This is a genomic window from Bacteroides cellulosilyticus DSM 14838 (assembly GCF_000158035.1).
Lineage (GTDB): Bacteria > Bacteroidota > Bacteroidia > Bacteroidales > Bacteroidaceae > Bacteroides > Bacteroides cellulosilyticus.
Genome location: NZ_EQ973490.1, coordinates 1,657,626 through 1,742,536, shown reverse-complemented (window position 1 = coordinate 1,742,536; position 84,911 = coordinate 1,657,626). Strand labels below are relative to the sequence as shown.

41 protein-coding genes and 1 pseudogene are annotated in these 84,911 nt (G+C 41.1%); 10 read left to right on the top strand and 32 right to left on the bottom strand.

Translation table 11 applies throughout. The features are described from left to right. On the bottom strand, positions 1-735 hold a 735-nt coding region (locus BACCELL_RS10810), incomplete at its 3' end, for a histidine kinase dimerization/phospho-acceptor domain-containing protein (RefSeq protein ID WP_248604789.1). A 172-nt stretch (positions 736-907) separates the two neighbouring features. Between BACCELL_RS10810 and ahcY the strand changes: the two genes are divergently transcribed. Together ahcY and BACCELL_RS10800 are read left to right on the top strand one after the other, a co-directional pair. Further along, on the top strand, positions 908-2,326 hold the full coding sequence (gene ahcY / locus BACCELL_RS10805; protein ID WP_007219288.1) for an adenosylhomocysteinase: 1,419 nt from the start codon (positions 908-910) through the stop codon (positions 2,324-2,326). A gap of 82 nt (positions 2,327-2,408) precedes the next feature. After that, positions 2,409-4,916 carry a YfhO family protein gene (locus BACCELL_RS10800; protein WP_007211806.1) on the top strand — a complete coding sequence of 836 codons (2,508 nt, stop codon included), beginning with the start codon at positions 2,409-2,411 and terminating at the stop codon, positions 4,914-4,916. A 158-nt stretch (positions 4,917-5,074) separates the two neighbouring features. Here BACCELL_RS10800 and BACCELL_RS10795 read toward each other — a convergent pair whose 3' ends face one another. The 25 genes and pseudogenes from BACCELL_RS10795 to BACCELL_RS10675 form a co-directional block, all read right to left on the bottom strand. Further along, entirely contained in the window at positions 5,075-7,471 is a 2,397-nt protein-coding gene (locus BACCELL_RS10795; protein ID WP_007211805.1) for a glycoside hydrolase family 31 protein, read from the bottom strand. A gap of 48 nt (positions 7,472-7,519) precedes the next feature. Beyond that, entirely contained in the window at positions 7,520-8,203 is a 684-nt protein-coding gene (locus BACCELL_RS10790; RefSeq protein ID WP_007211804.1) for a DUF3823 domain-containing protein, read from the bottom strand. Between the two features lie 29 nt (positions 8,204-8,232). Then, positions 8,233-10,089 (bottom strand): RagB/SusD family nutrient uptake outer membrane protein, encoded by a 1,857-nt coding sequence (locus tag BACCELL_RS10785; RefSeq protein WP_007211803.1) that lies wholly within the window; start codon positions 10,087-10,089, stop codon positions 8,233-8,235. Positions 10,090-10,109: 20 nt separating this feature from the next. Then, positions 10,110-13,268, bottom strand: a complete 3,159-nt coding sequence (locus BACCELL_RS10780) for a SusC/RagA family TonB-linked outer membrane protein (protein ID WP_007211802.1) — start codon at positions 13,266-13,268, stop codon at positions 10,110-10,112. Positions 13,269-13,600: 332 nt separating this feature from the next. Further along, on the bottom strand, positions 13,601-17,638 hold the full coding sequence (locus tag BACCELL_RS10775; protein ID WP_007211801.1) for a hybrid sensor histidine kinase/response regulator transcription factor: 4,038 nt from the start codon (positions 17,636-17,638) through the stop codon (positions 13,601-13,603). A 162-nt stretch (positions 17,639-17,800) separates the two neighbouring features. After that, the gene (locus tag BACCELL_RS10770) at positions 17,801-20,176 is read right to left on the bottom strand and encodes a glycoside hydrolase family 3 N-terminal domain-containing protein (protein WP_007211800.1); all 2,376 of its coding nucleotides are present in this window, start codon (positions 20,174-20,176) and stop codon (positions 17,801-17,803) included. A 2-nt stretch (positions 20,177-20,178) separates the two neighbouring features. Beyond that, positions 20,179-21,591: a glycosyl hydrolase family 28 protein gene (locus tag BACCELL_RS10765; protein ID WP_007211799.1), complete on the bottom strand. Its 1,413-nt coding sequence runs from the start codon at positions 21,589-21,591 to the stop codon at positions 20,179-20,181. A gap of 60 nt (positions 21,592-21,651) precedes the next feature. After that, positions 21,652-23,565 carry a RagB/SusD family nutrient uptake outer membrane protein gene (locus BACCELL_RS10760; RefSeq protein WP_007211798.1) on the bottom strand — a complete coding sequence of 638 codons (1,914 nt, stop codon included), beginning with the start codon at positions 23,563-23,565 and terminating at the stop codon, positions 21,652-21,654. Positions 23,566-23,613: 48 nt separating this feature from the next. Continuing rightward, entirely contained in the window at positions 23,614-26,808 is a 3,195-nt protein-coding gene (locus BACCELL_RS10755; protein ID WP_007211797.1) for a SusC/RagA family TonB-linked outer membrane protein, read from the bottom strand. A gap of 74 nt (positions 26,809-26,882) precedes the next feature. After that, positions 26,883-28,880 (bottom strand): retaining alpha-galactosidase, encoded by a 1,998-nt coding sequence (locus BACCELL_RS10750; protein WP_044153796.1) that lies wholly within the window; start codon positions 28,878-28,880, stop codon positions 26,883-26,885. A gap of 320 nt (positions 28,881-29,200) precedes the next feature. Beyond that, a complete protein-coding gene (locus BACCELL_RS10745) occupies positions 29,201-33,130 on the bottom strand; it encodes a helix-turn-helix domain-containing protein (protein ID WP_007211795.1) in 3,930 nt (1,309 codons plus the stop codon). A gap of 181 nt (positions 33,131-33,311) precedes the next feature. Next, the gene (locus BACCELL_RS10740; protein ID WP_007211794.1) at positions 33,312-33,848 is read right to left on the bottom strand and encodes a DUF4890 domain-containing protein; all 537 of its coding nucleotides are present in this window, start codon (positions 33,846-33,848) and stop codon (positions 33,312-33,314) included. A 482-nt stretch (positions 33,849-34,330) separates the two neighbouring features. After that, positions 34,331-35,233, bottom strand: a complete 903-nt coding sequence (locus BACCELL_RS10735) for a DUF6268 family outer membrane beta-barrel protein (protein WP_007211793.1) — start codon at positions 35,231-35,233, stop codon at positions 34,331-34,333. 133 nt (positions 35,234-35,366) lie between these two features. Next, the gene (locus BACCELL_RS10730) at positions 35,367-36,371 is read right to left on the bottom strand and encodes a sensor histidine kinase (RefSeq protein ID WP_007219269.1); all 1,005 of its coding nucleotides are present in this window, start codon (positions 36,369-36,371) and stop codon (positions 35,367-35,369) included. 13 nt (positions 36,372-36,384) lie between these two features. Further along, positions 36,385-37,143, bottom strand: coding sequence for a LytR/AlgR family response regulator transcription factor (locus BACCELL_RS10725; RefSeq protein ID WP_007211791.1), 759 nt, complete (start codon positions 37,141-37,143; stop codon positions 36,385-36,387). Between the two features lie 116 nt (positions 37,144-37,259). Further along, the gene (locus tag BACCELL_RS26020; protein WP_081450813.1) at positions 37,260-42,020 is read right to left on the bottom strand and encodes a family 78 glycoside hydrolase catalytic domain; all 4,761 of its coding nucleotides are present in this window, start codon (positions 42,018-42,020) and stop codon (positions 37,260-37,262) included. 10 nt (positions 42,021-42,030) lie between these two features. Continuing rightward, on the bottom strand, positions 42,031-43,494 hold the full coding sequence (locus tag BACCELL_RS10715) for a glycoside hydrolase family 28 protein (protein ID WP_044153793.1): 1,464 nt from the start codon (positions 43,492-43,494) through the stop codon (positions 42,031-42,033). 13 nt (positions 43,495-43,507) lie between these two features. Beyond that, positions 43,508-44,698, bottom strand: a complete 1,191-nt coding sequence (locus tag BACCELL_RS10710) for a glycoside hydrolase family 88 protein (RefSeq protein ID WP_007211788.1) — start codon at positions 44,696-44,698, stop codon at positions 43,508-43,510. Positions 44,699-44,720: 22 nt separating this feature from the next. Beyond that, the gene (locus BACCELL_RS10705) at positions 44,721-47,318 is read right to left on the bottom strand and encodes a beta-mannosidase (RefSeq protein ID WP_007211787.1); all 2,598 of its coding nucleotides are present in this window, start codon (positions 47,316-47,318) and stop codon (positions 44,721-44,723) included. Then, the gene (locus BACCELL_RS10700; RefSeq protein ID WP_007211786.1) at positions 47,315-50,014 is read right to left on the bottom strand and encodes a glycoside hydrolase family 2 protein; all 2,700 of its coding nucleotides are present in this window, start codon (positions 50,012-50,014) and stop codon (positions 47,315-47,317) included. The genes BACCELL_RS10705 and BACCELL_RS10700 overlap by 4 nt, the downstream gene beginning before the upstream one ends. An 11-nt stretch (positions 50,015-50,025) precedes the next feature. Continuing rightward, positions 50,026-52,101, bottom strand: coding sequence for a polysaccharide lyase family 8 super-sandwich domain-containing protein (locus BACCELL_RS10695; RefSeq protein ID WP_022209440.1), 2,076 nt, complete (start codon positions 52,099-52,101; stop codon positions 50,026-50,028). A 2-nt stretch (positions 52,102-52,103) separates the two neighbouring features. Then, on the bottom strand, positions 52,104-53,510 hold the full coding sequence (locus BACCELL_RS10690) for a glycosyl hydrolase family 79 C-terminal domain-containing protein (RefSeq protein WP_007211784.1): 1,407 nt from the start codon (positions 53,508-53,510) through the stop codon (positions 52,104-52,106). A 15-nt stretch (positions 53,511-53,525) separates the two neighbouring features. Continuing rightward, positions 53,526-56,189, bottom strand: a complete 2,664-nt coding sequence (locus tag BACCELL_RS10685) for a polysaccharide lyase family 8 super-sandwich domain-containing protein (protein WP_007211783.1) — start codon at positions 56,187-56,189, stop codon at positions 53,526-53,528. A 76-nt stretch (positions 56,190-56,265) separates the two neighbouring features. After that, positions 56,266-57,991, bottom strand: a pseudogene (locus tag BACCELL_RS10680) (RagB/SusD family nutrient uptake outer membrane protein). 20 nt (positions 57,992-58,011) lie between these two features. Next, a complete protein-coding gene (locus BACCELL_RS10675) occupies positions 58,012-61,086 on the bottom strand; it encodes a SusC/RagA family TonB-linked outer membrane protein (protein WP_007219261.1) in 3,075 nt (1,024 codons plus the stop codon). A 534-nt stretch (positions 61,087-61,620) separates the two neighbouring features. Here BACCELL_RS10675 and BACCELL_RS10670 point away from each other — a divergent pair. After that, positions 61,621-65,670, top strand: a complete 4,050-nt coding sequence (locus tag BACCELL_RS10670; RefSeq protein ID WP_044153595.1) for a hybrid sensor histidine kinase/response regulator transcription factor — start codon at positions 61,621-61,623, stop codon at positions 65,668-65,670. An 85-nt stretch (positions 65,671-65,755) separates the two neighbouring features. Here the strand turns inward: BACCELL_RS10670 and BACCELL_RS10665 are convergent, their stop codons facing one another. The 3 genes from BACCELL_RS10665 to rbfA form a co-directional block, all read right to left on the bottom strand. Then, positions 65,756-69,259 carry a glycosyl hydrolase gene (locus tag BACCELL_RS10665; protein WP_044153593.1) on the bottom strand — a complete coding sequence of 1,168 codons (3,504 nt, stop codon included), beginning with the start codon at positions 69,257-69,259 and terminating at the stop codon, positions 65,756-65,758. 262 nt (positions 69,260-69,521) lie between these two features. Then, complete coding sequence (locus tag BACCELL_RS10660; protein ID WP_007211777.1) at positions 69,522-70,754, bottom strand: FtsX-like permease family protein; 1,233 nt, start codon at positions 70,752-70,754, stop codon at positions 69,522-69,524. Then, a complete protein-coding gene (gene rbfA, locus BACCELL_RS10655) occupies positions 70,751-71,083 on the bottom strand; it encodes a 30S ribosome-binding factor RbfA (protein ID WP_007211776.1) in 333 nt (110 codons plus the stop codon). The genes BACCELL_RS10660 and rbfA overlap by 4 nt, the downstream gene beginning before the upstream one ends. Positions 71,084-71,223: 140 nt before the next feature. Between rbfA and BACCELL_RS10650 the strand changes: the two genes are divergently transcribed. Together BACCELL_RS10650 and BACCELL_RS10645 are read left to right on the top strand one after the other, a co-directional pair. Further along, complete coding sequence (locus tag BACCELL_RS10650) at positions 71,224-72,297, top strand: sensor histidine kinase (protein WP_007211775.1); 1,074 nt, start codon at positions 71,224-71,226, stop codon at positions 72,295-72,297. Beyond that, positions 72,294-74,237, top strand: coding sequence for an ATP-binding protein (locus BACCELL_RS10645; RefSeq protein WP_007211774.1), 1,944 nt, complete (start codon positions 72,294-72,296; stop codon positions 74,235-74,237). The genes BACCELL_RS10650 and BACCELL_RS10645 overlap by 4 nt, the downstream gene beginning before the upstream one ends. Before the next feature lies 1 nt (position 74,238). Here the strand turns inward: BACCELL_RS10645 and BACCELL_RS10640 are convergent, their stop codons facing one another. From BACCELL_RS10640 to aroQ, 3 genes are all read right to left on the bottom strand, one after another. Continuing rightward, positions 74,239-74,868, bottom strand: a complete 630-nt coding sequence (locus tag BACCELL_RS10640; RefSeq protein WP_007211773.1) for an O-methyltransferase — start codon at positions 74,866-74,868, stop codon at positions 74,239-74,241. Between the two features lie 79 nt (positions 74,869-74,947). Further along, positions 74,948-76,405 carry a pyruvate kinase gene (gene pyk, locus BACCELL_RS10635; protein ID WP_007211772.1) on the bottom strand — a complete coding sequence of 486 codons (1,458 nt, stop codon included), beginning with the start codon at positions 76,403-76,405 and terminating at the stop codon, positions 74,948-74,950. A 45-nt stretch (positions 76,406-76,450) separates the two neighbouring features. Beyond that, complete coding sequence (gene aroQ / locus BACCELL_RS10630) at positions 76,451-76,873, bottom strand: type II 3-dehydroquinate dehydratase (protein WP_007211771.1); 423 nt, start codon at positions 76,871-76,873, stop codon at positions 76,451-76,453. 210 nt (positions 76,874-77,083) lie between these two features. On the opposite strand from aroQ, the gene xerD reads away from it, so the two are divergent. The 5 genes from xerD to BACCELL_RS10605 form a co-directional block, all read left to right on the top strand. Beyond that, the gene (gene xerD / locus BACCELL_RS10625) at positions 77,084-78,034 is read left to right on the top strand and encodes a site-specific tyrosine recombinase XerD (RefSeq protein WP_007211769.1); all 951 of its coding nucleotides are present in this window, start codon (positions 77,084-77,086) and stop codon (positions 78,032-78,034) included. Positions 78,035-78,172: 138 nt separating this feature from the next. Continuing rightward, entirely contained in the window at positions 78,173-79,864 is a 1,692-nt protein-coding gene (locus tag BACCELL_RS10620; protein ID WP_007219254.1) for a tetratricopeptide repeat protein, read from the top strand. A 139-nt stretch (positions 79,865-80,003) separates the two neighbouring features. Then, the gene (locus tag BACCELL_RS10615; RefSeq protein ID WP_007211767.1) at positions 80,004-81,056 is read left to right on the top strand and encodes a TlpA disulfide reductase family protein; all 1,053 of its coding nucleotides are present in this window, start codon (positions 80,004-80,006) and stop codon (positions 81,054-81,056) included. A gap of 7 nt (positions 81,057-81,063) precedes the next feature. Beyond that, entirely contained in the window at positions 81,064-82,602 is a 1,539-nt protein-coding gene (locus tag BACCELL_RS10610; protein ID WP_007211766.1) for a YifB family Mg chelatase-like AAA ATPase, read from the top strand. A 397-nt stretch (positions 82,603-82,999) separates the two neighbouring features. Beyond that, positions 83,000-84,911, top strand: a 1,912-nt coding sequence (locus BACCELL_RS10605) for a SusC/RagA family TonB-linked outer membrane protein (RefSeq protein WP_007211764.1), incomplete at its 3' end; no start/stop codon positions are given.

Here is an 84,911-nt window from a genome sequence, read left to right as displayed (position 1 = left end):
CTTAACAAACCCCAAAGAACCCGCCTCCATAGCAGACAAGTCCAGAATATCATTAAACAGACACAACAGCAATTCCGAATTCTGCTCGATAATGTTGCAGTAATCATCCTTGTCTCCATCATGCCCCGGATCAATAACCAATCTTGAAAATCCTACAATCGCATTCAGAGGCGTGCGGATCTCATGACTCATATTTGCAAGGAATGCCGATTTCAAGCGGTCGGATTCTTCAGCTTTTACACGGGCAGCAGCTAACTCACGCTGTGCATTTTCCCGGCTCGTCACGTCCCGGCACATACACAACAAGTATTTATCTCCCAGTGGACATACCAGATTCTCGTAATGATGCGTCTCACCTTCAAACTGTAACGAATGCTCTCCTATACTGGGGAAACCGGTACGCACCACCTTTTCCATATTAGCACGAATCTTACGATATTCTGATTCCGGCACTATATCCTTCAAGTTAGGATGCGACTTATCTTTACCGGACAGACCTTCCACGTGATTCGTATCAGGAGAAGAAAGTAGCTCTATGTAGTCCAGGTTACGATCAAAAACCGTCAACATATCAGGGATAGCCTCCAGTATTTCCTTGCCATATTTCTCACGGAAGCGTTCTGGCTCTTCATCCGGACAAGGATCGGTCGGCAGGGAGCGGCTTGCCAGCTGTTCTTCCAGTTCCCGGATTATCTCCAGCAGTTCTTCTTTCGTTTTATCTTTATAATCCCTCATTTCAAGGCAGATATGTTGTAGAGTGTCATTTTCGGGGAGCAAATATAGCATATCTTTTCAATTATATCAACACATATTGCAGGCTTTTATTTAAAAAAAACCAATAGCTTTTGTCCTACTAATCAGAATGTTCTATCTTTGCATCACTTTTTATTTTAAATCATTGATAGATATGTCTAAAGAATTATTCTCTACTCTGCCCTACAAGGTGGCAGACATTACGCTTGCCGACTTCGGTCGCAAGGAAATCGATCTGGCAGAACAAGAAATGCCCGGCCTTATGGCTCTTCGCGAAAAGTATGGAGAAACAAAACCGTTGAAAGGCGCTCGTATCATGGGTTCTCTGCACATGACCATCCAGACAGCGGTACTGATTGAAACCCTCGTGGCACTGGGTGCCGAAGTACGCTGGTGCTCATGCAACATATATTCGACTCAAGACCATGCCGCAGCTGCTATTGCCGCAAGTGGAGTACCTGTATTTGCCTGGAAAGGCGAAACGTTGGCCGACTACTGGTGGTGTACGCTTCAGGCACTGAACTTCCCCGGCGGTAAAGGTCCTACGGTAATCGTTGACGATGGCGGTGACGCTACCATGATGATACATGTGGGATATGAAGCCGAAAGCAATGCTTCTATCCTGGACAAAGAAGTCCATGCAGAAGATGAAATAGAACTGAATGCAATTCTGAAGTGCGTACTGGCTGCAGATCCTACTCGCTGGCAACGTGTAGCAGCCGAAGTACGTGGTGTTTCTGAAGAAACGACTACAGGCGTACATCGTCTGTATCAGATGCAGGAAGAAGGTAAATTGCTGTTCCCGGCATTCAATGTAAACGACTCTGTAACGAAATCCAAATTCGATAACCTTTACGGCTGCCGCGAATCTTTAGCCGATGGTATCAAGCGTGCTACGGATGTAATGATTGCCGGTAAGGTAGTGGTAGTCTGCGGATATGGTGATGTAGGTAAGGGGTGTTCACATTCCATGCGTTCATACGGTGCCCGAGTACTGGTTACGGAAGTAGACCCGATTTGTGCTCTGCAAGCCGCTATGGAAGGCTTTGAGGTAGTAACCATGGAAGAAGCCTGCACACAAGGCAATATCTTTGTTACCACAACAGGCAACATCGACATTATCCGTATCGACCACATGACGCAGATGAAGGACCAAGCTATTGTCTGCAACATCGGTCACTTCGACAATGAAATCCAGGTGGATGCTCTTAAACATTATCCTGGTATCAAATGCGTTAACATCAAGCCACAAGTAGACCGCTATTATTTCCCTGACGGACACAGCATTATTCTGTTAGCTGATGGTCGTCTGGTAAACTTGGGTTGTGCCACCGGACATCCGTCATTCGTTATGAGTAACTCATTCACTAACCAGACATTGGCTCAGATTGAGTTGTTCAACAAGAAATACGAAACCGGTGTTTACCGCCTGCCTAAGCACCTCGATGAAGAAGTAGCACGCCTGCACCTTGAGAAAATCGGTGTAAAACTAACAAAGCTTACTCCCGAACAAGCTGCCTATATAGGCGTGAATGTAGACGGACCGTATAAGGCCGAACACTATCGTTATTAACGAAGTTGAGAGTTGAGAGTTACTATGCAGCATTATAGTGCAGTAAACTCTCAACTCTCAACTTCATAAAAACTCCGTTTTTATGAAAAAGCTCCTCCCTGACCTCCTGGTCATCTTTATGTTTGCAGTACTTTCATTCGCCTATTTCTTCCCGGCGGATATAGAAAACCGCATTCTTTTTCAACATGACACGGCTGCCGGTGCAGGTGCCGGACAAGAAGCGACTCAATATCGCGAAGAAACTGGTGAGTATACACGCTGGACTAACTCTCTGTTCGGTGGTATGCCGACTTATCAGATAGCCCCCAGCTACGAGTCAACCCAACCGTTGACCTGGGTACAGAAGGTCTACCAACTATTTTTGCCTACGTATGTCAACCTGACATTTATCCTGATGCTGGGCTTTTTCATCTTGTTGCGTGCATTCGGTATACCTACATGGTTGGCAGGATTAGGTGGATTAATGTGGGCATTCTCATCCTACTTCTTCATTCTGATATCTGCCGGACACATCTGGAAGTTTATCACGCTGGCTTATATACCACCTACAATAGCAGGTATCGTACTGGCTTACCGGGGTAAATATCTGGCAGGAGGCATTATTACAGCACTGTTCATTGCCCTGCAAATTCTGTCGAACCATGTACAGATGAGTTATTACTTCCTATTTGTCATCCTCTTCATTGTAGGAGCCTACTTTGAAGATGCATGGCGCAACAAGACCTTACCGCAATTCTTCAAGGCAAGCGGTGTGCTTGTTGTAGCTGCGCTGATTGGTATATCCGTCAATCTGTCGAACCTGTATCACACTTATGAATACAGCAAAGAAACCATGCGCGGCAAAAGCGAGCTCGTCGAAACCGGTGACGCCGCCAAACAGACCAGTAGCGGACTGGACCGTGACTATATCACCCAATGGAGTTATGGTATCGGCGAAACCTGGACCTTATTAGTACCCAACTTTAAAGGTGGTGCTTCCGTTCCCCTCGCCCTGAATGAAACAGCCATGGAAAAAGCCAATCCGACCTATGCCGGACTCTACCAGCAACTGTCCCAATACTTTGGTAACCAGCCTATGACGTCAGGTCCTGTATATGTAGGTGCTTTTGTACTATTCCTTTTCATTCTAGGCTGCTTCATCGTCAAAGGTCCATTGAAATGGGCATTAATCGGAGCCACATTCTTCTCCATTGTTCTTTCATGGGGTAAGAACTTCATGCCACTGACAGATTTCTTCATTGATTATATACCCATGTATAGTAAATTCCGTGCAGTATCATCTATCCTCGTTATTGCTGAATTTACAATTCCACTACTGGCTATCTTTGCTCTGAAAAAGATTCTGGACGAACCGGAGGTATTGAAAAAGAAGATAAAGTTTGTTGGTATCAGTCTGGCACTGACTGCCGGTGTAGCTTTGATATTAGCCGTGATTCCAGGAGCTTTCAGTTCAACTTTCGTCCCCGCACAGGAAGCGCAGATGTTGCAGAATGCAGTCAATCAGCAAATGATTCCTGCAAACGAGCTATCCGGTATCCTTTCCAATCTGGCAGAAATGCGTGCTGCAATGGTAAGCGCCGACGCACTGCGTAGCTTCATTATCATTGTAATTGGCTGCATGTTGCTGTGGCTTTACTATAGCGGAAAACTAAGAAAGTCATTCGTAATTGCCGGCATCGCTATTCTCTGTGTAGTAGATATGTGGAGTGTCAACAAGCGTTATCTGCACGATGACCAATTCGTCCCCCGTTCTGCCCAGGTTGACACCTTTAAGAAAACGCAAGCTGATGAAATCATCCTCCAAGACACTGACCCGAATTACCGCGTATTAAGCTTTTCCGGAGATGCATTCAGCGAGAATAAAACTTCTTACTGGCACAAGAGCGTAGGTGGATATCATGCAGCCAAACTGAGACGTTATCAGGAAATGATAGATCGTCATATTTCCCCCGAAATGCAGGCCGCCTATCGGGCTATCGCTACCGCAGGTGGTGAGATGGACAGTGTGGATGCTTCCAAGTTCCGCGTTCTGAATATGCTGAACACGAAGTATTTCATCCTCCCTGCCGGACAAGGACAGACAGTTCCTATCGAGAATCCATACGCTTACGGCAATGCATGGTTCGTCAACAATGTGAAGTACGTGGACAATGCCAACCAGGAAATCGATGCCCTGAACACCATATTGCCAATAGAGACAGCCGTAGTAGATGCTCGTTTCAAAGATATTCTGAAAGGCATTACCACTGCCCATAAAGACAGTCTTTCCAGCGTGCGTCTGACAAGCTACGAACCGAACCGTCTGGTTTATGAAACGAATAACTCTAAAGACGGCGTCATCGTATTCTCCGAAATCTATTACCCGGACGGCTGGATAGCCACCATTGACGGAGAGCCTGCCGACATTGCCCGTGCAGACTATATCTTACGTTCTATGTACGTCCCTGCCGGAAAGCATACCATCGAAATGCGCTTTGATCCGAAGAGCTTGCATGTAACGGAAGGCATCGCTTATGCAGCACTGGCTCTGATGGTGATAGGTATTATGATAATGGTGATTGTATATAGAAAGAAGCTGAGTTCACGCTAACTGTCCATAAAAAGGGCACAAGGTTATATCAGAAATCACCACAGATTACACAGATTCACACAGATTAAGGGAAAATGTTTTTCATATAGATAATCTATGCGAATCCGTGTAATCCGTAGTGAAAAATCAGTATTGAGAACTCAATAAATCAAATCCAATCATAGCTTAACCGATTTCTTCTTCCCACCATATGAAACCGATTTCGTAAATTTCGTCGACTGAACACTCCCTGTTCCATTCTCCTTATCCACTACAACTATATTGAACTTACGTGATTTCAACATACCGGGAAAAGTACCTTCCCGATCTGCGATATTCAACGTCCGGTTTGCATCATCCCAAGTAAACTTAATGGTTGAATAAGCACCTTTTTCATAGTTATAATTATCGTTTTCATCTTCATACAGCACAAATTCGCCATCAGCTCCGGGATAAATGCGTATCTCCAGATTATTCCATTTCTTCTCCGTAGAATACTGTACTTTCGGCCCAAAAGGAACAATGGAACCCGCACGTACATACAATGGAATAATATCGATAGGAACCTCTTTGGTAACCACCTGTCCACCATTCAATGCTTCTCCCGTCCAGAAGTCAAACCATTTGGTTCCCTTCGGAAGATAAACATCCTGTGTTCCTATCTTGCTAAAATCTTCATACGGATCTTTCCACTGTTCCTTATCAGAGAATACATACATATTCCTAGTTACAGGAGTCACAAGAAATGCCTTTCCGAACATATACTGATTACTGATAGTGTGTACTTTCTGATCTTCGTTGAAGTCCATGAACAAGGCGCGAAGGAAAGAACCTGCATTATCAGTCACCTGCCATCCTGTTGAATACAGATACGGCAGCAATGCATAGCGCAGATTTATGTATTTCTCTTCCGAATCATACACCCAGTCCCCCTTTTTGCCCAGATTGTAGATTTCCTTTTTCACACCACTTCCATGCGAACGCTGCATGGGCAGGAATGTACCATACTGAAACCAACGGGTATACAGTTCATGATAGGCTTTATTTTCAGCTCCACCATGATAAGGCCAGGCAAAGAATCCACCTATATCCGTATTCCAGTAAGGTATTCCCGATAGAGAGAAGTTCAAACCTGTAGGAATCTGCTTACGGAATGTTTCCCAATTACACATTACATCACCCGACCAGGTATTCGCCGCATAACGCTGTTGTCCGGCAAATGCACAACGAGTCAGCAGATACACGCGTTTATTAGAGGTTACGGCACGCTGATGCTCATAAACTCCCTTATTACTCATCAACGGGAAAGCATTTACTACGCTACGATAAGTTCCCATCGCTGTCGGAATATCGAAATCTCTCTCCTGAACATCCAGATGGTCAGGTTCCGTTGAATCTGTCCACCAGGCATCAATTCCTTTACTGAACAGTCCTTTATTCAAGTGCTCCCAATAAATATCACGTGCTTTTTCATTATAAGCATCATAAGCTTTCACTCCCCCGTCCGCAGGCCATGTCTTGAAATTGAATAGAGCATTGATTTTCTCCAAGTCCTTGTACGGATTCGTATCCGGCCCGAATGAAGCCCATATGGAGATCATAATCTTCGCATTTTTCTTCTTCACATGATCAATCATCTTCTGAGGATCAGGGAACTCCGGATTATCGAAATTCATAGAGTTCCAGTTAGAGTTCGGTCCCCAATATTGCCAGTCCTGAACAATTCCATCCAAAGGAATTCCCAGTTCACGGTATTTATCTACAACTTCCATTGTTTCCTGTTGTGATTTGTAACGCTCACGCGATTGCCAGAAACCGAATGTCCACAACGGATACATAGGCGCTTGTCCTGTTAAGTCACGTATCTGCGCTATCACACCATCGGCGTTACCGCCATACATGAAGTAATAGTCCATACATTCTCCCACTTCCGAATCAAAGGACATCTCCTGCGGATTATCTGTATAAGTGGTCGGAGAATAATTATCCCAGAACATTCCATACCCCTTCGTCGACTGAATGATTGGAACACTGGCATGCAATGCACGCTGACGCATGAAATGTTTATGATTGCGCTGATTCAGATCATCAACCTGTTGCTGTCCCAGACCATAGATAGCCTCATCCTTATCCAGCAAAAAGGCCTGACGCACACTAAAAGTCTGATTCCCCGCATCATTGAACGGAGTAAACTGAGCACCATAATCTTTCTCGGTAAACAATGCCTTTCCTTGCTTGTCAAAAAAAGAAATCCGTCCGGTCTCCACATTGAAATCAACGCGTACAGCATTGCTTTTCAGGGAAACGGTTTCTCCTTTCTTCTCGGTCGTTACAGACATGCTTTCAGGACTCTTAACCACAGAAAGGCTTTTCTTTGTAAAGCTACGTCCTTCGGGTGCCTTCACCACACGTACAATTTCAGGGCTGATGAATTGGATCTCAATATCCATTCCCTGCGTAGTACCCGTTATTCCCTGCTTGGTTTGCCGGAAAATCTGTGCCTCGACAGGTAAGGTCGACAAAAAAGCCGCAGCCACCAGCATACTACTGATTTTTGAATAAAACTTCATGTTCATGGTTTCTTTTTTACTTGTTTATATTATGAATTACCTAATGAAAATAATCTATCTCAGTTGAGTGACCTCGGAAAATATATAATCATTTCCTTGCCGTGCCTTAACCCCGACTCTTGCATATAAAAACTTAGCAGCATCAGTCACTCCATTATCACTCAGGTCGAAAGTGAATTCATGCTCACCCGGAGTCAGATTGGTGAATGACTTCTCCGCTATCTTCGCGACATTATCCACCAGCTTCGTTTTGGATATATAGATCACCGCCCTGTCAATGGAAGCTGTCTCAACCACCTGGTTTATCTTGCATTTCACTTTTACCACCTTATTCTGAAAATCAATCTCAGTATCCTTGATAAGGAAATAAGGAGTAACCTCAACATCCAATATCTGATTACCTTTGATGTTTACTTCAATCGTATCCTTCCGGGGAATCCAAGGGCCTCTATCCTGCCTCAACACAATCTTATAGAAGCCATTATACATCAAAGAATTAAATTCTCCATCAGAGTTAACAAACAAATTGATGGCTCCCCGATCTTCATACTCAGGTCCTTCCTGATAGGCATACATCATGCAATCATTGTCATAGGCAGTCCCTCTTAATTGTAGTGCTTCACCTTCATAGACAAACCTACCCTTAAACTCACTTTTAGGCTCATCGAAGTTATCCAGCTCGCAACCGGTTACCAGAAACAAGCCAAGGATTAATATAAGGCTATTGATATTCTTCATTTTATTTAATCTAATCGTTAGTTACTATATTACTGTAATGGGTTCTTAACCAGCTTCGGATTCTTGTTAATCCAGCCATCATCAATCGAACCGTAATAACACCGCATGGTGAAGTTCCTTGCATTCGGCGCCATATAAGATCTGCTTTTCTCGAAAGCCCACTTACCATCATATGGTGAACCGGGTGCATACACCTTATAGGGGAAAAGGGAATACATCTGCGCAGTCGGACTGTCAATGACTCCATTCCATACAGTATGGGCAAGCCTCCAACGTCTCAAGTCCCACCAACGATGATCTTCAAAAGCAAACTCAACCCTATACTCATTCACTATGTGCTCAAAAGTGATCGTGGATTCCGTTAATTCTTTAATTCCACCACGGGCACGAACTCTGTTTATATATTCGACGGCCTTCACCTTGTTTGTTCCCCCTAATTCATAAGCTGCTTCCGCTGCAATCAGTAAAGCCTCTGCGAAGCGGAAACGGGGATACCACATCTCACTATTCTGCGTATCCGATCCTGCATTGGCAGCTTCATCCAGGAATTTACGTACCAAGAAACCGGTCTTATTAAACCTGTCGCCTGCCGTTGCCAATGGTCCGTCCAGTGCAGTGATTAGCTGCCCGTCTTCAGTGGTTGCACCTAAAGAGCTGATCTTTGTTTTCCATTGGCTCGGATTCTCTGTATCTTTAATCAACAAACCAGCTTGTAGAGCCACCGGCTCACTTCTATAAAGTGCATTAGGCCATATCACAGTTCCCCACAATCGGGCATCTTTCATTTCGAAAGGCTCTTCCGGATTATCATAGAACACAAAGTTACCATTAGCATCATGCGTCTTTATCTCGGCGTTGCTTCCATCCCTGTTTTCAAAAGATTCCACTAAATTGAGAAGTGCTCCCAGGGCATTTCCCTGTATTCCATCTTTCAAAGAGAAAGGCATACACCAGGCTGTGAAGTTAGTCGTCACCTTATCCGCCACAGATCTGTCCAAAGCCCAAATAACTTCTTTATTATTCGATTTCTGGCATACAGCCTTATAAAAGCTCAATCCTAAATCCTGAGGATCGGAAATCTGCAATTCATAAGGACTGTTTTCTATAACTTCCTCAGCAGCAGCCAATGCAGTCTCATAGTATTTAGTAGCCAAATCAGCCGGAATACCGACTTCTCCATTGTCTGTCTTCAGAGTCGGAGTAATCTTATTACCATAATTTGCAATGGATCCTGCATACACGGCAGCACGTGCCTTCAACATTAAAGCCGCCCATTTATTGGCCCGGGCAGAATTTATAGTCGTTTGTTCGGTCAGCTGGCGGGCAATTTCATCACATTCGCTGATTACATAATCATAGATTCCCGCCTCTGTGGAACGTGGCACCTGATAGGTTTCCACATCTATTCCCGATTCATAATTAAACACCTGGTCTCCAACAAGCGGCATACCGCCCAAAGTACGGGCCATATGGAAATAATGCCAGGCACGCAGGAAACGAGCCTCTCCTTCAAAAGCCTTTTTTTCACTTTCCTGAAGTGCACTACTGCCCCTGACACCCTGTAAAAACAAGTTTACTCGGCGGACAAAGTCATAATCACGGACTCTCCATGAGTTCCGGTCATACTCCGTAAATATCACCCACGGACTTCCATAGCATTTATTAGCTTCGTCCAACTGGTCGTAACTCCCAAAATCCCCATTATTCTGTCCCCAGTTTACTTTGCCATACAAATTTGAAAGTACAGATAATACAAGCTCCTTATCTTCATAAATCATACTCTCAGGTATCACATTTTCAGGTTCCTGATCCAAAAAGGATTCCGAACAACCGGCAGCCCCCATTAAGAAAAGGGCGGATATGATTATCAATTTTATTTTTGTCATCTTGATGCGTATAAAGGTTATTAAAAATCAACGGAAAAACCAAAGTTCACTACTTTCATATTCGGATAGGCCATACCGTTCTCCGCCGTAATTTCAGGATCGATATCAATATCAATATTCTTCAGAGCGAACAGGTTTTGCCCTGAAACATAGAAACGGCAACGGGAAATCCCGATTTTTGAAGTCCACTTTTGAGGTAGAGTATAACCTATCTCCACATTTCTCATCTTCAGATAAGTCATATTGGTATACCAGAAATCACTGGGCCAATGTGTGCAGTCACTATTATTCCGGGTACGTAGAGCCAACGGGTATTTGCCGATATTAAAACCACTGTCAGCATCCCAGATATCCACAAGTCTGGTTGAGTTATCCCAAAGGTATTGAGAGAGATTCTTATTAGGATCGAAATATCTCAGGAATCCCTGTTGAACATATGTATAGGCTGTTGCTCCTACAAAATCTGCACGGAAATCAATTCCCTTCCAATCCAGAGCCAGATTAAATGCAAAGTTCACCCACGGTGTTCCTCCTTTACGATAGCCTATCGGACGCCAGTCGGCATCATTAATCAAACCGTCACCATTCATATCCTTATATTTGGCATCACCCGGTTTCAACGTAATATTTCCCTGATGGTCCTGGTCAACAGGATGGTTTGCAATCTCCTCCCAACTCTGGAATTGTCCATCCGAAACGAGTGAGAACTCCACATCCGTATAACGTCCCTTTATATTTCCTGCCTGATAACGGAACTTTTGCCATTCACTGGAGAATCTAGGCTTGTATCGGTCTCCCACATACCAGCGTGAATAAGTAACGTTACCTCCTACCGTATAATTCACATCTCCGATTCGGTCCCTCCAATTCACAGAGGCGTCGAATCCCCTGGCATAATTAGAGTTCAGGTTTTCCTGAGGCAGTGAGAATCCCACTTCTTCCGGAATCTGCACATCATAACGGCTTGCCAGCAATCCGGTCTGATCTCTGTTGAAATAGTCAAAAGAAGCATTCAGGCGATTATCCAGGAACCCCAGGTCAATACCGATATTCAGTATCTTAGATTTACCCCATGTAATATTATCAGTAGCCAATCCTGTAACAGTACTGCCTGTAACCAGTCCTCCATCGATCACAGCACCACCGCTATTATAATTATAGCCTACAATATGACTTAAGGCCGTACCCAATTCTTCACCTAACACACCATACGAAGCACGGATTTTCAGATTGGTGATATTGTCTTTCAGGAAATCGACATCCTGCCAGAACTTCTCTTCCGTAACCCGGTAACCGATAGAAGCCGACGGGAAGAATCCCCAACGTTTACCCCGTTTATAACGATAAGAGCCATCATATCTGCCGGATAATTCTATGATGTACTTATTTGCGTAGTCGTAGTTCAGGCGACCTATATATCCCATACGTGTCTGCGGGTTACCAATGCCATCGGTAAAATTAGACAGACTAGTTTTATCGATATAAGGGATTCCATTTGCCGGAGGATTTCCCAATGCATACATTCTTGGATAAGTGCCTTTCTTTGCCTCAAAGCCCACAACGGCATTTACATGATGGAGTGCAAACGTATTTTCATACGACAGCTGAATATTGGAAGTCAGTTCTTCTTTCATCTCCATACTTCTTTCTGTATAACGTGCCGTACCTGTTTCCACTACATTGTAGACATCACTCTCTTTGTCATACTCATAGAATTTATAGGAGTATTCCCGGTTCGACTGTCTTCTGTTTGCCAGCCAATAGCTGAACAGTCCTCTTGCCTTCAGGCCTTTCAGTATTTCATATTCGGCAGTACCGTTAATCTGAATAACCTTCCACTGATCCTTATAACTTCCTGCATGTTCGTAATTCATCCATCCGAAACTGTCTTGTGCCCAAGGTGCCGATATAGCCGGATACTTAGGATTATTATTGGCATAAGGCTTTTTAGTCGGCAAGTTATTATAAGCTCCATAAATAGGCAGATTGTAGTCGTCACCCGGCAACCCCGGATTATCGGTAGTCTCTATGCGTCCGTTGATTGCTACACCGACTTTGAACCTGTTCGTAATATCAATGTCGATATTAGACTGCATATTGGTTCTGTTGAAGCCTTTAAAACCTCTGATATTCCCTTCCTGATCGATATGTCCCAAGCTCAGGTAATATCTGACTTTCTCCGTGCCACCAGATACATTTGCATTTACATAAGACTGCGGCGCACTCACCCAAATGTACTTATACCAGTCGAAAGAAGTATGGTCTTCGTCAACCTTATCCACCCATTTCTGGTACTCTTCTTTCGTAACGGTTCTCGGAGTTCCATTTATTGTTTCAGTCTGTATGATAGCCGCCAGATAATCTTCTGCCGAAGCGGGTTTTGGATAGTTGGAAGGTAACTGCCATCCATAATACCCATTCACATTGACCTTCAACTTTTGATTCTTCTGTCCTCTTTTGGTAGTAATTACCACTACACCATTAGCGGCCTGCATACCATAAATAGCCGCCGAAGCATCTTTCAGTACGGAAACAGATTCGATATCATTGAAATCCAGGTTATTCAGGTTACCGGAATCTTTCTGCACACCGTCAATAATGATTAAGGGTGTTCCCATGTTTCTGATCTGGATATTGGGAGCGGCACCCGGACGTCCGTTATCCTGACGGAAGTTTACACCGGGGAGCTTACCTACCAGTGCACCTGTAGCCGTTACCGACTTTGCATGTGCCAATTCCTGTGCACCCACAGAAGAAATTGCACCCGTAACGGAAGCCCTCTTCTGGGCAAGTCCAAAACCGGTGACTACCACTTCATCCAGCAACATACTATTTTCTTTCAGCGTCACAACAATATTGTTTTTACCGGACACCGGAACTGTTTGGGTGATATATCCTATAAAAGAGATAGTCAGGACATCATTAGAACGAACCGACAGTTTAAAATTACCTTCCACATCGGTTATTGTACCATTCTTACTTTTCTGAGCAACTACACTGGCTCCTATCACAGCTTCCCCCTGATCATCCACAACAGTTCCGCTGATATTTATATTATTCTGTGCAGCCACATGAACAAAACTCAGAAGGACAATCAGTGAAAGTATCAGCTTCTTAAGATTCGATTCCGGTAAACGATACCGGTAGTTTGGTGTTAAAAACAGATTATGATTTTTCATGCATTAAATGATTCATAAAACGGTTAATTAATTGAAGTTAGAAATAAAGGTAAAAAACATGATACGACTTTTAAGGTGCATTTTCCATGGCAATTGATTTATGGGTTAATACTCGGTTATTTCAATTGCAAAAGTACCGGGAAGACGACTCTGAGTAGGGGTCAGCTCGTTGCTTTTTAAGGTACATTTCGTTGTTTTCAAAGGAAAAATGCACAGTAGGCAAGGTTTTTACCTGAATCTTGCCACCATGATGGCAAGGGTTTGCCAACTAACTGGCAAAAACCGGCATGCAATAAGATACAACTAATTACACTAATTGGGATGGAAATGAATCAACTCTCCCCAGTCATATTAGTCTTATATTGGGAAGGCGTTACACCAAACGCCTGTTTGAAGTACTTTGTGAAATATTTAGGAGTATTGAAACCAACCATATCAGCCACTTCACCTACCTGATATCCTTTATTCAGTAATTGAGCAGCATGCTTCAAACGAATGGAACGGATAAAATCAGAAGGAGTCTGGCCGGCAATTGCATTCAATTTACGATATAGTACCGTACGCTCCATCCCAACATCAGCACTCAGCTTCTCTACCGAATATTCGGGATTATCTATATTCTTTTGAATCAATGCGCAGACCTTCTCTATAAACTGCTCATCAATAGAAGTGATGGTAACCTCTCCCGGATTAATATTTATTCCCTGTGAAAAAGATTTCTGACGGGCTTTCTCTTCGTTTATCAGTTTCTGTATTCTCAATAGCAGAATATCCAGATTAAACGGTTTGGATATATACTCATCCGCACCTGATTCGTACCCGAACAATTTACTTTCGTCCGTAGAACGGGCAGTCAGTAATATGACAGGGATATGCGACACCTGTATATTGGACTTGATGCGTTTACATAACTCAAGTCCATCCACTTTCGGCATCATAATATCACTGATTATCAAATCGGGAAACTTTGTTGTGGCAATCCGTTCTCCTTCTTCCCCATCACCTGCTTCCAATACATTGTATTTCTTGGAAAGCAGTTCAAACATGTAATGCCGGAATTCTTTGTCATCTTCCACCAGAAGTATAGTGTACTCTTTATCTGTTTGCAAGTCCTGATCACTTTCCGCATCAGGGTTCAATTCATCCCCGATGAAAGTATCTTCCACTTCCGGTAACTCCGTATCCACTTCTACATCAGTACGCACAGGTAGATATACAGTGAACAAACTGCCCTTATTTACTTCACTCTCCACTTCTATCTTTCCGGAATGCAACTCTACATACTCTTTCACCAGATGAAGACCAATTCCACTGCCTATTTTATCTTCTTCCTCTTTCACCTGATAGAAACGCTCAAAAATATGGGAAAGATTCTTTCGTGGAATCCCTGTTCCGGTATCTTTCACGCAAAGACGGAAATACTGTACCCCGTCCGATTCCTTACAAGTATCGAAAGTTATCGTCACCCTGCCTCCTGCAGGTGTGAACTTGAATGCATTAGACAATAGATTATTCAGTACCTTTTGTATCTTCTCACGGTCGAAACTTATATATAAATCTTCTGTAATCTTATCATCTATCTCAAAAGAAATCTCCTTTTCCTGAGCCAGATAATCAAAAGAGGACTTTATCGAAGACACAAACTCCGCTATATTCCCCTTAACAAGAAACAGCTTCTCGCCATGAACTTCCAAACGTCTGAAGTCCAGCAATTGATTGACGAGGTTCAGCAGTTCTTTGGAATTACGGTAAATGGATTGTAATCTCTTCTTCAAGGCCATGTCGCCGACTTCCTTAATAAGAGATTCCAATGGGGTTATGATCAGAGTCAGCGGTGTGCGGAATTCATGGCTTATATTGGTAAAGAAGCGGAATTTCATTTGATTCAGTTCTTCTTCCTGAGCTTTTTGCAACTTCCTCTTATTCATTCGCAAATAACTGGAAAGGGCCCAATATATGGAAAGGGCAATCAACAGGCAATAAATGAAATAAGCCAAAGGAGTTTTCCAATACGGGTCCTTTACAATGATTTGTATAGTTGCACAACTGCTTCCCCACTGCTTACTGTTGTTTGCCGCATATACTTCCAGATCATACGTACCCGGAGGAAGATTGGCATAAGAGGCAGTTCCTGTCCCTGTGGGAGAAACTATTTCATGCCACTCCTTATCCAACCCCTTCAGCCGGTAACGATAGTGAGTCTGTGATCTATTGATATAATTCAGTGCAGAGAAATCAAACGATACAAAGTTCTGGTCATAATTCAAGATAATCTTTTGAGTTGCGCTTACAGGCTCTCTCAATAGTATATTGCCATCATACGCCTTATCCATCTCCACCTTTTTCCCAAAAAGATGAAAGCTCACGAAGAGAGGCTTCATATCCTGTTTTACCGGAGGCAGTTTATTAATTCGGAATTCGTTGAAACCATCAATTCCTCCCATCAGAATCACATCATCCTTCGTTACATATACGGATCTTTCCAGGAATTCCCGTTCTATCACTCCATCACTATGGTTAAAGTTGGAAAAAGAGTATTCTGTTCTTCCTCCTTCCTGAACTACATTCACACAAGATATTCCATAAGAAGTGGTAATCCACATCACGTGGTGACGATCTTCGGATATTGCCTGTATACTATTGTTTACCAGACCATTCTCCATATAAAACATCCTGATCTCTTCATTCTTTGGATTCCAGACTATCAGGCCATCCTGTGTGGCAAGCCAAATCAGGTTACGGCTATCTACGTACAAATCAGAATAACGATGGATATCATAGAAATCTTGCCAAGCCTTTTTATCTTTAAACACCGGTGCAGTCAGAACCTGATTTTTATAATCATAGGTAAACAGTCCTAAATTGCAGATTCCTATCAGCATACCCTCTTTATAATTCCTGATCTGCGAAACAGAGTTGATTTGTCGTCCTTCACTTTCTGCTATCTTCTTAAGTTCTCCGGTATCAGGATTCAAAAGACACAGGCCATCTATATATGAACAGATATACAGGTTCTTATCCGGTGCTTCAAATACCTTCGCCACATCACGTACAGGATAACTTCTGCTCTTTCCATTCTGAATACAGAATAATGCCTCAACCGATGAAAGCCATATCCGCTGCCGGCTATCTTTAGTTAACCCATTGCATCGTAAATTGCGGGGTAATCCTGCCTCAACAGACAATTTGCTCTCAGATAAAGAGTACCGTAAAAGTCCCTGGCGGGTACCTACCAAGATTTCGCCATGAGTATCTTCTACAAAACACGACACACTAACTTCCCCATTCTGATCAATATTAGGGAAGAACACTTTACCTATATTTTTGAATTTAAAGCGGTTAGGATGGTAATAACATATTCCCCTGTCCAAAGTCCCGATCCAAGTTCCTCCCTGATTATCATTAAAGACTGTGCTGACTTCCGTTTTTATCTCTTTACCATCTACAAATTCCAGCGTAGGGATAAATTGTTTGTTTTGCAGTTTTTCATCACATACCCACAGGCCGGCCTGACTGGTGATCCATATATCGTGTTCTTTACCTACAGAAAGCACATTCAGCCTATATTCAGTCTCTAATATCACTTCCCACTTACGCAGTTCAATATCAAACCGTAAAGCTTCAGTCTTTCGCCCATTCATCAAATAGTACAAGTACTTTCCCCGAGGGACAACCAACAGGGTAGCAGACCTATCCTGCTTTTCAACCAGTGCATATTCCCGGTATAATTCTCTGGATGTTTCCAGATCATAACAGACCATGAGGCTTGAATTGTAGAACAAGAAAACTTGCCGGTTTACTACCGCAATATCCAGAAGCCTGTCACGTACATCTCCGTTCGTTGAAACATCCTTCAGAAACTCAACTGTCTTTCCCCCGGCATAATCCCTGTACAAGAGTACATCATCATCCGTCAGCATCCAATAATTACCTGACTCATCTACAAAGAAGTTCACTAGCGTCCCCTTTACACCATAAGACTTAAACAGATCGTCCAAATGCTGTTCAAAGCATTCTTCATTGATGTTGATGGCCATTAGTTTATACCAGTCTTTGATATAAATATAGTCCTCATTCACATAAATGCGATGATGCCCAACATAGTCATTAAGAGGAATTATGTTACTTTTATTATAATGAAAATATTGAAAAGAAGTTCCATCGTAGATGCTAACAATCTCATTGGCATTGATTGCAATGCGCCCATCCCGCAATTGAATGATATTGCGGACTCTGTTACCCGAAAGTCCGTCACTGCAATCAATGGGAGTAAACGCATAGTGATCTTGTGCATGAAGCGAGGAGCTGAGCAGTAATATGATAAACAGCACATACCTCCCTATTCTTATTTCACAGTTTTTGTTTTTCATATTATTAATGTCGGTAGATTCAATACAAAAGTAGAGAAAAATCTTATAGCACTACTAAAATGATGCAAAAGAAAACCGCCTTATCCCTCAGTGGAATAAAACGGTTTCCTCTACCAACAGCTACATGAAAGTAGCTTTAAACAAACTAATACCTAAATCTATTTACCGATTAGGAGTATTCCAAGCCTTTGTTTCATCACAATACACCGTCAAAACCTGATCACCGACCTGTACTTTAAAACTTCCCTCTTCCAGTCTCCATTTCCCATCCAGATCTACAAATGCCAGATCTTCTGCTTTTACTTCCATTGTCACGGTTTTCTTTTCTCCCGGAGCCAGTTCCACTTTATGGAATGCCCGCAAACGACGTACATCGGGAGTCAGGGAAGCTATTTCGTCACTGGTAAAAAGCAATATGGACTCTTTACCCCTACGCTCTCCATCATTAGTTATATCAACAGAGAAAGACAATACATCAGCAGGTTTAAAATGACTCTTGTCTACTTTCAGATTGGAGTAAGTAAAAGTTGTGTAGCTCAGCCCGTAACCAAATGCCCATTGCACAGACATTACTGCATTATAATTATAAGCTCCTTCCATAGTATCCATACTTTCACAAGGTTTGTGGTCATAATTAGCCAGTGAGTGTACATAACGAGGATATGTATAAGGCAGCTTACCACTCGGATTTACATCTCCATACAGCACCTTGGCTAAAGCATCCCCTCCATAGTTGCCCGGCAGATAAAGATGTACAACTGCTTTCGCCAAAGGTTCTATCTCTGAAATGATACGGGGACGGCCTTCATTCAAAACCAGTATAACAGGTTTTCCGGTAGCAGTCAAAGCCTTTGCCAACTGCAACTGATTGCGGGAAAGAGTCAGATCCGAAAGATTTCCGGGAGTTTCAGCATACGAGTTTTCACCAATACACAGCAAGATATAATCAACTTTCCGGGCAGCTGCGACCGCCTTCTCTATTTCCGGCTTATTCTCTTCCCAATAAAGGATATCAATAGTGGGCGGATCAGCAGTCTTATAAGTTACTCCCGGTTCATAAGATATCCGGGCATGACCAGCTCGTTGAATCACCGCTTCCAAGATCGTATTGTATTCTCCGGCATATACGTCAGCCTTCTCCCCTTGCCAGGAGAGGGTCCACCCTCCATTAAGTGTACGCATCGAATTAGCATTAGGACCGACTACCAGTACCTTAGCTCCCGTTTGGAGAGGCAAGATACCACCTTCGTTCTTCAGCAAAGTAATGGACTCTTCCGCAGCCTTTCTGGCAACAAGAGCATGTTTGTCACTTCCGAAATCAGGATATTCCGAAGGACTCCAATAAGGACGCTCAAACAAATTCAGCCGAAACTTCATCCGCAGGATACGGCGAACTGCATCGTCAATACGTTCCATAGATACTTCTCCTTCCTCTACCAAATTTTTCAGATCAATGCAAAAGCTCCATTCGTAAGGAGTCATTGCCATATCGATTCCTGCATTGATTGCCAACTTAATAGCCTCTTTAGCCGAACCACAGATTTTATCGCGCTGATAAAGATTATTAATATCCGCCCAGTCAGTAACAATTACTCCGTCCCAATTTAAGTCTTCTTTGAGCCATTCGGTCAGTAAAGTGTAGTTAGCATGAAAAGGAAGCCCGTTGTTTAAAGCCGAGTTCACCATAACAGATAACGCACCCGATTGAATCGCATTCAGGAATGGTTGGAAATGCCGTTCGCGTAAATCCTGTTCGGATATACTGGAAGGAGTCCGGTCTTTACCGGAAACCGGAACCCCATATCCCATAAAATGTTTAAGGCACGAGGCTACCTGACTATCCCCTATCTGATTCGGATTATCTCCCTGATATCCCTTTATACATGCCATTCCCATCTGAGATGCCAGATACACATCTTCTCCATACGTCTCATAGATTCTCGACCAGCGGGCATCACGTCCCAAGTCCAATACCGGAGAGAAATTCCAGGGGGCATTCCCCGCCTTGGTTTCGTAGGCTGCTATCTGAGCCCCTTCATACACTAGTTGGGGATTAAAAGTTGCCGCCATACCAATCTCATGCGGAAACATTGTGCCGCCTATTGTGAAAGTGGTACCATGCATCTGATCGATACCGTAAACCAAAGGGATACCGGTTTCCTCAATGGCAACTTTCTGTAACCCCGAGATAATAGACGCCCACTTGTCTACAGTTTGAGGAACGTTGGAAGCAGTATTCAGGATGGAACCCACTTTATATTTCCTCAACACCGTATCTACTACAACCGGATCCAGTTCCAACGGGAAAGTAGTATGATAGACATTATCCCCTTTGGTCACCACGTCAAGTGTCAACTGTGTCATCTGGCCGATTTTCTCTTCCAGCGACAAACTCTTCAGAAGACTGTCCACCTTAGCCTCCAGCTGCTTATCTACCGGAATAACCGGAGTTGCGTTGTTTTCCGGATGCTTGCAGGAAGTAAATAATAAAGTGGTCAGGGTACAGACTATCAAAGTTGGTCTCAGATATCCTCTCATAACTATTTCACAGTTAAGTTTTCAACAAATTCATTGATTTCCAAATCTTCCCTAACCATCTTCTCACCATTGATTATAACATTTTCAATAGTAACATCCCTGGTCAAACGCTCGCTGTCAAACCCTTTTACAAGCGATTTTCCCACTTTATTGCGCCCGGGATATTCGGGGTTATAGAATATATTACGGATAGTCACATCTTCAATGGTCCTTCCCGGTACCAGATTGTCTTCACCCGTATTCTGCTGTACGGCGAAGTAGAAGAGCTTGCCTTCCTCTATATTTTCCACTCGGAAGTCTTCAAACAACAATTTCCTGACAGTATTATTGTCGCCACACGTCACAGCAAAGCATCCCTGATAAATAGGAGATAATTCATGATGATCCAGGACATCAATATTTGTAAAAGTCAGATTCTCTATTGTATCACCACCGGGGCGTGTAGCATCTCCATGAGTACCGATATTAATAGGATGCGCATTATCGGCCCAAAGAACAGAATTCCGCACACTGATATTACGGCTGTCTCCCAAAGAGCCCTGACGACTGGCATAAATGGCAATGCAATCATCACTATTCCGCATATAGAGATTATCAATAGTGATATCACTGCTGCTGCGCATATTGATACCGTCCCCCCAGATGATACTTGAAAAGCTTTTCAGATTCCTGATAGTAACATCGGTAGTCTGCCCAACCAGAATACTGGCACCATTAGGGTCTACGATGGTGATTCCGTCAATCTCAACATGTTTTGAGTTCTCAACGATGATGGCATGATTCTTCGGCTGCCTGATTTGCCCACGGCCTATGACACGTACATTTTCCACATTGGCAATTTTAAGACTATAAGTCAGGATAGCATCCTTGTCTAAATAGACAGTAGTGTTACCGGGTATCCAGACAATATCATCGTTGGAATTACCATATTCACCGGGACCCAAATACATGACTCCTTCAGTATCCGGAAAGACTTGTTCCTCCGCTGCCTTGTCCGCAAAAAGTTGCAGGTTACCAAATCGGTCGTCATTGAATTCAATGCTCAGGTAAGCAGGATTATCCAGATTGAAATAAATACTGTTTCCTTCCTGAGTATATGCTATATTCTTATCGGTCGGCCGGATGTTTACTTTCCGTATAGACTTTTCTCCATAAGTCACCATCACTTCCATTGCGGAGGTCATATCGAACTGTACAAAGTAACTGGTACGTACATTATGCTTATCCACGGTGGCGGTTTTGACTTGGAGCGCCTGCCATTCCTGACTGTTCCCTACTTTTCTGACTTTCACTGTATACTTCTCCTGAGAGGGCTGTGGGGGCAGCGTCCCAGGGATATCCGGATCGGTGCAAGCGGCACAAGCGGTCAGGATAAATACAAAGGAAAGTACTATAATGGTACTGAATAATTTCATTGGATTATTTAAGTTATAAATTAAAAACTACATGATGTATAAGGATTCATCACAGATTTATTATTTCCAGAACGGATTCTGCACCAAATTAGGATTGATATCCATTTCCGACTGCGGCACCGGGAACCAATAGTTCTTTTTCTGGAACGAACGGGTCTGGTATCTGGTACGCACAAAATAAGCATCCGGATCATTCTTGTCATCGCTCAACTTGGAACCGAAATAATTCATTCCGTAGAAGTCTCTGTTAAGTATTTCTTCACCTATTTTCAAGCGACGGATATCCATATAACGGATACTGGATTCACAACACAATTCCACACGACGTTCCTTATAAATGGACTGACGCACTTCTTCCTGTCCCTGGGGTTCGGTTATCATACCGGCTCCAGTACCATATTCCGGAATACCGGCACGCACACGGATAAGATTGACGTATTTCATTATATCCGGATTGCCGGGATCACATTCGTTCAAAGCCTCAGCATAATTCAGATAGGCTTCCGCCAAACGATAATTTACAGCTGGACGATAAGGAAACGTGACGTTCACATTATCCCTGTCCGGATGCGCCAATTTATTCTGCAAATAGCCATTTCTTGGTGCATCCATAGAGATACCTCCATCCTGTTCTCCCTTCAGGAACATGGTCTGACGACCTCCTTCGGCCGTCTTACTGAACCAGGCACGATTATAAAGTACGGCAATATAGAAACGTGCTTCCCTGTGACAATACATATTGTAAGCACCCGCCATGGTGACCTGCCCTGGATTTACATTTCCCTGACACTCCTGCCACCCGGTATTCCTTACTTCAGGCTCTGTTGAGAATCCGGTTTCAGTATAGCCGGATGCCGGGTTAATGATCGGTTTTGAATAGTCATTATTTTCATAACCCAGGATAGGCGACAATCCGTTTTCCATGAAAAAGGCATCCACCAAGGATTGTGTTACTCCGTAAGAACCTGCACCGGGTACACTGCGAGGAATACTCCAACGGTCGATGGCTCCGTAATCGCCCGGATTGGGGTTTGCAAAAAGTATTTCCGTATTTCCTGCCGATTCCTTTGTCATCAGAATACCCCGGCATGAGAGGAAAGGATCTACCGTTCCGTCCGGATTGTAGACCGTATACAACTTCTTACCGGCGGCATGGGCAGCATCAATCAATTCCTTAGCCGCATTGGCTGCACGTTGCCAACGATTGACATCATATTCAGAATAAAAGAGTTCTTCACCATTGGGATTTTTATGATTCATGTAGTCCTTGTTTCCATTCAGTAAGGGAGACGCAGACAACAAGAGAAGGCGTGAACGCACTGCCAGACACATCAGTGAGGTAGCTCTGCCATACAAAGTAGGATTTGTATAACTTGCCGGCAAACCTTTCGACACTTCCAGTAACTCGTTATCTATCCAGTCTATAACCTGGTGTACAGGTACCTGCTGCATCATAAGTACATCATACGGAGCATCCAGATCAATCGGTTCAGCTGTAAACGGTACGGCTCCATAGAACTCTACCAACAATGCATAATAATAGGCAATCAGGAATCTTGCTTCCAATTTCATACGCTCCGCTTCCTCGACTGTCAGATTCTGGTTCTCAATAGGTTTCACGTTCTGTATAAAGATCTGTGCCTGACGTATTTTCTTAGGTAGTACTCTCCAATAATCATTATTATCTTCCGAACTTGGATTCCAGTTACCCATTTGCTTACCCACGATGTCATAAGCGAACCAGCCTGTCCACTCGGCATGCGGTGCCATATCATCGCTCAGAGGTCCTTCCTGATGGTAATTGATAAACGTATTCGGGACACTTGAATAGATTGCAGAAAGCCATTCCAACGTATTCTGTCTATTATTGAACACCTTTTCCAACGTCAGCATATCATCCGGTTCCTTATCAAGGAAATCCGTACAGGAACTGAACGTCAACATAGCGATAAATAAAAATGTGATGTATTTCATATTCTTTTTCTGTTTTAATTGTTTTATAATCCAAACTCCAGGTCTTCTTTAGAAAGACAGATTAAATCCGAAAGATACGACTCTCGGGATTGGATATTTAGCTCCCGTACTGGTATCAAGCTCTGGGTCCCACATTTTGAACTTAGAGAATTCAAACGGATTGGAACAGGCTACAAAAAGACGGGCATTACTGATGAAGTGTGGCAAAAGGGACTTCTTGGAAAAACTATAGCCTAATTCAATGCTCTTCACCCTCAGCATACTCATGTTGCGTACCCACCAGGTTGACGGTTGGGTATTATTTTCATTGATAGTACTGGACAAACGTGGCCAAAATACATTTTGACTCGGGTTTTCAGGTGTCCAACGGTCTTGATAGTTGCTATAGATATTTCCCTCCTTAGTATTGGCACCCGTACCGGGGATAAAGGTTTTCACACCCGAACCGATGATGCGGTAAGTCTTGCCATTACCTTGCAGGAAGAAACCAAAATCAATATTCTTATATCTCATATTCAATCCGAAACCGTAAACCAGCATTGGATCCCAGGTACCACCGATGGGCGACTGATCCAGAGCATTGATGATACCATCATTGTTGACATCCTTATATTTAATATCACCCGGACGGATATTATTTGAGAACTGCGGAACCGGAATACCTTCTTTCAGGATGCCATTTGCCACATCTGCAAAATCATCCTCCGTGAACAGACCTTCGTCTATGTAACCGTATATCTGTCCGATGGGGCGTCCCGTTCTTGCACGATTTGTACCAATGACGGTAACAGGTTCGTCTATCTCATCAATCCGGCTTTTAGCATAAGTCATAGTAGCCTGCGCCATTACTTCAAAATCCTTGCTAAAACGCTTGTTCATTTCAAGAGACAGCTCCACACCCTTATTCGTAGTCTTACCATAATTGGCATACGGATTATTGGTGAAACCGGTTGATGAAGGCACATTGACGCGTTGCATAAAGATGTCATAACGTTTATCCTGGAAGAAATCCACCGTCAAATTTATCGTATTCAAAATGCCTACCTCGACTCCGATATTCAGTTTCTTCACCTTTTCCCAAGTCAGATCAGGAGAACCGGCCAAGCCTTCCTGCATACCGCCAATGTATACATTGCCATCCATACCAAAAGTATATCCCGACACTTCATCGATAGTAGTGATATAAGGAAAACGGACAGCTCCACGGGTTGCACCGATACAATCGTTACCAACCAGACCATAAGACCCACGCAATTTTAATTTACTCAATACATTACGTACCGGTTCCATGAATTTTTCTTCGGATACAATCCATCCCAGAGCCACCGACGGAAAGAAACCGTAGCGCTTGCCCTTAGCGAAATTCTCCGAGCCATTGTAACCGAAATTAAATTCAGTCACATAACGGTTATCAAATGTATACGAGAAACGTCCTGCAATACCCATGAAGCGGAAAGGTTGCTTGTCACCAGTGTCGAGGTTACGCATATCGTACATAAACATACCCTGCACACCATGCTTGCCAAACGTATTGGCATAGTTTGCCGAAAACTCTGTATAGGTGCTGTTTGTACCGTATTCTCCATACGAAGAATAATCCAGGTACTCATCTCCATTACCCAGCATATGCAAGTTCAATGTTCCATCCGGGTTCCTGCCGTTGGCTGGCTGGTAATATGTCGGATTTTTCGATCTGCGCACACCACTTGCCGAATAACGGTCGAAAGAGAAGAGTCCTTTTATTTTCAGTCCTTTAACCAGCATACTCAGATCTTGCTCTATGGAGAACAGCGTCTCAAGGCTACTCTCCTTTCTTGTCTGATATCCGGTCTGTGTCAGCCATGCCCAAGGATTAGCCCGGTTGGCAACCACAGGAATTTCGCCAGTGGAATAGCGTGTAGGGTGAGCAATAGGCGATGTGGTAAAAGCTGTCTGGAAGATTTCATCGAGCGAAGCATAATTACCATCCGTTGACTTCTTACCTGCGGACAAGGTATGATCCTGCAAGAATCCACCGATATTGACGCGCAGTAAAGTAGTAGGCGTAATATTGACATCCACGTTGGAACGCAGGCTGAAGCGGTTCAACCGATCCGAGTTGTCCCATTCATAACTCTTGTCACGATCCATAATACCTCTTGTGTTGTAGTATGATCCAACAAGACTATATCTCAGAATATCACTACCTCCCGTTACATCCAGATTCACTCTTGAATTTGTTCCGAATTTCTTTGTAATAGCGTCAATCCAGTTCACATCCGGATACAGGTCAGGATCTGAACCCGTACGATATTTTTCCAGATCCTCCTGCGAGTAAGGAATCTGGTTTCCCTCTTCCTTCGCAATGGCGTTCACAAGACTTGCATAATCATAAGCACCGATATAGTCGGGTGTCTTACCAAGAAATGTGATACCCTGTTCAAAACGGATATCGACAGATGGTTTTCCAATCTTTCCTCTTTTGGTATTGATAAGAATCACACCGTTAGCCCCCCTCACACCATATACCGCACTCGCCGCAGCATCTTTCAGGATAGAGAATGATTCTATTTCTGCCGGATCGATATTATCCAGACTTCTTTCCACACCATCTACCAATATCAGAGGATTGTTGTTGCCATTGAATGTAGAGATACCTCGAATAAAAAATGAAGCTCCATCATATCCCGGCTCACCTGAACGTTGGCTTCCGATAACACCCGAGAGTTGCCCTATCAGATTGTTACTGAGCGAACGCGAAGTACCTTTCTGCAAACTCGCCGGTCTGATGGTCGAGATAGATCCCACTACCGACTCTTTCTTCTGTGTACCGAATCCTACCACTACCACTTCTTCCAACAGGTTTTCATCTTCCTGCATGATAACATTGATAATCTGGCGCGAGCCTACCCTTTGTTCCTGAGTAGCCATTCCCATGTATATAAATTCCAGTGACACATTCTTCGACGGTACCTGTATGGTATAGTCTCCATTGAGATCTGATACGGTAGCCACACTGTTGTCTCCTTTCAGTATAACATGTACACCCGCCAGCGGTTCCGACTTAGTATCCATGATATTTCCACGGATAGTGATCCTTTGTTGCTGTTGTTGCAGATTTACTCCCATCGTTCCGGTGGTTCCGCCACTTGTCATAGCATGTTCCGGATCAGATGCATAGCCTGCATTCGTGCTTCCTAAGAGGCAAACCAGCAAAACGGAAAAAACTCCTTTTCTTTTCCAGAAATTGTGATCTTTCATCATAAGTGCATTAATTAAAAGGTTATTATTAAATTATTTATTTTAAAAGGGTTGTTCATTAACTCCTAATATAAACATTATTGATAAATTCTGGCGGCAAATCCTCCACCGGGTGCCATCCGAACCTTCAGTTTCCTGTCAGCCGGAATCTCGATAAGCTCTTTCTTATAGTCACGGGCATACCGGTAGGCATTCACTCCGTCACGGAATATTTCAGCTTTAAAGTCTCCCGCACCCAGAAAAGAAAGATCGATTTCGATGGTACATTCCTCCCAGTTAGTCATAGCACCGACATACCATATATTCCCCTTCTGACGGGCTGTCGCTATATATTCCGAGACTTTCCCGCAAAGGACGGTTGTATGATCCCACACAGTGGGTATACCGGCAATAAAACTTGTACATTCATGTTCACGTTCATAACTCGAAGGACTGTCACAAAGCATATTCAGCGGTGAATCGAAAACAATATACTCCGCCAGTTGACGACAGCGTGTACCTTGACTCATCGGTTCGTCATGAATGGCCCTGAAGTTCTCCCGCGAAGCATTATGCATAGCTCCTTGCGTATAATCGACCGGACCGGCCATCATGCGGATAAAGGGCATCGTCACATCATACGTCACCTGATCAATAAATGCAGTCGGAAACTTCATCTGTTCCAATCCGTGTACCCCCTCTATATTTACCACATTAGGGTAAGTACACTGTAATCCGGTAGGCTTATATGTTCCATGAAGATCAAGCAGCAGTTTATATTTTGCGGCAACTTCAGCAGCTCTATGATGAAAGTCCACCATCAGTTGGTCATCCCTTTCCATATAATCCACCTTAAAACCTTTGATTCCCATTTCAGAATAATACTTGCATACACTTTCCATATCCCGATCGAAAGGATAGTAGCCTGCCCAAAGAATAAGTCCCACATTCCGTTCTTTTCCATATCTGACAAGTTCCGGCAGATCAAGTTCTGGAACAACCTTAAACAAATCCGCCTCATTTTTAGGAGACCAGCCATCGTCCAGAAGGATATACTCTACACCATACCGGGATGCGAAATCAATGTAGCATTTGTAAGTCTCATTATTAATACCTGTTTTAAAATCAACTCCCAGCAGGTTCCATGCATGCCACCACTCCCATGCCGCTTTTCCTGGTTTCACCCATGAAAAGTCACCCTGTGGTCGGGTAGCCAGTTTAAACACCATATCATTATCCGCCAGTTCCTTATCATTTTCAGAAACGACCATGATACGCCAGGGAAATGAGGTTACACCGCTGACTTTCGCTATATATGGCTCACGAGACTTCACTAATCCCTGCAAATTCAAATAGCCGCCTTGCTCTACCTCCTTAGGATAAGGTGCAAAAACACTCTTCAACGTGTTACTCCCGTCACCATTATACAGATACATACCCGGATAATTTAATAAATCAGCCTCCAGGATGCAGAGTTTCTTTCCATTTCTCCCCTCAACCAGCAACGGAAGAAATGCTATACGTGATGTATCCCATTGAGATATATTCTCATATTTATAAATGTTCTCAAAAGGATTACCGAACTGGCTTTCCAGTGTAGCAACATTATCCCTTACATAAGGTATATATGCTTTAGCATCATGAAGGAAGTTAAACTCCGACAATTCATTTTCAACAATGATATCCCCCTTAATATCCGATTCAAAACGATATGCTATACCTTCATTGTATGCTCTGAAAACAATCCGGTAATTCCCTTTAAATTTCAGTGTCAACTCATTGAAGTTATCCCTTACTTCTTTCTTCTTATATATATCCGCATTCAATATCCGGTCTACAGTCTTAGTCTTTGTTCCGGACAGTTTCGGATTTATGCCGAAAGCCCGTCCCTTATCCAGACTCATATGAATGCGCGAGAAATCGAGTATCAGATCACCATCGTGCTTGATATTATATTTAATATCCGTCGTGCTTATTTTTATTTCCGATTGAAATTTCTCATCGGGCGAACATAGCACAAATGTTTTTTGTGAAAAAACCGGCGCCGTACAAGTTGCCATTAACAAGGCGAAAGCTATCCGAGTTACATGTTTCATTCTATCCATTGTTTTACTATATATATTACACATTACTTTTTAGTCTGTATCAAAGAGAAAACCTGCTTATTCAGTCTATGATTTCTCGTTTTCCCCGAGACAAATATATAGGGATAATGCATCACGCATTTTATCTATTCGTTTAGAAATGGTGCATTGTAGATTAGGTAAAAATGTAAATGGAAGAAATGAATATATGTATATAGGTTCTGAACAAATATGCACAATTATTCCCCTGCAAAAAGTGCATATTTGTCTTACCAACATATATAATACGTTGAAGAGGAATGAAATCGAGTTCGTTTTTACAACGTTCTTAATTACTGTTTACGGAATTTACCCGGCGTAGTATTATAGTATTCTTTAAACTGACGGCTGAAATGATTGGAGTTGCAATAGCCTAACTGATCCGCAATTTCGGAAGAGGTCATACTGGTAGTCAATAACATCTTTTTAGCCTGAGACATTTTTATATTAAGGATGAAGTTTGAAGGAGTTTGGTCCGTGATTCGCTTAACATTCATGTATAGCAGGGTACGGCTGATATTAAAATGTTTAGTGATGAGGTTGACCGACATTTCAGGATCACTCAAGTGCTGGAGAACAAAATCTGTCAGATTCTTCAGAAAGACTTCATCCGCATTGTTCATATTCTGCTCCGTAACGTTTGCCTGATCGAAATTAGAATAGTAAGACCGAAGTGCATTTTTATTCTTCAACATATTATTCATACGAAGAAGCAATTCCTGTATATGGATCGGTTTCTGCATAAACGCATCGGTTCCCGCCTGGAATGCCGCAATTTTACTTTCGGGCGATAAATCCGAAGAAATCAGTAATACAAGTATGCGATTGGTCTTTTCATTATCTTTAATGGTCTTGCACAACCCCAGTCCATCGACCTGAGGAGCCATATTACTGATCACCATATCCACATTCTGAGATTTCAGTACCAATAAAGCCTCATCAGAATCTGAAGCTAACAACACATGGAAGTTCTTCTGTAACTTCTTCTTCAATATTTTCTTCGTATCCGCATCATCCTCCACAATCAACACCTGGAAGAGATTCCTTTCATCCATATCTTCATTTGAAGACTGAGCCTGCTCTTCCACATAGATGGTATTATCAATAATCTGATTGACAACCTTAATCCGGGGACTGATGAGTTCGAGATTGTCATCTTTATGCAACGGCATCTCTATTCTGAAAATATTCCCTTCGTTTTCGACAGATATAACAGACAGGTGTATATTCAACAATTTAACAATACTGTTGGCAATGGACAGTCCGATTCCCCCGTTAGAACGCATATCAGCTATTTGTATACTGTTATAAGGCTGAAAAATGGCAGTCTTCTGTTCCTCAGTCAGGCACGGGCCACTATTGAAAACATCCACCGTCACCACTTCTTCCTTATGAGCTATCTTCAAATAACACTTTCCTCCCTGTCGTGTATGCTTAAACGCATTGCTTAGTAAATTACCAATCAATATTTCCAGTTTATCGGAATCAAACAGAATAGGCAGAGAGGTCGTATCAGATATAAACTCGTGGGATATCTCCTTGTGCCTGAACAATGGAGTAAAGGCTTCATAGATATCATTCAAGAAACAGACAATGTCATATTTATCCATTTTGACCTTCGCATGCTGCGACTCGATATTTCTGAAATCCATCAACTGGTCGATAAGATATTGCAAACGTTTCACGTTACGCTTAAAAATATTAGTCTCGCTATCCTGCTCACTGTCATCAGGTAGCAGATCATTCTGCAAAGTAGATATAATGGCAAGAGGCCGCTGGAACTCATGGGACAGACTCGTGAAGAAATCCAGTTTCAGAGTATTCAATTTTTCCATTTCAGCCTGTTCCCTCTTAGATTGCGCCACCAGTTCTTTAGCTCTCCGCTGTTTCACGATAAAGGAACGTATGGCATAAATTACAATTCCAAGCAACAGAATATACAGCACTATCATATAAGGACTCAGCCAAAGCGGCGGGAGTACTTTTATTTCTATCTTTTTATCGGCAAGCACATCTCCATTATCAGCTTTCAGTTGGATATGCAATACGTAGTTGCCGGTAGAAAGTCCCGTAAATGATATCTCATTCGAAGCTGCATTCACATCATACCAATGATTATCATAATTTTCCAGTTGATAGACAATCTTATAGGGAGAGAGCGGTTGATCTGAATTATAATCTATACTTACCACTGCAAAAGAAACAAAGTTCTGGTCATTGTCAAGTACTATACGGTCGGTGTTGTCTATATGATTTTTCAGAATGGACGATCCGGATTCAACAGGTACATTAAACAATTTGAGTGCCGATATATACAGCACAGGCTGTATATGCTTTCGCTCTACCATTCGTTGCGGATCAAACTTCAGAAGTTTTTCGGTAGCACCAAAATAGATACACCCTTCTTTATCGGTATAGCTGGAACGCACATTAAATTCTTTCCCATCCAGCCCCCAGTCCAGATTAAACTGTCTGACTTCTTTTTGAGGCGTCACACGAAACAAGTTATTTCCGGATGAAAGCCATAAGTTTCCTTCTGCATCCCCTTCTATTCCGGCAATCGTATTGATTGCCTTATGTTTGATATAGAGTTGGAACTCTCCGTTCTCAAACGAAAATAATTCGCCCCTTCTGGTACCCAACCATAGGTGACCGTTCTTATCGGCATATCCACATTGAAAAGCAGTAGTAGGATCATCCGCCAACACATATTCTTTTATTTCCTTGGTCAGACGGTCGTAACCAAAAAGGGACATTGAGTTTATCAGATATACCTTATCATGACAAACCATACAATCAAAAAAGTTATAGTCGCTTCTGCCCTGGCTTGTCAGGATTCTTGAGAAAGTCCCCACTTTATGCAAATAAATATCAATTCCTTTATTGGTAGCCACCAACAAACTGTCTTCATTGAGAGCACACAAAGTCTGTACAAAACTTCCGGAAAGAGAAGTCGTATCAACGGATGAAGGCATATAATGGGTGATACGTTCGTCCGGCGCTATCTTATATAATCCCGAAGACAGACCTCCCGCCCAGACATTTCCGTCCAGCCCCATTTCCAGGCAAATAATATTATTGCTGATGACTGAATTCGTATGATCCAGCCGCTTGATGAATTTTCCATTCTCATCCAATATGCTCACTCCCCGACAATTAGTAGCAACCCAAAGCCTCGACAGCCGATCTCTCACGATACCATTGGAAGTGACGCCTCCTATATTATCTTTAGCATCGGTAAGAGTATAAAATTTCTTTGTAGAGTTCAGTTCTTTTATATAGAACAGTCCGGAGAAATAAGAACCGATAACCATGTTATGGGATTTAGTCCGATATATACTGGTTATAGCTACATTTTGCAGACTGTTATGGTTCGTCTCAAAGGCATAATTCCTAAACAAATGATCATTATAATCATATATCGCCAAACCATAATTATATCCAATCCATAGCCGGTTATACTCATCTTCTGCGATACTTGCAATATCTTCCAGATCGTTGACCTTGTATTCCGAAACAATGGTTTCTTTATGAAAATCATCATAAGTCCGGTTATACTTGAACAGTCCGTCTTTGATGGTTCCTATCCATATAATACTCCGTGAATCAGCATAAATACACAATCCTTTTGCAGGAGAGCGGTCCGCACCTTTCAGATTATATGTTTTCAGGATTTCAAAAGTCTTATCCACCTTATATACCTTGTCACCATTCAGTCCCCACAATACGCCATATTTATCACAAACAAGCCTCAGGAATGGTACACTGCTCTTAATGAGAGTCACTTCTTTATCTTTATACTTATATATATTACCATTACTCAATATGATAACATCGTTCTCGTAACGAAAGATAGAGACTGCATACATAAGTTCATTGCCATTGTACGTTATGCGGGAAAACCGACCGGCTTCATAGTCGTATACCTCCAAAAACATTTCCGCAGCTACAAACATCTCCTTTCCCGTATCGAACAAAGAGTTTATCGGCATACCGGAAAACCTGTCGATATGCGTCAGTTTCTTACTGTCATAAACATCCAGCCCATTGAAAGTACCGATCCAGATTGCTCCATAGCAATCATCATGAATAGTCGATATATTATTATGGGATATGCCTTCTTTTTTACTGATATGTATATAATTCTCTATTATGTTACTCTGACTCCACATCGGAAGCATAAAAAGCAGAAATAATATATGGCAGAATAGTGCTTTCATCATATTACGCAGTGTTTTTCGAAAAGACAAATATATTTATATTATTTCAATATCGAAGTGCTTTCATACTTAATTTCATGATAAGGATGGATGATCCTATTAAAAAGAAAACCGTTCCCTCCCCTCACGGGGGTGGAACGGTACAGTCAATAATACATGAAAAAACGCTATTTAGAGAGAGTCTCTACAGATTTGGTTTGTGAGGATGATCCTGTGGGTGAGGTGGTTCTTGTGGTTGACGCATTTCCTGCCATTTGGCGTATTGCTCTGTCGTCAGGATTTTCCTGATCTTCTTTTCCTTCTTGGCAGCAGCTTTTTGCATCTTCTCCACATTGTCCTTTTCCATTGCAGGACGTTCACCCGGAGCTCCCATAGGCGGACGACCGCCTCCCATACCGGGTCCCATTCCACCTTCCATCGGCGGACGACCACCGTCCCTTCCGGGACGACTTCCCATCAAAGGACGCTGACCATTTTCTCTTTCAGTCATAGTCGCAAAATGTTCTTGTTGTTCTTTCAGGTTCAGTTTATATAGTTTATCGTACTGCTTGTCTGTCAGTTGCAGTTCTTCTTTCATCCGGTCCGTCATTTTCCGGGCAGCTTTCTCCGGTGAAGGAACTTCACGGGGCAATTGTTTCTTCTCCTGCTCCTGTGCTTGTGTACAAACCAGCCCACACAACAGACATACAGCTAATAACCATAATCTTCCGGTACTTTTCATTTTGCGTCAGTTTTTTATTACGATGCAAATGTAAGGGAGAGAAAGAAGAGCTGAAAATAAAATCTACGAAAGGGAAGGTTTTGTCGACGGAATAGCCAAATGAGGGATACTCATCCTCCGTTTTGCACCTCCACAGTAAGCATTATTAGGCGTTGACCTTGGTTAACAAGCCTGTCGACCAAGGTTAATCGGCTCGTTAACCAAGGTTGATAGGCCTGTTAACCAAGGTCAACACCCGACAATTCCTAAGGGTGAATAGATATATCCCTTGTTTTCAACAGAATAACACCTGATACGAGATAAATAAATGCCTCATCCGGATATGGGTTGAGTGAGAAAGTGAGAGTAACCCACTTACCCTCACACCGGATTTTTTACTACCACCACATTTAATACCCTAACTATCAACGAATCACACTAAAAGTGAGGGTAGTGAGAGTAACTTGATCCAACTTTTTATTGAACAGGCAGGTGAGTTCCGTTTAAAACCCACATTTCACTCCGGCAGAAAAGTAAACCGTCGGATTGAAATACGGATCATCTTTATCACTGAACATATTGTCTACAAACCCTTTAAGCGTACGTTTAGTCAGATCGCCAGACCGGAGCCAATTGCCTCCTATCCCCAAATACAGGCACGACTTCTTACCTATCCTGTATTCCGGACAGAGATAGGATCGCATCATAACTGAAGCATATATCATCGACTTTCCCTCTACATCCATCACGGAAGATATTCCATCCATTTCCATTGCCACGAGCCTCAGCTTAAACCGATCTCCCAAACGTACTGCCCCGGACACTTCAACACCGGAAGAGAGATTCACATTAACCTCATAATTACCGGAAAGTTGCCAGTTAAGAAAGAACATCGGCATGGCAATAGGTACTCCAAATGAATTCGTCAATCCAGCCCCAACACCTATATCCAGATTTTTCCTACATTTATACACAAAAATCACTCCCCCATTCACCAATACACTCTGCCAGGTAATTGCATCCGGTGCCGAATAAATACCTGCTCCCAAACTGGCTATCATGTACCACTTTTTCGACAAGGGCCGTACATGCGTCAGATTGAGACTGCCACTTAACACCTCATCCGGATGTATATCCAAGACCATATGTCGATTATTAAGTATCGCGTAAGTTCCTCTTGCCGATGCCGACCACATGATAGGCTGTCCCGATGCATTCTGCTTCAGCGAAAAGGGTAGCGTGTATGCTCCGGTGAATTTCAATAAATCACCCGAACCCAATTTATTCCCCGCTTCATCTCTGAAAGAAGAGGCAGGCATATACTCCGTTTTAATAACTCCTTGTGCAAAACCATCGATTGCTGCCACCAAGAGCAACAGAAATAAAAGATAAGAGAATCGTCTCATTGCTAATAAATTAGATTATTTTATTGCAAAGAAAAGAGATTAGCTTGTCCGGTATAAGTCTTTTCCGACGAACTGCACGAAAGACCTGTTGAATTTCATTATCCCAAAGATGGAACAAAAGGAAAAAAGAAGATTATTCGAGGAAAGGTACTCTCACTACAAATTCTGTAGTACTTTCCACGATATCAATTGCTTTATCATACAAGGCGTATTGTTTTTCCAGGTTCCCTAATCCTACACCACCTCTATCTACTGAACTCCGCAATTGCAGATTATTGGAAACCATGATCCCCTCATCGGTAAAGCCTATCCGAATAATAAGCGGATTCTTTAAAGTAGCTATATTATGCTTAATCGCATTTTCTACCAGCAGTTGCAAGCTGACGGGAATGATCAATCTGGTTCCATACAAATCATATTCGTCTATCTCGATGAACAATGTATCTTCAAAGCGAATCTTCTCCAGAAATACATAACTTTCCAGAAAAGCCAGTTCTTCCTTCAAAGTAACCATCGGACGATTGTTTGTCAACAACAGATAACGGTAGACACCTGACAGCTTTTTAGCAAACAGATTGGTCTTTTCCGCATCACTATAGGCCAGTGAAGATAGCACATTCAGACTATTGAACAGGAAATGCGGGTTTATCTGGGCTTTCAAGGTTTCATACTGATACTGAATCTTCTCTTTCTCTATAATAGCCAGTTTCTTCTCTGCTTCCATTTGGCTTTGCTGATAAAAGAATATCTCAATCAGAAGAACAATCATGCTATTCCAAAGTACTACCGGCAGAGACATTTTCAGCAGAGCATAATCTTCCGGCCAAGGTTCCTCCAGAATAATGGACAGGATATAATTTGCCGCTATGCCGAAGCAACTCACCCATACGGATGCCAACAATAAATCGATAAAGATTCTCATTGTATTGTTAATGTTGTCCAGCCTCTTATGGACAATAACAATGATGAGAAAGTCAACAATCCCCACAAAGATGCAGGCAGGTAAATTGAGCAGATACTGTGTTTCCAAACTTAAGCTCCGGGGAGCGTCAGAAAGAAGCTCCGCCACATACTGGAATGCAAATAAAGAAATTGCAATGAGCACTATAAAAAGCAGGATATACCATTTATTCTTCATCCCCAAATGTATTTTAAAGCACACCATCCACCCACTTCAGAAAATCAGGAACCCGCACACGACTGATTAAAACCTCGTGCGGGCATTCAGGCTGGAAGCTCAACTTCAACCGACTGTTGAAGTACTTGGATATCTTACGGATAGAGTTGATATTAGCAATGCAATTGCGGGAAACACGGAAGAAAGTCCTTTCATCCAGCAGTTGCTCTATCTGTTCCAAAGTATAGTCCACAATATAGCGTTTATCTGAAAAGGTGTGCAGAAAGACTACTTTTTCTTCACTGTAGAAGAAAGCGATATCTGAAGTCTCCACATAATGATACGCATCCCCTTTCTGGATAAGGAAACGGTTCTTTTTACAATTACTCATCAATGCTTCTTCCAGTTTCCTGTAATCGGTAACGGGAGATTGCACAACCCTGAACTGTTCAAATTTTCTCAATGCCGCCAGCAAATCATCTTCCTCTACAGGCTTCAGCAGATAGTCCACACTATTCACCTTGAATGCCTGTATGGCATGCTCATCATAGGCAGTAGTAAAAATAACAGGCGTCGTGACCTGTATCTGCTCAAAAATGTCGAAACTGTTTCCATCCGTCAACCGGATATCCAGCAACATCAGATCTACCGGATGATGTTTCAGAAATTGTACGGTCTGCTCCACAGTGGCTGTCCATGCCTCCAACTGATAATCGGGGCGTAACTTCTCCATCATCCGCTTCATCTCTTCGTAAGCGAAACGTTCGTCTTCTACTAACAGGTATTTCATCATCCGGCACTCAATTTATAGGAATCTGCCGTAAAATTACAGATTATCATCCATATCCGGTTATGAAATGATGTATTTCCGATGAAGTGCAGAAATTGAAGGATGAAGTGCAAGTGTAATTACCTGCCTTCATCCATCACCACCGAGAATCTATAAGTACCTGACTGCAATGCAAGTGATAGAGCATTCCTTTTTTGTGAATACAGGCTGACTCCTTCCGCCTCTTTCCATGAAGTTTCTCCTTCCTTTAAAGTAGCAGGATGAATGCCGGATAATTTCAGGACAGCAGTAGTATTAGCCGGTATGGTGATTTCCATTTTCAGCACACCGGCTTCCAACGTCCAGTCAGAGACTATTTTCCCATACAGCGAGTTGTAGTATGAACGTACTTGCTTTGGACCGCCTTTTGTAATCCAAGGCTCAATGGAAAACTCCTTATAACCAGCCTCCGGACGGCGGATACCTCCTAAAGCCTCAATAAACCAACTACCGATATACAAATAGGAACTATGCAAACCCGAACCACGACATTGCCAATCTTCAAAGAACGTACCGTTGCCATGCTTCAACATATCTCCCCAGCCGGGAAAATCTTCTTTAGTAGCCATCTCAAAAATCAAATCATTACGATGATTATCTAATAAAGTATGCAACAGGAACGAACCGGCAGTAATACCTCCCCAGAAATGCCCTTTACGCTTTACCAGCACTTCCTGCTCAAGACGTTTCCAGACTTTTGCCTGCAAATGCTTCGGGGGTAAATCAACCATCAGTGCAATAGCAAGATAAGAAGGATAGCCATTCACGTAGCTATTATCGTTCGAATTGAAGAAAGTAGCATGCACCGCCTTACGCACTTTGGATGCCCGGTTCCGATAAGCGGAAGCTGCTGCTCTATTTCCCAACACATCGGCAATCTGTGCAGCAGTTTCAAGACTGTAAATCCAGTGACAATTATTAAAGAATAAAGTTTCCCGAGTATCTCCAAGTGCTTTTCCCTGTTTCTCCATAGCCGACCTTTCCGACCATGCATCCGGCCAAAGCCAGTCACCCAGGAAACTCCATTTACCTCCCCAACGTACCAGCATGTCATCCTGCGACTTCGTTTCTACAAAAGAAAGCCAGCGCTGAATAGTGGGAAAACTTTCCGAAAGAATACGTACATCTCCATACTGACGATAAAGCTCCCAAGGCAAGGTAATGCAGAAACCACTCCAGGATGGTCCCCCCCCGCCAATGCGGGTAGGAGCGGTATAGGGAACATTCCCTTCGGGATCTTGCACATCACGCCAATCTTCCATCCATTTGCTATAGAAAGCCCCCAATTGATAGTTTCCCAAAGCTGTGCGCGTAGTGGCCAATGCATCTCCCCCGTATCCACAACGTTCACGATGAGGACAATCGACCACATAGTTACCCAGACTGAGATTTTCAAACGTCCACAAGGTAGTACGATAAATGTCATTCAACAAAGGAAGATCACATTCAAATCCACCGCTCCGGCGATAATCCGGACGAATCATCCAACCACGTATCTGGTCTAATTCCGGTTTATACCGAAGGCCGGTAATTTGTACCCAGCGTCCGGTCATATAATTAAAACGGTTACAAAAGACTCCTTTCCGTTTGGAGCCAACTTTATAAATGCTATGTATACCATAGCTGCAAGCATCCTTTTCCCTTTCAGAAAATTGGAATACAATTGAATCACCGGGTTGGCCTTGGAGCTGCATCTCAAACCAACCGGCATAATTGATTCCCATATCAACTCTATAGACTCCGGGACTAACTTCCTGAACAGAAAGTGGTTTAATTTCACCAAGTAACCGATTAGGTTCTGTACGGTCAGATGATACTATAACGTCAGTAGAATAAACCTTTGCCATAGCCCAACCGGAATCATCAAAATCCGGAGTATTCCACCCATCTTTTTCCAAAGCTGCATCATAACATTCTCCTTCAAAGTGATGTGCCTCCCAGTAACCTAACAAGGTATTGGGACTTGCATGGGTCTTCCAGGTATTATCCGAAACAATTCGTAATTTCTTTCCGGAAGATAATGCAATCTCAGCCTGAACCAATGCCATCGGAATAGCCGGTCTATTCTTCTGCTGATAGGCCGGAAAAACAGCCCAGGAAGTACCCAGCCACAAAGCTATAACATTAGTACCTGTTTTCAGATAGCCTTTGATATCATATGTCATGTAACGGGCACGTGATTTATGATCCGTAACCGAAGGTGAAAGGACAGCATCCCCCACTTTCCGCCCATTGACATACAGTTCATGATAACCTATGGAAGCTACATAAATAACAGCATCCTGTGGAATATCCGACATATTAAATGTTTTACGGAACCAGGGATCTGCCATTACATTATTAACCTTCTTACCTCCCACACTCTGAGATTCCATCTCTGCACTGCCTATCCATTGTGCCGCCCAATCAGCAGCAAACAGCCCCATACGCCAATTTGCAGGATTACTCCATGCCGACCAACGATTATGCTCATCGGAGAAACGGACTTTCCAGAAACATCTTTGCCCGGCAGACAAAGGTACTCCTCCATAAACAATATTCACCGACTCAGCAGAATTAACACGACCGCTATCCCAAAGATCTCCACGGTCTGCATCAAGTAAATCCCGGGAGCTTGCTACAAGAATCTGATAAGCAGTCTGCTTCCGCCCGCGTGCCGAGGTAGTAGCTCCCATTTTCCAACTCAAACGAGGTTGCGGTATGTCAACACCTAAAGGATTACTAAGATATTCACATTGCAAATCAAAAGGTTGGAGAGTGGCAATATTCGTGAAAGCCGTACTGCCAGTCAGTTCACCCTCCGGAAAAGCGATCTGCACTTCTCTACCATTAAGAGCCAGACAAACCTCCCTCTGACTATAAAGCGGATCTGCAACCCAGATATCGTAACCTGTTCCCTTCTGCTCAAGATAGACAATCACTTGTTTATCAGTAGCCAGTGTAAGTCCCTCCCCTAAATCAATTGTTCCCGGATGATAAAAAACAATAGCATACTGCTGATTCAACTTAACAGCCTGCACCACAGAACTATTTTGAATAATCTTATAATTCTGGGTAGCCGTAAATGTCCGGAACTCCTCTAAAGATTTGTCAGGAACAACCATATATGCATATTTCCCTTCCTTAGCCTTTACACCATGACTAATCCAGAGATTAAAGATGTCAGCAGAAATCTTTTTTCCACTCCCACTGATATTAATATCCTTCCAAGCTCCGGTTTGTTTCGGATTGCTAACAATTACATCTCCTCCTGAAGGAAATAAATAACCAACTTTATCATGATATACCCAAGCCGGATTCTTTACAGATACATTTTCTCTGTAAACAGATGTAGTTCCTTCCTCTTCGCCAACTACCATTTCGCCTTTAAAAAGGCACTGATTAACAGTTGTAACTACTTCCTCGGGAGCATCTGATGCAATATCTGTCCCTAAGCACAAAAGTACATCATTCATAAAAAAGTAAGACTTCCTGGCTTTTACTCCCTTATAGCAATGCTCATAAGCAATGACCCCATTCTTGCCGTTACTTACCCCACCTCCAAACCGATTTTTTCCGAACAGATATCCTTCAAGACGAGTAGAGTCCTGATGTTGAACAGCCGTAGTCCCCGGTATTTTATTCCAGTTCCATACAGGGAAGATACCTTCATATTCTTTCCCGGAAGTAAGGATATTCGTAGCACCAAGCGGCAGGTTATAACCTTTGAGGTTCTCATTATTAAGCATTTCGGTTCCATTAGTCCGTGTAGAAATCACCTTAGCAGAGAGATAATAGCCGGTACCATGCTGGACCATAATGTCCGATTTCCAGAAATACTTATTACCGGGAGCAGGAAAAGGAGCACCGGAAAGATGTTTCTTCCAAGCCGAGTAATCAGCAGCACGATCAGAATCATTCTGCTCCATGTATTCCAGCGTGACAGGAGAAATATTGCTAAGTCCTTCGGGACGTGATATATTACGACCGATTGCACCAAAATCAAACGTTTCCCGATAGCCCAACAACCGATGACCACCCATCAGAAGATTGATAAATATATCTTTTTTCTCTTGTGTAAAATAAGGCTCAAAGGCAGTTCCTTTCACCAATTGTAAATAATATGCAATATCATCTACATACGATAAACCATACCCGCCGGAATATAATTGCGGACGATGCTGATGGAAACTACCATCCACCTTAATACCTTCGTCACCTTGTTCCGAAACAATCTTAATAGTAGAAGCTATGGACTTGATTCCGATTCGTATCAGCTCAATATTATTTTCAATACATCCTTTATGAATGGTAACGGCAGATACCCATGTACGGTTTTTGCCTTTATGACCTTTATTCCCAGTCAAATCTTGTAGATAAGAAGAATAATGCAATAACTTCTTATCACTAATTTTACCTTTCAGCAGAATCAACGGAACCATGTAGTCTTGGGGAGCACCAATATCACCGAACCACCAGTTTCCGGATTTAGGACGTACTCTATACCAATAATCGATACCTGCAACTATTTGTTTCAACAGTCTTCCTGAATTATAATACTTATTTCCAGGTTTCCGATATGCAATAGCCATTAATTTCAAGCGTTTCAAATGAGAGCCGGCCGGATAAGACGAACCTTCATGCACAGTTACATAATCCAGGTCCGGAAAACTTCCATCCGAACGTAACGCACTCGCATAACCCGCTATTATGTCCTCATCTACTTTCGCTTCCAAATAGGAAGCGACCAGTCGTCCGGTCATTTCGTCCACTTCTTTTTGCGCATCTACTTGCACCTCTTTAGCCTCAGCCAAAGAGCAACAAAAATAAAGCAAACAGAATATTAGTTTCAAGCATTTCATAAACATACTCCTATTTATCCAGGTACTTACCATCAGCTACTATCCCTGAGCTATGCACTGTACGAATAAATTTCGCATCAGCAGGAGCGGCACCTTTACATTGATTCAGTTCTGCCCCGACAACATCATCCAAAAAGAATAACGGACGTACATCAGGCTTCATCGCATCAAAACGTACATTATTAAATCTCACATTTCTGGCATGACGTACATAGAAACCGGCGGCCGGTAATGTATTACCAAACATTCGATTCTCAGGATAGCTTTTAGTCATTTCCGGAACAGGTTTACTAACCATGTCCGAGGTTCCGCCCCCCGGATAGCTGATTTGCACGTTATTGATCGAAACATTTTCTACATAGCTTGTCTCCACACCAGTTATTGAACAGGCTATCAGGCTTTCTGCGGTTGCTACAATGTTGCTGATATTTATATTCTTCAATCCACCACCCTCTTTCCGGTAAGTGCGGTGTCTGTCTCCCAAACGGATGAATATGGGAGTCTGGACATCGCGCATAGAAATATTGGAAACGGTGATGCCATCAATAATGCCTCCATCAACCATTTCTATGGCAACACCCGAAATAACGGTAACATCGGCCGAAATATGTTCAAGCTGTTTACTCCAATGACGAATATTATCTTCCGCTGCCCGACGAACGACACAATTGGAAACCGCAATATTCCGGTATCCTCCATGAGAAGCTGTACCGAATTTGATTGCATTACAATTGCTTGCTGTGACACAATTCGTAACCGTTATGTTCTCGCAAAATTCCGGATGGTCACTCTTGAAACAAATGGCGTCATCTTCCACATCAATGTAGCAATCAGATATAGTCGCATTCTTGGCATCAATATCAAGCCCGTCATTATTATAATTACAATGGCTGAATACCTTTAAACCACGGATAGTGACATCTTCACATTTTTCATAATGCTGCACCCAATAGGCAGAATTACGGAGAGTGACATCGGTCACAACAATGCCCTTGCACTCTACAAAATAAATTATCTTAGGACGTTTCGGTCCACCGTCCGCATCATTGCCAAATTGAAAAGTTTTATTTCCACCTTGTCCGTCAATCGTTCCGAATCCGGTAATCGAAATATTCTTTTGTCCACGTGCAAACAAAAGTCCGGAAGACTGATTCATACTACCATCCTTAAAGGGAAAGGCATTATCATAATCCGACAAACGTGTACTTCCCAACAATAAAGTGCCAAAATCCAGATGAAGGTTCACATTTGATTTCAGTTCAATGGGACGTATCAAATAAGATCCGGATGGTATCAAAACGGTTCCGCCTCCTTTCTTCGAACATTCATCTACGGCTTTCTGTATAATGATTGTATTATCCGTTACCCCATCTCCTTTAGCTCCACGCTTAGTCACATCAATTGTTCCGGCTATAAGGGAAGAGGAAAATAGCAAAGATATTGCAAACAAGACTATATTACATCTATTCATCATGGCATCATTAATTTTAGGGTTTATCATTTAAGGATTTGTATCGGCACAACGCCTCTACATAGTAATAATCAGCATAGGTCAAAGGCATATCTACTTCTGTACCGGAAGGAATATTACCTACCGAATGTTTCAGAATAAATCCTCCGTTAGTACCTTCCTCTGCCGTATATGCCGGTGAGGATAATGTCTGGAGCATTTTCTCGGCTGCCTTATAATATTTCTTAGCCCGTTCTTCGGATACATACTGAGATAGTTCCAATAATCCCGAACAGTTGATAGCTGCTGCAGAAGCATCACGCAAAGCATCCGGTATACCGGGAGCATTATAGTCCCAGTAAGGAATCAGGTCTTTCGGCATATTAGGATGATTCAGCGTAAATTCTGCTATCTTTATGGCTTGCTCAAGGTATTTCCGCTCTTTCGTAAAACGGTACATCAGTGTATAGCCATATAATCCCCAGGCTTGTCCACGAGCCCAAGCTGACTTTTCGGAAAAGCCCTGTCCACCTTGGTAGTGCTTTATTTCACCGGTTTCCGGGTTATAATTCAGTCCATGATAAAGACTATTGTCTGCCCGGAAATGATTCTTCAAAGTTGTATCGGCATGTTTCACAGCAATATCATAGAATGTGCTGTCTCCTGTGGCCTGAGTAGCCCAGAAAAGCAATTCCAGATTCATCATATTATCAATGATAACAACATAATCATCCGGTTTGCGATTATGGGATTTAATGCAGCCTACCACCGGGCTGAAACGGGAAATCAACGAACGGGCGCTGTTCACCATAATATCTTTATACTCAGGTTTCGGAGCAATGCGGTTTGCATTGCCATAACTGCAATACATCATAAAACCGACATCATGCGTATTCACGTTGTATTGTTCCGGTTCCAGCAGCTTCAACATACGCACTCCTTCAGCATATAGCTCCTTGTCTCCTGTATCCTCGTACAAATAGAACAAAGTTCCGGGATAAAAGCCGCTGCACCACCATTCTGAGTTGCTGGTTTTCAGGCGTTGCATATGTTTGTCATACGTTTTAGGAAACTGGTTACTTCCTTGCAACTCGCTCCTCATATAGAGATACTGACGAGCAGCATGCTCTAACGCTTTATCAACTTTTACCTTACCCTTGGCGAATAAGTCACCGAAGGGAAAAAAACTAATTAGAATAGTAACAAACAATAATGTACTCTTTTTCATGGTTATATCTTAAATTTATATTCTATTGTTTCACTGCATCCGAGAAAGAAACGACCTGTAGCCTTTCGGCAAACTGCAACGAAGGTAGTTCAGTAGTCACTTTAACCGTAACCGTTTCACCAGGCAAAATATCCATATAATTGTCGGATATGAAATTGTCAATATCCCCTTGGAGTGACAAGAAAACGCCTCTTGCAAACACATCACAAGACAGAGTTACCTCATACCCTCCTTCAGTCGGTACAAAGTCTTTATTAATCCGAGCTGCCGCATAACGCATATCTTTTTGCTTCGCCAAAAAATAATTATTAGTATACTTTTTTCCTGTTTTATCCTCATAAAGAACGTGTACGACGACGTCTTCTTTTTTCTCTCCATTCAATAACCCATCCACAGCTTCCTTCCATATAACTGTACTTGTATTAGCCGGAACAGTTATCTGTTTCTTGAATTCTTTCACCACTCCGTTACCATCCAATCTGAGCACACAGACTGTTAATTTACCAGAAGTACTCTTTAGCCTGTCTGATACCATATATATCTGCAACGTGTTTTCCTTTTCTATTGGCGATACCAATAAATCAGCGAAAGACTTTACCGTAAAATAATGCTGCGCCTTCCAACGTCCGTAATAGTCGCGACTAGACCAGGATGCCACCGGCCAGCAGTCATTATGCTGCCATACCAACGATCCCATACAATAGGGCATATCCCTCCGATGTGCCTCCATAGCCATTTTCATAGCATCAGCCTGCAAAAGCTGGCTCATATAGGTAAACGAACGGAAATCTTTCGGCTGACGATATTCCGACAAAAGGAAATCATTGATACGCTTATTAGCCGCTGTTCCCCCTCGCTGATGCGACATCATTACCTCCGAAGTCAGATTCCAATCCTCTGATAAAGGTGCATACCGTTTGATCGACTCGAATTCCGGGAATGACTGAAAACCATACTCACTGAAAAAACGGCTTCGCTCATGATTAAATTCGGAAAGGGGTTTCAGCCCTTGCCAAACTGCCCAATAGTGCATATCGCCCACCGTATGATTGCGCGTCCCTTTGTCATCAGAATAAGGAGATGATTTACGGTAACAAGCACCCGGATGGAATTCTTCTACCACAGCCGGCAACGTCACAAAATACTGATTCTTGAACTGTTTCCATATAATATCCGAATAAGCAGGATTCTGTTTGTCATATGTCTTTTTCCAATTCCAGTTGAACCAAGCATCCAAACATTCATTATTCCCACACCAAAGGGCTATACAACTATGGTTACGCAAGCGTCGTACATTATCAATGGCTTCCCTGCGAATGTTTTCCAGCAATTCGCCTTCAGCAGGAAATACACTGCACGCAAACATAAAGTCCTGCCAGATTAAAATGCCGTATTTATCACACAAATCATAAAAGATATCTTTCTCATAAACTCCACCACCCCACACTCGTAGCATATTCATATTTGCACTGACTGCATCCCGGATCGTTTTTTCATAAATGGAGTCGGTAACACGAGTCAGAAAGTTATCACAAGGAATATAATTCGCACCTTTGGCAAACAAGGGTTTTCCATTTAGTTCAAAATAAAAGCTTTCACCATATTCGTCAGGAGTCGTTACCACTTTCAATGAGCGGATACCCAGTTTCTTCTCTGTTACATCTACTTGCTTACCATTCAGTTCCAGTGTTGCTGCAAAGTCGTATAAGAAAGGTTCGCCCAAACCATTAGTCCACCATAACCGTGGCTTCTTCATGGTAAAAGATACCGGAATTTTATTCAAACCTTTATTCAAACGAATCAATTTCCGGCACTCGGTACGCTTATCCGTACGATTAATCACAGCTACCTTTGCTTCTGTCTCCTTATCTGCCAATACTTCCACCGTGACATTCACTATGGCCCGTTGGGCTGTCACCGACTGCTGGTTATAAAAAACATCATTTATACGAGCCTCATCCCATGCTTCCAGACTAACGGTCCTCCAGATACCCGAAGTAACCAAACGAGGTCCCCAGTCCCAACCAAAATGATAACCCGCTTTACGAACAAACACTCCGATCTTGCGGTTGAGCAAACCTCCATTCTCAGACTGGTCATTCGAACTGCGATACTGGAAAGGAACAGCTTCCCATTTCGGCATAGCTATCTTAATAGGAGAATGCAAATAAACCTGCAATTCATTACCATGCTCTTTTAAGAGAGAACGGACATCCACCTGCCATTCACAAAACATATTATCAGCAGAAAGAATCTTCTTTCCGTTCAATGTTACATCAGCATAAGTATCCAATCCCTCAAAATGCAGCACAATATTCTTCTTTGCCAGCAACTCAGGGGTTACATCAAACGTCGTCCGGTAAATCCAGTCTTCTTTATCCACCCACTGCACACCGCGCTCATTGAGCCTGTAAAAAGGATCATCTATCAGTTTGTTATCCATCAAGTCTGTATGAACTGTTCCAGGAACAGTGGCTTCATACCAGTTAGTACCCCTCGCCTGCCGAAAATTCCATCCTTCATGCAAGTGCTGACGAACAGGCTGCGCATTGATTGCTGTAAACAGAAAGAGCAGATTCAATAAGGCTATCCAAGTTCTTGTCTTTACTTTTGTATTCATTTGTTTATTTGTTTACGGTCTACATTCCATCCTTTCACCACTATCACCGGTTTTTCAATTATCTTTTCTGCATTCGTTTCGATAACTACAAATTTACTCTCACCCGGCATCAAAGAAAAGAAATTATCTGTATAAAAAGAAGGGCGAATAGGTTTCAAATCCTGATTGAGGAATTGCAACTGGTTGAAAAAGGCGATAGAACCGGACACATTTTTCACTGTAACATCCACGAAATACTTACCTTCGCTCTTTCTTATCTTATAAGTAGACTTCAATTTGGCTTTTTTCAATTGAGACAATGTTTCAAAACCTGAAGAAGTAGGTCCGGTCAACGTTTCCTTACCTTCATACTTATCATTGGAACGCCAGTAAAAATTGGATGAGACTTCCTTGCCTTTCTCATCTTTCAATCTCAACTTAATAAAATGTACCTGTGAAATATCTTCTGGAAAGCGAATGGTCAATACATCATTTGCCACACCATCCAAAGGAAGGTCAACCTTTACTGACTTTTCGAATACCTTTTTACTATTGATATCATAAACCTGAGCCACAACCGTATAACCTTCAAATTCCTGATAATAATCATTCACCACCGATACCGTATTCTTCAGATAATCAAATTGTGCATGCAAAGGTTCCAAAGCATTAGCTGTATGATAAAGTGAAGCTGTTGGTTCCAACGACCAATCCCACATACGGGCACAGACCTGACGAACCGGGCAATTATGATACCAGAAAAGTAAACCGGAACAGAAACGGTCACCATAATCAAGTTTATTATAATTCCATACTTCCCAAATACTTTTTGAGTTCATGGCACCCACAAACTGCCCCTTCTGTGCAAACTCATCAATAGAAGAAGATTGCCCATAATTATTAACCAAGTCAGCATACATGGTAGACATCAGATGGAATCCATTCCCATCCAGATAATCCCAAACCTCTTTATTAATAGGCCACAAATCTTTTTCGTCCATCATTTCCCGGAGAATTTCTACCGTAGGAAGTGTCGGAGCACCATATTCGGGATTAAAACCATCCACACGGCTACCTCTCGCAGAAGCCGTGTTTTCATAATGTTGCATCGGATTCACCTGTTTATATGGACTTCCATCATGTACACCTGCACATTCCGATTGCATCTGATAGCCACGTGTCCCATCAAGTAGTTTCAGCAGTTCAGGCGTACCGCTAACTTCAGAACTCTCATTCGACGCTACATAATAAGCCAGAGCCGGATGATTGCGGATACGTTTCACAGTAGAAGCCACGTTGTTTAGGTACACACTCTTATCCTGTGGATGGCGTGTATCTCCCGTCATCCAGAATTCTTGCCAAATCAATAACCCCAGTTCGTCACAAAGCTGGTAAAAGTAATCAGATTCAGCTATACCGCCCCCCCAAAGGCGGATCAAGTTGATACCTGCCTGCCGGGTGTATCTCAACTCAGCATAGGTACGTTCATCCGAAGTTCGTAACATTCCCTCAGGAATCCAGTTTGTACCACGGATAAAAATACGTTTACCGTTCACATAGAATACACGTGATTTATCGGGAGTATTTGTATCAGAAGTTATATCACGAATACCAAACCGGGTTTTAACAGAGTCACAGACAGCGCCTTTTACGCTTACTGTCAGTTTCAGTTCATACAAGTTCTGAGGACCTTTATTGACCGGCCACCACAAGCGTGGGTTACGGATAGTAAGTTGAGGGAATTCTTCCGGAGTGAAAGTCACATTTTTTTCCTCACCACGTAATATGCTGAAAGGCTTTTCTACAACAATATTTTCTCCCACTATTTCTCCTCTGACCACTCCGCTAATCGTATCCATCGAATGAAACGGATCAATAATTTCAACGGATATGGTTTCACGAGCGACATCATACCCCGGCTTCTGTAGTTCTGACTTCACAAATGGATGACGCAATGCCAATATCCCTGTGCTATATATAGATATACTTTTCCAAATACCCGTATTGCGGTCACGAATACCATCCATAAAGGTAAAATCCCATCCAATACTCATAAGCATAGTAGTATTCAAACCGATGTTTCCATTACCCCCATTATGATATTCACCTACAGCTCCCCAAGACTTTGGCATAGTAGTCCCCGGCACATCTACCGGATAGACTTTGACAGCAAGAACATTCTTATTGCCTACTTTTACAAAATCTGTTATATTAATGTAGTCATTAACAAACATTCCATTGATCGTACTCAATAAATTACCATTCACCCATACTTCAGCCCGATAGTTGATGCCATCAGGCTGCAACCATATATTTTTTCCTGAGAAAGAAGCCGGAACCTCAAATTCCGTACGGAACCAATAAGTATAAAACTCACGACCTACTTTTGATATATCCGGTATTTTATTGGACTCTATTTTATTGTTCAGTCCATAATAGGGTTCAGGATACTTCTTATTATATACAAGAGAATTAAGCACAGTTCCCGGAACAATAGCTGACAACCAGTCACTCGTATTATATCCAAGCGACGAAACTTCCTCAGCAGATGCTTTCACGTCACTTACTTTCATCATCTTCCAGCTATATTCTCCCTGATGCATTTCATTCGAGTCCAACCAAATTCTATCGGTTGTTCTTGCATAGTTTGTATTACTGCTCTGTACGGAATATGCGACAGATAAAAATAGAAGCAAAAAAATGGATAACTTATTCATGAACGTCCTTATTAATGTTTTTCTGTAATATGTTTTATTACTGAACTACCGGAATAATCACCAGAAGGGAATACTATATTTATTTGTTCTCCATTCATACTTAATTGGAGAGACTGCTCTTTATATAGAGGATCGGCTACAGCTATTTCATATTGTTTGTCTTTCTTCTCAATGTATATTATAACTTTCTTATTGACTGCTACCACTAAATCCTCTGCAAACCGTATTTCACCCGGCTCATAAAAGACGGCAGCATACTGTCTCTTATTCTCATTGGAAATCGCTTGTATCTGTTCAGAGTTAACTATAATCTTAATTTCATTCTCAAACTTCTTATCTGTAAAATAAGAAAGAGGTTTATCAGGCATTATAATATAACAGTAATCCTCATGCTGCGGAGTAGTACCATGCGAAACCCATAAGCTAAAAATCTCTTTTGTTACTGGTTTATCACTTGCTGTTACTTCAAGTTCTCTCCAAGCACCGGTTTGCTTGGCTTTTCTCAACGTTACACTCTCATTTTGCGGGAAAATATACCCTACATTATCATGGTAAGCCCAATCAATATTTTTGTCGGACAAGTTATTCGTTAACCGGTATGTATGTCCTGATAAGCCATATGTAACTTCACCATTTGCCAAACATTGATTTACTGAAGTACGAACTTCCTGAGTACGAGCCGCCTTAATGCCACTTCCCATGCATACCATAGCATCTCCCATAAAAAAGTAAGCTTTCCGAGCTTCCACGCCTTGATAAGCATGTTCATAAGCCATTACACCATTATGAGCATTGCTAACGCCTCCACCAAATTGATTCGAACCAAACAAATACCAGCGGAGATCGGCAGTCGACTGATTAGCAACCGCCGTTGTTCCCGGTACCCGTGTCCAATCCCAAACAACAAAGGCATCATCATATTCATGACCGGTAGTCATTATGTTAGTTGCTCCTAATGGTAGATAATAGCCTTTCAAATTCTGCCCGTTCAGCATTTCCGTACCATTTGTTCGTACGGATATGACTTTGGCAGACATATAATAATCAGAACCATGATGGGTCATAATGTTTGATTTCCAAAAATGTGTATTTCCTGGTACCGGGAAGGCTTCGCCACCAATATGCCGCTTCCATGCCTCATAATTTTCCGCATGAACGGGATCAACTTCTTTCATTAAATCTAATGTATGCGTGGACATATTGCTCAAGCAATTCGGGCGACATATCCCCCGCCCAATCGTTCCAAAATCATATGCCATTCTATATCCGAACATCTGTGTCCCTTTCAGAAAAACATCTGATACCAACTTAATCTTATCCGAAGTGAAGAACTTCATAAAAGATGTTTTATTAGCTAAAGTAATATACTCTGCCAAGTCGGACAGTAGTGACATTCCATATCCACCCGAATAAAGCTGAGGACGGTGCTGATGAATACTATTATCTCTTTTCATTCCTTCATCATCTTTCTCTTCTACATATATGGTAGAAGCAATGGAAGAAAATCCTTTGGCAATTAACTCATAATCATCTTCTATACAGCCTTTATGTATCAAGACTGCAGATACCCATGTTCTATTCTTTCCTTTATGGGCCATATTATCTGTCTTATCAACCAGATAAGAAGAAAGTCTCGTCACATCTTCTCTTTTCAACTCTTTCTTCAGCAAAAGAAGAGGAATCATATATTGGGAAGGAGCACCGATGTCCCGGTACCACCAATTTCCAGAATCTGGATTAGCTATCCGGAAATAATCTAACCCAAGAATTATTTTCTTTCGCAATTCCTGCTCATGAAATAATTTATTTCCGGGTTTACTATAAGCCAATGCCATGTTCTTTAATCTCTTGAGATGACGCTCTGCATCGAAATAGAAAGTCACTGTCTTATAATCAATATCTTTCCAGCTACCATCAGTTTGCATAACAGCCAAATCCTTTTCTGCTTGAGAAACGTCTACCGAATCCGACAAATATTCTTCCAACAATCTATTATATAAAATCTCTATATCTTTCTGTTTCTCTACAGCATAGCCGTATTCTCCCCAAAAGCATAGCACCAGACATATAAGTAGTAACCTTTTCATAATCATTCTTTATCTATAATCATCACCGCTGCGCTCATTGCCGGAACGGAGACTTTAACATATTCATTTTGTGGTTGATATTTCTCTCTCATATTTAGTTGAAAACTTCCATCAGCTTCTACTTCGGCATCGGCAAAACGTATTCCAGATGAAGAAATCGGAGACGGTGCTGTAAGTCTAAGCAACTGAACCGAAGCAGGGGTGTCATTCAGCCGAACTGTGAAGGAAATATCATCTTCACTTTTATTTAAAAGTGTAACTTTCAATGTTTTGCCATTGACACAAGCATATACGCTGCTGTTAGGAACAGAAGGTGAAATCACAGAAGGAACAATATTACCACCTTCACTTCCATATTTAAAAGCAAGCATTGCATAATAGATAGGACGAGGAGTAGGAATTCCTTTCTCATCCACTACAATAGGTGCATACTTACTAACACTACCACCATGAAAATTTACTCCCACCCCATTATTCAAAGCCACACTCCACATATAGTCTAACGCCCATAAAGCAGAAGCAAAAACATTGCTCACTCCTATTTTTCCACCTTGAGAGACTGTATTACATTCTGCCATACGATAAGTAATTCCGTGTTTTTGACATAAAAAATTCAATACTTGCAAATAACCTGATAAATGATTATCCGGTTCCAATATAGTTTTCCAATTTACTGTAGCATTCTTACCTGGTGAATTGTAATGATGTCCGGTCATCAAACTTATTCTGGAAGAGTAACTGTTCAAGAAAGACTCAAACCAACGGATATCCCCAGCAACTGCTGGCCCTGCTATAGTAATGTCAGGTAATCTCTCTTTTATCTTCGTATAATGTAGAAACCATTCTTTTTCATAATCGCTTATTGCATAATTTACAGGACGCAGATGTTTGTAATATAAATCAGGTTCATTACCTATCTGAAGAGCATAAAGAGCATTCTTTAATCGTTTTGCTACATATACAGCTTCATCCGAGTTTTTCTCAGGATTATTCTCTCCCAGATTCAGTCCCCAGATAACCTTCCATCCAGTTAAATCTACAAATTTTGAAAAAGTATCTACATCTGTAGTAGTTAAAGAATCCTTCCTCATATAATCAATGCGTGGCATACCTGTCCATGAAATCTTATCACTGCTATTTCCTCCTAATCGTAAAACGCCATTTCCTAAATTCTTCATCATTTGAATCAATACAAGATTATCAGGATGCAGATAACGGGAGTTATCGGTCAACTGAGACATTTCATAGCTAAATCCCAAAAAGTCAGAAGGTATGATGGTATGTAACCGATAATCGGAAAGTACAGTAACAGTAACAGGTACTTCTTTTTCACCTTTTATATCCAGCCCCAATACAACAGGTGTTCGGATAAAAAGGAGTACAACTATAATGAAGTGCAACTTCTTCATATATCTATAATTTTATTATTTTTCGGTAAAAACATCTACAACACTACTTCCTACATAATCGCCCACAGGCAAAGTAAAAATAATATTGCTACCTTGTTCTGTTATGGTAACCCCGCTCTTCTCTATCATCTTTTTATTTAGAGTTAACGTTACATTTGCTTGTGTATATGTAGGATCTGACACAGCAATAGTATAAGTGTTACCTTTTTTTTCTATAAAGACAATAGAAGGTTTATCAGATGATATTACTAAACCATCGTCCATCTTTGTACTGGCGCTTTTATAAAAAACAAATCCATACTTATTGCCTTCACGTATAGCCTGAACCGAACCATCATTTTGTGCAATATAAAGATCTATTTGCTCAGCTAAATCCCGAAATGCATCTATAGACTTATCTGGTACAACAATATATTGATAACTGGCATTCTCCGGATTAAGTCCGTGATTTATCCAGACACTAAAAACATTCTTATCTATAAGCCCCGATTCTCCTGTAGCATTGATATCTTTCCAAGAACCTGCTTGAGGCATATTTTGTATAGTAACATTATCTGTTCCTCTAAAAATATACCCTGTGTTATTATGATATACCCATTTCAATTGCTTCAATTGCATATTACTGTTTGATGACAGTTGCTTTTCTTGCCCATCATTATAAATAACCTCACCATTCAATAAATTCTGTTCTACAGAAGTCAGAACATTATCATTCTGAACATAGGAAATATCACTGCCTATACAGAACATCATATTATCAAAGAAAAAATATGCTTTATTAGCTTGCAATTCATTGTATTTACCCTTATAAGCAATAATTCCATTTACACCATCACTAACGCCTCCACCAAACTCGTTATTACCAATCTGATAACCTTCTAAAGACGTCTTATCCTGATTACCAATAGCAGTTGTACCAGGAATACGAGTCCAATCCCAGACCGGATATATATTATCATACTCCTTACCTGTTGTCATTATATTCGTAGCTCCTAAAGGAAGATTATACCCCTTTATGTTTTCATTATTCAAGGATTCTGTTCCATAAGTACGCTTTGATATTATTTTTGCGGACATATAGAAATTCTCACCATGTTGTGTCATCATATCTGATTTCCAGAAATGTTTGTTCACATTTGCTTTAGGAAAAGCGGTTCCACTATTTATATGATTTATCCATGCTCTATAAATCCCGGCATTGGCAGGATCGCCAACGACCGCCCTTTCCAAGACATCCACAGGAACTGTAGTATACTCAGACGTAGGACGTGATATATTTCGCCCTCTAGTTCCAAAATCGATAGAGTTTCGGAAACTAAGTAAAAGATGTCCCTCTAAAAGTAGTTTCTGAAATATTTCTTTCTTTTCAAGAGTAAATTCATTTGCAAACTGAGTATCAACAGACATTTCCATAAATTTTGAAACGTCATCGGTCAGCGACATTCCATATCCTCCCGAATAAATCTGGGCATGATGTTGATGGAAACTGCCATCTATTTTAATCCCCTCTTTCCCTTGTTCTGAAACAATTGACAATGTGGAAGCAATCGCCTTAAAAGCATGTTGTACTGTTGAATAATTATCCTCAGCACACCCTTTGTGCATTGCGATTTCAGCAATCCACGATAAATTCTTACCACCTCCTATATAACTTTCAATCTTATCTTTCAAATATGCTGCTGCCACAAGCATATTTTCATGTGAAATATGTCCCTTCAATAACAGAAGTGGTATCATATAAGCTTGAGGGGCACCGATATCATTATACCACCAATTATCCGAACAGGAAGGTGCCTTTTTCTTAAAACATAACAACCCCTTTTCTATTTGTTGTAACAATGTAGCATTATTGAAAAATTTGCTTTCAGGATGCTTGTAGTTTAATGCCATAGCTTTTAATCTGTTAAGATGACCATTCGGTTTCCAGCCATCAGCAGATATTTGATCATTATAGTCAATATCCGTCCATGAACCATCTGCCTGCATTGACTTTGAGAAGCTTTCAATATTCTTATCATCTGGTATATCACTCAAGTAACTAGCAATCAATCGCTCTGTAATTGTATCAAGAGCTTTTTGTTCCTCAGGTGTATTGGTATACTCTATATTATCCTCATTGTAAATTTCGATCTCGGATATTCTATACCCGCCAGTATAGCCTAATCTCCCACGTAAGACCAATTCCACGTAGCGAGCTTCTTCCTTAAAACCCTCAAATGTACTAACTGCTTTTTCTTCTACATCATTCCTGGATATAACACTTACTATTTTATCTTTTTCTTTTCCAAAATTGAGGCTATACGCATTACATCCACGTTCATCAATCCAATGCACTACTATTTTTGATACTTCTTGTACGCTCCCTAAATCAATTAGAATAGAATGTTTATATGAGTCCGCAGATTCCCAATATGTTGTTAAATCACCATCAGTCATTAAATTAGCTTTTTCAGTATTAGAGCCTGAGCCAGTTATGCTATTAATTCTGGTTTCGACGGTCTTTCCTAAAGCCAAATTGATAGATTCTTCCGTATCAGGGTCCTGATTATCTTCTTCTTTTTCAATCACATCATTATCATGACAGGAAATAACAAAAGAGGAAAACAATAAAAGAATTGCACTTCCTTTCAAAAATTTAGTCAAGTTCACGGCATTAAATGTTAGTTTTTTAATTTTCAAAAATAAAAATCTCTTTAATAAGAAGTTAGTTCAATAATGAACTAACTCCTTACATTGCATAACTATTTAGTTATAATTAGAAATATCCAGGATTCTGTTCTTCCTCATCAGAACCACGAGGATTCAGTCGGTCAATATGCTTTTGAGGAATTGGACGCAATTTGTGATACTCTTGAATATTCTTCATTGCATCAGGATTCCATTTTTTTTACATACTCAATTAATTTCTCACAACGCACCAGATCCTCCCATCTTGTATATTCACCTAAAAGCTCACGCCCTCTTTCATCCAACATAAAATCTACAAAATTCATCTTCAGGTCATCTGCCGTCACTTTTATATTTTCATAAGTAGATTCTGTATTTTCCATCTCACCACCTTCTTCTAGCCAATATTGAGGTACCTTTTTCTCGCCAGCTTTCCAGGAAGCACGTTCACGAATAATATTAATCAAATCAGCAGCTAAATTATAGTCCCCCTTACGACCTGCCGCTTCCGCAGCAATCAAATAAGTCTCGCCAAGACGCATACGTACCCATTCACGTACACCTTTTTGTTCATTTGCTGTTTCTCTTAATGGATCCTCGTATTTCAGCAAAATAGGATAATATCTGTTATTTTTACTTGGATCATTCTTATTCCATTGAAAATATTTATACTTATATGTTCTATTTTTGGGAGCATTTAAGCTATAATAGATTGCAGTATCTCCTATAGCCAAGGAAGAAGTCGCTTTATTACAATAATAGGTCCATTTAAAACTCTTATAAAAACGGGAATCATTTTTGCGGTCAAACAACTCAAACATCGTTTTATTGGTAGCACGATGAAAACGATAAGGACGACCATTAGCTATATCACGCATCATACCAGGTTGATCTTCATACCATGACCCCCAATATAAATGAGATTTGTTCCCATCTCCATTATATATCGGATCAAGAGTAAACTGAATAGAAAAGATAACCTCACTATTCCCCATATTGTTAACATCCCACAAATCTGAATAGTTATTTAACAGAGTATATTTAGAACTATCTATCACTCTTCTAGCATAGTAATAAGCACTATCCATATCAGTTGACAATTGCCCACGCTGATCAGTTATTGCACTACCACGTGTAAGATAAACTTTAGATAATAGATGAGCAGCGGCATATTTAGTAGCCTTACTTTGATCCGTACCTGTAGCTGATTCCCTGAGATGTTCTGCTGCATATCTTAAATCGCTAACAATTAGCTTATAAACATCTGCAACAGAAGAACGTTTAAAGTCTGTCTGAGGTTCTTGTATTGCTTCAGTGACCAAAGGTATCTTACCAAATTGCTGAACTAAATCGAAATAAAAGTATGCACGAAAGAAATTCATTTCAGCACCATAGCTCTCTTTCTCAGCCTCCGATATACTTGCTTCCGGCAGTGCGTCTAAGACAAGATTTGTCACTCCGATAGCTTTATAATGATTTTCCCACAAACTATACAATTTCGATTCTGTTGGTGACAAAGTTGCACTATATAAGTTATACGGATAACTTAATGCTCCCTCTGCACCTGTTATCAGGTCAGTACCTAACTCTGTAAGAACATTAGAGAACTCCCCACCAACTCCAAAACGCATATAAGCATATGTAGCATCAACAGCAGCCAGTATGCCTTGTTCTGTTTTATAAAAATCACTTGTGATACGGGGAACTTCTTTCTCAGAGAGAAAATCATCACAACCAGTATTTGTTAGGGAGGTAAACCCGCAAGCTATCGTAAGAATTATGCCGATACTTTTTCTATATTTTACAGCTTTCATTTTATTCTTATTTTATTAGTTTAAAAAGAAACATTCACACCAAATATCCAACTGCTTACACTCGGTGAAGCATAGGTTGCTGCTCCTTCCGGATCGACTCCTGTATAGTTTGTAAATACAAGAGGATTCTGGGCAGTAACATATAATCGGCAATTAGATAAAGTTGCTTTATTAACCAGATTCTTAGGCAATGTATACCCTAATGTTATCGTTTTTACACGTAAAAAATCCGATTTTTCATAATACAATGAGGACTCATACTCTATATTATCATACAGTCTGTTAGGGCGAGGATAAGCATTAGTCGGATTGTTTGGAGTCCAATAATCAAATTTCACACTATTATTACGATAGGACTGATGATTCACGCGAACTGCATTTCTCAACATTCCGCCTAAGGTTCCATAAAGAACAATATTCAGATCAAAGCCTTTATAAACAAATGTATTGCTAAGATTAAAAATATGTTTGGGACGTTTTTGTCCAAGGATCATACGATCATTGTCTGCGGTAATTTTATGATCTCCATCGATATCCAACAATTTAATCATTCCTGGTGCAAATTTGTGACCATTCTTATTATATTTTTCAATTTCAGCAAGATCCTCCGGAGAATCCTGCCAGATGCCTATTTTCTTATAATCATAATATACTCCAAGCGCTTCACCTATAAACCAGCTATTACCTATATCATCTACTTTTCCATTATACAATTCTACAATTTCTTCCTTATTAGTTGAATACATAAAGTCTGTAGACCATGTGAAATCTTTATTTTGTATATTTACCGTAGACAAACTAACCTCAATACCTTTATTTCTTGTTTTACCAACATTAGTAAGTACACTCGTATAGCCAGAGACAGCAGGTAACTGACGGTCAAGCAGCAAATCATGTGTATTTTGCAGATAAGCATCAACTGTTCCACTCAAACGTCCACGGAAAAAACTGAAATCAACCCCTACATTCCATTGCCCGGTAGTTTCCCAAGTCAATGTTTTATCCGGTAAACTAGAGGAAGTGTAACCAATAACCATATTTTCTCCATAATTATAGTACTTCTTTGATAACAATCCTTTTGTTTGATAAGGATTAATAGAAGTGTTGGCAGTTACACCATATCCAAAACGCAATTTCAAATTATCAAGTTTATCAAAATTCTTAAGAAAGTTTTCCTCATTTACTCTCCATGCTAACGAAAAAGCAGGGAAAGAAACCCATTTGTGTCCATCAGCTAGACGCGAAGAGCCATCATAACGCATTGAGAATGTAGCATAATACCTGCTTTTATAATTATAATTCAAGCGTCCCATGAAAGAAGCAAGGCTCCATACTTGATTATTACTATCATACCCTGTTATATCCAATGCTGATGCAATATCATTAAAAAGCAGATCATCCGAAGGTAAATCCTGAACAGTAGCACTTAAACTTTCGGTTCTATTACGCTGAATAGATTGCAATAAAGTAACTCCGATAGAGTGTTTTCCAAACTGCTTATCGTAAAATAACAGATTTTCAAAGGTATAAGCATAAGTTTGTTGAGTAGCATTTTTTGCCTGATTAGGATTGCCCTGTCTTGCATTTGAAGATAAGAAGGAATAATCCTGACGAGAATGAAAATCAATTCCAATATTTGCACGATACTTAAGTCCATCTAATGGAAGCTTGATTTCCCCATAATAACTACCTAAGAAACGGTTAATTTTCAAAGGATTAACCACTGCGTTAGGTTCTAAGTATTGAAGAGGATTCCACCATTGAGAATCACCTCCTGAAGTCATCAATGTAGGAACTCCATCATCATCATACAATCGTCCAAGTGGATTCACACGCCAACAATCCTGGAAGTTAGAACCTCTATTCTGTAATGAATGACTGAAGTGCGACTGTCCGCCTATCTTCAACCAATTAGTTACTTCTGCATCAACACTCAACTTTACTGTATAGCGTGAGTAATCTTGATTCTTATAAATACCTTCATTCTTGAAGTATGTAGTATTAAAAGCAAACTGCATTTTATCACCTCCTCCTCTAATGCCGAGTTGGTGATCAGTCACTATACCTGTACGTTCTACTTCGTTCCACCACAAAGCACCGGAACGTACTTTGCTGGAATCATAATTACCGTTTTCATCATAAGCCATTGCAATAGATTGCCAAGTATAATCATCACCAGTAAACGAGGGTAATGTTTTATCCAGTTCCATATTAGGCAGTGCTGAATCGTATTGTCCAGCTGCTCTATAAGCTTCACGCACATACTCCGCATATTCTGCTCCATCCATTAATTCCAACTTGTTTTGAATGGTCTGAATACCATAATAGCCATTATAGTCAACCTGCACTTTCCCTTTCTTACCTTTCTTCGTTGAGATTATGATAACTCCATTAGCACCTCTGGATCCATAAATAGCAGTAGCTGAGGCATCCTTAAGCACCTCTATTGATTCTATATCACCAGGTGCAAACAAATTAGGAGCTGTTGAAATAGGAATACCATCCACAACATACAACGGATCATTGCCTGCTTTGATAGAACGTGTACCACGAATAAGAATAGACGGAGTAGCTCCCGGAGTCCAGCTTGTGTTCTGTATCAATACACCCGGAACTTTACCCTGAATAGCCTCCGCTGCAGATAATGCCGGACTCTGCAAGAGTTTTTCAGAATCAACAGAAGTAACAGAGCCTGTCAAATCACGCTTTTTTACAGTTCCATAGCCTACAACTACAACCTCATCCAATTCTGAGGCAGCCTCAGTTAAAACAACATTCATCACCGTTTGCGTACCAATCTTTTTCTCAAGAACATTGTAACCAATATAGCTAAACTTTAAAGTCGAATTTGATGAAACATTTATTTCAAACTTTCCATCTACATCTGTTATTGTACCATTAGAAGTACCAACTTCCACTACACTGACTCCTATTAACGGTTCATTCTTCTCATCAGTGACTAATCCTTTAATATTTTTCTTTCCCTGACCATAAACAGTAAACAGAGATAAACACAACAATAGTAGGATTACAGAAAACCTTTTTCCTCCTATTTTTCGTTCACTTTTGTTTGTTAGCATAAAAATGTTTTTCATATTAATATATTTTAAATTGGTTCTGTTTTTAAAAAGCATTTATTAAAAAGATAAATACCATTAAAGTATCAGTATACATAATTCACCAAAACTCAAATTATCAAAAAGTATTCTAATGATATTTTTTTAGCAATACCTCCAAAAATTAAAGAGTGTTTTTCCATATTCATCGTTATTTTTAGAAATTAATAATATAGTATCTTTTCTCAATACCCATAAAAAAAACTAATACACTATTGAAAACGTTTAATGTTGTTTCTACATGCAAAATTAGCGCATAAGCGATACGCATATATACAAGATCTCGCCAATATCATGCTTATATCCGCAATGCGCAAAGAGAATACATTTATGGCGAAATCGAATACAACTGCCTTTTAACGGGAGTTATCCCCTCAATCATAAAACTTAAGTTTTAACTAAATCTCATCTTATTAAAATAGAAATTCAACCAAATAGAATTTGGGAAAACTCGATCAGAGCACTATCTTTGTTGACCAGTTAAAGTTATTAATGCCAAGAAGACTACTACTCATGAAATATTATATTCAAATATCTTTGTTGCTACTATTTTGTTCTATACAAAATATCAGTTCACATAACCTTAGGCAAATTAGTAATCGTGACGGTCTATCAAACAGTTCCGTAACTTGCTTATTTCAAGATGAGAAACGATTCCTATGGATTGGTACTTATGATGGACTCAACATGTATGATAGTCAAAAAATATATGTCTATAAGCCAGATATCAATAATCAAAATAGCCTTTCAAGCAATGTCATCAGAAAAATCATAGAAACAGATAACTACCTATGGATTAGCACTAAATGGGGATTAAACAAACTATCGCAAAAAAGTAATGCAATAGAGGAATATTATAATGAATTTGGTGAAAATTCATATATTGCCAAAGACAATCAAGACTATTTATATGTATTCAATAGACCAAATACATTATCTCTATATTCGAACTTAGACAATAAATTTATAAACTTCCCTATCTATAAAGAGAAAGAATTAGACAATGTATCAAGTTTTATTGTTGATTCTCAAGATACGATATGGATTAATCATAAAGGTATAATGGAAAGGTATACCATATCCGGGAAAAAAACAAATAATCCTCAAATTGTCAGACATCCGGACTTTACACATCCCCACCTTATAAAATATGCCTTTTACAGTGACGAGAAAATAATTATGGTGGATTCTGAAGGAAACATATTTTACAAAGAAAAAGGAAAACTACATTTTATCAGAAAGCTAAAGCAATTGATTCAGGAAAGTGGTAAAATTGGAGCCATTATTTTTGACGACAACGATGTTCTTATCGGATTTGAGACAAATGGTCTTATACGACTTATGGCTGAACAAAATTACCAAGCAGAGAAGTTCAACATTAATTGTGGTATATTCTCTTTATGGAAAGATAAACAACAAGATATTATTTGGATTGGTACAGATGGGCAGGGGGTATATGCCTGGACAAAAGACGAATATACATTTACTAATATATTGCTCAATGAACTTCCGATCAGCAAGAAAAGGCCGATCCGCGCTGTTTACACTGATAAATATAATACTCTATGGTTAGGAACCAAAGACAATGGTATAATAAAGATCAACCATTATGATACTTCAAAAGAGTATTCAAATGATAATGTCATACACCTTACAACACAAGAAGGACTTACGAATAATGAAGTTTTTGCATTTGCACCAAGTAATGTATATCCAATTTTATGGATCGGTTCAAATGGACCTGGATTAAATTACTACTCTTTTTCAGACAATAAAATTCACTCATTAGCTAACAATACTAATCAAGATATCTCCCATGTACATTCCATGTGTGAAACAAACGACTCACTATTGTGGGTAGGTGCAGGAAATACTTTATTAAAAATAAACATTCAACAACAGAAACAAGGCCTTGAAGCTAAAAAGATTCAAGCATTCAATTTTGATGTTCCTCATAAACAGAAAAACAATCAAATATATTCTATATATCCAGAAAATGACTCCATTATTTGTATTGGAATGCGTGGTAATGGGGTCATCAGATTAAATTCTCGCACTGAAAATTATTCTTTCATTTCTTTTGATAGAAATGGTATAGCCCCCATGAGTGATATATTATGCATATATCAAGACCAACATGAAGATATATGGTTAGGTACAAGTTATGGATTAACCAAACTGAAAATCTCATCTAATGGTAATTATGACTATAAGAATTTTAATGAGAATGAAGGTTTACCCAATAATACAATACACGGAATTATTGAAGACAAAGAAGGACATCTATGGTTAAGCAGCAATACCGGCATTATATTATTTGATTCCCAAAAGAATACGTTCAGGAACTTTAATCATAGAACGGGCTTAGATATAACAGAATTTAGTGATAATGCATATTTTCAAGACAAAATAAACAACAGATACTTTTTTGGAGGAGTAAATGGCGTAGTCTGGATAAAAAAAGAGAAAAAAAAGAAAAACAACTTTGTGCCTGATATTCACTTTACAAAAGTAAGAATATTCAATAAGGAATATAACATTCATGAGTTTGAGAAAAAAGATAGTAATTCTCAAAATATCGTGTTGAACCATAATCAGAATTTCTTTGCAGTCTCTTTTGTAGCCACAGACTTTATTAATGGCGAGAACTGCAGATATTCTTATAAACTTGAAAATTTCAATAATGTATGGATGGATACACGCTCTAATGAAGCGCAATTTACAAATATCCCTCCCGGAGATTATACATTGAAAGTAAAATACAATGATGGAGGAAATAGCAATGACAATTTAATCAAAAGTATCCGTATCATCATTCTTCCCCCTTGGTATCAGAGTATTACAGCCCAGATAATATATGTATTATTGATTATTGGGGTAGGATTGGGATTTTGGCATTATATCCGGCGGAAATACGAACGAAGAAAAGCCGCCATGTCCAAAAAGTTAAATGAAAAATATAAGGAAGAAATGTATGAAGGTAAACTACGTTTCTTTACCAACATCACACATGAATTCTGTACACCACTTACCCTGATTTATGGTCCATGCGAAAGAATTCTGCAGCATGAGAACAGTGATGTTTTCATTAAAAAATATGCCCAGATTATAAAATCAAATACAGAGCGTCTCAATAGCCTGATACAAGAAGTAATAGACTTCCGTCGCATGGAAACCGGCAATCAAATATGCCATATACAAGAACTGAATATCAGCAAATTAGCAAAAGACATTATAGATTCATTTGGTGAGTTGGCAGAACAAAATCAAATCCATCTGGAAACAAATATCAGTCCAGATATTATATGGAAGAGTGATTATAGCGGATTTACTAAGATTCTAAATAATCTTATTTCGAATGCATTTAAATATAGCCCCGAAAATGGAACAATACGTATATCCATAAAAATAGAGGTAGATAAACTAAATATTCAAGTCTATAATACAGGAAAAGGAATTTGTAAAGAGAATATTCCACTTATATTTAACCGGTACAGTGTACTTGATAACATTCAGGAGAATAGCATTAAAGGACTTTCTTCCAGAAATGGTTTAGGACTTGCCATTTGTCAAAGTATGGTAGAACTACTGCAAGGTACTATTGAAGTAAAAAGCGAAATAGACCAATATGCTCAGTTCATAGTGAACCTACCACAGCTTGAAGTAACAGAAGAAGCCGAACATGTATTGAATGAAACTCCTAAATCCGAACCTCTAAGCAACAATACGAATATTGAAACAGCTGAAAGAGGTGATTACGAAAAGGAATTCAACCAACCAGAAACAACCATTCTGATGATAGATGACAACAAAGAGTTACTGTGGATGCTAAAAGATATACTATCCGATGAATATTCCATTTTAACGGCAGAAAATGGTGAAGAAGGGCTTGTTTTATTAAAACAAAAGACACCGGATCTTATCATTACAGACATTATGATGCCCAAAATAGATGGAATCACCTTAATCAAACAACTCAAAAGCAACAAACATACAATGCATATTCCATTAATTATCCTCTCTGCAAAAAATACAACCGATGAAAAAATTGAGGGTATAGAATCTGGAGCAGACGCTTACATCCCCAAACCATTCAATACTCAATATCTTAGGAGTATCATCAAACAACTATTAAAAAAGCAGGAAGAATTAAAGCAATACTACAACTCTTCAGCAAGTGCCTTTGAATTTAGTGGTGGACAGTTGTTACAACAGGAAGACAAAAAATTCATGGAAACTGCTGTTGAACTAATCAATGAAAATATGGACAACACTGAATTTGGTCCGGAAGAACTTGCAGAAGCCATGCAAACCAGCAGCAGAAATTTATATCGCAAGTTTAAGAATCTGGATCAACTCCCCCCTAAAGATTTCATCAAAGAACAAAGAATAAATTATGCTGCCAAATTACTATTAACTACAACATTGACTATACAGGAAATCATGTATCGGACAGCTTTCACAAATCGGTCACATTTCTATAAAGAGTTTGGCAAACGATACAATCAAACTCCCAAGGAATACAGAGAGAGCAATAAATATAAAGACGATTCTCTCAACTAAAAAGAGCCTGTATATACACCAAAAACTTAAGGCAGGAATGAAAATAATATTCATTCTTGCCTCAAATTTATATTCAGTGAGCACCTCATATATTCAGACTCTCTATTTTCCCAACTGTTAAGGTGACTGGTCCTAATAAACCAGATTCAACAAGAGGTGAAGTCTTATCATAATGTTTCCAAGTTGTAAATGCAATTCTACCTCCTGCAGGCTTTGGTTTACCCTGTAGATACCATTCAGGAAGTTTCTTGATACCACCGTTGCGCAATGTAGAATATTTATTTGGAATATCCTGATAATTATAAACATTCTCTTCAGGCAGATACTCATCACCAATCAATCGGTTAACCCATAAATTTGTTACACGAATTTCTATCAGATTATCTCCTTCGTGCAATAGCTGCTGCATATCAATGGCATAAGGAGGTGCCCAACAAATACTAGCACGTTTTCCATTCACCAACACTTCAGCAAGTACTTCTACTCGACCTAGATCCAAGCGCAAACAAATATCGTCCTGCAAATAGATATTATTTATAGATAACGAATAGAGATAAGTCATCGTTCCCGAAAAATGACGAACCCCAAAATCCTCTTCTAAATGTAATGAATGCAATCTGGCTAAAGTTATTTCCTCAGATGCTCCCATATTTTGAGGAAACCGAACAGTCCAAGGGCCTTTTAACGGAATACATGTAGGAAGAGTATCAACATGCTTACGGATACTTGTATGCTCTGCAATAAACTCATAAACACCAGCCTGCCATGCAACAAACCGATGACTGGGTAACCATGAAAGTACCTGCTCACTTGGATGAAACGGAGCAGGTATCCCCTTTTGATAAAGGTTTGTGATTTCTGTTTTGTCAATACTGGAAGGATAGATACACAGATTGCAGAGTCCTCCTTCATAAGCATCCGCTTTACACAACAAATCCGAATGAGATGTTTCAAGATGCACGATTGTGTCTGAAGTTGTTCCTGCTCCGGCATATACTCCATTTATCCAAAGATGCGGTGTGTTATCCTGATAAACTAAAGCAAAATGGGTCCATCCCGATAATGGTCTGGGATTTCGGTATACAGCCTTATTATGTATAGTCCGTTCATAGACAACGACTCCATTCCGACCTACTGACAACCCAAGGGAACTATGTCCTTTTCCATGCCGCCGCTCTCCTTCCAAAGGATAAATAGCAAAAAAACGGGCACGCATATCACCGAGTTCCTGTTCTTCCGTCATGGCTATATCCACCTCAGGCTTTATCCAACAAGTAATACTAAAATTTGCAGACAAAGAATCCTGTTTCACTACATTTCCAATAGTCGGAAACAAAGAAACACCATTGTATTTCACATCTGTGTACTTCCGTTGTTTCTCAACTTTACGAAAAACAACAAACATGGATCCTGCAGGAGTTAGATTAAGAGGTATTTCTACGCCCTCGTTATCAGTGCGATAGACCGGGCACTGTAGAATTTCAGTTGTATAAGGATCCCATAACTCCGGAATATAACCTTTTATCCGGAAATGAGCCGTTCCTTTCTCATGCGCTCGCTTACGATTTGCAACAAAGTATATCTCGGCTCCTTCTTGTTGATAATGGATAGCATGAACAGATGAATTTCCTGCTTCAGAATGATAAACAAAGTCGGGAGACACACCTAACCGGTTAAAAATGGTTTGCAAATCTTTTCCTTCATGCACGTTCGGGTGCTGCCAGACTCTTTGCACCAGTGCAGCAAACTCATTCTCTTTCTCTCCATCACACAAACCTAAGGTATGCAGTGGCCTTTGCCCAACCAATACCATTCCCTCACCTACCAATCGGGCCAGTATCCGCAACGTGTGTAATGACATTGTTTCCGATTTAAGCAACACTAAGAGCTTATAGCCATCAAAACGTGTAGCGGGAAAAAGAATCTTTCCATCCTTGATATGTGCTTTGTCCAGCATTTCAGTATTTACCATATCATAATCATATCCTTCCGGAGGGGCCAGTAGGGTTTGTTCCGGTTCAATAGTGCTACCAAAACTATCATCACCATTATGATAAAGAATATCACCATAGAAAGTTGAACTCTGGAAAATGTACTGGCAACGGTTCAAATACTCAATCCATGCTTTTCCCGGTTTCCACCATGTATTGGTACGGTCAAAGTGTAGCCCCCACGCCCCCATCGTCATTCCCGGAGCAGCAGTAGGGTGTGGTTGGTGGGCAAATCTATGAAAATAAATTCTACTAAGCCCTCGGGTAAACATATAATCACCTAATGACTTTAGAGCATATGGATACTGCAACCATTTATCCGCATCCGGTTCAGAAGTAAAAGCCTCGGCACCAACTACCTTTCCACCAAGCGTATGTGCTATTGAAGCTACTTGTTTGACGGTACGATTATACTTATAATTTGCCCAAAGTACAGTCTGACCACACCAGAATTCCCCCATATTAATGTCAAGCTGTTGTGCCACCTGTAATTCTTCCATCATATTGCCTCCATAAGGCTCAGTATAAGTTATTATACCCTTCTCTTTACATCGCTTTTGAAAATGACCATAGTAACGTTCAGCAAACATATCAGCTCTAACTCGACGAAAGTCAAACAGGAAACGCTTTGTACTTTCCTCGCTCTCAACTATTTTATTGGCTAATACGGGTAAAAATGGATACAGTTCATACCCATGACTTTGTTCAAAATAGGCAGGCATGTCGGAAGTCCAATCCTGGTCACCCGTTTCATAACTATCTATTAGCAAACCGATCTTAGAATGTTTGGCTATTTTCTCCATTGCAGGCATCAGCCTTTTAAACATACAATTCAAATGATAATCCAGTGCTTCTGTACTGAATTTGTCACAATCTAATCCGGTTGATTTAGAGGGGGCTGACTTATTCTTCTGATCTTTGGCTGTTTGTCCAAAACGCATAATCAGCCACTCACCAGTAGGAACATCCCAAGTTAAAACACCATCCTTATCAAGCCTATTTGATAATTCAAGAATTGACAACCTAGGTATTACTTTCATATTTGCCGGAATAGCCAAACAATATGTATCTATGTAATAATCAAACATATGTTTGGGAGTGGGTAACTGAATCCTGACTTGTTTTCCACCCGTTATTTTAGTTTCGCTCCACGTTATTATTTGCATAGCTTTATCTGGAGTGATCCACGGACCACCACTGGATGACCAACCGGGGCAGTTGTGCATTGCAAACTCCAAACCCAACCTTTCTGATTCTTTGAGCGTATGCAGAATAAGATCTACCCATTCATCACTAAGCGATTCTACCGGACCAATAGGGATGCCACTTCCTGCTTCAAACAATTGATACCCCGCAATACCATTTGCCTTCATGGCTTCAAGATCACGGGTTATACCATCTTTAGTTATATTACCATTCATCCAATGCCACCATGTATAAACTCCGGAAGAGAAAGGCGGATTACGAAAAGCTGATTCGAGAAGAGCTGAAGAAGATTTAGACACCTTGTTTTTACAAACTTCCATAGCAAAAGTCGGACTAACCAAGCTAACGATACCTGCTGATGACAAAATTTTAAGAAAGGTGCGTCGTTCCATAAATAAAAAGATTTTTAGGTGAATTCTATTAATCATTGCATTTCTTTGCAGCAAAGAGAACAAAACCTTTTAATTCCCTTTGCCACATTCCATATTGAAAACAATTCTCAAATTGTCTCTACATGCAAATATAGGAACTCAACAACAGATACATATATGTGTTCTTGCCAGAATGATATCTAAACCCACAAAATACAAAATGAATACACTAATGGCTAGATTGAGTACAAAACCAGTGGTTCGACACTTGCGTCAACAGACATTATTTCTTCAGTAACCGCCGCGTCAAATAGTGCACCGGATACCACACCGAAAGGAATCCGACAGTAATCACCGTAATAAATATCAGTACTACATCCGTTACATGCACACTAACAGGATAAGCATCCACAATAAAGCTGCCATTACCACCACCTAAGGAAATAATGCCGAAACGCTGCTGGATATAGCAAAGCAACAGACCAAGAACAATACCGGAAAGTGCACCGAACAGGGAAATAAGCCGACCTTCAAACAAAAATATACGGGCTATCAAGCGGTCATCAGCTCCAAGATTACGCAGAGTCTCCACGTCTTCGCGTTTATCTAGGATCAACATGGAAAGAGAACCAATCACATTGAAACAGGCTATCGCAAGAATAAATGTGAGAAAAAGATAAGATATGAATTTCTCTATCTCCATAATACGGAACACATCAGCCTGCTGCTCATAACGGTCTAGTACAACAAATTCGTCACCTAGGATACGGGCAATCTTTCTCTGCACAGCCGTAACATCTGCCCCCGGCTTCAACTTCAATTCAACAGCCGACACCTCCGTGTCATAATTAAAAAGATTACGAGCAAAGCTAAGAGAAGTAAGAATGTAGCGTGCATCATACTTCTGCTGATTGACAACAAACACTACACCGGGAGAAAAAAGGTAATCACGATTGAAAGAAGCGGAAGGATTAGCCATATTCACGCGCACATTCCGTTTGGGAGCATACACCTGAAGGGGATCAACAAACTGAAGTCCTGTTCCCAACTCAGATATCAATTCCACACCCAATACGCCATAATCTACGATAGAGTCATGCAGGATAAACTCACCTGCACCGTACAGCAAACTATCAATAGACGTAAGCTCCTCGAAGTTATCTTCCACCCCTTTAATAATAGCCATAGCCTGACGGTCCTTATATTGCACCATGGCATTCTCCTCCAGCGTCTCTGTCCAGACACCAATTTCTGGCAAAGAGCGCACTTCCTGAAATGCTGCCCCCTGCGGTTCAAAGACTTTTCCCTCACGAATCGTAATTTTCAATTCCGGATCAAAGGCTGTAAAGAACCCTGCTACCATATCCTGAAAACCATTGAATACGGACAGTGTACAGACCAGCGCCAACGTAGCCAATGCCACTCCGCACACCGAAATGCCGGAAATGATATTGATAGCATTGTGTTTCTTCTTGGAGAAGAGATAACGCCGAGCTATGTAGAAGGGAAGGTTCACTTCAATAATTCATCTATTTTTTCAAGATAATCCAGTGAATCATCCACAAAGAACTTCAGTTCCGGAATGATGCGAAGCTGATGACGCACACGGGTCCCCAACTCATAACGGATAGACTTCATATTATCATTGACATTCTTTATTATCTCTTCCGCCTTTTCCGAAGGGAAGATACTCAGATAAGCACGTGCGACACTCAAGTCCGGGCTGATACGCACAGCACTGACAGAGATCAGTACTCCCGGCATGGATTTAGTTTGCAACAGGAAAATGTCACTCAATTCCTTCTGAAGCAAACGGGCTATTTTATTCTGACGAGTTGTTTCCATAAATCAATTATCTATATTTAAAGGCAAAGTTACGCAAATATCTCGTTAGACTCATGATTTATACTTTTTTTAGCACCAAAACGTAGCTTTTCATTAATTAAAAACTACATTTGCAACAACATCACAAAATAGCTTACTTTATGAAAGTACACGTTTGGATAATACTACTATTTTTCTCATCCATTGCCTATGCAGAAGAGGATATCCGCTGGAAAGATGCAGATGAAAAAATGCAGGAACAGCAGTATGAAGAAGCTGCAAAATTGTATAAAGAATTAAGTCATAAATCAGATACCGTTTATGAGGAGATCAATTCCCGTGGAGTAAAGGATATGCGGAAAATCTACTCAATCGATGAGCTGGAACTTGCCAACAGCCAGCAACAGAACCGTTTGCTCTCATTAGCTCTCATCATCCTTCCGTTTTTTATTGCCATTGCCATAGGCTGCGTTGTATATTTAAGAAAACAACGTAGAAAGCTAATACAATCGCAACTGAAGCTTCAGCAGGCACAAGAGGAAGTAGAGAAATCCACGCGAAATAAAAGCCTGTTCATTTCGAACATGAGTCATGAAATCCGCACCCCCTTAAATGCCTTGTCCGGTTTCTCTGAAGTACTGACCACCCCCGGTATTGATGAAGATACCCGGAAACAATGTTATGAAATCATTCAGTTAAATTCCCGCCTACTGATCAATCTGCTCAACGATGTAGTGGATATTTCCTGCCTAGACGTAAAGAACATGAAGTTCGACCTAAAGGTATGCGACGCTGTCCCTCTTTGCGAAGGAATCATTCAAACCGTAGAAGGGATTAAGCAAACACAAGCTGCATTATCTTTCGAAACAACACTGCCTTCTTTGGAAATAGAAACAGACATATTCCGCCTACCCCAGGTACTGATCAACATTTTAGTCAACGCCACCAAATTCACCAAAGAAGGCAGTATTATCCTGCGGTTAGAGCAAAATGAAGAGGGTATGGCGCAATTCTCAGTTACAGACACCGGTTGTGGCATTCCATTGGAAAAACAGCCTACAATATTCAACCGCTTCGAACGGGTAGACGAGAAATCCCAGGGAACAGGTATCGGTTTATCTATCTGCCAGTTTATTATTGACCAACTTGGTGGAAATATCTGGATAGACCCGGAATATACGAACGGTTCACGTTTCATCTTCACTCACCCATTAAAACAAGCAGGCAAAGCATGAAAAAAATAATTCTCTTTATTCTGCTTCTGGCAGACATACCCTTCCTGACAGAAACACATGCATCTACGAAGCAGCAAGCGCGCGACAGCATATTCCAGACAGCCGCTACCATACCCAATGATTCCATCCGCTGCATATTTCTGAGAAATGCATTCCAGCAATACATTGGTCAGGAATCGGCTACCGAATATCTGGATTCTGCAATTGTGCTTGCCCGCCGGAAGCAAATACACGGAGAAGAGTTATGGGCACTTTTTGACTATTGCCGCCAATATGAATATCTTGCAGATATTTTCAATCAGCAAAAAAGGCTTTTAATACTGAAAGAGGCCAGCTACCAGTATAAGGATTATGCATTTTACTATACCATGTGGCTTTCCGTACTTCAGGCACGATGTGCGCTGGGAGATACCGAATATGCCATTATGCAAGCCCAAGAGATGAGAGATGAGTCCACCCGCCTCAATTATAAAAAAGGCAACTTCATCGCGGCTCTTGCATTGGCACAGGCCTATGATTTTGCCGGACGGTATGACGAGGCCATCGAAATATACAAACAGGCTTTGGAGAATAATCCTACGGCCAATGAAAATGGACTATTAATAATACACGGAAATCTGGCTAAACTTTATAAAAAACAGGAAAAATATCCGCAAGCCCTCAGTGAATATCAGAAGCAACTGGATGTTCTCACAAAAGTGTCCAAAGGACTTCCCCTATCAGACACATTCAAAACAATATTTCTGGAAATAGAAACATCGTTTTGCAAAATCTATATGATTACTAAAGACCAGGAAAAACTAATCCAGCACCTGAAAAAGGCAGAAGAATATTATAGTGATAATGTGTATCTCGGTGCCTATATAAACTACCATAGCCTATGGGGATTTTATTATAAGCTCACTAAAGAGTGGGACAAATGCTTCCGGGAGCTTGACCTGGCATTGGCCGCCTGTAGGGGAACGGATCCTTTCAACGAAAACGACTTACTCAAATCAAAAGCAGACGCCTTGCTGGAAACCGGACGTTATAAAGATGCTGCCAACCTGTATAAAATGGTAGCCATAAAAGGGGATTCTCTCAATCAGGACATGCTACAACGGCACAAAGAAGCCCATCAAGCCAACTATAAAATCCGAAGAGCTTTACTTGAAAAAGAAGAACTGACCAAACGATATCGTTATATACAGGTAGGTGCAGGTACAATTATATTACTAATATTAGTTTTTGTCATTATACGTGCCTATCATATTCGCTGTCAGTTACGGCATGCAGAGAAGGAAACCCGAAAAGCCTTCGAAAGAATGGAAGCCGCTGACAAGATGAAAGAACGCTTCCTCCATAACATCACCTATGAGATACGTATACCCTTGAACACTGTAGTCGGTTTTTCTGAATTACTATCTTCAGAAAATGACTTAACGGATGAAGAAATAGAAGAGTATTCAATTGCTGTAAAAAGCAACTCAACGAAACTACTAAAACTCATAAACAATATCCTCGACTTATCACGCCTTGAAGCAGGAATGATGCGCTTCACCGTTCAAGAATGCGATGCCGTTCAACTATGTCGGGAAACCAGAATGATTGTGGATATGGAGACTCCCGGCATTGTGAAATCAACCTTCAATACAGAATTGGAAATGTTGCAGATAAAGGCTGACAGTAAATGGTTCCTGAAATTACTTACTTCACTCTTATCAGTCCCTCAAGAATATAAGGGAGAGAAACGCGAAGTGGAATATACTTTAAGCCAGGAAGACAAATACCTGAAAATAATCATCCTGCGAAGTCCTCTTTATCAGTGTTGGGAGGACGAACAGGAACAACATATCCTGCATAATATCAACCGCCTCTATGTGGAAACGTTCAAGGGGAGTTATCAAGTAGAAGAAAAGGGAGAGGAAAAGATTGTCTCTATCACATATCCGATATCCTGAATTACTTCTTATGGATAATTGTTAATCCGTCCCGCAGGGGAAGGATTACTTTTTCTACGCGTGTATCATGTGCTACATGTTCATTGAAAGCCTTGATGCCAATGGTTTGCAAGTCATTATTGCGGGGGTGTTCTTCCAGCACATGGTTATCCCACAGGGTATTATCGGCGATAATATAACCTCCGTCAGAAAGATTGGAAAGCACCATCTCGTAATAATCAACATATTTCCGCTTATCTCCATCGATAAAAGCCAAATCGAACGTTATGCCCAACTGCGGCACTAATTGCAACGCATCACCAATGTAGAGTTTTATTTTATTCGCATACTCAGAACCTTCCAACCACGGACGGGTAAAGTCTTCCTGCTCATCATTGATCTCAAACGTGTACAACATGCCGTCTTCCGGTAAGCCTTCGGCAAGACAAAGAGCAGAATAACCGCTATATGTCCCTATCTCCAGAATACGATGGGGACGTATCATTTTAACAAACATCTTTAGCATCCGCCCCTGTAAATGGCCCGATGCCATACGCGGATAAAGCAATTTAAGGTGTGTGTCCCGATAAAGGGCCTTCAGATAATCTCCTTCATCGTCAATATGCTGCAAGATATATTCGTCTATGGTCATAGAAATGAAGAATGAAGAATGAAGAATCAGGCTATACTGCACAAAAATTCTTCATTCTTCATTTTTAATTTATTATTTATTAAAGGTATCTGTTTTTATTGGGTAATACACTTTCTTCCGCATACTTCAGAGCATCTCCCACTACATTAATTTCGAGGAAAGAAGTATGTGTTCCGGCTTTACCGCTACTCAAATAACCCACCATATCAGATTCTGATAAACGGCCTTCTTTCAGCAGACGACGCAGAGCTGCGAAATAATATTCCTGACCGTTAGCAAGTTCCGGCATGTAAATAGCTTCCACACCGTAAGAAAGTGCCAGATGGCGCATTGTCTTTTCCTTATAACAGATGGCCAGCACCGGATATTTACCACGGAATGCAGCAAGGTTGCGGGCAGTACGTCCACTGTAACTATCAGTGATGATCGCACGTATCTTCAACTTCGAAGTAGCCTTTACAGCTTGTTTCGCCAGGAAGGCAGTCACATCGTTGCTGTTCTCATCCAGTGGAATACGGATATCGTTATCAGCCAATTTATCTTTTTCTGCCTGTGCAGCCACCTTTGTCATAGTCTTCACGGCATCCAACGGATATTTACCATACGCCGTTTCACCGCTCAGCATCAAAGCATCCGTACGGTAATAAATAGCATTCGCAATATCTGTTACCTCTGCACGGGTAGGACGCGGATTGGTAATCATTGTATGAAGCATCTGCGTAGCCACAATTACCGGTTTCTTTGCCAGGATACATTTACGAATCAGCAAACGCTGAATACCCGGAATACGCTCTTGGGGGACTTCGATACCAAGGTCACCACGAGCCACCATCACACCGTCAGCCACTTCCAGGATTTCATCAATGTTATCAACGCCTTCCTGATTCTCTATCTTGGCCACGATACGGATATCACTGTTATGAGCATCCAGAATTTCCTTTATATCCAGAACATCCTGTTTATTACGCACAAAAGAATGAGCAATAAAGTCGATATCTTTCTCAATAGCATAAAGAATATTGGTACGGTCCTTTTCCGTCAGAGAAGGAAGATTGATGCGTACTCCCGGCACATTTACGCTCTTACGACTTCCCAAAGTAGCATCATTCTGTATCTCACATACCAAATAATCTTCCGTTTTATCCACAACAATCATTTCCAGATCACCATCATCAATAAGGATGTGTATGCCAATGGCAACATCGTGCACAAAGTTAGGGTAGGAAACGGAAATACATTCACGGGTAGTTTCCAGATCTGGATCACCTACGACTTTCACTCTGTCACCGACTTTGTAAGCGATAGGATCGGCACAGATGGTAGTACGCACCTCCGGACCTTTAGTATCCATCAGGATAGCTATACGGTTGGACACCGCACGCACATTATTTATCAGCATCTCCGAACCTTCGCGGCCGAGATGTGCCGTGTTCATACGCACCACATTCATACCGGCTTCAAACAAGCCTTTTATAAAATCAACATCGCAACGCTTATCAGAAATGGTTGCAACGATTTTTGTCTGTTTCAATAACATAATCTTATACCTATTTTTGTTTAATTACAAATCATGAATTACGAATTACTCGTTGCCGGTCAAGGCTTCGAGCGCCAGGCGGTAAGAGTTCAATCCGAAACCGCAGATAACGCCTTTACAGGCGCAAGCTATCATAGATACATGACGGAAAGCCTCACGAGCATGCACATTAGAAATATGTACCTCGATAACCGGAGAAGTCACTGAACGGATAGCATCCTGCAAAGCAATGGAAGTATGGGTGTAAGCACCTGCATTCAGGATAATTCCGTCTACATCAAAACCGGTTTGCTGAATCTTGTCTATCAGCTCTCCCTCGATGTTCGACTGGAAATAGTCTATTTGTATATCAGTATACTTCTTACGAAGTTCGACAAGGTAATCTTCAAAAGTAACACTGCCGTAAATGGAAGGTTCACGTTTGCCCAGCAGATTGATATTCGGGCCATTAATAATTTGTATCCTCATAACACAATTTTTTATACCTTTGTTCCGGAACTATAGCTCCGCAGCAACTCCGTAAGAAGTCCGTACCTGCTCCGTAGTAAGTCCGTAGCAGCTCCGTATCAGGTCCGTAGTAAGTCCAAGCCTATAGACACGGAGCAGATACGGGGCAGATACGGATCGGATACGTTCCGGAAAACATTCAAATTCAGGGAACAAAGGTAGAAAAAAGAAATGAAATTAGACGAAAAAACAATAAATAAGGAGAAAGAAGCACTGATTATCAGGAAGTATCAGCAGTATCTAAAGTTAGAAAAAGCACTTTCTGCCAATACGCTTGATGCCTATCTGACCGATCTTGATAAATTGCTGCGTTTTTTGAAAGCAGAGAATATTGATATGCTGTCAGTCACTCTGGACGACTTGCAACGTTTCGCCGCCGGCTTGCATGACATCGGCATTCATCCCCGCTCCCAGGCACGCATCATGTCCGGAATAAAATCATTCTTCCACTTCCTGATTATGGCAGACTATCGGGAAGATGATCCCAGTGAACTGCTCGAAGGTCCTAAAATAGGTTTTAAACTACCGGAAGTACTGACCGTAGAAGAAATAGACACCATCATAGCTACTGTAGACATGAGTAAAAAGGAAGGCCAGCGCAACCGGGCCATTCTGGAAACTCTATACAGCTGCGGACTGCGCGTCTCGGAACTTTGTAATCTGAAGCTGTCCGAGCTCTATTTCGATGAAGGTTTTATTAAGGTAGAAGGAAAAGGCAGCAAACAGCGATTAGTCCCCATTTCCCCCCGTGCCATCAAAGAAATAAAATACTGGTTGCTCGACCGTAATCTTGGTAAAATAAAAAAAGGATTTGAAGATTATGTATTCCTTGCCCGCTGGGGAAACAGTATCTCCCGCATCATGGTTTTTCACCTGATAAAGGAGTTGGCGGAGAAAGCCGGTATCACCAAAAATATCAGCCCGCACACCTTCCGTCATTCCTTCGCTACCCACTTGCTGGAAGGAGGCGCGAACCTGCGTGCCATACAATGTATGCTGGGACACGAATCCATCGCAACAACCGAAATTTATACCCATATCGACCGGAATATGTTGCGGAGTGAGATCATTGAACACCATCCAAGGAACATCAAGTACAGAAAAGAGACAGGATTTCATTAAATTATAATAAAATTGGCTATTCCTTTCAGATTGTGCCGGGAGATTTAATATCTTTGCGAGGCTATTATCATGTGGTAATAGGCACTAAGAGAAACCAATAGACTAATTTCAATTACAAACAATTAATTTATACCTAAAATGACTAAGAGATTGTATCTGCCTTTGTTAATGGCACTGGTTGTTGCACTTTCATCTTGTAGCAGCAAAATGGGTGAATTATCTTCTGATTATTTCACCGTGACCCCTCAGGTTCTTGAAGCTGTTGGTGGCAAAGTTCCCGCCACTATCAACGGAAAATTCCCTGAAAAGTATTTTAACAAGAAAGCTGTAGTAGAAGTAACTCCGGTTCTGAAATGGAACGGTGGAGAAGCTAAAGGACAGTCAGCCGTATTCCAAGGAGAAAAAGTAGAAGGTAACGACCAGACCATCTCATACAAGATGGGTGGTAACTACACTATGAAGACTTCTTTCGATTATGTTCCCGAAATGGCAAAATCAGAGTTATATCTGGAATTTAAAGCCACAATCGGTAACAAAACAGTAACTATTCCTGCTGTGAAAGTAGCTGATGGTGTGATTTCTACCTCTGAAATGGTTGAGCAGACGCTGAGCAGCGCTACTCCTGCCAACGGTGACGACGCTTTCCAACGTATCATCAAGGAGAAACACGATGCTAACATCATGTTCTTGATTCAGCAAGCTAACGTCCGTGCCGGTGAATTGAAGACCGCTAAGGAATTCAACGAAGAAGTGAAGAACGTAGACGGTGCTGTTAACAAGAAGATCAGCAACATCGAAGTTTCTGCTTATGCATCTCCTGATGGCGGTGTAAGCCTGAACACTAAGTTGGCCGAAAACCGTCAGGACAACACTGCAAAGGTTATCAACCAGAACTTGAAGAAAGCAAAAATTGACGCTGCAATCGATACAAAATATACTGCTCAGGACTGGGAAGGTTTCCAGGAATTGGTATCTAAATCTAATATCCAAGATAAAGAACTGATCCTTCGCGTTCTGTCTATGTATTCTGATCCTGAACAAAGAGAGCAGGAAATCAAGAACATTTCTTCTGTTTACAAGAACTTAGCTGACGAAATCTTGCCGCAATTGCGTCGTTCTCGTCTGACTTTGAATTATGAAATCATTGGTAAGTCTGATGATGAAATCGCTAATCTGGCTAACACAGATGCTAAGCAGCTGAGTCTGGAAGAATTGCTGTACGCAGCTACTCTGACTAACGATCCGGCTAAACAAGAAGTAATCTTCACTAAAGCTACTCAGATTTATCCGAACGACTATCGTGCTTACAATAACTTAGGTAAACTGGCTTACCAGTCAGGTAACCTTGACAAGGCTGAAAGCTACTTCAAGAAAGCAGCTTCTATCAAGGATGCTCCTGAAGTTAACATGAACCTTGGTTTGATCGCTTTGACAAAAGGTGATAAAGCCGCTGCTGAAACTTACCTGAGCAAAGCTTCCGGTGCAAAAGAACTGAACGAAGCTCTGGGTAACCTGTACATCGCTCAAGGTCAATATGACAGAGCTGTAAGCGCATTCGGCAACACGAAATCTAACAGTGCCGCTTTGGCTCAGATCCTGGCTAAGGACTACAACAAAGCTAAAAATACTTTGGCAAGTGTAGAAAAGCCAGACGCTTATACTGAGTACCTGATGGCTGTATTAGGTGCAAGAACTAACAATTCTTCTATGGTTACCAGCAGCTTGAAGAGCGCTGTAGCTAAAGATTCTTCATTAGCTAAGAAAGCAGCTTCTGATCTGGAATTTGCTAAGTACTTCACGAATGCAGATTTCATGAGCATCATTCAGTAAGAAGCTCTTCACTAATTACGATTAGTGATTTTAAGTAGTAAATAAATAAATATCTGTAGAATGCCCGGCGTTGAGAAATGTCGGGCATTTCTTTTTTATTATCTGCAAAAGCCGTACTTTCGCAAAAAAGTATTTAGAGATGAAGAACGTCTGTCTATTATATCTTCTATTAATCGGCCTCTCTGCCTGTGGTGGAAAGAAGACCGATAGTATCAGCCTCAGTGGAGAAATCAAAGGATTGGGGAATGATACCATCTATTTATATGGTGCGGACAGAATGCATGACCGCATGGATACACTGATTGCCGAAAAAGATAAATTCTCCGCGACACTTTCTGCTGATACGTTAGTCACCACAATCTTATTATTCAGTGATGGAACGGAGTACCCACTTTTCCTGAATAAAGGAGATAAAATACAAATAAAAGGCTCCATGGCCGAACTATCCTCTTTACAAATCAGCGGCAATGCCCCTAATAAAGAATTAACAGACTTCAACCAGGACCTGAAAGGCTTGGGTACCCCGTCCGGAAAAGCTTTGGAAGAAAAAGCAGAGAATTTCATTACTGAACATCCTGCTTCATTAGTCAGTATCTATCTGCTTGATAAATACTTTGTGCAAAACCCTCAACCCGATTTGACACAAATCCAGAAACTGGCCGACCGGATGACCGGAGAACTGAAGGACCGTCCCTTTATGGATGCATTGCTGAAGCGGATTGAAGAAGAAGAAAAGGTAGCTGTAGGGAAATCGGCGCCCTACTTCCGACTACGCAATGCGGAAGAAAAAGATATAAGTCGCTCCAACTTTAAAGATCAGTACCTGCTCATACAGTTCTGGGCTTCGTGGGATACGGTCAGCCGTGCAAACAATGCCATGTTCCGCCGTATTTATAAGAAAGAGCAGAAGAATAAGAACTTCGCGTTGCTGGGCGTTTCTCTCGATCTTAATAAAAAGAAATGGCAGGAAACCATCAAAGCAGATACGCTGAAATGGGAACAAGTCTGTGATTTCTCCGGCTGGAGCGGAGAGATTATCAAACAATTTGCCATACAGACGCTTCCTACCAATATACTTCTCAGTCCTACGGGAAGAATAGAAGGTAAAAATCTGGATGAAAAAGCAATTGAGAACAAGCTAAAAGAGATTGCTGAAAAAGAAAAGGAGAAATCACTCACCACTAATCACTAATAAACACGTGCTAATCAAAGTTTTCGGAGCGGCTGTGCAAGGCATCGACGCAACTCTCATCACCATTGAAGTAAATAGTTCAAGAGGTTGTATGTTCTATCTTGTCGGACTACCGGATTCGGCCGTCAAAGAAAGCCACCAACGTATCATTTCCGCGCTACAAGTGAATGGATACCGGATACCTACCAGCAATATCATCATCAATATGGCACCGGCTGATATCCGCAAAGAAGGTTCCGCCTATGACCTCCCACTTGCCATTGGTATGCTTGCCGCCGGAGAAGTAATCCAACCGGATAAGCTGAACCGCTACCTGATGATGGGCGAACTGAGCCTTGACGGTAGCCTGCAACCCATCAAGGGAGCTCTGCCCATTGCCATCAAAGCACGTGAATTAGGATTCGAGGGAATCATAGTACCCAGACAGAACGCTCTTGAAGCGGCTGTAGTCAATCAGATTCAAGTATATGGAGTTGAAAACATCAAAGAGGTAATAGAATTCTTCAATGGGAAGCAGGAACTCACTCCTACCATCGTCAACACCCGCGAAGAGTTTTATGCACAACAAAGTAGCTTTGATCTGGACTTCGCAGATGTAAAAGGACAGGAAAACGTAAAACGTGCACTGGAAGTGGCAGCGGCAGGGGGACATAATATTATTCTGATTGGTGCCCCGGGAAGCGGAAAATCCATGCTTGCCAAAAGATTACCATCCATTCTTCCCCCGCTGTCCCTGGGAGAGAGCCTTGAAACTACAAAAATACATTCTGTGGCAGGAAGACTGCAAAACAATACGGGGCTTATTTCAAAACGCCCGTTCCGCGATCCGCATCACACCATTTCCACAGTGGCCATGACGGGTGGAGGCAGTTATCCACAACCAGGGGAAATCAGCCTTGCCCATAATGGTATTTTATTTCTGGACGAGTTGCCAGAATTCAATCGCAGCGTACTGGAAGTCCTCCGCCAACCGCTGGAAGACCGAAAGATCACCATTTCCCGTGTGAGAAGCAATGTGGAATACCCTGCCAGTTTTATGCTGGTAGCCTCTATGAACCCATGTCCTTGCGGATATTACAATCATCCGACAAAAGCTTGTGTATGCAGTCCGGGACAAGTACAAAAATACCTGAATCGTATCTCTGGTCCTCTACTTGACCGCATCGACCTACAAATTGAAGTAGTTCCTGTACCTTTTGAGAAAATGTCCGATGCACATCCGGGAGAAGCAAGTTCCATCATACGGGAGCGTGTAATCTCCGCCCGACAAATTCAGGAAAACAGATATGCAGATATTCCGGGCGTTTACTGTAATGCACAAATGAGCAGCAAACTACTTTCCCTATATGCTCGTCCGGATGACAAAGGTCTTGCCTTACTGAAAAATGCGATGAACAGGCTTAATCTTTCCGCCCGTGCCTATGACCGTATACTAAAAGTGGCACGTACCATTGCCGACCTTGAAAACAGTGACCTGATACAGCCCTCACATTTGGCAGAAGCCATCGGATACAGGAATCTGGATAGAGAAGACTGGGCGGGATAATCCAGAAAAAAACAATAGTTCACTATTTTCCCCCTAATTTGCATCATTTTCTCCCTAACTATAACTTCATTGGCTTAGATTTGCAGTAATCAAAATCTAAAATACTATGGAGGCAAAGACATTATCCCGTTTTTTCCCAAAGTTGTCACTTATAATAAAGGACAACATGGAACGACCGCCTTTATTCTTTACATTACATCTATCCAAAGATAGTAATATAAAGCAAATATCCTTTTGTCTCCCATTCATCTCAATTAATTGTATATCAAAATATTACAATAATCTTGTAATACATTTGAAATATATCTGTAATAAGTACATCCTACTTTTGCAGCCAGAATAATATTTATAAATATACAGAAGAAGAGAACATAATTTATAACTAAAACTTTATTTTATGCTGAATGTACAATTAAAAAGAAAAAGGACATTTGCGCAAAGCGTGCTCTTTGTAGTGTTCTTGCTAAGTAGTACCTTAGCATTTGCCCAGAACAAGGTTACCGGTACTGTTACAGACAAATCCGGTGAGCCATTGGCAGGCGTCAATGTATTAGAAAAAGGCACCACCAATGGTTGTATCACCGATCTTGACGGTAAATACTCTATAGAAGTGAAAAGAGGGCAAACCCTCATATTTACTTTCATTGGCTTTACTAAAAAAGAGGTTCAAGTGAACCAAAGCGCTATTAATGTAGTAATGGAGGAAGATTCCCAAACATTAGATGAAGTAGTAGTAGTGGGATATGGTAGCATGACGCGTAAGGATGTTACCAGCTCTATCACAACAGTGAAAGCAGATGATTTGAACGTAGGTGTCTACACTAATCCGGCGCAACTGCTACAAGGAAAAGTTCCGGGATTGACCATTGCCAATACCAGTGACCCTAATGGCTCGGCATCTATCTCTCTGCGTGGTACATCTTCTTTACGCGAGGGTGCAGCCATGGAACCATACTACGTAATCGATGGCGTCCCGGGCGTCAGCCTGTCGCTTATTGCTCCGGAAGACATTGAGAGCATCGATGTTCTTCGTGATGCCAGTGCCACAGCCATCTATGGTTCAAAAGCCGCTAATGGTGTAATCATTGTCACCACCAAGAAAGGTAGCAAGAATGGTAAAACCAATGTAAACTACAGTGGTTATGTAGCTATAGATAATACTTTGAAAACTCTGGACATGATGAATGCCAGCGAACTTCTGGCCTATGCCAACGCAAATAATGTCGACCTTTCCCCCTACTACGATGTAAACAACCCGGCCGACACCAATTGGCAGGATGAAGTATTGCGTTCCGGTTTCAGCCACAATCATAATATCTCCATCAACGGTGGCAATGAAAAAACCACCTATAGTGCATCTCTCAACTACATCGACCGAGAAGGTGTTGTGAGAGGAACTTCAATGGATCGCATCACAGCCCGTTCTTTCTTGCAAACCAAAACTCTGAAAGATCATCTGGATTTGTCGGTTAGTGTAAATGCAAGCATAACCAACAAACAAACGGCCTCAACCGAAAATCAGGGACGGAGTGTACTGGATGCCATGTACTATTACAATCCGCTGGTTCCTGTAAAGAATGCAGACGGTTCCTGGTACGCTAATACAAGTATCTCACAAAGTTATAACCCGCTGTCAATGGTCTATGAAGATCAGTACAAAACAAAAGAGAAAATGTTGCAAGGTATTGCCAAAGCAACCCTTCACATCATTGACGGACTAGATTGGAATCTGAATCTTTCTTATCAAAACGAACAGTATATTTACAGTAACTACAATACTACACAGTCACAACTTCCCAACATCTCTTCCCGCCACGGTCAGGCTTCACGCAGCACCAAGGAAAACATCAAGAAGCAGATGGAAACTTACGTCAATTATGACCATGTATTTGCCGACAAACACAAACTGGGTTTGATGGCCGGTTACTCTTGGGAGCAGAACGATGATAATGATGGCTTCGGCTTAACTGTATACAACTTTTACGACGATTACCTGAAATATTACAATATGGGATTGGCCAACAATATGGATATTGACGGTATTAATAGCGACAACAAACTTTCCACTCTGCGCATGATTTCATTCTATGGCCGCGTAAACTACAGTTTTAACAGCAAGTACCTGTTCCAAGCTACCATACGACGCGATGGTTCTTCCGCTTTCGGCAAGAACAACCGCTGGGGTACATTCCCTTCCGTATCATTGGCATGGCGCATTACAGAAGAAAATTTCATGAAGAATCAGAAAGTGTTTGATGACCTGAAATTCCGCATAGGCTATGGTGTAAGCGGTAACTCACTGGGATTTG

What these genes read in the sequence shown, in the direction of transcription:
- ahcY (WP_007219288.1), top strand. Translation starts at nt 908, where the DNA reads ATGTCTAAAGAATTATTCTCTACTCTGCCCTACAAGGTGGCAGACATT.
- BACCELL_RS10800 (WP_007211806.1), top strand. Translation starts at nt 2,409, where the DNA reads ATGAAAAAGCTCCTCCCTGACCTCCTGGTCATCTTTATGTTTGCAGTA.
- BACCELL_RS10795 (WP_007211805.1), bottom strand. Translation starts at nt 7,471, where the DNA reads ATGAACATGAAGTTTTATTCAAAAATCAGTAGTATGCTGGTGGCTGCG.
- BACCELL_RS10790 (WP_007211804.1), bottom strand. Translation starts at nt 8,203, where the DNA reads ATGAAGAATATCAATAGCCTTATATTAATCCTTGGCTTGTTTCTGGTA.
- BACCELL_RS10785 (WP_007211803.1), bottom strand. Translation starts at nt 10,089, where the DNA reads ATGACAAAAATAAAATTGATAATCATATCCGCCCTTTTCTTAATGGGG.
- BACCELL_RS10780 (WP_007211802.1), bottom strand. Translation starts at nt 13,268, where the DNA reads ATGAAAAATCATAATCTGTTTTTAACACCAAACTACCGGTATCGTTTA.
- BACCELL_RS10775 (WP_007211801.1), bottom strand. Translation starts at nt 17,638, where the DNA reads ATGAAAAACAAAAACTGTGAAATAAGAATAGGGAGGTATGTGCTGTTT.
- BACCELL_RS10770 (WP_007211800.1), bottom strand. Translation starts at nt 20,176, where the DNA reads ATGAGAGGATATCTGAGACCAACTTTGATAGTCTGTACCCTGACCACT.
- BACCELL_RS10765 (WP_007211799.1), bottom strand. Translation starts at nt 21,591, where the DNA reads ATGAAATTATTCAGTACCATTATAGTACTTTCCTTTGTATTTATCCTG.
- BACCELL_RS10760 (WP_007211798.1), bottom strand. Translation starts at nt 23,565, where the DNA reads ATGAAATACATCACATTTTTATTTATCGCTATGTTGACGTTCAGTTCC.
- BACCELL_RS10755 (WP_007211797.1), bottom strand. Translation starts at nt 26,808, where the DNA reads ATGATGAAAGATCACAATTTCTGGAAAAGAAAAGGAGTTTTTTCCGTT.
- BACCELL_RS10750 (WP_044153796.1), bottom strand. Translation starts at nt 28,880, where the DNA reads ATGAAACATGTAACTCGGATAGCTTTCGCCTTGTTAATGGCAACTTGT.
- BACCELL_RS10745 (WP_007211795.1), bottom strand. Translation starts at nt 33,130, where the DNA reads ATGATGAAAGCACTATTCTGCCATATATTATTTCTGCTTTTTATGCTT.
- BACCELL_RS10740 (WP_007211794.1), bottom strand. Translation starts at nt 33,848, where the DNA reads ATGAAAAGTACCGGAAGATTATGGTTATTAGCTGTATGTCTGTTGTGT.
- BACCELL_RS10735 (WP_007211793.1), bottom strand. Translation starts at nt 35,233, where the DNA reads ATGAGACGATTCTCTTATCTTTTATTTCTGTTGCTCTTGGTGGCAGCA.
- BACCELL_RS10730 (WP_007219269.1), bottom strand. Translation starts at nt 36,371, where the DNA reads ATGAAGAATAAATGGTATATCCTGCTTTTTATAGTGCTCATTGCAATT.
- BACCELL_RS10725 (WP_007211791.1), bottom strand. Translation starts at nt 37,143, where the DNA reads ATGATGAAATACCTGTTAGTAGAAGACGAACGTTTCGCTTACGAAGAG.
- BACCELL_RS26020 (WP_081450813.1), bottom strand. Translation starts at nt 42,020, where the DNA reads ATGAAATGCTTGAAACTAATATTCTGTTTGCTTTATTTTTGTTGCTCT.
- BACCELL_RS10715 (WP_044153793.1), bottom strand. Translation starts at nt 43,494, where the DNA reads ATGATGAATAGATGTAATATAGTCTTGTTTGCAATATCTTTGCTATTT.
- BACCELL_RS10710 (WP_007211788.1), bottom strand. Translation starts at nt 44,698, where the DNA reads ATGAAAAAGAGTACATTATTGTTTGTTACTATTCTAATTAGTTTTTTT.
- BACCELL_RS10705 (WP_007211787.1), bottom strand. Translation starts at nt 47,318, where the DNA reads ATGAATACAAAAGTAAAGACAAGAACTTGGATAGCCTTATTGAATCTG.
- BACCELL_RS10700 (WP_007211786.1), bottom strand. Translation starts at nt 50,014, where the DNA reads ATGAATAAGTTATCCATTTTTTTGCTTCTATTTTTATCTGTCGCATAT.
- BACCELL_RS10695 (WP_022209440.1), bottom strand. Translation starts at nt 52,101, where the DNA reads ATGAAAAGGTTACTACTTATATGTCTGGTGCTATGCTTTTGGGGAGAA.
- BACCELL_RS10690 (WP_007211784.1), bottom strand. Translation starts at nt 53,510, where the DNA reads ATGAAGAAGTTGCACTTCATTATAGTTGTACTCCTTTTTATCCGAACA.
- BACCELL_RS10675 (WP_007219261.1), bottom strand. Translation starts at nt 61,086, where the DNA reads ATGAAAAACATTTTTATGCTAACAAACAAAAGTGAACGAAAAATAGGA.
- BACCELL_RS10670 (WP_044153595.1), top strand. Translation starts at nt 61,621, where the DNA reads ATGAAATATTATATTCAAATATCTTTGTTGCTACTATTTTGTTCTATA.
- BACCELL_RS10665 (WP_044153593.1), bottom strand. Translation starts at nt 69,259, where the DNA reads ATGGAACGACGCACCTTTCTTAAAATTTTGTCATCAGCAGGTATCGTT.
- rbfA (WP_007211776.1), bottom strand. Translation starts at nt 71,083, where the DNA reads ATGGAAACAACTCGTCAGAATAAAATAGCCCGTTTGCTTCAGAAGGAA.
- BACCELL_RS10650 (WP_007211775.1), top strand. Translation starts at nt 71,224, where the DNA reads ATGAAAGTACACGTTTGGATAATACTACTATTTTTCTCATCCATTGCC.
- BACCELL_RS10645 (WP_007211774.1), top strand. Translation starts at nt 72,294, where the DNA reads ATGAAAAAAATAATTCTCTTTATTCTGCTTCTGGCAGACATACCCTTC.
- BACCELL_RS10640 (WP_007211773.1), bottom strand. Translation starts at nt 74,868, where the DNA reads ATGACCATAGACGAATATATCTTGCAGCATATTGACGATGAAGGAGAT.
- pyk (WP_007211772.1), bottom strand. Translation starts at nt 76,405, where the DNA reads ATGTTATTGAAACAGACAAAAATCGTTGCAACCATTTCTGATAAGCGT.
- aroQ (WP_007211771.1), bottom strand. Translation starts at nt 76,873, where the DNA reads ATGAGGATACAAATTATTAATGGCCCGAATATCAATCTGCTGGGCAAA.
- xerD (WP_007211769.1), top strand. Translation starts at nt 77,084, where the DNA reads ATGAAATTAGACGAAAAAACAATAAATAAGGAGAAAGAAGCACTGATT.
- BACCELL_RS10620 (WP_007219254.1), top strand. Translation starts at nt 78,173, where the DNA reads ATGACTAAGAGATTGTATCTGCCTTTGTTAATGGCACTGGTTGTTGCA.
- BACCELL_RS10615 (WP_007211767.1), top strand. Translation starts at nt 80,004, where the DNA reads ATGAAGAACGTCTGTCTATTATATCTTCTATTAATCGGCCTCTCTGCC.